General features: G+C 41.6%; 93 protein-coding genes, 1 tRNA gene and 3 pseudogenes (1 of these 97 running past the window's edge). 33 read left to right on the top strand and 64 right to left on the bottom strand.

Annotated elements, in window-relative coordinates; translation table 11 throughout:
* Positions 1-570: the 5' portion of a uridine kinase gene (locus RF007C_RS06920; RefSeq protein WP_037298548.1), read on the bottom strand. It extends 42 nt beyond the left edge of the window; only the first 570 of its 612 coding nucleotides appear in the window; the start codon lies at positions 568-570; the stop codon falls past the left edge of the window.
* A gap of 59 nt (positions 571-629) precedes the next feature.
* Positions 630-1,982: a peptidoglycan DD-metalloendopeptidase family protein gene (locus RF007C_RS16450; protein WP_051456581.1), complete on the bottom strand. Its 1,353-nt coding sequence runs from the start codon at positions 1,980-1,982 to the stop codon at positions 630-632.
* Between the two features lie 229 nt (positions 1,983-2,211).
* Between RF007C_RS16450 and RF007C_RS06910 the strand changes: the two genes are divergently transcribed.
* Complete coding sequence (locus RF007C_RS06910; protein WP_037298545.1) at positions 2,212-2,463, top strand: heavy-metal-associated domain-containing protein; 252 nt, start codon at positions 2,212-2,214, stop codon at positions 2,461-2,463.
* Between the two features lie 31 nt (positions 2,464-2,494).
* On the opposite strand, the gene RF007C_RS06905 is transcribed toward RF007C_RS06910, so the two are convergent.
* Complete coding sequence (locus RF007C_RS06905; protein WP_037298543.1) at positions 2,495-4,876, bottom strand: cation-translocating P-type ATPase; 2,382 nt, start codon at positions 4,874-4,876, stop codon at positions 2,495-2,497.
* 170 nt (positions 4,877-5,046) lie between these two features.
* Between RF007C_RS06905 and RF007C_RS06900 the strand changes: the two genes are divergently transcribed.
* Positions 5,047-5,619 carry a biotin transporter BioY gene (locus RF007C_RS06900; protein ID WP_037298540.1) on the top strand — a complete coding sequence of 191 codons (573 nt, stop codon included), beginning with the start codon at positions 5,047-5,049 and terminating at the stop codon, positions 5,617-5,619.
* 44 nt (positions 5,620-5,663) lie between these two features.
* On the opposite strand, the gene RF007C_RS06895 is transcribed toward RF007C_RS06900, so the two are convergent.
* From RF007C_RS06895 to aroB, 7 genes are all read right to left on the bottom strand, one after another.
* The gene (locus RF007C_RS06895; RefSeq protein ID WP_019678364.1) at positions 5,664-6,515 is read right to left on the bottom strand and encodes a patatin-like phospholipase family protein; all 852 of its coding nucleotides are present in this window, start codon (positions 6,513-6,515) and stop codon (positions 5,664-5,666) included.
* A 70-nt stretch (positions 6,516-6,585) separates the two neighbouring features.
* Complete coding sequence (locus tag RF007C_RS06890; protein ID WP_037298538.1) at positions 6,586-6,816, bottom strand: hypothetical protein; 231 nt, start codon at positions 6,814-6,816, stop codon at positions 6,586-6,588.
* Between the two features lie 105 nt (positions 6,817-6,921).
* Complete coding sequence (locus RF007C_RS06885; RefSeq protein WP_037298537.1) at positions 6,922-7,395, bottom strand: GNAT family N-acetyltransferase; 474 nt, start codon at positions 7,393-7,395, stop codon at positions 6,922-6,924.
* 240 nt (positions 7,396-7,635) lie between these two features.
* A complete protein-coding gene (locus RF007C_RS06880) occupies positions 7,636-8,229 on the bottom strand; it encodes a DUF4364 family protein (protein WP_037298534.1) in 594 nt (197 codons plus the stop codon).
* A 10-nt stretch (positions 8,230-8,239) separates the two neighbouring features.
* Positions 8,240-9,319 (bottom strand): chorismate synthase, encoded by a 1,080-nt coding sequence (gene aroC, locus RF007C_RS06875; protein ID WP_037298532.1) that lies wholly within the window; start codon positions 9,317-9,319, stop codon positions 8,240-8,242.
* On the bottom strand, positions 9,300-10,532 hold the full coding sequence (gene aroA, locus RF007C_RS06870; protein WP_037298530.1) for a 3-phosphoshikimate 1-carboxyvinyltransferase: 1,233 nt from the start codon (positions 10,530-10,532) through the stop codon (positions 9,300-9,302). Before aroA ends, aroC begins: the two co-directional genes overlap by 20 nt.
* A 2-nt stretch (positions 10,533-10,534) precedes the next feature.
* Positions 10,535-11,575, bottom strand: coding sequence for a 3-dehydroquinate synthase (gene aroB / locus RF007C_RS06865; RefSeq protein ID WP_037298528.1), 1,041 nt, complete (start codon positions 11,573-11,575; stop codon positions 10,535-10,537).
* Between the two features lie 317 nt (positions 11,576-11,892).
* On the opposite strand from aroB, the gene RF007C_RS06860 reads away from it, so the two are divergent.
* Both RF007C_RS06860 and RF007C_RS06855 read left to right on the top strand, forming a co-directional pair.
* Complete coding sequence (locus RF007C_RS06860) at positions 11,893-13,581, top strand: putative bifunctional diguanylate cyclase/phosphodiesterase (protein ID WP_051456580.1); 1,689 nt, start codon at positions 11,893-11,895, stop codon at positions 13,579-13,581.
* 368 nt (positions 13,582-13,949) lie between these two features.
* Positions 13,950-14,036, top strand: a tRNA-Leu gene (locus tag RF007C_RS06855).
* 20 nt (positions 14,037-14,056) lie between these two features.
* On the opposite strand, the gene RF007C_RS06850 is transcribed toward RF007C_RS06855, so the two are convergent.
* From RF007C_RS06850 to RF007C_RS06825, 5 genes are all read right to left on the bottom strand, one after another.
* On the bottom strand, positions 14,057-15,364 hold the full coding sequence (locus RF007C_RS06850; protein WP_037298526.1) for a tyrosine-type recombinase/integrase: 1,308 nt from the start codon (positions 15,362-15,364) through the stop codon (positions 14,057-14,059).
* 139 nt (positions 15,365-15,503) lie between these two features.
* Complete coding sequence (locus RF007C_RS06845) at positions 15,504-15,728, bottom strand: helix-turn-helix domain-containing protein (protein WP_037298524.1); 225 nt, start codon at positions 15,726-15,728, stop codon at positions 15,504-15,506.
* 515 nt (positions 15,729-16,243) lie between these two features.
* Positions 16,244-16,675 carry a hypothetical protein gene (locus RF007C_RS06840; protein WP_037298523.1) on the bottom strand — a complete coding sequence of 144 codons (432 nt, stop codon included), beginning with the start codon at positions 16,673-16,675 and terminating at the stop codon, positions 16,244-16,246.
* Positions 16,672-17,169, bottom strand: coding sequence for a hypothetical protein (locus RF007C_RS06835; protein WP_037298521.1), 498 nt, complete (start codon positions 17,167-17,169; stop codon positions 16,672-16,674). The genes RF007C_RS06840 and RF007C_RS06835 overlap by 4 nt, the downstream gene beginning before the upstream one ends.
* 857 nt (positions 17,170-18,026) lie before the next feature.
* On the bottom strand, positions 18,027-18,881 hold the full coding sequence (locus RF007C_RS06825; protein WP_037298517.1) for a GIY-YIG nuclease family protein: 855 nt from the start codon (positions 18,879-18,881) through the stop codon (positions 18,027-18,029).
* A gap of 264 nt (positions 18,882-19,145) precedes the next feature.
* On the opposite strand from RF007C_RS06825, the gene RF007C_RS06820 reads away from it, so the two are divergent.
* The gene (locus RF007C_RS06820; RefSeq protein ID WP_037298515.1) at positions 19,146-20,759 is read left to right on the top strand and encodes a leucine-rich repeat protein; all 1,614 of its coding nucleotides are present in this window, start codon (positions 19,146-19,148) and stop codon (positions 20,757-20,759) included.
* Between the two features lie 57 nt (positions 20,760-20,816).
* On the opposite strand, the gene RF007C_RS06815 is transcribed toward RF007C_RS06820, so the two are convergent.
* Both RF007C_RS06815 and RF007C_RS06810 read right to left on the bottom strand, forming a co-directional pair.
* Positions 20,817-21,014: a hypothetical protein gene (locus RF007C_RS06815; RefSeq protein WP_049962744.1), complete on the bottom strand. Its 198-nt coding sequence runs from the start codon at positions 21,012-21,014 to the stop codon at positions 20,817-20,819.
* An 83-nt stretch (positions 21,015-21,097) separates the two neighbouring features.
* A complete protein-coding gene (locus RF007C_RS06810; RefSeq protein WP_082316717.1) occupies positions 21,098-22,084 on the bottom strand; it encodes a helix-turn-helix transcriptional regulator in 987 nt (328 codons plus the stop codon).
* A 473-nt stretch (positions 22,085-22,557) separates the two neighbouring features.
* On the opposite strand from RF007C_RS06810, the gene RF007C_RS06805 reads away from it, so the two are divergent.
* Together RF007C_RS06805 and RF007C_RS06800 are read left to right on the top strand one after the other, a co-directional pair.
* Positions 22,558-22,920, top strand: a complete 363-nt coding sequence (locus RF007C_RS06805) for a plasmid mobilization protein (RefSeq protein WP_242836279.1) — start codon at positions 22,558-22,560, stop codon at positions 22,918-22,920.
* The gene (locus RF007C_RS06800) at positions 22,869-24,272 is read left to right on the top strand and encodes a relaxase/mobilization nuclease domain-containing protein (RefSeq protein WP_037298514.1); all 1,404 of its coding nucleotides are present in this window, start codon (positions 22,869-22,871) and stop codon (positions 24,270-24,272) included. The genes RF007C_RS06805 and RF007C_RS06800 overlap by 52 nt, the downstream gene beginning before the upstream one ends.
* Before the next feature lies 1 nt (position 24,273).
* On the opposite strand, the gene RF007C_RS06795 is transcribed toward RF007C_RS06800, so the two are convergent.
* Positions 24,274-24,738: a hypothetical protein gene (locus RF007C_RS06795; RefSeq protein ID WP_037298513.1), complete on the bottom strand. Its 465-nt coding sequence runs from the start codon at positions 24,736-24,738 to the stop codon at positions 24,274-24,276.
* A gap of 5 nt (positions 24,739-24,743) precedes the next feature.
* Positions 24,744-25,169 carry a hypothetical protein gene (locus tag RF007C_RS06790; protein WP_037298512.1) on the bottom strand — a complete coding sequence of 142 codons (426 nt, stop codon included), beginning with the start codon at positions 25,167-25,169 and terminating at the stop codon, positions 24,744-24,746.
* A 244-nt stretch (positions 25,170-25,413) separates the two neighbouring features.
* On the opposite strand from RF007C_RS06790, the gene RF007C_RS06785 reads away from it, so the two are divergent.
* The 9 genes from RF007C_RS06785 to RF007C_RS06745 are packed head-to-tail and all read left to right on the top strand — an operon-like array spanning position 25,414 to position 29,616.
* Positions 25,414-25,773 (top strand): single-stranded DNA-binding protein, encoded by a 360-nt coding sequence (locus RF007C_RS06785; protein ID WP_037298586.1) that lies wholly within the window; start codon positions 25,414-25,416, stop codon positions 25,771-25,773.
* A gap of 25 nt (positions 25,774-25,798) precedes the next feature.
* On the top strand, positions 25,799-26,581 hold the full coding sequence (locus tag RF007C_RS06780; protein WP_037298510.1) for a ParA family protein: 783 nt from the start codon (positions 25,799-25,801) through the stop codon (positions 26,579-26,581).
* The gene (locus tag RF007C_RS06775; RefSeq protein ID WP_037298508.1) at positions 26,575-26,808 is read left to right on the top strand and encodes a hypothetical protein; all 234 of its coding nucleotides are present in this window, start codon (positions 26,575-26,577) and stop codon (positions 26,806-26,808) included. Before RF007C_RS06780 ends, RF007C_RS06775 begins: the two co-directional genes overlap by 7 nt.
* Positions 26,805-27,149, top strand: a complete 345-nt coding sequence (locus tag RF007C_RS06770) for a hypothetical protein (RefSeq protein ID WP_037298506.1) — start codon at positions 26,805-26,807, stop codon at positions 27,147-27,149. Before RF007C_RS06775 ends, RF007C_RS06770 begins: the two co-directional genes overlap by 4 nt.
* Positions 27,146-28,084, top strand: coding sequence for a ParB N-terminal domain-containing protein (locus RF007C_RS06765; protein ID WP_082316716.1), 939 nt, complete (start codon positions 27,146-27,148; stop codon positions 28,082-28,084). The genes RF007C_RS06770 and RF007C_RS06765 overlap by 4 nt, the downstream gene beginning before the upstream one ends.
* A 22-nt stretch (positions 28,085-28,106) precedes the next feature.
* On the top strand, positions 28,107-28,811 hold the full coding sequence (locus tag RF007C_RS06760; protein ID WP_037298503.1) for a hypothetical protein: 705 nt from the start codon (positions 28,107-28,109) through the stop codon (positions 28,809-28,811).
* Between the two features lie 4 nt (positions 28,812-28,815).
* Complete coding sequence (locus RF007C_RS06755; RefSeq protein ID WP_051456579.1) at positions 28,816-29,226, top strand: hypothetical protein; 411 nt, start codon at positions 28,816-28,818, stop codon at positions 29,224-29,226.
* Positions 29,226-29,408: a hypothetical protein gene (locus RF007C_RS06750; protein WP_037298500.1), complete on the top strand. Its 183-nt coding sequence runs from the start codon at positions 29,226-29,228 to the stop codon at positions 29,406-29,408. The genes RF007C_RS06755 and RF007C_RS06750 overlap by 1 nt, the downstream gene beginning before the upstream one ends.
* Positions 29,398-29,616, top strand: coding sequence for a hypothetical protein (locus tag RF007C_RS06745; RefSeq protein WP_037298497.1), 219 nt, complete (start codon positions 29,398-29,400; stop codon positions 29,614-29,616). Before RF007C_RS06750 ends, RF007C_RS06745 begins: the two co-directional genes overlap by 11 nt.
* 38 nt (positions 29,617-29,654) lie before the next feature.
* On the opposite strand, the gene RF007C_RS16445 is transcribed toward RF007C_RS06745, so the two are convergent.
* The 8 genes and pseudogenes from RF007C_RS16445 to RF007C_RS18035 form a co-directional block, all read right to left on the bottom strand.
* On the bottom strand, positions 29,655-30,239 hold the full coding sequence (locus RF007C_RS16445) for a hypothetical protein (protein WP_082316715.1): 585 nt from the start codon (positions 30,237-30,239) through the stop codon (positions 29,655-29,657).
* A gap of 275 nt (positions 30,240-30,514) precedes the next feature.
* Positions 30,515-30,952 (bottom strand): annotated as a pseudogene (locus RF007C_RS18295) (radical SAM protein); the annotation flags it as partial.
* On the bottom strand, positions 30,945-32,285 hold the full coding sequence (locus RF007C_RS06735; RefSeq protein ID WP_037298495.1) for a helix-turn-helix domain-containing protein: 1,341 nt from the start codon (positions 32,283-32,285) through the stop codon (positions 30,945-30,947). The gene RF007C_RS06735 and the pseudogene RF007C_RS18295, both read right to left, overlap by 8 nt.
* Before the next feature lie 62 nt (positions 32,286-32,347).
* On the bottom strand, positions 32,348-32,494 hold the full coding sequence (locus RF007C_RS17735) for a hypothetical protein (protein WP_193385751.1): 147 nt from the start codon (positions 32,492-32,494) through the stop codon (positions 32,348-32,350).
* A gap of 311 nt (positions 32,495-32,805) precedes the next feature.
* On the bottom strand, positions 32,806-33,492 hold the full coding sequence (locus RF007C_RS06730) for an SOS response-associated peptidase (protein ID WP_037298491.1): 687 nt from the start codon (positions 33,490-33,492) through the stop codon (positions 32,806-32,808).
* 21 nt (positions 33,493-33,513) lie between these two features.
* Positions 33,514-34,110, bottom strand: a complete 597-nt coding sequence (locus RF007C_RS06725; RefSeq protein ID WP_037298490.1) for a DUF1349 domain-containing protein — start codon at positions 34,108-34,110, stop codon at positions 33,514-33,516.
* 17 nt (positions 34,111-34,127) lie between these two features.
* Positions 34,128-34,769, bottom strand: coding sequence for a DNA/RNA non-specific endonuclease (locus RF007C_RS18040; RefSeq protein WP_051456576.1), 642 nt, complete (start codon positions 34,767-34,769; stop codon positions 34,128-34,130).
* A 29-nt stretch (positions 34,770-34,798) separates the two neighbouring features.
* On the bottom strand, positions 34,799-35,239 hold the full coding sequence (locus RF007C_RS18035) for a hypothetical protein (RefSeq protein ID WP_051456575.1): 441 nt from the start codon (positions 35,237-35,239) through the stop codon (positions 34,799-34,801).
* 163 nt (positions 35,240-35,402) lie between these two features.
* On the opposite strand from RF007C_RS18035, the gene RF007C_RS06715 reads away from it, so the two are divergent.
* Entirely contained in the window at positions 35,403-35,714 is a 312-nt protein-coding gene (locus tag RF007C_RS06715) for a helix-turn-helix domain-containing protein (RefSeq protein WP_037298487.1), read from the top strand.
* Between the two features lie 125 nt (positions 35,715-35,839).
* Here RF007C_RS06715 and RF007C_RS16430 read toward each other — a convergent pair whose 3' ends face one another.
* From RF007C_RS16430 to RF007C_RS06635, 16 genes are all read right to left on the bottom strand, one after another.
* Positions 35,840-38,797 carry a competence protein CoiA family protein gene (locus RF007C_RS16430; RefSeq protein WP_051456574.1) on the bottom strand — a complete coding sequence of 986 codons (2,958 nt, stop codon included), beginning with the start codon at positions 38,795-38,797 and terminating at the stop codon, positions 35,840-35,842.
* A gap of 18 nt (positions 38,798-38,815) precedes the next feature.
* Positions 38,816-39,676, bottom strand: a complete 861-nt coding sequence (locus RF007C_RS16425; protein WP_028514503.1) for a helix-turn-helix domain-containing protein — start codon at positions 39,674-39,676, stop codon at positions 38,816-38,818.
* Between the two features lie 254 nt (positions 39,677-39,930).
* Complete coding sequence (locus tag RF007C_RS06700; protein WP_028514504.1) at positions 39,931-40,272, bottom strand: hypothetical protein; 342 nt, start codon at positions 40,270-40,272, stop codon at positions 39,931-39,933.
* 62 nt (positions 40,273-40,334) lie between these two features.
* On the bottom strand, positions 40,335-40,997 hold the full coding sequence (locus tag RF007C_RS06695) for a phospholipase D-like domain-containing protein (RefSeq protein WP_193385750.1): 663 nt from the start codon (positions 40,995-40,997) through the stop codon (positions 40,335-40,337).
* A complete protein-coding gene (drmB, locus tag RF007C_RS06690; protein WP_028514506.1) occupies positions 40,979-42,742 on the bottom strand; it encodes a DrmB family protein in 1,764 nt (587 codons plus the stop codon). Before drmB (RF007C_RS06690) ends, RF007C_RS06695 begins: the two co-directional genes overlap by 19 nt.
* A 1-nt stretch (position 42,743) precedes the next feature.
* Positions 42,744-46,064, bottom strand: coding sequence for a DISARM system helicase DrmA (gene drmA, locus RF007C_RS06685; RefSeq protein ID WP_037298484.1), 3,321 nt, complete (start codon positions 46,062-46,064; stop codon positions 42,744-42,746).
* 2 nt (positions 46,065-46,066) lie between these two features.
* Complete coding sequence (locus RF007C_RS06680) at positions 46,067-48,733, bottom strand: DEAD/DEAH box helicase (RefSeq protein WP_037298481.1); 2,667 nt, start codon at positions 48,731-48,733, stop codon at positions 46,067-46,069.
* Complete coding sequence (locus RF007C_RS06675; RefSeq protein ID WP_037298479.1) at positions 48,733-50,256, bottom strand: site-specific DNA-methyltransferase; 1,524 nt, start codon at positions 50,254-50,256, stop codon at positions 48,733-48,735. Before RF007C_RS06675 ends, RF007C_RS06680 begins: the two co-directional genes overlap by 1 nt.
* Before the next feature lie 11 nt (positions 50,257-50,267).
* Positions 50,268-52,886, bottom strand: a complete 2,619-nt coding sequence (drmD, locus tag RF007C_RS06670; protein WP_051456573.1) for a DISARM system SNF2-like helicase DrmD — start codon at positions 52,884-52,886, stop codon at positions 50,268-50,270.
* Positions 52,864-54,162 (bottom strand): DNA cytosine methyltransferase, encoded by a 1,299-nt coding sequence (locus RF007C_RS06665; RefSeq protein WP_037298474.1) that lies wholly within the window; start codon positions 54,160-54,162, stop codon positions 52,864-52,866. Before RF007C_RS06665 ends, drmD begins: the two co-directional genes overlap by 23 nt.
* 282 nt (positions 54,163-54,444) lie before the next feature.
* Positions 54,445-56,253 carry a DUF1998 domain-containing protein gene (drmB, locus tag RF007C_RS06660; protein WP_037298472.1) on the bottom strand — a complete coding sequence of 603 codons (1,809 nt, stop codon included), beginning with the start codon at positions 56,251-56,253 and terminating at the stop codon, positions 54,445-54,447.
* Between the two features lie 11 nt (positions 56,254-56,264).
* Entirely contained in the window at positions 56,265-59,399 is a 3,135-nt protein-coding gene (locus RF007C_RS16420; protein ID WP_028514513.1) for a helicase-related protein, read from the bottom strand.
* Between the two features lie 4 nt (positions 59,400-59,403).
* Entirely contained in the window at positions 59,404-61,725 is a 2,322-nt protein-coding gene (locus RF007C_RS06650) for a UvrD-helicase domain-containing protein (protein WP_028514514.1), read from the bottom strand.
* 5 nt (positions 61,726-61,730) lie between these two features.
* Positions 61,731-63,170 (bottom strand): Hsp70 family protein, encoded by a 1,440-nt coding sequence (locus RF007C_RS06645; RefSeq protein WP_028514515.1) that lies wholly within the window; start codon positions 63,168-63,170, stop codon positions 61,731-61,733.
* Entirely contained in the window at positions 63,170-64,630 is a 1,461-nt protein-coding gene (locus RF007C_RS06640; protein WP_028514516.1) for a hypothetical protein, read from the bottom strand. The genes RF007C_RS06645 and RF007C_RS06640 overlap by 1 nt, the downstream gene beginning before the upstream one ends.
* Before the next feature lie 11 nt (positions 64,631-64,641).
* Positions 64,642-68,022 carry an HIRAN domain-containing protein gene (locus tag RF007C_RS06635; RefSeq protein WP_028514517.1) on the bottom strand — a complete coding sequence of 1,127 codons (3,381 nt, stop codon included), beginning with the start codon at positions 68,020-68,022 and terminating at the stop codon, positions 64,642-64,644.
* Positions 68,023-68,430: 408 nt separating this feature from the next.
* Between RF007C_RS06635 and RF007C_RS06630 the strand changes: the two genes are divergently transcribed.
* The 3 genes from RF007C_RS06630 to RF007C_RS06620 are packed head-to-tail and all read left to right on the top strand — an operon-like array spanning position 68,431 to position 71,588.
* Positions 68,431-70,026 carry a hypothetical protein gene (locus RF007C_RS06630; RefSeq protein WP_028514518.1) on the top strand — a complete coding sequence of 532 codons (1,596 nt, stop codon included), beginning with the start codon at positions 68,431-68,433 and terminating at the stop codon, positions 70,024-70,026.
* A 15-nt stretch (positions 70,027-70,041) separates the two neighbouring features.
* The gene (locus RF007C_RS06625) at positions 70,042-71,076 is read left to right on the top strand and encodes a hypothetical protein (RefSeq protein WP_051456572.1); all 1,035 of its coding nucleotides are present in this window, start codon (positions 70,042-70,044) and stop codon (positions 71,074-71,076) included.
* Between the two features lie 2 nt (positions 71,077-71,078).
* The gene (locus RF007C_RS06620) at positions 71,079-71,588 is read left to right on the top strand and encodes a hypothetical protein (protein WP_051456571.1); all 510 of its coding nucleotides are present in this window, start codon (positions 71,079-71,081) and stop codon (positions 71,586-71,588) included.
* Positions 71,589-71,706: 118 nt separating this feature from the next.
* On the opposite strand, the gene RF007C_RS06615 is transcribed toward RF007C_RS06620, so the two are convergent.
* Together RF007C_RS06615 and RF007C_RS06610 are read right to left on the bottom strand one after the other, a co-directional pair.
* The gene (locus RF007C_RS06615) at positions 71,707-72,846 is read right to left on the bottom strand and encodes a helicase-related protein (protein WP_152537156.1); all 1,140 of its coding nucleotides are present in this window, start codon (positions 72,844-72,846) and stop codon (positions 71,707-71,709) included.
* Between the two features lie 105 nt (positions 72,847-72,951).
* Positions 72,952-73,824 carry a LysR family transcriptional regulator gene (locus RF007C_RS06610; RefSeq protein WP_037298468.1) on the bottom strand — a complete coding sequence of 291 codons (873 nt, stop codon included), beginning with the start codon at positions 73,822-73,824 and terminating at the stop codon, positions 72,952-72,954.
* 109 nt (positions 73,825-73,933) lie between these two features.
* Between RF007C_RS06610 and RF007C_RS06605 the strand changes: the two genes are divergently transcribed.
* Positions 73,934-74,965, top strand: a complete 1,032-nt coding sequence (locus RF007C_RS06605; protein ID WP_031561569.1) for a YeiH family protein — start codon at positions 73,934-73,936, stop codon at positions 74,963-74,965.
* A gap of 74 nt (positions 74,966-75,039) precedes the next feature.
* A pseudogene (locus RF007C_RS06600) lies at positions 75,040-75,288 on the top strand (DNA topoisomerase III); the annotation flags it as partial.
* A gap of 55 nt (positions 75,289-75,343) precedes the next feature.
* On the opposite strand, the gene RF007C_RS06595 reads toward RF007C_RS06600, so the two are convergent.
* A complete protein-coding gene (locus RF007C_RS06595) occupies positions 75,344-76,684 on the bottom strand; it encodes a relaxase/mobilization nuclease domain-containing protein (protein WP_242836281.1) in 1,341 nt (446 codons plus the stop codon).
* A 5-nt stretch (positions 76,685-76,689) separates the two neighbouring features.
* Positions 76,690-77,034, bottom strand: a complete 345-nt coding sequence (locus tag RF007C_RS06590) for a plasmid mobilization protein (protein WP_037298461.1) — start codon at positions 77,032-77,034, stop codon at positions 76,690-76,692.
* A 524-nt stretch (positions 77,035-77,558) separates the two neighbouring features.
* On the opposite strand from RF007C_RS06590, the gene RF007C_RS06585 reads away from it, so the two are divergent.
* Both RF007C_RS06585 and RF007C_RS16945 read left to right on the top strand, forming a co-directional pair.
* Entirely contained in the window at positions 77,559-77,897 is a 339-nt protein-coding gene (locus tag RF007C_RS06585) for a hypothetical protein (RefSeq protein ID WP_037298459.1), read from the top strand.
* Positions 77,898-78,334: 437 nt separating this feature from the next.
* Positions 78,335-79,966: a recombinase family protein gene (locus RF007C_RS16945; protein WP_082316719.1), complete on the top strand. Its 1,632-nt coding sequence runs from the start codon at positions 78,335-78,337 to the stop codon at positions 79,964-79,966.
* A gap of 417 nt (positions 79,967-80,383) precedes the next feature.
* Here RF007C_RS16945 and RF007C_RS18190 read toward each other — a convergent pair.
* Positions 80,384-81,067 (bottom strand): annotated as a pseudogene (locus RF007C_RS18190) (SNF2-related protein); the annotation flags it as partial.
* Between the two features lie 2,898 nt (positions 81,068-83,965).
* On the opposite strand from RF007C_RS18190, the gene RF007C_RS06570 reads away from it, so the two are divergent.
* From RF007C_RS06570 to RF007C_RS06550, 5 genes are all read left to right on the top strand, one after another.
* Positions 83,966-84,520, top strand: coding sequence for an RNA polymerase sigma factor (locus tag RF007C_RS06570; protein WP_037298455.1), 555 nt, complete (start codon positions 83,966-83,968; stop codon positions 84,518-84,520).
* On the top strand, positions 84,507-85,601 hold the full coding sequence (locus RF007C_RS06565; RefSeq protein WP_037298453.1) for a hypothetical protein: 1,095 nt from the start codon (positions 84,507-84,509) through the stop codon (positions 85,599-85,601). The genes RF007C_RS06570 and RF007C_RS06565 overlap by 14 nt, the downstream gene beginning before the upstream one ends.
* Positions 85,602-85,667: 66 nt before the next feature.
* Positions 85,668-87,773, top strand: coding sequence for a dockerin type I repeat-containing protein (locus RF007C_RS06560; protein WP_037298451.1), 2,106 nt, complete (start codon positions 85,668-85,670; stop codon positions 87,771-87,773).
* A gap of 441 nt (positions 87,774-88,214) precedes the next feature.
* Positions 88,215-88,775 (top strand): RNA polymerase sigma factor, encoded by a 561-nt coding sequence (locus tag RF007C_RS06555; RefSeq protein WP_037298449.1) that lies wholly within the window; start codon positions 88,215-88,217, stop codon positions 88,773-88,775.
* Positions 88,762-89,727 carry a hypothetical protein gene (locus RF007C_RS06550; RefSeq protein WP_037298447.1) on the top strand — a complete coding sequence of 322 codons (966 nt, stop codon included), beginning with the start codon at positions 88,762-88,764 and terminating at the stop codon, positions 89,725-89,727. Before RF007C_RS06555 ends, RF007C_RS06550 begins: the two co-directional genes overlap by 14 nt.
* 193 nt (positions 89,728-89,920) lie before the next feature.
* On the opposite strand, the gene RF007C_RS06545 is transcribed toward RF007C_RS06550, so the two are convergent.
* From RF007C_RS06545 to RF007C_RS06535, 3 genes are all read right to left on the bottom strand, one after another.
* The gene (locus tag RF007C_RS06545; RefSeq protein WP_037298446.1) at positions 89,921-90,133 is read right to left on the bottom strand and encodes a hypothetical protein; all 213 of its coding nucleotides are present in this window, start codon (positions 90,131-90,133) and stop codon (positions 89,921-89,923) included.
* Positions 90,134-90,269: 136 nt separating this feature from the next.
* A complete protein-coding gene (locus RF007C_RS06540) occupies positions 90,270-91,613 on the bottom strand; it encodes a relaxase/mobilization nuclease domain-containing protein (RefSeq protein WP_430344441.1) in 1,344 nt (447 codons plus the stop codon).
* Positions 91,614-91,618: 5 nt separating this feature from the next.
* Positions 91,619-91,963, bottom strand: a complete 345-nt coding sequence (locus RF007C_RS06535; RefSeq protein ID WP_037298443.1) for a plasmid mobilization protein — start codon at positions 91,961-91,963, stop codon at positions 91,619-91,621.
* A gap of 550 nt (positions 91,964-92,513) precedes the next feature.
* On the opposite strand from RF007C_RS06535, the gene RF007C_RS06530 reads away from it, so the two are divergent.
* A complete protein-coding gene (locus tag RF007C_RS06530) occupies positions 92,514-92,843 on the top strand; it encodes a hypothetical protein (protein WP_037298441.1) in 330 nt (109 codons plus the stop codon).
* A gap of 418 nt (positions 92,844-93,261) precedes the next feature.
* Positions 93,262-94,911 carry a recombinase family protein gene (locus tag RF007C_RS06520; protein WP_037298439.1) on the top strand — a complete coding sequence of 550 codons (1,650 nt, stop codon included), beginning with the start codon at positions 93,262-93,264 and terminating at the stop codon, positions 94,909-94,911.
* Here RF007C_RS06520 and RF007C_RS06515 read toward each other — a convergent pair.
* The 6 genes from RF007C_RS06515 to RF007C_RS06490 all read right to left on the bottom strand — a co-directional run bounded on the left by RF007C_RS06515 (position 94,887) and on the right by RF007C_RS06490 (position 106,598).
* Complete coding sequence (locus tag RF007C_RS06515) at positions 94,887-100,967, bottom strand: YodL domain-containing protein (RefSeq protein ID WP_037298437.1); 6,081 nt, start codon at positions 100,965-100,967, stop codon at positions 94,887-94,889. The genes RF007C_RS06520 and RF007C_RS06515 overlap by 25 nt on opposite strands.
* Entirely contained in the window at positions 100,968-102,950 is a 1,983-nt protein-coding gene (locus RF007C_RS18025) for a DUF4316 domain-containing protein (RefSeq protein ID WP_037298435.1), read from the bottom strand.
* Positions 102,951-103,040: 90 nt separating this feature from the next.
* Positions 103,041-103,769 (bottom strand): hypothetical protein, encoded by a 729-nt coding sequence (locus RF007C_RS06505; RefSeq protein WP_037298432.1) that lies wholly within the window; start codon positions 103,767-103,769, stop codon positions 103,041-103,043.
* Positions 103,766-104,278 carry a hypothetical protein gene (locus RF007C_RS06500; RefSeq protein WP_037298429.1) on the bottom strand — a complete coding sequence of 171 codons (513 nt, stop codon included), beginning with the start codon at positions 104,276-104,278 and terminating at the stop codon, positions 103,766-103,768. The genes RF007C_RS06505 and RF007C_RS06500 overlap by 4 nt, the downstream gene beginning before the upstream one ends.
* Positions 104,279-104,298: 20 nt before the next feature.
* A complete protein-coding gene (locus RF007C_RS06495; RefSeq protein ID WP_037298426.1) occupies positions 104,299-104,580 on the bottom strand; it encodes a hypothetical protein in 282 nt (93 codons plus the stop codon).
* The gene (locus tag RF007C_RS06490; protein WP_037298423.1) at positions 104,577-106,598 is read right to left on the bottom strand and encodes a DNA topoisomerase 3; all 2,022 of its coding nucleotides are present in this window, start codon (positions 106,596-106,598) and stop codon (positions 104,577-104,579) included. The genes RF007C_RS06495 and RF007C_RS06490 overlap by 4 nt, the downstream gene beginning before the upstream one ends.
* A 347-nt stretch (positions 106,599-106,945) precedes the next feature.
* On the opposite strand from RF007C_RS06490, the gene RF007C_RS16415 reads away from it, so the two are divergent.
* Positions 106,946-107,827 carry a helix-turn-helix domain-containing protein gene (locus RF007C_RS16415; protein WP_051456567.1) on the top strand — a complete coding sequence of 294 codons (882 nt, stop codon included), beginning with the start codon at positions 106,946-106,948 and terminating at the stop codon, positions 107,825-107,827.
* 11 nt (positions 107,828-107,838) lie between these two features.
* Positions 107,839-108,444: a hypothetical protein gene (locus RF007C_RS06480; protein WP_037298420.1), complete on the top strand. Its 606-nt coding sequence runs from the start codon at positions 107,839-107,841 to the stop codon at positions 108,442-108,444.
* Between the two features lie 2 nt (positions 108,445-108,446).
* On the opposite strand, the gene RF007C_RS06475 is transcribed toward RF007C_RS06480, so the two are convergent.
* The 7 genes from RF007C_RS06475 to RF007C_RS06445 form a co-directional block, all read right to left on the bottom strand.
* Entirely contained in the window at positions 108,447-108,998 is a 552-nt protein-coding gene (locus RF007C_RS06475; protein WP_051456566.1) for a hypothetical protein, read from the bottom strand.
* A 20-nt stretch (positions 108,999-109,018) separates the two neighbouring features.
* Entirely contained in the window at positions 109,019-109,867 is an 849-nt protein-coding gene (locus RF007C_RS18020) for a fibronectin type III domain-containing protein (protein WP_152537155.1), read from the bottom strand.
* A complete protein-coding gene (locus tag RF007C_RS06465; protein ID WP_037298417.1) occupies positions 109,860-110,933 on the bottom strand; it encodes a DNA cytosine methyltransferase in 1,074 nt (357 codons plus the stop codon). Before RF007C_RS06465 ends, RF007C_RS18020 begins: the two co-directional genes overlap by 8 nt.
* A gap of 107 nt (positions 110,934-111,040) precedes the next feature.
* Positions 111,041-111,313 (bottom strand): hypothetical protein, encoded by a 273-nt coding sequence (locus RF007C_RS06460; RefSeq protein ID WP_037298412.1) that lies wholly within the window; start codon positions 111,311-111,313, stop codon positions 111,041-111,043.
* A gap of 18 nt (positions 111,314-111,331) precedes the next feature.
* Entirely contained in the window at positions 111,332-112,195 is an 864-nt protein-coding gene (locus RF007C_RS06455; protein ID WP_037298409.1) for a CD1107 family mobile element protein, read from the bottom strand.
* Entirely contained in the window at positions 112,176-112,505 is a 330-nt protein-coding gene (locus RF007C_RS06450) for a hypothetical protein (RefSeq protein ID WP_037298406.1), read from the bottom strand. Before RF007C_RS06450 ends, RF007C_RS06455 begins: the two co-directional genes overlap by 20 nt.
* A gap of 12 nt (positions 112,506-112,517) precedes the next feature.
* On the bottom strand, positions 112,518-115,304 hold the full coding sequence (locus tag RF007C_RS06445) for a hypothetical protein (RefSeq protein ID WP_037298403.1): 2,787 nt from the start codon (positions 115,302-115,304) through the stop codon (positions 112,518-112,520).
* Positions 115,305-115,343: the final 39 nt, after the last annotated feature.

Genomic DNA, 115,343 nt, shown 5'->3' with positions numbered 1-115,343 from the left:
CTTATCCGCATAAAACCTCTCGGCAGGAAAGTATCTCTTTTCATATTTCTCACGTATAGCTGCCTCATCTCCGATATATCCGTCCCTCAGAAGCACTCTGCAAAGTCTCTCCTCTTCAGGAACATCGATATATATCATATAATCGAATAAGCCGTTCAGCTCTTCACGCTGAAGGAAAATCCCTTCCGTGAGAATGACGCTGCCAACAGGTATGTCAAGACGCTTTACGATATAAGAGTCATTATCCTTGTCATAGAGCTCCACAGGCGAAAGCGCCCTCCCATCCCTTGCAGGCCCGGCAACAGCTTCCGTGAAATGATCATAACGCCACTGCAAGTAGTAATACTGCTCCCACTGCGGATAGCTGTCATTGTACCTTACAGCTCTCGGATGTATAAAATCATCAATATGGAATATCTCTGTATTTATACCATTATCCTGCAATAGCCTCTTTATATCCTCGGAAACAGTGCTTTTTCCCGCACCGCCAAGGCCGTCAATACCGACCATGAATACGGAGCTGCCGTTTCTCCTTCCGATTATCTCCTCTGCTACCCTTACTGTATCCATTCAGTTCTCCTTATAAACAATAAAGGCAGTACCACCGCAGTGATACTGCCTTTGATTTTTCATGATGTTGCGTTAACAATTGCCTTTTTCAGTTCAATAAGATCAAAAACGTCAACTTCTCCGTCGCCGTTCATATCAGAATTCTCGTACTGCTCCTTTTTAAAGCTCTCCGAATTCTTCAGAAGATAGCTTTGAAGAATGACCGCATCCGATACATTCAGCTTATCATCACTGTTAAGATCGCCTTTTATCTTTTCAACAGGCTCTGTTTTGTCCTTGGCTATGTAAAAATCAGAGGAAATGAGCTCATAGGACTTGCCGCTCTTGTCCTCGGCTGTTATCTTGAAGGTGTACTCGCCTTCATTTAAGACACTGAACCTGATATTCTGGTCAAAGTATGTCGAAAGGTCATATTTCAGAGTATTGGGAGCAGCCTCAACGCACTGGCTGGTAGCTTCTCCGCTGCGGAAATAAACGCCCCCGTAAACCTTCGTTATAGGCAGATTTGAAGTAATGCTGCCCTTTACGGAGAAAGACTTGCCCTTGGGAAGCTCGCCCTCCGGAACTGTTGTATTCTCGATCTTCATATCCGACTCCACCTCAGGAGCTTTCTCTTTCAGCTGCATATAAGCCATTGAAGCATAGCCCTTCACACCGTTGTACTCAACATGAGCCCATTCGCCGTTGCCCTTGGTCACGGTAAACACAGCATTGGCAGGGATAGAACCGATTATGGAAGATGTCGTGTTGTGTCCCGACCTGATATTAAGGTAGGTAACAACATTCTTTGTGGTATAAGTACCAGCGTAGTCCTCTGTACACGAACACTCGGGAGTAGTTGTACCCGGAGCAGTTGTGCTCGGAGGAGTAACCGTGGTATTGCCGCTGTTGTCAGAATATGAAAAGTAACTGAGCGGATCATAATATGTTCTGGCAGGATAACCACCGAGAAGTGTATCACAGATACCGAAGTGGAGATGATTTCCCGAGGATTCACCTGTACTTCCGACCTTAGCGATAATGTCGCCCTGTTTTACCTTTGCGCCGGCGCTTGTATTCAGCTGTGACGCATGGGCATAGAAGGTATAGACCTTCAGATCCTCGTGATAAATGATGACCATATTGCCGTAAGCGCCCTTCCAGTCGGCAGAAATGACCTCTCCGCCGTATGCCGCGTAGATATTTGAACCTCCGGCAGCTTCTATATCTATTGCATTATGATAACCCGAGACATCATTGACATTTCTCTGCGGGTTAAAGTAAGTCGTAATGTTCTTGTACTTAGGATCAGTCGGCCAGACTGCATATACCGCAGCATGAGCACTGCCGCCGAATGGAGCACATATCTGTACTGTGAAAAGCATCGCCATGACCAGAAGCACGGCTGCCGCCCTTTTTATCACATTCTTCATAATATTTTCTCCTCACGTAGTAAAAAGTAACTCTGCAATTACTATATTACCATATTTTCGATGAAAAGTCAATCCGAAACTATAATTTTATACAAAGCAGTGTTTTTTTCACAGTTGTTTTTGAATAAAACTGTTGCATTAACAGACGATGTTCAAAGCACTTGACAATTGTAAATAAAAGGTTTAAAATAAATATGTCAGGATATACTAACCAAAGGAGGTATTTACTATGATAAAAACAACACTGAAGATCGAAGGAATGATGTGCGGTATGTGCGAAGTTCACGTTAATGATGCCATACGTGCAGCAGTTTCTCCGCAGAAAGTAAACTCTTCACATAAAAAAGGCATCACAGAAATAATCTCTGACAAAGAGCTTGACGCAGCATTGCTGAGGGAAATAGTTGAGAAAGACGGCTACAAGGTTCTCGATATCAAATCCGAGCCCTATGAAAAGAAGGGCTTTTTCGGCAGAAAATAAAGCAAAAGGCAGTGCATATGCACTGCCTTTTTTATGCTTCTTTAATAAAGAAATTACGCACCTTTCTGAAGATCAGCGTCAGATAGCGCAGACAGGGCTCTGCGATGATCGAGAAATTCACGCAAAGGATGATACAGCGGTTGGACATTGAAGTGATCGCAAACAGGTCACTGAAGAATATCATACAGCACACAAGTCCCACACCGCAGAATATCCATATACCAAGCTTGTACACATCAAGAGGCTTGGAGATCTGGTAGACGATCATCATACCGACAATACTCATAAGTATTGTCGAAGCCGTAGCAATGTCCGTAGGCCCCACACTGAAAATATTGCCGAAGTATATCATAGCTCCTACGATAATGACATCCGTCAGAGCAGCAGGAAGCGCTTTCAGCAGGATATTGGTGATAAATCTTCCGCGGATAAGATCCTTGTTGGGCATGAATGAAAGGAAGAACGCCGGAAGACCGATGGTAAATACGCTTATCAGCGAGATCTGCGAGGGCTCCATAGGATACTTCATGCCGAAGCATATTGACATTATCGCAAGGATAATGGAGAATATATTCTTTACGATGAAGAGACTTCCCGAGCGCTCAAGGTTATTGACCACCTTTCGTCCCTCGGCAACTACATCGGGCATCTTTGAGAAGTCAGACTCAAGGAGCACGAGCTGTGCAGCCTGTGCCGCTACATCACTTCCCGAAGCCATTGCAACAGAGCAGTCTGCATCTTTGAGTGCAAGAACGTCGTTTACACCATCACCCGTCATGGCAACAGTCTTTCCTGCCTTTTTGAGTGCTCTTACAAACTTTCTCTTTTGTTCGGGAGTAACTCTTCCAAAAACTGTATATCGTGTAACAGCGTCCTTTATGGCGCTGTCGGTATTAAGTGTAGTAGCGTCGATATACTCCCCCGCATTCTTTATACCTGCCTGCTTTGCGACCTCTGATACTGTCACGGGATTATCGCCGGAGATGACCTTGATCTCAACGCCCTGTTCCGCAAAGTATCTGAAAGTCTCGGGAGCATTCTCACGTATGGGATTTGAAAGAATAACAAAGCATACAGGATCAACAGCCGACAAGAGCTCCTTTCCGTCGGGAATACCGCTGTACTTGCCGAATGCCAGAACACGGTAGCCCTTTCTGCTGAACTCATCTATTCTTTCCTTGTATTCCGCAAGACGTTCCTTCAGAACAAACTCGGGAGCACCTATAACAAAGGCTTCACGATCAAAGGTAACGCTGCTGTACTTGAATTCGGAAGAAAATCCCGTAGTTGAAATAGCTATCCTTCCGGCAGGACGGTGGAAATGCTTCTTCAGGGCATTCATGGTCTGGTTGTCGGCGTCCTGAGCAGCCGCAAAATCGCTGAGCAGCCCGAGAACAGTATCCTCGGAGTATTCCTCGGAGGCGCGTATCACATCAGAGACTGTCATTTCGTTCTCGGTGATAGTACCTGTCTTGTCCACACAAAGAACATCGACACGGGCAAGAGTCTCGATACATTTCATATCATGGACGAGAACCTTGTTTATAGCAAGTTTCATTGCGCTTATAACCAGTGAAACACTTGCCAGCAGGAAAAGGCCCTCAGGGATCATGCCTATAACGGCAGCAACCATGGACTGAACGCTTTCTTTAATAGTATAATGGTTAATATAGAACGCCTGATAGAAAAGTATAAATCCGATAGGTATTATAGCAACACCTGCGAATTTTACTATCCTGTTGAGTGAGCGAATCATTTCCGACTGCTCGCCCTTGCGCGTCTTTTTCGCCTGGAGAGTAAGCTTTGATATATAGGAATGTCTTCCGACCTTTTCAAGTCTTGCACGGCAGGTGCCCGAAACGATATAGCTTCCTGACATCAGCGTATCACCCGGCTTTTTGGTTATTTCGTCGGATTCACCTGTAAGCAGTGACTCGTTTACCGAAACATTTCCGTCTACAACAATAGCGTCCGCGCATATCTGATTTCCAGCCTTGAAGATCACGATATCATCAAGTACAAGATCCTTTGACGGAACCGTAATTACCTCACCGTCACGCACGACTGAGGTAACAGGCGCGTTGAGTACACTTATCTTGTCCAGAACGGACTTGGAACGAAGCTCCTGTATGATACCGATAAGTGCATTGGCTATGATTACAGGCATGAATGTCAGGTCACGATAGGAGCCCACAACTATCAGAAGCACGGAAATGATAACGAAAATAAGGTTAAAGTAAGTAAAAACGTTATCCGCGATTATCTCCTTGACAGTTTTGGACGGCGACTCCACAGGCTTATTGTCAAGCCCCTCCTCCATTCTTTGCTTTATCTGAGATGAAGAGAGACCTTTATCATAATCTGCCTTGATACGCTTATAGTCGATAGCCTCTCTGAATTCACTGGTTTTCATTATGTTCTTAAACACCTCGCAAGATATACTTTTTTTATTATAACACGTTTTTTTAATAATTTCAAGGTGATAGACAACTTTTAAATGTCAACCTTTTTAAAAATAGTGGTTGACAAACTAAAATCAATGTGATATAATGTACTCACGTTACATGAAAGGAAAGATCAGATATGTCAGAAAGCGTAACGACAAAATCAGAAAAAAAGCATTTCACCACAAAGGAAATAGTCCTCACAGCAATGTTTGCAGCGATAATAGCGGTCTGCTCCTGGATAAGCATCCCCGCAGGAGAGATATCCTTCACTCTTCAGACCTTTGCAATATTCTGTGCCCTTAATATACTCGGCGGAAGAAACGCTTTTTTCTCCGTTCTGGTATTCATATTTCTCGGTGCCGTCGGTCTTCCTGTATTTACGGGCTTCAAAGGCGGTGTTGGAGTACTTGTGGGACCAACGGGCGGTTATATATTGGGCTTCTTGTTCATGCCGCTGGTATACTGGCTGGGTACAATACTGCTGGGCAGCAAGCTCCCGGTACGCATAATCCTAATGCTTGCGGGACTTATCGTTTGTTACCTTTTCGGAACATTATGGTTCGTATACGGCTTTTCAAAGGCAGGAAACGAAATGTCATTCCGTCATGCCATGGAGATATGCGTTATCCCCTTTGCTCCATTTGATTTGCTGAAGCTGGTATTTGCCGTTATCATAACAGAAAAAGTCAGAAAAATGCTGAAACTGTAAAAAATACCCGTAACTGTCATTTTACGATGGTTACGGGTATTTTTTTATTCTTCTGAGATAAAAGCACGCAATGCCTCAAGCTGTTCATTTGCAATGCGTCTGCCAATGCGGTAGACCTCTCGCATTACTTCCGGATCATGCTCCACATGACCGACAGGAAGAGCCTCAGAGGGTGCAATAACAAAAGCCTTTCCCTTTTCTTCCTCGCTTCTTATATGCTTCAGCTCTGAATTATACATCTTATGACGGTTTTCAGCAGCCCTGACTAGTTCGGGATACTTTCTGTACTTCAGCTTCATAAGCACCATACCGCTGGCAGGCTTTTTCACGTAATCACGCGGCTGAGTGAGGACAACCACGTTTTTGTCATATCCTCTGCTCTCCATAAACCTTAAGGGGATCGAGTCCGAGATACCACCGTCAAGAAGACGATAACCTCCTACCTCGACTATATGTGCAACAACAGGCATAGAAGCAGATGCTCTTATCCATTCCAGCTCATCGTAATTTATGGGACCGCACTTGTGGTAAACTGCCTTGCCCGTAGTTATATCCGTAGCCACAACCCAGAACTCCATAGGCGAAGCCTCAAATGCAGCCTTATCAAATATATCCAGCTCCTCGGGAACGGTATGATAGCAGAACTCCGCACCGAAAAGATCACCTGTCTTTATAAGCGAAAGCTTGCTGCAATAGCGCTTGTCTTTGCAGAAACGTGTATTATAGCGGATAGCACGCCGGATCTGTCCCGATTTATAATTGCAGCCAAAGGCAGCTCCTGCGGAAACTCCCACAGCGCCGTCAAGAATAATATCGTTTTCCATAAGAACGTCTATAACGCCTGCGGTAAAAAGTCCGCGCATTGCTCCGCCCTCAAGTACAAGTCCGTATTTCATATATTACTCCCTTTCAGTGTTCATTTTTTATTATGATTAAGAGGTAAGTATGCAGCGCAGCCATAAAAAGTTACGCATTGTACCTATAAAACAGCAGTTTGTCAAGTGTGATCCTTGGTCTCCAGTATTCTCTCGCCTTTGCAAACTCCTTATAGTCATTATACCACTGCCAAGATATGTCAAAGCCTCCGTCATCCAGCTGTATCTTCCCGAGGATTTCCCTTTCGGCGTTGATAAGCGGACGTATATCATCTGTAATGATGTTTCCGAACATACCGCAGAAGAAATCCGAACACGGCAAACTGCCTGCTACCTTGTACCGTTCCCGAAATAATAGTCATAAAGCGCCTTTTCAAGAGGCCTTGCATTTTTTTTGAACTGTTCTGCTTTTAGCGTATCCATGGTATCACCCGTTGTATAGCATTATGTATTCTTCTTCATTTTCGGAAACTTTCCTGAAACCGACTTTTTCGTACATCTTAACAGCATAATTGGCCTTCTGTACCGCTAAAGAGAGCCTTTTATATCCGAGTTCTCCGTATGTTCGGATAATTCTCCTCATAAGCCCTGTACCTATGCCCTTACCTCTGTGCTCCTTATATAGAGATATGGCGAGAGAAGGCGTTTCGTTGTCGATATGGCCGTAATCATTCATTATCCTGCCCCATACCGCACCGACTATACTACCGCCGTAAACCGCACACAGAGCCGCGTCTCCCTTTCTGCTGCCGAAGCCTTCCAGATATACCTGCAAATCAGGCTGACGGATAATGTCACGTGATGGCGCAGAAACGCCATCGGGAACGAATATCGCTTCATACAGAAAGCTTTCAAGAACAGAGTATTCTGTTTCGTCAAGAGGTCTGATGATGTATTCCATATTGTCTCCTGTGCATTAAATATAAGCAGTTTTTTCGTCCCTAAAAGTTGGAATATAACGTTTTCCCGTCCTTTATCATGTTCAAAAACACAACATTAACGTTTGTTTTGCATAGGAATATTTTAACATATAGTCAGATGAATGTCAACATCGCAGACTACCCGCATATCCGAAATAAAATGCTGTATAAAATAAATCTCCGAGAGCTGATGTTCCCGGAGATACTATACATATTTAACGTCAATTGTCGCTGAGGTCATAGGGCGGCTCTTCATTGGACAAAGCTACCTCTATCACCTTACCGTAAAATCCCGCAGGATTGAGAAGAATCTTTTCGCCGATGAGCTTAGCCTGTGTAAGATCGGGAGCATATAGCTTGAGATCCATAAGATCAAAGCTGGAGTCAAGACATCTTACATGAGTATAATAACCGCTGCCTACAGGCTCGTACTCTATCTTCAGCTCCTTTTCGTACTGGATACGGGCAAAATAACGCAGAGCTGCCAGCACAAGCTTGTCTCTGTACGACTTCGGAGCATAGTTCTTGAGCTGTTTTGCACATTCTCTTCCCATAGGGCTCAGCACGTAACACTCTTCGCCCTTATCGTCATTTTCAGCGGTGATATGGCCGTTTTTCAGAAGATAACCGATAGAGTCCTGATAGTAGAAATAATTTATGATGCCTGTGCCGATAGCAATATCATACAGCTGATCGGGACTTACAGGTCTGTCTATTTTATAAAGCAGATAGCACAGCAGTATATTTAGCGTGGGGACATCCTTTATTTCGGTGTCGGCACGTTCTGCCATTTTCATAATATTTTCGTCCTGCATAATTATCACCTTAACAGAAATTCGGATAATCCAGCATATGAGAAAGGAGTGCGATGTTTACCGCAGCCTCCACACAGGGTACTGCTGCGGGAACACTGCATGGGATATGCCTCGGGCTTTCAGCTGTCTCATCGGTCATATCACGATAATTAACAGCCTGCTGCTCGCCTCCGACGAACTCTGAGGGCTTGAAGGCAACTCTAAGAGTTATAGGCATTCCCGAGGATATACCGCCGATAATGCCGCCGTGGTTATTGGTCCTTGTAAGGACATGACCGTGGTTGTTGACGTAGAATTCGTCGTTATTCTGGCTTCCCACCATTTTTGCAGACGTAAAGCCCGCACCGAACTCCAGTCCCCTGACGTTGGGGATACCGAATATGAGCTGTGCGATATTATTTTCAAGTCCGTCAAATATAGGAGAGCCTATACCTGCTGGAACGTTTACCGCTGCACACTCAATGACTCCTCCGAGGGACTCGCCGCCCTCGTGAGCCTTGTTTATATCCTCTATCATTTCCCAGCCCTTGCGGTCACTGATAACCGGAAACTCCTTGTTCCTGACGCTGAGGACTCCGTCCCTTGTGATATTCACGGGATCGAATGGATTATCCTTTATATTGTGTATCTGAAGTATATGAGCGCCTGTATATATACCTCTTCTTTCAAGTATCTGGGCGCATACAGCTCCCGCAAAGCAAAGCGGAGCCGTGAGTCTGTCGGAGAAATGCCCGCCTCCGCGCACATCATTGAAGCCTCTGTACCTGAGAGTACCTGTATAGTCGGCGTGTCCGGGTCTTACCAAATTATCCGCCTGACTGTGCTGAGGAGCAGTCTCCGGCTGATTCTGCAAGAAAGCACAAAGCGGAGTACCTGTGGTACGGTCGTTGAAAATACCTGACATTATATGAGGCATGGAATTAACGGCATAATTACTGCCGCAGGAATATCTTCTTGCCATGAAGCGAGCAAGCTCCTCGGCATCAATATACTCTCCCGAGGGCAGATTATCAACGGTAACGCCTATGGCAGGACCGTTTGCTTCGCCGAACATGGAGACAGATATCCGATTATTCCAGAATGATGACATTAGCTTTACCTCCGAGCATTTTGTAGTCGTCAAAGAAAGCGGGATATGACTTTTCCGCAGCCTCAGCTCCCCTGATGACTACCTCTCCGTCAATATGAGCAGCCGCAATGGCAGCTGCCATAACTATCCTGTGGTCGCCGAAGCTGTCAACAGTACCGCCGTGCATGGCTCCCGTAGGATGGATAATAAGTCCGTCGTCGGTGATCTCCACATTGCCGCCGAGAGCATTCAGCATGGCAGCCGTGGTCTGAAGCCGGTCGCTTTCCTTTATTTTAAGTCGTTTAGCGTTGTATATTACAGAATCGCCGCTGCCGAAAGCACCAAGCACCGCCAGTACGGGTACAAGATCGGGTATATCAGAGCAGTCGGCATTGTAGTGTCCGATATTGCCATTATAACACATATTGCGTATAATTTCAAGGATTTTCTTGTCGCCCTGAACGCTGTTTTCATTGAGATTGTGGAGCTCTACCTGTGAACCGAGAGCGTTTGCAACACAGAAAAATGCTGCCTGGGAATAATCTCCCTCTATTTTCTCGTCATGGGGAAGATATTTCTGCCCGCCCTTTACACGGAAGCCCCTTTCTGTCTCCTCAGCGTAAACGCCGAATCTTCGGAGAGTATCGATGGTTATATCGACATAGGGACGTGACTCAAGATGAGAGGTCAGAACTATCTCGGAGTCTCCCTCCAGAAGAGGCAGTGCAAAAAGAAGTCCCGTGATGAACTGTGAAGAAACATCACCCTCTATTTCAAATATGCCGCTTTTGAGTCCACCGTATACAGTAAATGGCATGGTGTTGTTATAATCAAAGGCAGCTCCATTTTTGCCGAGCTCGCGGATAAATATATCAATGGGACGCTGAGGCAGTCTTCCCCTGCCTGAAAACTCCGTTTCCGAACAAAGAACAGATGCAACAGGTATGATAAAACGCAGAGTTGAGCCGCTTTCATTGCAGTCGACAGCGCATTTCCCTGTTTTCATTCCGCCTGCGCCCCTGACGGTAATATCTTCTCCGTTTACTGTGAATTCTGCTCCCAGGGCAGTCATTGCTCCGATAGTAGCCTCTATGTCCTTTGACATGGTAACTCCGCTGAGATGTGAAACTCCCTCCGCAAGAGCAGCACATATAATAGATCTGTGGGCACAGCTCTTTGAGGCAGGCACATCGAGGCGTCCGCGGAGCACTGAAGGTGTTATACGAATATCCATGTTTATTTCTCCATAAGTCGGCAGAATTCGGTGAACGGCAGCTTTACTATCTCACTCCTGCCGATCTCTTTGCAAATGATATAGTTTATGCTGGAAAACTCATTCTTCTTGTCCTTTGAACAGAAGGGCAGCAGCTCGCTCATGGGGATATCGCTGCCTGTGGGGAGCTTGTATGCTTCACAGCACTTTTTCAGTCTTTCGGAAAGCTGAGGTGCGAGCCTGTCGATTATCATACACATACCTGCCGCAACTCCTGCGCCGTGAGAGATACCCGTATAGTGATGCCAGCCCTCAATGGCATGACCGAGAGTGTGGCCGAAGTTCAGTATCATGCGCTCTCCCCTGTCGAACTCGTCGTTTTCAACTACCTGACGCTTGATATCCACGCATTTGTAAACCATTTCGTCCATTATCGAATCAATTGATGCAAGATCATGGGATTCGATGAGCTCAAAGAGCTTCTCATCGCGGATCATGCCGTATTTTATGCACTCGCCCATACCCTCAGAAAGGATATCATCGGAAAGAGTCTTCAGCACGTCGCTGTCGCATATTACAAGGGCAGGCTGCTTGAAAGCGCCTACAAGATTCTTTCCGCCGGGGATATCTATGGCAGTCTTGCCGCCTACCGAGGAATCCACCTGTGCAAGCAGAGTGGTCGGTATCTGCACAAAATCAACTCCCCTGAGATATGAAGCGGCTGCAAATCCGGTTATATCGCCTACAACGCCTCCTCCGAGAGCTACTATTATGTCTTTTCTTGTAATTCCGCTGCTGCATAGGAAGTCGTAGATCCTGCCGAGGTTATCGAGACATTTTGACTTTTCGCCGTTCGGAAAAGTATAAACGCTGCACTCAAAACCCGCCTTTTTCATTGACTCCAGCGCTGTTTCAAGATGGAGCTTTTCTACTATATCATCCGTGATGACAGCAGCCTTTCTTGCAGCCGTGATCTCAGCTATATATTCACCGCATTTACCAAGGCCTCCGCGTTCGATGAGAACATCATAAGGCGCACTGGTATTTATACGTATCTTCTTCATTCCAACGACCTCCGATATAAAATTTACCGCTTGAAAAACAGCGGCAGCTTCTGAAAAAATTATACCATACACGGAAATGATTGTCAACGCTTTTACGCTCTAAAACTTTTATCTGCTGAAATTTCTGAGATATCATTTTCAGTGCTTAGTTTCTGATTGTACAATTTTAACAACAATAAATAACATAGCCGAAACAAGCTTGTAATGTTCACACTATATTCATAGATTATCTATCATTTGCCGCAAATTACATGATATAATCAATTTGTAAAAATATAATCTGATACAGGCATTGCCTGTGTTCGGAGGGGATATGTATGAACACAAATGAGTACATAACAGCACTTGAAAATTTTATCAACAAGATGTATCTCATCATTGATACGCTTGATCCTGCTATATCTGAGTCTATGGAGGATCTCTGCCATATACTCAAGATAGGCAAGATAGATTTTATCGCCTGTGATAATGAAGCTGCAGAGCATATCGGTCTCTTCAAGAGCAGATGCTTTTATGATTCGGGGGAATCCTGCGACGGAGATTATATCACAAGGCGTCTTATCACACCTGATGACAAAATCGCTATATATAAAGTAATGCTGCGGGACGGAAGCGATGAATGGAACGAACTCGACAGACAGAGAATTGAGATATTCATATCTCTGCTCAGTACCTTCAACGCCAGAGGCAGACTTATGAAGACCGCCAAGCACATGGCCTTCCATGACAGCGACCTGAATATGTACAACCTCAAGCAGTTCATGAAGTGTGTCAGAAAGCAGTGCAAGGAGGAGCATATAGATGAGTATGCTGCCATATACTTCAATCTGAAGAAATTCTCCATTGTCAATCAGCAGATCGGACGCGAAAACGGCACAAGGGTAATGAAACAGTTCATCAGCATCATAGACGCTCACCTTGAAGGTGAAGATGAGGTCGTATGCCATATCGGCGGAGATAATTTCATTGTGCTCCTTAAACAGAATAAGCTCCAGCCCATACTGAAACTATTGAGCGGTACAGGCATATCCATAGACGAGAATATGACCGAGAGGATATTTATCTCCGCTACTGCAGGAGTATACATTATCCCGGATATGGACAGCTTTGTCCTGCCGACGGATATTATGGACAGAGTGAGTATGGCATACCATATCGCCAAAAGTCTCGGGAATCAGGACGTTGTCTACTTTGATGATACTCTCCTTGCAAGAAGCAAGAGAAATAATGATATAACTGCAAGCTTTCCCAAGGCGCTCGAGGACAACGAATTCCTTGTGTACTATCAGCCCAAGATCTCTCTTAAAGGCAAGAATATTGCAGGTGCAGAGGCTCTGTCACGCTGGTATCACAACGGCATGATAATCCCTCCTGCGGAGTATATCCCTGTCCTCGAACAGGGCAGAGACATTTGCAAGCTCGATTTCTATGTTCTCGATACAGTATGCCGTGATATTCGCAGATGGCTCGATACAGGGAGAAAGGTAGTCCGTATCTCGGTAAACCTCTCACGCCGCCACCTGTCGGATATGGATCTTCTCCAGCGTATCGTGGATATTGTGGATAAGCATAATGTCCCCCATGAATATATTGAGATAGAGCTTACCGAAACCACCACCGACGTTGAGTTCAAGGATCTCAAGCGTACTATAAGCGGACTCCAAAAGACAGGTATCGCTACATCGGTCGATGACTTCGGTATCGGTTATTCCTCACTCAATCTCATAAAGGAACTTCCCTGGAACGTACTGAAGCTCGATAAGAGCCTTCTTCCTGTCAACAGCACCGACAACAGCGACCAGAAGGTTGTCATGTTCAAGTACCTTATTGCTATGGCTCAGGAAATGGGACTTGAATGTATCGCTGAAGGCGTTGAGACAAAAGAGCAGGTTCAGCTGCTTACGGAAAACAGATGCAGTCTTGCTCAGGGCTTCTATTTTGACAAGCCGCTTCCTGTAGAAGAATTTGAGAACAGACTTATTGATAATTACACATATGAGATATGAAAAAGGCTGCCTATCATGGCAGCCTTGATTTATCGTTTTCGGGTATTGACATTATATCAGTTTTTTGGTATAATTATTTCATTGCGCCGGTGTGATGGAATTGGCAGACGTGCGAGACTCAAAATCCCCTCAGCTTTTTTTCACTGAGTATTTTGGTTTTCTACCTCGACTTGCTAAAATCCACGTCGTTCCGACGTTTCAACACTTTTGCATTTCAATTTTGGTAGAGAAAATCTTGTACATCTACCGATTTTCCTTCGATTTTTTCTACCAGATTTGACTCGTTTCTTCAATTTTCGGGTTGCGGTAAGGGACTTTCTGTTTTGTACTTTTCGATTCGGAATTGATTAACTAAAAAAATTAAATAAGCCGGTGTGATGGAATTGGCAGACGTGACGGATTCAAAATCCGTTGGTGGCAACACCGTGCGGGTTCGACCCCCGCCACCGGCACCATGAGAACAGGTTCTTAATTATTAAGAGCCTGTTTTTTCGTTTGTGCTCTCATTCTCCTCTGTCTCTGCTTCATCACCAAGAGCATTGGCAATGACCTCAGCAGAGGAAACTCTCGACTGATAATCGAGGTGACTGTAAAAGTTAGCGGTAACGTTAAAAGTAGAATGTCCAAGCCAGTCCTGGATTGCTTTCATTGACACTCCGCTTGCAAGTAAAAGACTTGCACAGCTGTGACGCAGATCATGGAAACGCAGCGGACGGAGATTGAACTTCTTTATGATCATTTTGAAATGCCTTGTTACATACTCAGGTGTTATAATCGCTCCGGTGTTGTCACGGCAGACAAATCCATCGAATGTCCTGTCGAAGTCAGACTTCAGTATCTGTGAATACTGCATTTCAAGCATCATTCTCTTTTTCAGCATTTTTTCTATATGCGGAATGAGTGGAAGTGTTCTGACACTTGCTTCGGTTTTAAGATTTTCATCTATCCTCAGCTGTTCATGCCCGTCTTCAAAAATGCTTGTGATCTTGCGGCATACTGTAAGAGTACCCTTGTCAAAGTCTATCGCATCCCACTTCAATCCGATGATCTCGCTTCTGCGAAGTCCGTAATAGGCTGCGATATTTACCACAAGCTCCAGTCTGTCTCCTTCAAACACTTTAAGAAGATGATTGATCTCCTCTTTGGAATAGAAATTTGCCCTGTACTTTTCAAGCTTCGGCAGGTCAACCTTATCAGCCGGATTACCCATAAGCATATCCATCTTAACCGCATACTTCAGAGCTTTATGTATATTTGCGTGATAATGCTTTACCGTATTTCCGGTTTTGCCTTCACTATACATATCATTGTAGAATTTCTGAATCTGCAAGGCGGTCAGTTCCTCTAAAAGAAGATCAGGATAGTTTTCGTCGAAATAATTCTTTACTATTCTCAGATTTCGGATATAACCTTCATAAGAAGTATATGCGATTGAAGCCTTGACTGAATCAAGCCAGTAAAACAGAAAATCAGTGAACCTGAAACTTGATCCTGACGGAAGCTCTGTACTGCCTGGTATTCTTGGATCTCTTTCCAGTAAAGAAGGCTTTTTAACTTCCTTTTCAACTACTGCTGTAGCTTTGCCTGAACAGTAGTCCTCGTAAAATTCTGCTACAATCTCGCTGACTCTTGAGTTAAGGGCTTTTTTTGAACAGCTTGTCATAAGACCTGTTCCAACCCATTTTCTTTTCCTTTTACCGTTATCGTCTTTAAAATCAAATATTACATACATCTTATCGTTTTTCTCAGATAAAATATACTTAAAAGGCATACTCGCTTTCATTATAAAACCTCCTTGTTCTGTGAAAACGGTAGAAAAGCCTTTTACTGACTCTCTCATTGTAGCGCAGTTTTACGGACTTTTCAAGCTTTTTGGTTCACTTTCGTTTATTTACAGCGCAACGGATATTTCTACCAAGTGCTTATTGTGCGCTTTGCAGAATAAATTTTATAACAGAAATCTTTGCAACCTTTATGTGACGGCAATACGGGATCTTAGGTATAACTCCCTCTTTGATGAGTTCGTACACCTTATTCCTGTGAAGCCCAAGCATTTCACTGATTTCCTTTACAGTTACTATCTCAGGATAGTCACTGAACAGGGTTTCTTCAGATGTATCTTTTTCTGACAACAGTTGTTCTTCCATTGTACAGCTCCTTTCAATTGTAATAATTGAAAAACAGCAAATAGTGTTCGTTATTAGATTGTCAAGATACTATGCCCGGTCCAGCGGAACGGGATAAATACATCGTTTGCTATTATTCGATGTACTGTTGGCAGCTCCCCCACGAATCTCAGAAGTGAGGAAGCTCCCGACAGCATATCGCTGTCAAACTGATAGGAGATTTCATAATATGAGATGATATCGGCAATGCCTGTCTCTTTAACGTACAGGCACTCCCGACAGCATCTCTGCTGTCATTTGAAAATAAAGGAATCATACTTGATGGCTTTTTAAAGATGGGGACGGTACAGAAATGGAAAAAAATGCACCGTCCCTTAACTCGGAGGTAACAGTATGTCAGAGGTCGTTTATTTCCTCTCACACCGCATAGAGGTCAATGCCCTCTATACATCAACCGAGAAATTTGCGTTTTTGGGGTTGATTTTCGCAAAAAAATTGCTTTCAAAAAGAAAAAACGGCATTTTCACTAAAATCAATCATATATTTTCGTGCATTGTGATATAGTCTTTTAGCAGTTCTTTCGCACGGTCTATCCTGTAACGTACTGCTTCAAAAGTCATACCATATTTGCTTGCGAGATACATCATACTGACTTTATCCTGATTATAGTAATAGTCTCTGATAAGAAAATATCCCTCCGGATAGTCGGCTCTGAGCATCTGCATAGCAACAGGCAGATAATCAAGTCTACGGTTGTGCTTCTGTATCTCCTCAGCTTCAAACTCGCTTATGGGGATACTTGCAGGATCAGGGTTTATCTCCAGTACGTCATCAAAGTCTGCACTCTGGTTAAGATACTCTGCATCACGCTCCTCAAGGTATTTCTCCCTGCGGAGCATTCTGTTATATTCCTTTTCTACGTTACGGGGAACGTCTTCATCGAAGTGTACATATAAAAATCGGCTCATTCCGTTCTTTCCTCCTTTGCGGAGGTCAAAGCGGAAATAGGTTTACAGCCTTTTTCTATAAGACTATCGTTACAGGCTATTACGATATATTCTTCCTTAAATGCACAGGCAGCGAGAAAAGAACGTAATATAATATCACGAGTGCTGGGATAAGGATCATCGGCAGGCATCATCAGATGCGACTTGCAGAACAAGTGTTTCTGTCGCATAGGGTGAAGTCTGAGTGCTATACAGACCGCACATAGCGAATCATATGTAACGTGTCTTTTGCCTGAGAAGTAATAGTAGATCCCTGACTTTGATAATCCTGAAAGTAATGAAAGCTCTCTTACGTTTATTCCGTAGTAGTCGAGGTAACGGTTCAGAGCTTTAGTAAATGTATCCTGCTGCTTTCCTTCAAGCTGTTCCGTGCCATATACATAAACATCGTAGTTATCGGGTTCTTTCAGTTCACTGAACAATGGAATACGAATTATATCTCTTTTTGTTTTCATATTGCTCCCGTCCTTTCCGTCGGACGGAGGCATCAAATGAGCATAGTGCGACTGTCATTCGGCATAAACCGTCCGACAATCAAACATTACCCGGTCATTTGACTGTTACATATATTCAGTTATAATACAGTGATCGAGTAACCCTCCTGCGCAGTAAGGCTCACTGTATCAGTACCGCATAATCACAATGTTGCGTTCTATACTATTATGACCTAATACGGCAGAAAAAGCAAATTTTCGGCGTCCACATAAGTGGACAGCATGAATTCAGAAAAGCACCATTTCACAAGGATTTGTTGAAAAAACATCTTCCTGAAATAATGAATTGTGAAAACCTTGATTAGCCCTGTTTTGCTAACTAATCACTATAGTTTTTCGGTAAATGACTTTGTGGACACTTCACCAAAATTTCATCTGTTTATCACATTGTACATATAGAAACAGGGCGGCCTGATCTGCTCAGACCGCCCCTAATGCCGTTGAAGTAAGCATACTTCCTCTCAATTATGTCACAGCACAGATAAACCGCAAGGCTATCGTAGCAGACAGGGTGATTTCATTTTAGTCCAGTACACAGTTATCACCTCCTCCTGATTCCGATAACTCCTTTGTGTTTGTATGGAACTGTTAATGAACGATCAAATAATCGAGTTATATGCCTTTCTGATTATATTATACCAAAACAGAACGCCAAAACTTCATTTCTGCTTGTTGTATCGAAAAATTATTATATCATTTCAGATATTCAGTAGTTCACTTCTACAAGATTTTCTGATGAAAAAGAAAAGAGCCATTGCCTGTAAGGGCAACAGCTCTATGATTGTAACTTTGACTCCAGTGGGGTCAAAGTTGTAAGATCAGTTATTATTCATTCCAAACTCTTTACTTAAAAGTCGTTTTTTCCAAATATTCTCGATTTTAATTACATCATCTTCAACTACAGTTTTAGGAAGTATCTGCAATATTGAAAACTGAAAAGCATGGTATCTATCTGGATAGTCGCAGATTAACTTACGCATTTTTTTGTTGTTACCATGTTTAGTATTAACATAGCATTCCCATCTTCCAAATAAACCATCAACACCATACGCAGAACCGACATACTGTTTTCCGTTTTCTGTATCTACTATCAAATAAATTGCGTATACAGATTTCAATGCTGTATGCCATGGTTCATATACTTCTGGATTTTCAACGATTTCCTTTAATTGATCAAATGATAGCAAAACGTTCTCATAACCCATGAATACTTTTTTCTCGTCAGGTATTAGAGAAACAATAGCCTTCTCGGTAGTTCCTTTCTGATACCACGCACGAGCTGATGAACCCCATTCAATGGTAATTTTCCCTTCGTATTCTTTTAGAAGCTCAACAGGTTCAAGATCATAAACAATTCCTTCGCCTTTATAATGGCTTGCTTCTAATTCAGGTACTCCCGCAGGAACTCTATCTGGTGTATCAGAAACATAATTTCCAACCTTATACAAAGCAAACAGCTTTGCAAGCGTACCTTGCCCGCTTATAAATACTGCCCAGTAGTCATAATTATATCCCTTAAATCTGATTTTTTGATGACAAGTATATTCGTATATCTTACCACTGTCCGCACATTCCCTGAAAGTTTTGTCTGAGTAAGCGTGTCTGATTAAACACACTTTTGTCGGATCTAAACCTACTTTCTTCAAAACGTCAGAAAAGAATAGAATAGCCATAATAACCCCCCTATTTTATATGAAATTCAGTTCTTTTTCCTTGATTATACCATATTATACTGATTTAATCAATTGTATATTATTAAAACGTCGATTTGCACTACAAGATAATCGCTGATATGTACATAACGATAAAAAGAAACTATTTATATTGCAGAACACTTGTTCGTATTGTATAATAACTATATAAGGATAGTATCATATATCTTTTCTTGTTGCAGAGATATGTGATTTTATATTTTTATGATATGGGGAGGAATAATAATGCGTAAAAACCTAATCAAAAGAGTGCTTGCTGTTATAACAGCAAGTATGATGATTGGTATTGCTACTGTAGATTCCAGAAACGAAATTTGTAGCAATACTCAGCTTAAAGCTTGGGCGTATAATCCTGAATACTATAATCAAGATTATCCTAATTGTCCATATGATAAAGAAACTAAAACTCTTACTATTCGTAAGGGGTTTGGAGATCAGTATGGAATGATGCATGATTTTGATACTATTGAAGCACCTTGGGCAATATTTCAATCAGAAATAGAAAAAGTAATAATTGAAGATGGTATATTTTCAATTGGAAGCAAGGCGTTTTACAATTGTAAAGCGTTAAAAAGCCTAACTATACCTGACACTGTTCATGAAATTCATTCTTCAGCATTTGAAAGTTGTTCATCATTAAGCCAAATCAATCTATCAGGTAAAATAATGGCTATAAATTCAAATGCCTTTAGTAAATGTACTTCTTTAACAGAAGTAAATATAGAAAAAATGCCATCTACAGCTATGATGTTAGGTGATAGAATCATACGTCAGTCAGCATTTAGCGACTGTACAATATTATCCAAAGTAACACTTCCTGATGATATAGAACATATAGAAAAAGATGTATTTAAAGGTTGTTCTTCATCACTTACAATTGTAGGATATAGTAATTCTTCTGCTGAAAAATATGCCAAAAATAACGGATTCAATTTTAAAGATATTAATTCCGAACCAGTAGTTACAGAACCGGTTGTTACAGAGCCGACTGTTACCGAACCAGTAGTTACAGAACCGGTTGTTACAGAGCCGACTGTCACCGAACCAGTAGTTACAGAACCGGTTGTTACAGAGCCAACTGTTACCGAACCAGTTGTAACAGCACCGATATTAACACAATCTCCTGAGGTATATAGTCAGTATAATCAGGATTATCCTAACTGTCCTTATGATAAAGACACTAAAACATTAACTATCAAAAAGGAATATTGTAATGAAGACGGAAGAATGCCACGTCCAAGTATGGGTGCAAAAGGACCTCCTTGGTTTATATTTAGAGATGAAATGGAGAATGTTGTTATAGAGGATGGCGTAACAACTATAATGACAGAGAGTTTTAGGGATTGTTCAGTGCTAAAATACGTGTCTATCCCAAACAGCATGAAAACTATTGACGGTCATTCCTTTTGGGATTGCCCGGCAATAACTCAAATAACTATTTCTGGTACAGAACTAAATATTTTTAGCTCCGCATTTCACAGATGTTCCTCATTGACTACTGCTATACTGCCTGACACACTTGTATATATTGCTCCAGATGCTTTTTCAGACTGTCCTTCGTTTAGCACTATAAAAGGAAGTAAAAATACAATTGCAGAATCATATGCAAAACAGCGTGGTTATGCTTTCGTAGAGATTACTAATAAAGAACCTAATCAACCTTTTGATGAATTAAACCGTGATATAAATGAAGATGGTGCTGTAACAACTGGAGATCTAATATCTTTAGCAAAAATGATAATAGGAACTGAAAATAAAACACCTGCATCTGATCTTAACAGTGATGGTGAGGTTAATTCTTTAGACTTTCTTGAATTAAGAAAAGTATTCTTAGCTTAATAACATTAATTCATAATAAAACAGTCCTTCCGTAAATTATTGCGGAAGGACTTATTTTTATGCAATTGCAGGAACAAAGCTCTTTCGGAGCTGTCCTTCGGAGTATGAAGAAAGTTTACCGTCTGACCATTCAACATACACCATATCATGTTCGTCGATATAAATGATCGTTGCTGTGCTGCCGACGGGCTTTTCGCTGTATGTGCCAGCATCGTTCAGCTTTATTTTAGCGCCTACTGTTATTGAATCCATCATAGTATACCTCCTGAATTTACACACTTTCTCAATTATACTACAATGGAAATTGAGTGTCAAGGCACTGGTTGCGGTCAGCACGGTCACTCCTGAAAAGAAAAATCAGGATATGCACCGAGCATTTTTCTGACCTCTGCTAAGAATTCAGACCTCACTTTTGGCGGAGACAGCAGCTCTATTCCGTCACCATACTTCATTACCCATAGATAAAATCTCTGGTTGATGCCTACACGAACGGAAATGTTCACTGAGTTACCGTCATCGGAGTATCTGGAGACAGAGGCATATTCTCCGAAATGCTCCATCATATCATCGAGCAGAACACGCTTTACTCTGAGCGTGACGTTCTCGTAGTATTCAGGTTCAAACATATCTATAACGAAGCCGTCACACTTTTCTTCTTTCGGCAGAAGGCATCTTGATACTTCACCGCTTTCTATATTCTTCATACGGTCTATGCGGTAGGTACGCCAAGCCTTGGTTTCTTCATTGTAGCATTTCAGATAAAAGCGGTTATTGAAGAAAACCACTTTTACGGGGATAAGCTCTCGCTTCTTATGATAGTATTTGATTTTCTTGTCGGTATCATATTTCCCGTACTCAAAGTTGATTTTTCTTTTTTCTGCAATCAGCCTGTGGATAAGGTCTAAGTTGTTCAGCAGATCAAGAGAAGGAGAACACTTTTCGTTGAGCGTGATACGGCTGATGAGCTGTCTGATCTCGGCATCGGAACACATACCTTCAAATTTCTTGATGAGCTGACGCTTCTGCTTTGAAGTCAGGAACTTGTTGATTGATATGGAGTCCACTATGAAGCGTATTTCATTGAACGAGAAACCTTTGTCTATCAGAGCATAGAAAGCCTTGTTGTGATCACAGTTCTTTTTGACAATGTTATTGCCCATGTTGGTGAGTCTGTCTATGTCACGGCGGATAGTGACCTCGGCAGGCATAGATAAGTTGCCGACCCGGGAAACATAATCCTGTATCTGCTTGATACTGACATAGGTGTTTTCATCGGAATATCGGGAGAGATATTCCAGTACGCAGATTATTCTTTCGTGTTCCATAATATACCTCCACTTTTGATTTCAAAAAAATCCCTGTCCTGAGAGCTTATCAGAACAGGGAGCATAAAGTCAGCGACCTCACTTAACCTGCCCGTTCAGGTAAGTGAGGTTTTCTTTTTTCGGACGGAAAAAAGCACCGCCGATGACTACTATTATTTTATCACAGCATACGCTCCCCTTCAATGAGGTTCGGTATAGTGCGGCATAATATTCGGTATGTCTAAGTAAAAGCAATTCTATTTGTAAACTTTCTGTGAACATTTGGCTTATTTAACCCCAAAAACTCAAAAACGTCGGTTGATAAGTGAGGGGGTATTTTCGTGAGCCGAAGGCTCAAAATGAAATTGCTCCCGAAGGGGGCAAATCAAACCCAGCAAGCACGGCAATTCGTTCCCACGGAAATCCGTGACAACGCCTTGCATAGCTTGTCAGAGGGACACCCCTAAAACCCCGATTTTGAAAGCAGAAAGGAAGTGATAAAAACGAGTAGAAATGCTGAGAAAGACAGCCGAACACAGTTCATTAAATTCCGAGTCAGCGACGAGGAACTTGAAGCCATCAATAACAAGTTTCAGAACAGCGGTATGAAGTCAAAGAGCGACTTCATCAGGACTATGATCATGGAGGGGCATATCGTTATTTTCAGCGAGACTGAGCTGAGGGAGATCCACCGCCTTATGACAACGATTGCGAACAACGTAAATCAGATAGCCGTAAGAGCTAACAGCACAGGCAAAGTTTACGATGAAGATATTGCTGAAATCAAGGAGGAAATCAATCAGATTTGGCAACCACTAAGATATTTCCAATCACAGCTACTGAGGCTAAAGCATTAGCGTATATCGCCAATCCCGATAAGACCAACAACGGCAGATTGATTTTAACGTCAGGGTGCAGCGAAGATCCCTATCAGGCGAGCCGTGATTTTGAGCAGATCAGGAAGCTTGGAACGGGTTTAAGTACAGTCCTCTCACAGCACTTCATTCAGAGCTTTGCACCTGGGGAGATCACACCCGAACAGGCATTGCAAGTTGGCAAGGAAATGTGTGAGCGTTTCCTCAAGGGAGAGTATCAGTATTTTCTTGCAGTCCACAACGATCGTGACCATATTCATCTGCACGTTATATTCAACAACGTAAACCAATGGAACGGACGCACTTTTGAGACTAACGAGAACCGCAGATACACTCAGAAAGACCGCTCATATAATAAGCTTCGGGAAATATCAGATAAGGTATGCAAGGAACATAATCTGTCAGTCATTATTTGCCCCGAACCTGATAAGGGAATGTCCTACTGGGAGTGGGCAATGAACCGTAAGGGACTCTCATGGAAAGCGAAGCTGAAATATGCGATTGACCAAGTGGCGAAGCAGAGTGATGACTTCGATGATTTTCTGAAAAAATGCAGGGAGAACGGCATTCTTGTCGAGTACAATCCCGACCATAAGATCGACCTGAAATTTATGCTTGCCGAGCAGAAAGAACGCAACCCCCGTGCTAAGTTTACCCGTGCAAAAACGCTGGGCTGGTATTACGAAACAGCTCAGATAAAGAAACGCATTGATATGTACAAGGGCGTTATGTCATACGCTCCGAGGGCGAGGGTTAAGCGGACAGCTCAGGTGCAGGAAAACAAGTATCTCAGAGACTACATTGACCGTGCAAATATGAAGCAAGTCAGCAAGTCCATAAATATCGCTTCCAAGTACGGTATAAGAGCTGATGAAATCGAAGGTGAAGCTATGGCTGCCTTTATACTGAAAGGTCAGCTTTCCGAACAGAGAAACGCAGTCGATATACAGCTTGATGACCTTATCGTACAGGTTAAGGTTCTGAAAAAATATCGCCGTCTTAGTGAGGTAGCTGCGGAGCTGAAAACTCTCAGCGGACGGCAGGCAAAGCAGTTCCGTACAGAGCATAGTTCCGAGCTGAATGAATACGGGGAATGTCAGAAACAGATACTCGAATGGTATCCGTCAGGTCATATCCCATCGGTCGAAGCGGCGGAGAAAAAAATTCACGCCCTTAAACAAGAGCGTGAACAGTTAAAATCTCAGTATGAAGCTGTTAAGATCAAGGCAAAGGAACTGGGCGAAGCTCAGCGCGATATTGATGAATTTCTCAGGCAGGAGCGTGACACTCAACAGCAGAAACGTAAGAAGAATAAGAATGGGGATTTGGAATAGCTTAATGAAAGCGGGAGAAGTCTGTACATAGGTATTTATCATACTTCTCTTTACAGTATTCTTTTTTCTCTCCGGTAGTCTTATCAGTTTTATTACCGTTAAACCAGATACTTCGTTTACCTTTATTCTTTCCGTTCTTATTTGTTACACATTCGCTTAGAAATTCCTCTGATGACATGATCCACATCGAATCAAGTCTCTCAGAATAAAAAACAAAGTAGAAATTCGGAGTTAATTCGTGAGTAATTGCAGAGAATAAAGCTGCGTCACCATCAGTAACTTCATTTGAGCGAGCTTTGATCTGTATTTCGATAAAAGTTCCGTCTGCTTTTTTGATAACACAGTCTACACCGTGATCATCAACAAGAGGAAGGTAAACATCTAAGCCCTCCATGAGCATCTTTCCTACAAGGTTATACTCCATACGTTTTCCGAAGCCTGCTGAGTGTCTGAATGATATTCCCATAATGATTACTCCTTATCAGAATGATGTTCTCTGTATTCTTTCAATGCCGCAAGCATCAGATACTTTACGGTCATACCAAGCTCCTGAGCGTAAGCCTTGATTTCATCGCCTTCACCTTTAGGAACATTGAAGCGGATATAGTCATAATTCTCTTTGAGGTATTCCGCTGTCGGCTGGACTTTCTTACGCTTGGTTGTGGAGACACAGTCCTTGCAATACTTCTGAGAGCCGGATGTCACGGTAAAGGTCTTACCGCACTTCGGACATATCTGTTCGCTGCCAACTGTAACGGACGAGCCGGACTTCTTCTTTTCTGCATAGGCTCTGTTCCTCTGGACCTGAGCCTTATCACGGCAGTATATACAATACTTTGCACGGCTGGACGGGGTCTGAAACTCCATACCGCACATCTCACATTTGCGAGTAAACAAGCGTATTCCCCCTTAAAACGGTATTTTCCCTTATTCTAACACGTTTTAGGCATAAAGTCAAGTATAACGTGAATTTTGTGAAAATGTCACTGGGAAAATATCAAAAACAGGGTGCTGATTGCTGCGCACCTACAAAAATAATTTTCTTCTCAAAATTATACTTGACTTTATGCCTAAAGTCATATATAATAAAATCACAAAAGGAACACGAAAAACCACAAACCACGAAAGGAAGGTAAATCCTATGTTAAACAAATTCTTAGTCGCAGGCAGAATGACTGCCGATCCCGAAATCAAGACCGTTGGCGATAACCGCCTCTGCAAGTTTACTATCGCCTGTGAACGACCGAAACGAAAGGGTGAGGAGAAAACTGAAACCGACTTCTTTACCTGCACCGCCTGGAACCGCAACGCTGATGTAGTAGTCGATTGGTTCGGCAAAGGCGATATTATCACACTCGTCGGAGCGGTACATATCAACCAGTATGAAAAGAACGGAGAGAAGCGTAACTCAACCGAGGTAAAGGTCGAAGAAATCCACTTCTCAGGCGGTAAGAAGAACAATAACACCAACGCCGGATCAGACGAAGAACCGCTGTTCTGAACCGTAATCACAGGAGGATAAAGAAATGGGAACTACTATCATCGCAATCAGTAATCAGAAAGGCGGTGTCGGCAAATCGACCACAGCCTATAATCTCGGAGCCTGCCTTGCTCTGAAACATGATAAGAAAGTGCTTCTGGTGGACTTCGATCCGCAGGCTAATCTCTCCGAGTACCTGAAATACGAACAGGACGGAAGCCCGACTATGACACAGCTCATTATGTCGCTCTATACAGGCAACCCCTTGAATGCCGAGACAGTACAGAAAGCCATTCACCACAATGAAACAGCAGGAGTTGACTACATTCCGTCCGATATAAACCTTGCAAATGCGGAAACTCTTATGGTTACGATGATCTCAAAGGAGTACATTCTCCGCAAGGTACTCAGTGAAGATGTTATCAGCGGTTATGACTTTGTGCTTATTGACTGCCTGCCGTCACTCGGAACGCTCCTTATCAACGCTCTCACTGCCGCCGACAGGGTGCTTATCCCAGTACAGACACAGAAATTCAGTATGGACGGTCTGCAATCCCTTGAAGCTCTCACACAGCTTGTCAGGGTCAACACCAATCCTAAGCTGAACCTTGTAGGAGTGCTGCCGACTATGGTTGACCGCACAAAGGTAAGCAGAACGGCTATGGATACTCTCAATGAAAAGTACAGTGCTATGCTTTTCACTACAAGCATCAGCAAATCCGTTGAAGCTGCCAAAAGCTCCGAGAACGGCACACCGCTTTGTCTCACAGGTCACAGGATAGGTAAAGAATATGATGAATTAGCTCTGGAGGTGCTTTCAAGATGTTAAAGATGTCAGAACTTGCAATGAACCCGAACCGTGGAGTAACAACCAAGTGTCACGGTATGGAAAGAGTATGGGACGATCGTGAAGAAGCAATGGTTTATTTCCTCGAAGCCAAAATGTGCTGCGATACTGAGGAGGAACATGACCGCTATGCAGGCATCCTCATTCAGATTCAGAACGGACTGGACTACTGCACCGATGAAGATGACGGGGAGGATAACGTGACATGAAGCCCTATGATACTGATAAAACTCCGTGGCTGTTCACTCCCCACAATGACGGTGAGCTTGACGAGTATTTCAGCTCCGATCATACCAAATCAGTAGCCGAAACGTCACGCAGGATCATCGGGAGCCTTTCCGAGAGCCGTGACAGGCTCTCAGGAAAGCTCTGCTACGGATTCAACTACAATCAGCGGAGATACAAGCTCACGCTCTTACAATTTGCGGATATTATTGTCCGTGCCGATGTTACGATAAAGAAGCTCCGAAAGCATATTATGGAGCTTGATATTGATAACCGTGAACTGAGGAAACAGCTTGCGGATATGGAAAGGAAGAAGAAAAGATGAATACACCGCAGTTTGACCTGAGTGCTATGCTTACACAGCAGACCGCCGTACAACAGATACCCTGCGAAATGCTCCACCCGTACCACAATCACAAGTTTGAGCTTTACACGGGCGAACGCCTTGAAGATATGGTAGCGAGTATCAAGGAAAACGGCGTACTTTCACCGATTATCGTACAGCCCGACGGTGACGGATATGAAATCCTTATCGGTCACAACCGCTGGAATGCTTCAAAGCTCGCAGGACTTCCTTCCGTGCCTGCTATCATCAAGGCAGGATTAACCGAGGACGAAGCCGAAATGTACGTTATCGAGAGTAATGTTATGCAGAGAGGCTTTGAAAATCTCAGAATATCAGAACAGGCTGCCGCTGTTGCTCTCCGTCATAACGAAATGTTCTCTCAGGGCAAGAGAAATGACATTCTCAGGGAGCTTGAACTCCTTGAAAATCCTAATGCAGAAGTCGAGGAATCAACTTTGACTCCAGTGGGGTCAAAGTTAGACAGCGGAAAAACAGTCGGTGCGGAATATGGTGTAAGCAAGGGTTCAGTTATCCGTCTTATCCGCATAAACAAGCTGATTGACAGGCTGAAAGCCCTTGTGGACAGCGGAGATATTGCTATCAGGACAGGCGTGGAGCTTTCTTTCCTGTCGGAAGATACGCAGGCTATTGTTGCCGAGTGTGCTGAGGAAGATAAGATCGAATTTAAAATCGCCAAGATGCTCCGTGCATCTGCCGAAAGCGACGGATATATCGACCGTGATACTGTTCACAGCATTATCTATGGTGATGATAGTGAGCAGACACCGAAGCCAAAGAGCGTGAAGATCAGCAATTATACCTATACCAAGTATTTCGCAGAGGGTACTAAGCCCAAAGAAATCACGGAAACCATTGAAAAGGCGTTAGAATTCTATTTTAAGAACAATAGCTGAAATATAAAGGAGAGTCATCATCATGAAAAAGATTATTACAGCGTTATTCTGCACCGTACTTGCACTCAGCTCAGGCTTTACCGCTTATGGTGCCGAAGCACCTGACCGTGAAAGCCTTGAAACTGCCATTTGGGAAGATCTCTGGAACGGCAAGGGCGATAACGGACTTGAATATCCCGAAGCATCGTACAAGCATCATCTGCTTGACAAATGGCTTGACGATAACTACGGCACAGGAGCTTATGACTGGACCGATGTAGGAGAGGTCACACACGGATACCGCAGATATTACCGTGACCTGATCGACGGCTGGGACTTTGAGGACGATAACGACGGAGGCTGGACTATTAAAACTGAGGACAACCTTTACAGCTTCACGCTCCTGAACGGCAACTGGCAGATGATAGACAAGAACGGTAATACCGTAGACAGCTTTCCTCCGTTCAGTACGCTGAAAGACGAACCCGAAGAAAGTACAGGCGGTTATCAGATCAACGATAACGGTGCGGACAGTCCGAGAGTGATCGGAGAGGTCGCAGGAGGAACGGGAACGGCTTCTGAGGGCGCTTCTTCCGCAGAGGGTAACGATACTCCCGACAGTACGTCAGGCGGTTCTGAGGGCAATCCTGCGCAGTCTGAGACAAATCCTCTGCCTGTTGTTGCAGGAGTGGCAGCTCTCGCAGGAGTCGGAGGTGCAGCGTACTACTTCACACGGAAACGGAAGTGATCACATGATCTTCAAGAGCAAACAGGAATGGGACGGCTTACCCTTGTGGGCTGTTGACACTGACACACAGACGGTCACGCATATCAACCCAAAGACGGGCAAAAAGGAGCGTTATGTGTTCCACACCGACCACATCAGATATTATCTGCATCACATTGAAGATAAGCGGCCCGAACTCTTGCAGGAGATCGTGGACAAGGGTGAAATTTACAAGCACCTTGACGAGCTTGATACCAAAGTCACGGACGCTGTAAACCGTCAGACCGAGCTTCTGATGCAGTCGAGCCGTGAATATCAGATAGCCAACGAAATGGGAGCTATCAATATCTCAGGCTCTATCGGCAATCTGCTCCGTATGCAGGCACAGCGAGCCGTCAACGAAGCAATGATTTACTTATGGAAGGACGAGGAATAATGTTTTGTGCGAACTGTTATAAGGAAATACCCGCAGGCAAGAGCTATTACAAGCATCAGGACACCAATCAGAGCTACTGCTCTCTGGACTGCCTGAATGACCACATGATCTACACGCACGTTCTCACCATTGAAACAAGCGAGGGTGAGGAAAGCACCGAGGAACAGGATAATGACGAGTGAGGATTTCATCGAGGACTTGCGGAGAAACGGCATAAAGCTCATAAAAAATGACGGCTCTCATACCGAGATACCGCCGGATTTCCTGAAACGGGCAACAGAGCTTTGCAACGAACTACGGTGCAGCTCAATCACCTATGATATTGTTGATCCGCAGGATAGCGAGCATACAAAACTAAGCGTGCTGGATTGCGGGTATGTGGAACTTTAAAAAGGCACTTCAAGCGAAGTGCCTTAAGATCATTATTGTTAAGGTTCTATATTATTTTCTTTTCCCCATCCATATTTGCTTCGAGTTTTAAACTCGTTAATACAGTCATCTTTTGCAATTCTATTTCCATCTTCATCATCCATACCAGAAGTAAGAACATACGAATTATATAGTCCACTCTTAGTGTCAATTTTTATAAGAACACGCCACCAAACTGTAAGATTGTTTTTAGTTTCTGCACCTACGATGTAATTGTAATATTCATCTTTTTCAAGTATGTTTAAATTATAAACAGGTGTTTCATATTTGGTTAGTCTCGATTTTATTGCCTCGGTAGCTAAATTTTTAACAGCTTCTTCTTCAGATAAACCCAATTCTTTTTCAAAGTAATTACTTGTTTCTTTTTTATCGGTGCTTGATGAATGAGAGGTGCTTGATGAAGAATACATTCCATTCTCCTCGTCAATATCATCACCAAATATTGCAAATACTATACAGATGAGAATGAAGAAAGCAAACATACCACCCAAAACCATAAGTATGATTCCTATAACGGAAACTTTCTTTTTAGGAACAGCAGTAGATGTTGCATTCTCTGACTGATTATTATTTATTTCTGTCAAGTTTGCACCACATGAAGAACAAAAGACAGCCCCATCTTGATTTTCTTTACCACATTTATTACAGAATCGTAGCCTCCGGTACGAACATTGAGTCTTTGCTTGGCTTTATCAAGGAAACAGTGGAACTGATCTAAAGATATACCGCCTGCACCGATCATTCTTGAGAATGTTATCCTGCTGCCGAACGGTTCAAAGAAAGCAATTGTATCTTCTGCCTTTTTGAGCACATCTCTGCCAATGGTACAGTTCATTGAAGGATAGTAGCCGTTTACCGAATGATACAGTTCAATAGCCTTCATGACCTCCGAATGTGTATTGCACCTTAACTGGTTGTGTATCTCTGGTATTCCGTCTATTGAGAAGCCGACATTGACCTTGTTTTCCTTGAAGAAATCGAGCATTTTCTCGGTTATGAGCGTTCCATTTGTTATAGTATAGGCAGCGATTCTGTTGGCGGAAAGGTAATCGCTGATGTATTTAATGTATTCGTGTAGTGCTTCATAGTCAAGTAAAGGCTCACCATTGCCCACAAAACCGAGCTTGAACACTTCAATATCATACTTGTTAATGTGCTGCATGATATTGTCAAGTATCGAAAATACATTCATTTCTTTCCCTGCAAGGTATACTGCCTTTTCAGCAGTATGAAAGTGGCAGTAAGAGCAGTTCAGATTACAGCGATTATTGATACTGATACAGGCGCGATCAATCATTCTGTTCCAATTCCTTTCTCAGCTCATCTCCTAAAATCCACCAGTCTTTTGCTGTTCGATTCTGTCTGTCACGAATCAGAGTATCCACCTTGTCTAATGACAAAAGATAGCGATAGATTGATTCAACATAATCGACTTTTTTGCCTTCTTTTATCCTGTTATATCTTTGCACAGCACATTTAATTAGAGCCGTGTACCCATTACTATCTTGCTGATTTAAGGATATGTCAGGAAGGCTACACAACTTTTCAACAAATTTTTTATTTGCGTGCCAACAAGCGATCATCAAAGGTGTATTTCCTTCATTGATGTTTTGCATTTTCAAATGACTTGGCGTGGTTTCATCGACAGAGCCTTTGTTATAATCTGCTCCCATCTCAAGCAAGAGATTAAACAGCTTGAAATTACCTTTTTGAACGCAATGTGCAAGCGGTGTCAAACAATATCTGCTGTTATCTGTTTTATCGAGATCAGCACCGTTTTCAATTAAAAATTTGAGCTTTTTATACTGCTTAGTGTCAGAAATGTAAAAACCATCTCTTTCGGAGCACTTATCTTCATCATTGCATCTGATACAACTAATAAGCAAAGTCATACCATCAGGCAAATACATATTTAAGTCGAGATCAGGCATCATTTTCTGAAATGCGTCGAAATGTTCGTACTCTTCGTCGAGGGCAAGAAATGATGCATAATTAGTATTATTAGAGCGTTTGGCTATATAATCCTTTAAGAGAATACTGTTATCATATGAAAGTGACATACCAATATCGTCATGGATAAGGTAGATTACTTTATTCAGCTTTCTATTTAGCTGCTCAGCCAGTTCTATAATTTTTGCATCATTTTTTTCCTGCTTGAAGTGGCTGCTTCTCTCAAATAACATTCGTTCACGAAAACGTGTGCGATATTCATCTATTGTCATCATTACCTGCCAAGCGATCTTTTTATTTCTGCCCTTATCTTTCTGATAGTCAAGCTCGTTCAATACTGTGTCCGGAATGATTACCTGATCAAAGTCTTCTAAGAGCATTGTAAGCAATCTTTTGTTTTTCAGAAGTGCCGATGTATCTGGAATAACAGCAGAAACACATTTCTCAAGTTCATTGATATCAATGTCAAAGACATCGGCAAATTCCTGAATTCTTTCTTGTGTAGGTGTCAGCTTACCCGTTTCATACTTGGCATACACTGAACGGTCGATATGTAGTTCCTTTGCTACATCACCTTGTGTCATACCTCGACTGAGACGTATTTCCTTCATCTTTTTGCTGATGATAACATTCTTACCATCTTTCAGAAACTCACTTCTAAAATCTTTATTGTCAGACATATGATTACCTCCTTGATAGTATAGGGCGAACACCTTATCTCCGGCATTCGCCCTATGCCGTCTTACTGTTTGTTCTCTATTTTCTTCTGACTTGCCAGTCCCAGCAAGATCACAATGAAATCATCTACCGGTCCTGGCACAAAATCAATTGGAGAAATTACATAGATGATAACCAAGACAATCAGCATACCCTTCATTACATCATTCATAATTACACCTCCTTTGCCATTATCGTATTTGCGCCGTTCGTGACGCTTTTTCCATTTCTTTTCCTGTTGCCTTTAGTATATCACAAAGTGAAATGTGCGTCAATACATATACTAAACAATGCACACTTTGAGCATTGATTTGCACAGCACAAATGCACATCGTAAGGCATCTATGCACAAGGTCTATGCACATTTTGCATCGTCTATGCACATTTCAAATTCAGATATCCTTCATTCAATAAAAATAGCAGGCTCATAAGAACCTGCTATTAAACCAATCACTATTATAAGGTGTCAATCAGCCGATATGTTTATATCTGCATAAACGCTGGCTTTGGCTCAGGATAGTCCGCTGCCTTTTCCATTATCATCTTCGTAAGAGCTATCTTAGCGATTTTATTAGGATCACCATTAGGACGTATCCATTCGCTCAGGCTTTCCTTGCCGAGAATAAGCGGCATTCGGTCATGGATACTGCTTACGGGAGCGACTGCTTCTCTTGTCAACACGGTGAACATCGGTACTTGAATACCTCTATGCTCCTCAAAGCGGTACAATCCGGCAAGGTATGTAATTTCAGCTCCTTCGGGCTGAATCGCATACTTTTCTTTTTTGATCTTGTTCTGTTCATTAGCGTTATGGAAACCGACTTCCGACGGCGGTATGCCCCATTCATAGTACCATGACGCAGGGATCACGCATCTCCGCCTGAACCAAGAGTCCTTCCATAAGGGCTTCTGGTCGGCAGTCTCGATACGGCAGTTGATAAGTGGTTTAGGAGTTGACTCATGTGTAAAGCCCCAAATCATAGGGAATACAGCCACGTTTCCTTGCTTGTTCGGTGCAAGTACGGCTGCCATATCAGTAGGACGGATATTACCCGACATTGCTTTCGACTTCGACATAGCGTTCATAATATTGTCGGCAAGCGGGAGTTGTTGTGCTTTATTGATATAACCCGACAGATACTTGTAATCTGCATAGAACCAAGTACACATGAAGTCACCTCCAATGTAAAATCAATCCGGCTGCTGTCCGTCATGTGCCTTCCAAGCACATTCGGATATCTTCATATCAGTAAACACAGCCTTAAAGCTCGAATCTTCCGGACTACAAGCGTAGATACCAAAGCGTATCATATCTTTGCCTTCCCACACATGACAAACACGCATCTGAGTGAAGTTCACACCGTCATGGGAACTCTCGATGCAGTAATCGTCCTCACGGCGGCTGAAACGATACCAAATGACCTTTACATCTGAAGGGATAGCTGTTGTAGCCCAATCGGAATAACCGTGATTGGTGACAACCGAGCCTAAATGCTGAAATTCTTCATTTTCGTATTCGACCGAGGCTTTCAGCCAGTTTTCTGAATCAAGATACATCACAATTCCGCACTGATCGAAGCGATGATGACTGTCAGTGAAATCGGTTTTGACTATAAAGGAGAAGTATTTTTCATCTGTCTCTATTTGCAGAACGGGAGCATTATCATTGCGGAAATGATAATATGTTCTCTGCCATAAGTCGGTGTGCGGTTCAGTCACTATCTCTATTCGCTCATCACTGATCTTGTATTTTTCAGGTTCTCTGGTCCATTTCATTTTATCTGTCATAGTTTATCATCTCCATATCAAGAAGGATTACACCGTTTACACGGAGAATAGCCTTGACTGATTACTTCATTTATATCTCCTGTAAACTCCTGTTTATTATGCTCCGCCATATCCTCAACCGAGGAACACCACGGATAATGTATCTTCTTCGTATTCTTGTTAAGTATGTATGTCTGCGACTGATTATCTTCCGAGTCAGGCATATCACGGTCAATAACAGGCGGTTCAGCAGGATCTTCGACAAAAGGATCGAGGATAATAACATCTGAGTTTTCATCAAGATGATTTTCACCTGTTGAATAATCAATCACCACACCTGGCTGAGCGTTATAACAGAAAACATTGAAACACAGTCCCTGTCCGTTATCTTCAACCGAATAAGCTTCCATCAGAACACCTGTTGCGACTAAGTTATTACCGTCAAATACAGGTGTTATTCTGTACATCACATGATTTCCGGTAGATTTTATATATCCGGCAGTTTTGTTCTCAAAAGGGAGCATACCCTGAATATTCATGTATCTGGTGCCTGTTATAAGATTGCTGAGATTGGCGTTTTCGCCTGTGAGCTGATAACCAATCAGATGGCAGCGGTTGAACAGATACTTGCCGTCAACAAAGTCATACTTGTCGAGATGCCAGCCGGACGGCTTTACCATTCCTATCCCTTCACGTTCTGTTGTCGGCATCATATCAAGGGATATGCAGCTATACACGCACCACAGCGGCCCAAACTATCAAGATTGGGATAGTATTCATAGGACTGTGTTGTAATCTCATCGTTAGTAAAGAACGGTTTATTGTTGTTGACCTCATAGTAAGGCGTATTGCTGAATGGAGGAATATTACTGAGAGAAAACGGAGTAGTTGGCTTTTCAGGTTCTACGGTAGTTGCTGCTGATGTTGTTGTCTCTGAAACCGCTGTTGATTCAGTTACAGATGTTGTGGAAACAGCAGAGGTGGTTGTTTCAGAACTTGTTCCTTTTTCCATTTCAGAAGTAACGATTTCTGTCTGAGCTGAGGAAGTAGATGTATCTGTATCAGAAGCATCGTTTCCGGTATTATAAGGAACACACGATGTTATTGTCATCACAAACAGTATAGCTGCGAGCAACAGTTTTTTCTTCATTTAATATCCTCCTTTCACAGTTATAGTGAGTAATAATCACTTTCGCTTCCTATAATAACGATATATCCGAATAAATAAGTAATTAGTTCGGCTCTTTTGAATTAAAATCTTCGTTAAAAAGTATTATAATGGTAATTGACAATCCAAAAGGGAGTGAAACGGAATGGAATACGGCAAGCGTCTGAAACAGCTCAGAGAAGCTAAAGAGTTCAGCATTTACAGACTTTCTAAGGACTCTGATATTTCACAAGGTCACATTAGCGACCTTGAAAACGGCAAGAATCAGCCGACTATCGAAACACTGAAAAAACTGCTCACTCCTATGGGAATCACGCTCTCTGAGTTCTTCAACGAGGACGGGGAGGTTACTGTTCTGAATGACCGAGAGAAAGAGATTGTGACCAGTTTCAGAACGATGAATGATGAAAACGCATCATTGTACTTGCTGTTAGGCAAGGCACTGAGTAAATCATAGCTATGACAAGAGGACTTTTGCAGATGCAGAAGCCCTCTTTTTTAACTTTGACTCCAGTGGGGTCAAAGTTGATTTACTCTGATAACGTCCACCTGTTTTGGGAGTCCCTTCAACGAATAAGTCTTTTAACTTCGCTTTCGGCTGCATTCACCGCAAGTGCCAAGATTGACAGTGTTTTCTCCACCATACGATGAAAACTCATAATCTTGCTTGATCGCTCCGCATTTGACACACTTAACCCATCTTGCGCCGAATCTGTCACGAATAATGCTTGTCTGCTGTGTAAATTTATCTGAAACGTCAGATAGACCTATTTCATATTTCTGTTGTTTTGACATAGTTGTTTTTTCTTCAGAAACAGGGTTTGGTTGATCATTTGTCTCTGAAATATATTCGCTGATGCTTCTTTTATATGGTTGAGCGGGAATGGACGTTGTTTCTGTAACGTTGTTAATCATACCTGACACAATAATTGGCTTTAGTGTATCAGAAAGAAGTGTATGTTTGTCTTTAAACACTACATTAACTTCGTTATCTTTGTTAGTATGTGCTTCAGGGACAATTTCGTTGATAAATGCGGTTCTATATTCGTTTACGCTAAGAAGATACAATTCGTTTTTGGCTCTTGTGATTGCAACGTAAAACAAACGACGTTCTTCCTCATAGTTATCAATCCGTTCCTGTTCTTTTGCGGTTTCTCTGTCTGAGTGAGGTAAACTACCGTCATAGGCATCAACTATATAGACAATATCGAATTCTAAACCCTTCGCAGAATGAATAGTGGAAAGAATGACCGGATTTTCTGCTGAACAGTGATAGTTCTCAATAAGTTTCGGCAATAGCTCCAAGTGTTCAAGAAAACCTGTAATTGTTTTTTCCTGTACAGCTAAAGAGTATAGGATATCGCATTTACCTATGTCGAGCTCTTTTTCTCTTGCATAGTCACGATACCAATAATTACAGATCATATCAATTGCATCTTGTGGAGCGGAAGCAGCAATCCTCTTCATTTTTTCCTTAAAATCCAATGCTTTTTGCTCTAATGACCGCCACTTTGACAGTTGATTAATCAGTTCATCGGAAATGGAAATGCCTTTTTGGAGCGATTTTGTACAGCTCCAATTTGCAGCTCGCTGGTTGAAACCATAGCCGCACTTATAGTAGATCTGCTTAAAAGCATCTGCGTCATTAGGATTGATAGCGAATCTTAGAAAATATACAATATCCTGAACAACTTTGCAGGTAAAAAAGTTTTCACCTGCATCTTTCAGGCGTTGAAATGGGATATTTTTTCGTAAAAAGAGATCCATAAGAGGAATGGCATTTGCATTGTTCCGGTAGAGTATTGCCATTTGACCATGATCTTGCATGGATGCTTCTGCAACAGTAGAATACTGCTCATGTTTCTTCATGACATTAATACGTTTTATCGGCTTACCGTCTCCTCGGCTTGATCTCATATATTTCTCAGAATGACGGTTAATATTATGACTAATAAAACTCTGAGCAGCTGAAACTATTTGCTTTGTTGAACGGTAATTTGTTTCAAGAAACAGAACATACGGATTAATATATATATCCGCAAAACTCAAAAGTGCCTGTGGATAAGCTGCACGGAAACGATAAATGCTTTGATCTTCATCACCAACCATAAAAACATTATTCCGCTTTGAAGCTAACAATCTGACTATTTCATGTTGAATTTTAGATGTATCCTGTGCTTCATCAACACAAATGTACTGGTATTTATCCTGAAATTCACAAAGAAGGTCAGGTTTTTTTTCAAGGAAAATCTTAGCGAAGCGTAGTTGATCGTCATAATCCATACGTTGATTTGATTTCAAAGCATCTTCATATTTGTTATAGAAATTCTCATAGATGGAGTCTTCGGGCAGATACTCCTCTCTTAATTCAGGAGTTGTCAGCATCATGTTTTTTATATAACTGATTTTGGTTTGTGCTTCGATAATATCAGCTTCGTGTGGAAATTTATCGCCAGTTATGCTTGTGTAGATTGATTTGATAATTGCACATTGTTCATTTTCATTAAGCAGTTTATAGCGATTTGGTCTATTATACTTTTGAACATATCTTGTGATGATCTGTTCGCATAAAGAGTTGATAGTGCGTATATTAAGACGATCGGCTATGTTTTTATCGAACTTTTGAGCAAAGCGCTGTTTAATATCATTTGTTGCGCTTTTAGTATAAGTTATAGCAAGAATATTCTCGGGAGCAATACCTTTACAATAAATCATATATCCCATTCTTGCAACCATAACAGTAGTTTTTCCACTACCTGGTACTGCAATCATAAGATTTGCTCCACTCACAGCCTGGACAGCTCGTTGTTGCTGAAGATTAAGAACAATATTATACTTTTCAGAAAAACGTTGATATTCCTCATCTATATTAGTGTCTATGTGCAGCGGTGGAAGACATCTTCCGTCAGTCAGACCGATATAAGATAAGAAGGCTTCTTTTGTAAATCTTTGTTTGATTTGAAAGAAGCCTTCATAGAATTCATGTATTTGCAATATACATTCATTATCATCAGATATTTGAAAGAAAAGGTCTATTGCTCCGGCACGAAGGTTGTATTTTCTGAAAGTAGATCTTGGTTTGCTCCAAGAAAAGATATTATTGTTCTTTTCCTTTAATTGTCCGCTTTCATAGTCTTCGCGCATATCATAAAGCCAGACAACTTTGTATCCAATATTATTATGATAGAAGACATTTCTGTCATTAAACTTTCCGGCGGATAAGGGACTATGCTGAAACTCAGCGACTGTTCTGTCCACAAGCACGTCTGCTCTGTGCCGAATATCGTCCCATTGAACAACTACTTCCTGGTTATCAGCCGGAAATCTATTCTGCCATTCATAGTGCCATTCAGACATATCATATTGACCATTCCAGCCATCATTGCATTCACACTTAGGATAGTGAGAAAAATGACGTGCTCTTTCAGTTCCGGCTTTTACAAACAGTCTCTCAAGACAAATTGGGCAGAAGAATGTATCGCCCTGAACAGCGTCATTGATAGATATTCTCTTTTGTTCTTTATCAAATGCAATATACATTCTTCCTGCCCTCCGTTATTATTTTGTTTTTTTACGATAATCCTGTACCATTTGCTTTGTAATAGGATAGGGTTCGCCCATTATCCATTTACAGTTATAATAGTTCCATATTTTAGTTAGTTCTTCTGGTGAATCAATACCTAAACGATACATCTGAACTTTACCAAAGCTCAGCTCATACCATTTACAGTCATAATGATGACACAGCTTTTTTAATTCATCTTCACTTTCGATACCCGCTTCTTCCATAAAATCGAGTTTTTCCGTCATGTAATCTTCAGAATACTGATTGTAATCAATCATCATATCGAAACAACGTTCTAAAAGATGAGCAAATGGAACTGATAGTCTCTCTGATAGTTCAGATATCAGGCAACAGGTTGAAGTATCGAACCCATATTCATCTGTTGCATGGATAAATGTCTCAAAGTAGTCCCAGTCGGTATTACTTAGATTATCAGATTCAAATCTATCGAGAATAGAATCGAGTCTGCTCTTATTGGCAAGATGATTCTCCAGTATTTTTCTGACATCGGGAACTGGCTTTTGGTTCTTGCGGATTTCTGTTGGTGTTTTGTTAAATTCTCTTTTTATAGCTCTTGTAAATGCTGTTTGCTCGGAATAACCGAATTCTGACGAGATATCGACTATTGACTTATCAGGGTTATTGATCAGTTCATCAGCAGCTAAATACAGTCTTCTTTTTCGGATATAATCCTTTAAAGTAAGATCACCTGAAGAAATCACCGCAAGAAATTTGTTGTAATCCTGATCACAATAATTTGTTTCTGCGTAAATTTTCCTTGTTATTTCCTTATGATCAAGGCGAATATTCTTATCAATGATAGATAAGGCGTTTTCAAGAATGTTATCTTTCATAGTACTGAGTACCTCCTTTATTTGATGTCTTTATTGTATCAAAAATTATCATATTAGTCTTGACATCTGAGTTGCAATAGATGTCAAGACCGGAGGATTGTCCTCAATAGTAAGATATTTTCTTCATAGGTGTTGAAAAAGAGCACCTATGTTATAAGTATCAATTTGAAAAAAGTCGGCATCAGAACCGACCTTTTTCTTTCATGATTAAATCGTTATATTATAAACTGCAACCATATTCATTTATTGTTTGTTCAGCAGATTTCTTTAAGTCGTGTAAGGACTATTTTGAACCAGTCGATGTAATCATCAAGATTATATATCATAATCCAGTGTGTTAGGGAGCGCCATTGTGAGAAAAGCATAGAACCAAGTATGGCAGGATTATTTATATTATTAATAACCCTTTCAAGTTCTTCAGTTTTCCATGTTGCATCTGTTGCGTCAGGAAAGGCATCACGGAAACTATTAAATAGATCCATCTTGAAAGACATTTTTTCACAGTCATCGCCAAAGTCATTTTCAAAATCAAATACTTTGTCGCTATCAAATAGAAAAAGCCATTTGTCACAGAATGAAATAATATCGTTATGCATTGAAAACTCCTGATAATTAAATGTAGTGTTTCTGTTGTTTTAGTTTGAGGATAGCTATCAAATCAGAGCTGAACAAATACTTTTGAAAAAATAAGCTTTGTAAAAATATCATCTATCTGCTTAGCAATGCTCTTGGATTCGATTTTTGTACCAAGCTCTATATTGCCTTGCTGACCATGATAAGACAGATTTGCTGAAGTAATTAATGTAGATTGACCGTCAACAGATAATACCTTAGCGTGTAATGCTGACATCTTATCATCATCAACAGGTTTATAATTGTAAATATTTAAGAATCGACTCTTATAACGCAAAATCTTATCGAATTCTTGCTGACTTTCAATATCATTGACGAAGAACTTAACAAAAATACCGCGCTGGCTTTTATTTATTATCACATCAACTAAATCGGAAAAATAGGAGGAGAGTGAATATCCTGTAATAAGAATATTTCTTTCTGCACTATTGATCATTGAATTAACAACGCTCATGGTTGTTCTTGCGTTAATTGCAAAAGAAGGCGGTGCAGTAGCAACGATTGACACTTTATCTGTGTCATTAGTCGCAATAGCTTCAGTTATTAACTCCGCTATATCTTCACATTTCTGATGAGATAGCTCAGGGTAATTCCTTTTTAGTAATTCCACAGAATTTGATGTACCGTTTGAATAATCGCTTTTTATCGTATTGATTAGGATCTCTTTATTTATATCTCTACCTGGCATAGTTCATTCACCAATTCTTTAAAGTATGAGGTTTCTTCACGTCCCGGAACGGGTACAACAAGTCCTCTGTCAAGCATCCTATTTCCGTTTTCACAAGCAGTTTCAGATATCATACAGCAAGAATGACAAGCTGCACCGTTAGAGTTCTTACCAGCAGGGAGAGTATTCATACATTCAGGGTCATTGGTGCAAACAAGAGCTTCCTGGAAAGCATCTTTCATGAGCCTTGTCATCTGATCGATAGTACCTAATTCAACTAAACCGCCAAGCGAACCTTCTTTGTCAGCACTGCCTGTATACAGCAATACTCCCGACATCTTTTCGCTAAAATAAATTCGTTCTCTTATAGCTGAAGATGAATAACCTGATGACATGGACATTTGCTTTATCAAAAGATGAGCAAATGTATGCATGAGAACATAGACAGCATTACGCATAACTGAAATTGTCCAGCCCTTTGATTCGCAGAAATCTCTGTACGAATCTGAATACTTCTTTGATATAGATTTTACAGCTTCAGAACTCATCCATTTTTCAATCTGCTCTTTCTTAAACTCAATGAAGATGCCTTCGCCATTAACTTCTGCAGCGGGAAGCCAGCGCTCTGGACCGCTTCCTTTGCTAAGTGCAACGATATTAGGCTGATTATCAGCATCCGGATCAGGTGCATCTACTCTTGTAAAACCGAGAAGAACTCTTACTTCTCTAAGCCTTGTTACTCGTATTATTCTTTCAAAGTATTTTTTTAGATATTGAGGCAATGGATCTTCCTCAGCTTTAAAATGCTTTTTATTAGATTCATAGGCAGGATCATCATGGTGAGTAATGGCGTTATACTCCATCTGCTTGATTTCAGTGAATTCTTTAATGTTATTAAGACGGTTATGCAATGCTTCTTTGTATTCATCAAATGAATATGCAGAAAAATATTTTTTGTATGCTGTTAAAATCCCAAGTTCTTCACCTAACACGGTTTCATCCATTAACAGTTCAATATCATGAAGATGATCATCGATTAAATTGTATAGTGGATTGATCCATGGAGGAATTGATATTGCACTTTTGGTAACAGCAAAATACACGTTTGATGCACCACGCTGCGAAGGGATAACCTGTTTATTACAGTGATCTCCTTTATGCAAAGGACGAAATGGATGCCGTCCCTGACAACTCAATTCTTCAAAATTATCACGCTGTGTAGCTCCGCTCATATTACGTTTATCTCCGCAGGAGCACTCAACCCACATATCCGCAAGTGTAGATGTATTTCCTATGGAATACATCTTTAATTCGCCATTACATTGTTTATTTCCATGATGAACCCACCATTTCCACGGGAAATCATGCATATGTCCATTTTCGCATATGGTAATAAATCGTGATGGGTAAGCTGGACGATGACATTTAGGGCAACTGACTCCATATATTAAGTATTTATCTAAATCGAAATTCTTCCTTGCATCAAAAAGATGACCACACATAATGTTGGAGCAAACATGATAATACGGAAAAGTTACTACAGGTATATCACATTTACCACTTGTTCGTGGCATATAAAAACAATTGACACGTAAATATGAAGCCAGTCTTCCATCAATTATTCTTTGTCCTTTTTCTTTCCAGTATGGAAGATCAAGTATAGTGACTGAATCTTTAACTGCATCGACAATAGCGCCTGGACCGAAAGTTGTTATAATTTGATTGGGACGCAGTTCGCCAAGTTTGTTATTATTATACTCAGACATTTTATTCCTCCGTGTAATAGTACATATTCGCTGTACTTTCAACTTCACGCATAGACCTTAGTGTAGGCTTTTCGGTTTCGATATGTGGCTGATCATAGGAATTCATTAACCTATTATAGTGTTTAGTATCAACGACAAAGTATCGCACCTTCTTAATCTGAGAAGCCTGTAGCTTCCACCAATCAATGAACTGATCAATTTCATTTTCGGCATCTATTTTAGCTGATGGTTTAATGATATTAAGTCGATCAATAATAAGTTTTTTCACTGATACAAGTTGATCGTCAGTCATTGAAGTGATTAAAGAAGCAGCTGCGTTTTCAGCCATTTCAGGATAGTTCAACCTAATAGCTGATATTATAAGTGCGTGCATAACTCTGTCTCTTGCTCTTGCAGAGAATGGAGTTGCTGTAGTTCCTTCTACGAACCTGTAAAGTTGTGAATGATACCCAGTGAAATTTTCATAATGAGATAAGTCACGAGGACGGTAAGCATTATAAAGAGTAACCACTAAACCAGGAAAAGCTCTTCCTATTCGGCTCGTTGCCTGAATATATTCAGAATTCTGTTTAGGCTGACCAGTTACAACCATTAATCCGAGTCTGTCAACATCCATACCTACAGCTATCATATTAGTAGCAATAGCTGTATCAAGGCAATCTCTTGATTGATAGTTTATTTCGAGCTGATTTAGTTTCTCAGGAATCTTATAAGAAGCCATACGAGATGTAATTTCAACGTTATGGAAAAGGTTGCGATAGCTGTCGAAATCATACTTCTTTTTTATTCTTTTTATTCTCTTCGGAATGTCGTCTTGAAGCAATCTAACAGCACCGCCAAGCTCACGTATACTGTTAAAATAGCCCACTAACGTATAATAAGGATCAATTACATCTTTAAATTCATCTTGACAAGAGTAATTATGTGCTGCCTGAAGAATGATAGAATAAACTCTCAGTAATGCAGTTTTTACAGATTGTCCTGGAGCACATATGCCAACATATTTACGGAACGGATCTTTTTCGACAGGTATTTCTTTTATAAAGAAGCTATCGCCAATTTCAAAACCACTTGGAGGAAACTGCGTTGTATGTTGTCTTGCATACAAGCATTTAGCCTGGGCTTCAGCGTTTTTGATTGTCGCCGTAGAAACCACATATTTAGGTTTTATTCCGTCATATGTACACATATCTTCAATTATAGTCTCATAAGCTCCATAAACTGTGCCAAGAGGTCCAGTGATTAAGTGAAGCTCATCCTGAATGATTAATTCAGGCGGCAAAAACTGTTTAACCGGAGATAAAGTAGAAGCTGCTAATGAATCAGTTTTATTATGTCTCTGAGGATGGTCTTCACCTATAGCAACATATCCATCTCTGCTGCATTTACGGTCAACACGTCCAAAAAGAGCATTTGTTCTTACTTCCCATGGTAAATTTGCAAATTTATCAACTGTTGATAGAATTATGGTAGGGCATTTAGCGTATATTTCTTCGTCAACTAAATATACAGGTAATGCAATTCTATCATCTTTATACCTATAGAATTGACAATTCATATTTGAACAGTGAATCTCTATAGATTTTTTTTCAATATCTATATTGAAGTTTTCTTCGTTTAAAGGTTTTCCACAGAAAGGACAATTGAGAAGCTGCTTATAAACAAGATTTCTTGCTTTCTTTGCGTTATATGGCTTATCTGGATTATCTTTGAATTCTTCAAATTTGTTAGGAGTTACGCCTCCTCCAACCCAAAAACCGATACTAATCGGCTCATTTCCAAATAATTGTGGCTTTTGCCTTCTTATAGTTTCAGCTGCAAGAACCATTTTGGTTATACGATCTCTTTGCTGAGTTGTAAGAAGACGCAAAGTGTATCTAAGGATAATAGTTACTCCGCCATCACGTTCATACATAGAAAAATCTTCTTTTCTCAGCCTTCTGTTTGCTATTACAAAAGCCATAAGACCTAAATATGCTTCTGTTTTACCGCCACCTGTAGGGAAATACAAAAGATCGACTATGTCCCTGTCCTTATGCTTAGGATCAACAATACCGGAAAGGTTCATCAGAATAAAGGCAATCTGGAACGGACGCCAGCCGAAATTATTTTCGTCGATCTTAGGGTTGATGAAATCGAGAAAACTACATGATATGCCTGCACCGTTTTTCTTTGAGAATCGTTTGATACTGTTCTGGAGGAAGATTACACGATTCATAAAGCAAAATGCTTCAAATGTTATATCATCATTGTCGATTAATGTTATTCCTTCTCTGATTCGGCTCAGAGCTTCTTTACAACGCTCAACAACTAAGTTGCCGATTTTTTCTCTGAAAGCATCATCTTTCATTCTTTCATTTGTTTCAAGAATATCTGTAATCCACTTCTCATATGAATCAGCAAGTGTATTTAATTTAGAAATAGTTTCTGATTTCTTGGATTTTACAGACATATCTGATGTCGAGAAATAGTTTTTATCAAATCCTTCTAAAGCTGCACTTACTCCAGAAAATTCATACTCTGGTATAAAAGAAGACTTTATATATGTTGATCTACCATTTACAGGAGTATCCCATATTGCGGCACATCCACGTCCACGACCTAATATAGGACGCTGTTCAAAGTAAAATTCATCAGAAGCAAGTATTTTTCTGCATATATGTTCAGCAATAAAAATAGGTTGCTGTGACTCCGAATATGCTTTAAGCTCTACTTGAAACATAATCCTTTCAGCAGCACTCTCAGCATTTATCCTTTTATTTATAACGTATGCGGTTACAAGCGAATAATTTCCTTTAAGTGAGATCCGAGATACATATACGTGTACATTTGAATCAATCTTTAGAGAGTATTCTTTTGTTCGAGTAAAGTCATCAAAATTAATGGTTAGTGTTTCAGACATTGGTTGACGATTATAGATTGTTCTTGTATGTTCTTTATCATCCTTGCCCATATACTTTTCCGAAGATTTAGTATAATCTCCCCATGATACATCAAGCAAAATACTCTTTGTCTCATCGGAAATATAAAAACTTATACCAATAGAAGAAGGAAGCTGAAAGCGAGTAGTCATTATCGGTTCATTATCATCTTCTTCGCCAGCAGTATAATCTTCCTCATCTTCATAGTTCGCATCTGTATCGATTTCCTGTTCGTTTTCATCGGAGTTTTCTTCGCTCTGAACATCAAGCATACCAACAAGATATGCAAAACGAGGATTCTCATCAAGCACTTCATACGGCTCCATAGGACCGATAAGATCAGTTCTCATGTCGTCGATTATGTGCTGTCTAACCTCAGAATACTTGAATCTATCAGCCATAGTTAATCCTCCTTAACTGAATGGGCTGTGCCAAGAGTAAATTTGCATGAATTACCTGGTTTTATGTTGTCATCTGAAACCAATCTATAATGCCATGTTTTATGATCAGGATCAGCTGATGATGCAAATCCACACCACTTAATACCTTCTTTTGCTTTAGCAATTACTTCATCAGTAGTTAAATCTTTAAGTGCTTTAACTTCTACCATATATTTATCAGAGGAGGTTTCAATAAGGAAATCAGGATTATACTGCTGTCCAGCTTTCCAGAATAGACCTAACTGATTTAACGGTGGTTTGATCCAACGAATAACATCAGGATCTTCTTCGAGAATAATAGAGAACTGTCTCTCGGAATCACTGTCAAATGCATTTGAAGGATAATATGATTTCTTATAGCCTGTAAACAGATATTTCTTAATATTTGCTTTGTCAGTAAAAGGCTTATCAAATTTTATTTGTCCATCGTCCTTGACACTCTTAATGAATTTCTTGAAAATAATGAGGTCTTTCTGAACCAAATGGATATCTTCTGTCTTTCTTTCTACGTGTTCATATATTTGTTTGCGAATGTCGTTAATAATCATTGAAGCATAGCGTCTGACAATCTGCTTCTTTTCTTCTTCAGTTCCGTCTATCTGAGAAAGATACTGTTCAACTACATCGATAACAAAATCAGCATCATCAAATGACAATTCGCTTATTGTATCAAGAAGCATACACGCAAGCGTATTCATAGCATCGTTCACTTCGAGTATTTGTGCATCTATTACTGCGAGAAGTTTTTGATTAATAGCATCGAAACGTTCAATCTGCGCTTTAGCCACTTCAAAGTCAGTAATAGAACGTTTAACTTCAAAACGTTTAAACTTGACCTCAGAAGTCGTTTGAACGAGAATTTTTGGAACAGATATAGCTTTAACAGCGTATTCAACAAGAGATTTAGAGAAATCTTCCTCAGACATCATCTTAGAAGGCGATTGTTTCGGATCAATCGTAGTATTTGATGTAGCTGGTTCGTTAGTAACTGAAGAACCGCTTGCAGTGCTGGAGGAAGATTCACTGTTCATATCAAACAACGTCATTTGTCCATCATCAGCTGGAGTCTCATCAGGTTTTGCTTTTCGCTGTGTAGTCATGAAATTCTTTTTGTATTCTTCGTAGATTTCATGCTGTGTCTTAGGATTACTGATATCAGTAAATGACTTAACACCTGCTGAAGCGATAGCATCATCAAAGAGTGAAAGTTGTTCATCGCTTGCAGAAGCTGTAACATCTACCGATTCTGTGTGTTCAGCACTTTGTGAATCAAGATCACGATAGCGGAAGATATCACTGCTCTTTATTTCGTCAACCAATTCACGGTAATGATCATGAGCAACTATATCGAGAGTATCGATTTTTTCATCTCCTGTCTGCTCTCCAAAAGGTAATCTAAGACCTCTACCGATAGTTTGCATAGCAAGAATATCACTTTTGGCAGCATTGAGCGGAATTATCGTAAACAGGTTGTTTACGTCCCATCCTTCTTTAAGCTTGTAGACGTGCAATACGATCTCAATAGGATTTGAAGAACTCTCAATAGAAAGCAGAAGTCTTACGTTTTCTTCTGATTCTTCTCCGGTTTGCTTTGAGTGTATTTCAATAACTTTGCCTTTGTATTTTCCCTTCAGGAAGTCATCGCTGTCTATCTTTTCACGGATTTGCTTAGCATGATCTGTATCTTTACAAGCAATGAGAACAATAGGCTTAACATAATCAGTGTGGTTATTGCTGCAATACTCCCTTAAAATAGCCTTACGATTTTCGTGTAACGTAAGTCCGTCACGAATTTTCATTTCTTCTATATCTTCCTGACTGTATCCGGCGGTATTAGAACGTCCCATAACAACAGGAATTTTTAAAAAGCCCTCAGTAGCACCTCTGGCAATGTCATAAGCGTAGATAATGTTTGATGTTGATTTAGGGGTTGCAGTGAATTCAAGACCGAGTATAGGCTTGAGATAATTGATTGCTTTCATTGACGCAGGGGCATAGTAACGATGTGCCTCATCCATACAGATAACAAGATCGTCGAACTGAGCCAGTACATCAGCAAAAGATGCACCGAGCGTTTCTTTGAACTTATGGAAGTTAAACTCTGTATCAGTCTTACTATTGAAGATCTTACCAATATTGAAAATAAAAAGCTGGATATCAGAAGTATTATCTACAAACATAGAAAGCTGTTCAAACCTGACAGGATAACGGTCGTAATTTTCACCATCATAAACCTTTGGTTTGCCCATTTCAGCTTCAAGTCCCTTAAATATGTACTTAGGGTGATTAGGGTTTGTCTCTTTACGAAGCTTATCATATATGGTGCTACCCGGAGCAAGAATGAAGAAATGCTTATAGCCCTTGGTTTTATAGAGATAATAGATGCTGGCTCCCATAAGGCGAGTTTTACCGATACCGGTAGCCATAGCATAACAGAATGAAGGAAACTCAAATTTTGAATTTACTGTTCTCTGATTCTCGCAATTCTCAGAAGCAACGGCTTCTACAGCAGTTTTATCGTCATTCTTATAATCACAGTGAGAGCTTATTGCATCGAGGTAGGAAAGCGCTTCTTCTTGTGGCGTTCTTAAACTCATAGCATAGCTTATACTTTTTACAACGTCAGCCATTACTGTACCTCACATTCAAAATCGCATTTTTCTAATAGGTCTTTCGGTATTTTCTTTACTTCGATATTGTCAGGCAGATTCATATCTGACTGTATAGAAAGCCCGTAAACAAGCAAGGACTGTCCTACAGCAAGATGCGAAGCTATTGATTTTAGATAGCTTACATTTACGAATTCCTTAGTAACGTGAATGAATCTTCTTTCGGAAGAATTGCCGTGGAATACATCGTCAGGCTTATACTTGAACCCTTCGATTTTACAGATAGCTTCGCAGAGCATCTCGAACGTATAATCGGGGTTGATCTGATAAATGGGAAGTTTATCATTTTTTACAAGGAGACTTGGTGCAAGCTCATAGAAATGATAGCCACCGCCACCTTGCCATTCACTATTTTTTGAAATACCGCCTTGCTCACCATCTATTACTTTGTCTATTCTTGTTTTGCAATGAGTATAGCAATGATCTCCCATTTCTATACCAATCCATTTTCTTTTCATTTTATGCGCGACAGCGATGGTGGTTCCAGATCCTAAAAATGAATCAAGAACTAAATCACCTGGATTTGAAGCTATGCTTATTATTCTTTCAATTAATCGTTCTGGTTTTGGTGTTGAAAACGAATCATCTCCAAAAATAGTGTTTACTTCTTTCTTAGCTTCTTGTGTATGACCTACGTCTTTATTTGTCCACCAAGACCACGGAACAATTCCTGTGCTTTCAGACAAATATGTCTTTTTCCTTGGAACGCCTTTACCGTCTTTCCCTAACCATATTCGTCCAGCAGCAATTTCTTCTTCAAGCCTATCTTTGGTAAAACGCCAACATAAATTAGGTGGTAAAGTGATTTCACGACCAGCGGGAGTTGTAAATGTATAAAATTGTTCTTTAGTGCCATGACCAGCTTGCGCAGTACAGTCCGTTGAAGTCCATGGTCCCCTTGGATCATTATCAGGATTTTTATAATTTTTTGCTTGCTCAGGACTTAACGATAATTTATTCCTACTCTTTTTGAACTGATCATAGTTCTTCGCATAAACTAATACATATTCATGTCCATCACTAATCGCAGCACGCATATCAGGAGATGTTCTTTTTTGCCAAACGATAGTAGATACGAATTGACTTCTACCAAATAATTCATCACATAATACTTTTAAATATGCCTGTTCATCATCATCAATACTAATCCAAATACTACCGTATTTTTCATCAAGTAAACTCCATAACAGTTCTAATCTTGATTTAATCATCGATAACCAAATACTATGTTCTAAACCATCATCATAGTAATCAAAAGCACTTCCTGTATTATACGGTGGATCTATATATATGCATTTAATCTTTCCTGCGTAATCTTGCTGAAGAGCTTGTAGAGCAATAAGATTATCCCCATGAATAAGCATATTTTCACTGGAAGGATCGCCGTATGACTTTGTCTTATCCTCAATAAGAATTCGAGGTTCTATTTTTGATTCCTCATACTTGCCAACCCATGTGAGTTCAAGTTTACCAGTTTTCTGCATAATAATATCTCCTAAAACTTTAATACGATATTGATGATCAAAACAGGATTGACATCAAACTGCTTGTTAAACTCAGCAATTTCCTTATCGCCCTCTGTTTTGAATTCTGTTCCTTTTTGGTGAAAAGCAGCTTGATAGCTTTCAAGTGCTTTTTTCTTTTCGGCGATCTTCTTTCTTATGTCAATTTTCTCATAGAAATTAGTAGATGCCTTCTCTTGATGCTGTATAGCTTCGATTTCAGCTTGCATATCCTGATAATCAGCAACAAGCTGATCCATCTGTATACGTTCCCAGTTTTCGATTTTTCGTTTGTTGTATTCAATAACCGGGGAGGTTTGCTTTTGATACTTCAATAGCATCTCCGAGCAAAGTTTATCATATACACGTTTATATGCTTCTGACTCATCTTTACTTGGAGAGAAAGTATGGACATCAGAATCGTTGATCTTCTCTATGACTTCTACAAGCTCAGGCTCGCTGACATTTATATATGTTCCTTCTGAGTTACAAAGAAGAAGTACAGGGAATAATAACGATGTAGAATTGCAGAATGAACCGATAAAGAGAGTGCCATGTTCACAGAGCATATTCATACACTCATTATCAACTTCAAGGTATCTCAATCCGCCTTCTACTCTCGCTTCAGTACAATCGCTCCAGTATTCAACCTCACGAAGGTATTCTGCGATTTCTTCCTTTGTTTTATCCAATGAAGCCTCTTTGGCATTACTACTCTCCGTCAGCAGCAAAGAACGAAGCTGTTTTGCTTTCTTGTCGCGCTTGGCGTTAAGCTTTCGGTCGAGTTTATCAAAAGCTTTCTTAAATTCAGCGGTTGTATTACATGACTGATAGATCTCAAGGATCATTTTTTCAAAGCTTACGCCTGATTCCAGTACTCCGAGTGCGATATCTGATGCACCGAATACGCCTTCAAACAGCTCAAATTTCTTTGAAAGAATTTCATATACTCTCTGATCTGCTGCGTTCTGTGTGTTTAAAAGGTTGATAGCGACAACATCATTCCGCTGCCCATAACGATGACATCTACCGATTCGTTGTTCTATTTTCATAGGATTCCACGGCAAATCATAGTTGATCACTGCGTTGCAGAACTGAAGGTTAAGACCTTCTGAACCTGCATCTGTACATATGAGTATCTTTGCGTTGTTTTTGAAATAATCAACGATAGCGTGCTTGTATTCCACACTTCTGCCGTAATTGACCTTGCCGAAGTTCTTGACCTGCCAAGCACGGTATAACTCTTTTGACATAGCATCATCAAAATCACCGTTGAAAAGAACAATATCATCATCTTGATATCCTTCTTTTCTAAGCTCATTTGCTATATATTTTTGAGTACGTTTTGATTCTGTAAAAACTACAACCTTCTGCGATATTTCGTGCTCTTGCTGATAATCGAAAGCAATTTTAATAGCTGATTTCAGCGCCTGGAGCTTAGCGTTTGTGGAAATTCTATTAGCTACAGTAATTATTTCATCGATTTCATCTATTTCAGACTTTATATACTGCTTTTGAATCACAGTATCTTCATCGTCAGGTTCTTCAAAGCCGGATTCGTCAATTTCATCCTCAACATAGCTCCAGAATAAATCGAAGCCTTCCTGGGCGTTAGCTGATCTTGTGCCTTGATATAGCTTTTCAAGCCTTTGTTTTAGGACTTCAAAGGTTTCTATTAAAGCAAAGCTTGAAGATGCAAGCAATTTACGTATAACAAGGATAATAAGCCCTCTGTTTGAAGTCGGAATAGAATATAGGATGTCTCTTTTCAGAAAGTCGTTTACTCTTTGATATAATTCAATTTCATCAACTGAAAGAGAAAAGTCTACTGTTTTGCATATCCTTTTCTTGAAGTTCATGTACTTAGCAACGTCTTTTCTGAGTGTACGATACAAGACAGGGAGTAATTCATGTTTTAAATCTGCATAGTCCTGATCATTTACATATCGCTTAACAAATACTTTTTCGCTTCCAAATATACGTGGATCTATAAACGATATTAATCCATGAAGATCAGTCAACGAGTTTTGAAGAGGCGTAGCTGTAAGCAAAATTTTCGGAATTCCTTTCGACAACTCAAAAAGGTTCTTTGCTCTCTTAGTTCCGTGAAAAACATTTCTAAGATTATGTGCTTCATCTATAATAATAAAATCCCATTTTGCTTTTGGAAAGGCTTTCATAAGCTTTGATGAATAAGCATATGATGTGATTATTATGCTCTGTTTTGAGCTATCGGTTAGCCTTGAAGCCCAATATTTAAAATCCTTCTCAACTGTTTGCTTATCAAGAATATAGGAGGTTAAGCCGAATTTTTCTAAGAGTTCGATTTCCCATTGTTTTCGTAACGACGCAGGCAGTGAGATAAGAATATGATTTTTGCCTGAGTCTATTACGTATTTCAGGACAAGACCTGCCTCTATTGTTTTTCCTAAGCCTACTTCATCAGCCAATACGATTCCGCCTGTTTTTAAAGCTTGTATAGCTGCACAGAATGCATTGATCTGATGTGGGTTAAGCTCAATATTTGCGTTTAAAAGAAAATGAAATGGCGATTCTTCCAACTCTATTTTCTTGTATTTACTATACTGTTCAAGCAGTAGATTGTGTTTCACTGTTATCACCCTCATATAGCTCTTTGAAAATCCCCATGGCTATCCCTTTTGCCATGATAGGTGGAACTGCATTTCCTATTTGAATATACTGTGCAGTGCGCGGCCCTTCAAAGAAATAACTATCAGGGAAGGATTGTATTCTTGCGGCTTCTCTGACGGTTATAGAACGGTGCTGGTTTATATCCGGATGAATAAAATAATGTCCGTCTTTCGACAAGTGTGCTAAAATGGTGTGGCAATAAGCTTCATCGCCTTCAACAACTTTAAATCTATCGGTGAATGAATGCCTGTTTTTGTGTGTTTTCAATTCTTCAGGCAAGTCATTATAGTTTAGCCTTTTATGTCCGTCGTTCCATAATTCAATCGCTCTGCGATATATACTTATATCACGATCATTATTATTTCGGCTTGAATGCAAGGTCAGAACGTCGCTTGAAGTCCTGATGCCAGATTCGGTCACGTAGTTGCTTGCCTTGGTTTTGGAATACTTATCTGAGCTTTCACCAGGCAACAATTTCGGTAAATCTTTGAACAAGTCGTTTACTACTGAATTTGTTTTGATTTCAATAAAATCAGGATACTTTAATCCACTATTTTTCAGCCAGCCAACAATTATCATTCTGCGTCTATTCTGTAGAACTCCAAAATAACTTGCGTGTTGTTCTCTGCACTCGATCTCATAACCTATACGTTTAAGATACTTTTGAATGTTTTTCCATGTAGAACCACCGTTTGCAGATATGATTCCCATTACATTCTCAAAAACAAACATTTTAGGCTGGTATTTCTTTAAGAAACGTCCGTAGAGCTTATATAAGAAATTACGAGGATCCTCTGACATAGGAGTGTCCATATGACTGCTTTGTGCTCTTCCAACAAGAGAATAAGCCTGACAAGGCGGCCCTCCGATAACTACATCTACAGAATTAATGCCTTTTATCTTCATAATTCCGTCAATAGTTTTAAAAATACCAGGTAGGGTCTTATCTGACATTGTTTCATGAATAATAGTTTTGGTAATTGAAGCTGGTATGTGCTCCATAAATTGATCACGAGTTATTTTACCTGATAAGTACTTTGTGTAGATACTGAGATTATTAGTTTCTTTTAAGTAATAATATGCGCTCCTCGTTTCCAAGGTTTTGGCAGCAAATTCATTCATTTCAACGTGAGCTATCGGTTTAAATCCAGCCTGAACAAATCCTTCTGATAAACCTCCGGCACCCGCAAATAAATCTATAAAATTATATCTGTGCTGTACAGATGATGCTGACATAGTTCTCCCTCATTTTTTTGATTTATAAATTAATTAAGTGCCATAATAGGGCATAGAGTATTGCTCAGTGTAAGATGAAATGGAACTGGTTTAAATAGCAATACAAATGGATATTATACATTGTCTATTATACCACATTTTCAGAGAAAAAGCAAGAAAAACGAACAGCATTTTTGTGAAATCTGTTAAATCATACAAGATTAAAGCGGTTGTGCTTCAATTGTTTACTATTCCAATAATAAAGAGGACTATGAATTATCATTCAAGTCCTCTTGTTGTAATTCAAGTATTAAAAAATCCAAGTGCGGGATTGTCAGGCAATCCGACAATTGAAGCTCGGTCAAGGAAGCAATTGAACCGTTCACAAGATGTTTCAGGAAGGAGTGTACAGTCATGGCAGGCAGCGTAATTTAGATTTTTATAGCCTTGCTTCATTGAAGATATACATAACGGATCTCCGCTGCACCAACTTGCTCGATCAAGCATACTATCCATTATTTTTTCAAATGTATCTTTATTATCAGCTATACTTATAAGTCCGCCAAGGCTGCTATCACTGTCAGAAGAAGATACAAATATAAGAACACCGCACATCTTCACTTCATCTTTGTCATTGATCTCGCTGTATATCTTTTCTCTTATAGATGCTGCACTATATCCGCAAATGTTAGAAATCTCACGAATGAATAAGTGAGCAAAGGTATGAAGCATAACATATGTTTCAGAAAATACATCTAATGTAAATTTGCTATCCTCCATTGCTTTCTTCATTCTTCTGTACCGTGAAAAGTTTTCTTTTCTCCATTGTGAAATCTTTTCATTGTTAAATCTTATAAAGATACCTTCGCCAGTCAATTCAACAGCAGGCAGCCAAGGCTTAGGATACTGAGAGATAGCCACACTATTAGACTCGTTACGAGTTATTCTTGTAAATCCAGTAAAAGCCTGCGTAACAGTTAGCCTGTCAACTACAACAAGCTGTTCAAAAAACTGATGGTATCTTTCAGGAATAACTGATGTATATGAGGAGAACTTGTCTTCATTTGAATTAGATTCTTTTGAAAGAATGGCATATTCATCTTCATAAACTGATAACTCCGATCGTCTCTGATTATGTTCTTTAGAGAATTTTACATCCTTCCATGATCTCATGATTTCTTCATCGGAAACAGTTTCATTATGAATAAGCTTTCTTATTGCGAATATAACCTTATTTTCATCGACTTCTTCAACAGCTTTTATTATCTCATAATTCTTTTGAATACAGCTTACGTCCTTTCTGCTCCAAGGCGGAATCAGTAAAGCAGCTTTGGTTATAGGAAAATACACGCCAGATGCCGAACGTAATCTTGCTCTCATTTTATCATTACAACCATACTGAACTCTTGCATACGGATTTTTAAAATGAGGGTGCTTACAGGTACAACGGAACTCCGAAAGAGCATTTTCAGAAAAAACCTGAACCATACTTCTTGTGCTCTTACATTCAGTACATTCAAGTCGTAAGCTGTCAATATCCGTTCTGTTGTAAATATTGACCATTTTTATTCTTGGCGACTTTACACCTGACGGACAAGGCTTTCCATAATGCACCCACCAATCATAAGGAAAATCGTCCATATGACCTCTTGTACAAACTACGATAAAACGAGAAGCGTTCAGAATATTTTTACATTGAGGGCATCTATGACGGTCTTTAATATTTAACTCTCTGAAATCGTAAAGGTTACCGCATCTGGAACAATGAAGTTTCTCAGGAAATACATATGAAGTGATATTCTTTCCTTTGGAAAAGTGGTTTGTGTTTTGCGTAGTCTTTGGCATTAAAAAGTATTCAGCTTCTGTAATAACAGAAAGGTTTTCGTTGAATATTTTTCTTTTTTCCACTTCTTCAGATTCAGGCGGATAATCCCAATCGTCAGTAGATGCAATTATTACGGTATCATCCTTGAAATCTACAATAGAACCAACGCCGAAAGTGGTTATAACCTGAGTCTTTCGTATATCACCAACTGAAATTTTTTCATCAGAGAACTTGGAAATACTGTTGTCGTTATCTACTGATTTCTTTCTGAATGTCGGTTTTGGCATTGCAAAACCTCCTATCTCTTTATAAAATAAATATTGGCAGCAGGTTCAACATTTCTTACAGAATTGAGTATAGTCGGAATATCTGAACCGTTTTGATTGTCTGCACTACGAAATAGAGCTCTATCTTCGTTATGATAATCTGAAAACACTAACTTATCAGGGAGACTGTCTGCAAGCTCCTTCCAGCAATCCAAGTAATAATTCAGCCATTCTTCTGCATATTCCTTAATGCGAGGCTCAATGTCATTGACTCTTTTCAATATACTTTGTTTTACAAGTTCGACATCTCTATCATTTCTAAGGAATTTACAGGCATTCTCATTGGGATTGTATCGAGGTATAGTATGCCTGATGATAGCCATCATAGCGCAATGCAGAGCTTTTTCAATAGCACGGGGAGAATATGAGGTAACACTTGTAGCTTCAACATATTTATAAAATGTACTGTGATAGTAACAAAACTGCTCATAGTAAGACTTATCTCTTGACCTCATACTGTTGTAAATGGATATAACAAGACCGGGATTAGTTCTTCCTACACGGCTGGTAGCCTGAATGTACTCTGAATTGGATTTTGGCTGACCGTAAACGCACATAACTCCGAGTCTGTCAATATCTATACCGACAGACAGCATATTGGAAGCCATGATGTAGTCGAAACAATCCTCGCTGGTGTATTTATTGGCAAGCCTTTCGAGGACAGCTTTGATTTCCTTTGCTGAATTACGGCTTGTAAGCTCGTTGTTTCGGAAATATGAAGGTATATCGGCATTTGCACAGTCAATTTTCATATTGACACTTTCAGCTTCTTTTTTGAATTTGTAAGTCGCAAGATACTTGATTTCTGCTGATATACGGTCTGATATGATAATTGAATTTGAGCCAAGCTCTTTAAGCGTGTTGAAATAGCCTACATATGTGTAGAACTGATCGACAACATCGGTTGGTTTTCCCTGTAACCTGTACAAATGCTTCATAAAGGTTAGCAAAGCAAATGTTTTTATAAGCATTTCCGACGTTCCTGAGCCAATAGAACATATACCAAGATATGTTCTTGCAGGACGCTTTGACAAATCGGCTTCTATGGCAAAGAATGAATCGGTATGTAACAAACCGTTCGGAGGAAATTGTATCATCTTCCTGTTATAAAGGATCTTGATCTGATTATCCGCATTCTTTACAGTTGCTGTAGAGGCTATAATTTTTGGAACTTTACCGTAATGCTTGCAAATATTTTCGATTGCCATTTCATATATTCCGGTGATTGAGCCAAGCGGCCCGGAAATAAGGTGAAGTTCATCTTGGATGATAAGCTCAGGTGGTCTACAGCCGTTTGCACCGAGTAGATTGCCTGCTTGTTCTTCCCATGTTATTCTTGCAAATTTATCAACTGTGCTAAGAACGAATGTCGGGGCAATACGATAGATATCATCATCTACTACATAAATCGGTAAATGGGTATGAAATTCGCATTCATGGTTATTACAGCAGGAAATATTCATACTGCCGTTGCTGACTTTATAACCACCTACACCGATCTCTGCTCCGCACCAGGGGCATCTGGTGATCTGCATAGGATTTGCTTCGTAAATAGTTGCTGTCGAATCTTCACGGATTTTCTTTAAGGTTTCAGTGGCATCTTCAATATGATTTGGTGTCATACCCGAACCTATCCATAATCCGATAGAGATCTCGTTGCCTGGTATACCGTACTTCTTTCGCATATGCTCACAAGCACATACAAGAGCTGTAGCTCTTTCAAACTGCTGTAGCGTAAGAAGTCTTAGCGTATACCTCATGATAATGGTTACGCCGTTTATATCGTCCTTATTGCTACTAAGCCTTCTAAAGAAGATAGAGAAAGCGGAAAGACCGAGATAAGCTTCTGTCTTACCACCGCCGGTAGGAAACCACAGAAGGTCAACATCTTTATGAAATTCAGAATCATTATCTACGATATCAGGAATGATTTGCAGGATATAAGCCATCTGGAAAGGATACCAGCTTACAATATCAGGTGAGCAATGCTTTGTTTTAACACGCTGCAGGAGCATAGCTTCGTTCATATAAAGAAAGGATTCCCAAGCTTTATCATTCGTTTTTAGCGTTTCAACGCCTTTACGCAATCGGGAGATACAGCGTTCGATCTTTTTGAATGAATCGGAAGCTGTATCTGGATATTTCTTGATTAGTTCTGTGCTATTTTTTAATTCGTCATACCATTTTTGATACTGCATGATAAAGGAATCAAGCTGATGACAAGCCATGTTCCTATCCGCTTTGCTCCAATAATTCATATAAAGGTATTCAGAGTTGTCAAATAACCTCGGCATCATCTGCAACATTCTGAATTGCGGTATGAATTCACTCTTTACTTCGGTTACGATGCCATGTTTTTCAACATGAACAGATGAGCATCCATGACCATAAGAATAATTGTTTATAGAATCATATAGCATATCATTCTTTTCTTCTTCAAAAGACTTATGGATATTTCTTCTGTAAACAGGCATGAAGCCCTTATCGTTCTTAATAGAGAGAATACATTGAAACAATGCACCTCCATTGCTTTCTAAGAATTCATTTCCTGCTTTCTTCTTATTAAGAACAGATACAGTTACAAGTTCGCTGCCGTCATCGTTTATTTTTCTGACATGAAGATATACTATAACATCGCTATTACCTTTATCGGAAATAACTGAATTGCATACTTTATCCGGAACAACGATCTCAGTCTGAAATTTTCGTGCTTCTCTTGTGTAATAATGTTTTCTGATTTCTTTTTCATTTTCGTTTATTATCTTTTCAGAATGATGATAAACAGCATAGTTAAATATGATATTCAGTCTATTGTTCGGAAACGATGCAAAGGAGACACCCATTGTAGATGGTTTGAAAACACTGATGTTCTTCGGTTCTTCGCTATCTTCTGATTCGTCATCAAACATTTCTTCCATTGAGCGATCTATATCGACTGGTTCAGAGTCTTTGCTTTTCGGCTGTGCCCAAAGAATTCCGAGCGAATAACGACTTAATGGTTCTTCCATTTCTAATACTTCATCATCTTCAACCGGACCGACAAAATCAGTCCTGAGATGATCAGCAATATCATCTATTGCATTATAAAACTCTGAATAATGCGACATTTAATCACTTCTTTTCAAATACAAGTTTGGCAAGTCCTGTTATCTGAATACCAAAACATATCCTTGATTTTTGATATTCAATCGGAATATTTGCACTGAACTGTTTCAGCACCTCAGTGGTTATACCACTGACATAAAGGTTTTCTAATCTGTCAGGCAGATTGAATTTATAATCCGTCGAACTTACACCCATATCAAGCTCACTTATCATCTGCTTAGATAGTGAACCAATGCAGCGTCCATTATGAAATATCTCATACAATCTGGTAGCAGATGAACGCTTTGCAGAAAGTTTATCATATAGTTTGATATTATGAATGATGTATTCCTGTAAATCAAGTATAGAGTCGAAATCGCCGGATACAAACGAATTATTATCAATATCTCCAGTCAGTCCTACTGTTATACACTTGCAGTACCGATTGTTTGTCTTATACATATTATGAAGTCCTGTTTCGATAACTCGTCCTGACATCGTTCGCTTAAAATACTTTGAATTCTTTTTCATAGTAATGAACTGCGACTTAGGGCGAGTAAGTGCTACATACCGAACTCTTGCTTCTTCTGCACTGTCAGAAGAAGGCTTTATATCCGACTCGATGAGGATAACCCTGTCATATTCGCTGCCTTTTGCTTTGTGGATAGTTGAAACTGTAAGCATAGGAGCATTATCATAAAACTCACCTGGGATGTTATTAGTTATCGTAAGTGCGGTAGTCAATGCAGGAACATTTATTACAGCTTTATCCTGTGAGTCTGAAAGTTTACATAAAAGTTCCCAAAGCGTTTCGGGATCTGATTTCACATTCGCCCTGAAGGAGATTCTCTCAATAAAGGTGCTTTTGCTTATCGTATCACGGCAGTAATCCCAGAAAACGTCAGCAATCCACCGTGGAAGAGGAACAACATTGTTTACACCTCTGTTCAATGTATGAACTATGCCTTTTTCGCATAACAATCCGCTTATGTATTCTGCTTCACCATTGTTTCTGCACAGAATGGCTGTTGATACTGTTGGAGGCTGAGTAAGTGTTTTTATGTACTGTTCAACCTTTGTTTTGCCTGAATACTGCGATATTATGCTGTTTGCGTATTTGTTCTGTTCCAAAAAGCTCTCGCTCAGCAATACTTTACGCATCTTTGTTGCTTCTTCGGCTAAATCTGGAGCTTGTCTTCTATTGACAGTTATTTCATATCTGAGCATATCATCAGGGAACTGCTTTTCAGCAAGTTCATAGAACTTTACTGAGTCAAGAGTTGCATCATTATCTGCTTCGTAATCATATATTGACTGACAGCGGTCTCCGGCAAGCAGATAACCACAGTTTAAGTGCTTTAATATTTTGAGTACCATTTCAGCACGTTCATTTACAAGATCCTGTATCTCATCGACAATAAAGTAACTTATACCTTCAAAGTCCTCTGGCGTTATATGCTTATTAAAAAGTATTATTCTTTCGTTATAATCATAGTTGTCAAAGTTTTCTGTAATAACACCTTGCTCGCGCATAGCCATTAAAAAATATGTAGCATAGGAGTCAAATGTCAATACGCAGATGTTTTTAGCAGAAGGCTGTAGTATACCGTTAATGACAGCCTCGTCTATCTTACTTTCAACAACTTTCTTTGCTGAACGTGTATAACATAGGATATATATTTCATCAGCAGAACACAGGTTGTTTGCAAGAATATAAATCAAACGCTGAATGATAGTATAGGTTTTTCCTGTACCTGGACCTGAATTCATTATGATGTGTGAGTCTAATGGAGCTGAAACAATGCAATCAGGCGAAGTTATTTCTGCGTATTGCTTGCTTATTTCCTTTATTTCTTCGACAGCTTGTTCTGTAGGAGCGACGTATTCTTTAGGGGTTTCTTCTATCTTCGCTGTGTTTCTGTCTCTTTCAAAAACAACAACATCGTCCTGTATGATGATACCAAGCGCCTCAAAGAATTCTTGTAAGCTCTTCTTTTCTTCAGCATCATCTTCTGTTACTGGTTCACGGGTTATTACTTGCGGAAAGCATCCATTGAAACCTGGACAAGCAGTGTATTCGCATCTGCTTTGCCAACGAAGAACACCATCTATCATTACCGGACCAAAAGACATCTGACCGTCTTTAGCGTATGCACAGGTTTGATTTCCCGATAATATTTGATTTTGTACCTGTGTTAACGGAATTGCTTCAAATCCAACATATCGCCTGCGTATATCATTAAGCAGTTTAGCTCCTGTTATTTTCTCAGTATACTTTCTGTCCCTTCTGATGTCAGGATCGCTTCTGATATATATGTTTGAAGCAATACTTATATTTGATTTAATCATAATAATTATTCCTCAACATCTTTTAGATCATAATAAAACCTCAGCTTATTTATTTCGTGTTTCACGTGATAACCGTTTCCAATATAGTCGTTCTTTATAATTACTCTTGCTATCTGATCTTTTCCGATTTCAACCAACAAATCAAATTTTTCGTCAACATAGCCCTTGGCATTAACCGAAATTGTTGCATATCGGTTTTTACCAGTAGAATCAGTAAAGATGAAGTGAGCATCGCTGGAATCGGTTGTCAAAGAGAAAGAAATAGGTTTACTCCTGTCACCAACCTTATTAATATCTTTCTTCAGGATAGGGTATGTTTCATCATCACTTAGCAGAATACAAATATCATCGCCAAGCCTGAAATCGCAGTCTATCGCAGAAGTGATAGCAGCTCCCTTAGCAACCATCCACTGATACCTGTTGTTCTCATCGTCAAATATGATTTTTTCTTCACCAAATAAAGAAAGAATAATATCTGCAAACGGTCTTAAACTGCTTGAACCGCCAGCGAGAATAACAGCATCAATGTTTTCGGGGCTGACATTGGCTTTCTCCATTATTTTCAGTATAGAATTAAGTACGTTTTCTGTTATTAGTGGAGTGATAATGTCAGAAAATGTGTCGTAGTCAATGTCTACTGGTCTTGAACCTTCGCCCAAAGTCATAGTATAATCGTCGTATTCAGAGAATTCAATCTTCATACGTTCAACTTCATTCATAAGCTTGTCTTTTCTTCGGGATTCAAGCTCTTCAAAGGAAACATCAGGATATACCTTAGGCATTAGTCGTAAAGCAAGCTCCTTATCAATATCATCGCCGCCGAATTTGATACCATAAACGGCATCTTCATATACCTGGTTATGTTTCAGGTTAAGAATACTCAGATCGAGTGTACCTCCACCGAAGTCAATAACCATGACCTTTGAAAAAGCCTTTATATCTGTGACTTTAGAAATATATGCAGAGGAGGATTCACTAACGAAGCCTTTTACCTTAATACCTACCGCCTCTGCAGCTTCTAACAGTTCTGTTCTTGCTTTGGCTGAAAAATCGACCGGAATAGAGAATACAGCTTCATTAAAATCAGGTCTTACTGCATCAACGGTCGCTTTAACATATCTTAAAAACAGAAATGCTAAAGCTTTTCCATTGTATCTTACGTTATTTACTACGATCTCACGGTCTGTTCCGAGAAGTGATTTAAATGAAGTGATAATCTGATAATCATCTGCATATTCATTAATTCTTTCCTTGACTTCACGACCAAATTTAAAATCATTCTTTATTGTCTTTGATATAGCAATACAGGAACTGAATGGAGTAAGATCCTTGCCGTCAGTACCGTATCCCGTTCCCATAGAACCCTTGCCTTGCTCATAGTTATATAGGAAGACAGATGTATTTGTTGTACCAAAGTCAATTCCATAATATGACCCGTTTTTCATTAATTATTCCCCTTAAAATCAATACCGTTTCTCTCAAGAGAACGGAAAATCTTCTTTATGATTGCTTGTAAGGACTCATAATTTTCCTCACTGACATCTGAAAACTCGTATTCAAGCCAGTCCTCATACAAGAATGAAAATGCCTTTTTCAGTTCCGAGCGTACCTTTTCTGCTTCAAGAGAGGATTCACGACTATTAATGGCATAAGCATCATTAAGCTTGCTGTCAAGTTCAGTGTTCTGGCTTTCGAGAGAAGAAAGCTGGTTTTTCAACTCATCATTTTCGGCTTTAGCGGCCATTAAAGACTGATTAGCAGTTTGAAGTCTTGATCTATACTCTGATAACTGAGCTTCTAAATCTGTTATTTGGCTCTTTAATGCGATGTTCTCAGTCCCTAATTCACGACTCTTATTGATTTCGCCCTGAATTGATTCAAATGCTTTTCCAACAGGAGTAATCATATCTGTGAAAGCAGTAATAATTGCTTCCTGCTCTTTATCCATATCCTTTTTCAGTCTCTCATAAAGGATTTGAACTGAACTTTTAGCAGGACGAGGTTTTTCAGGCGCAACAGCTGAAGTAGGATTAGCTTTGTCACTTGTTTCAGCAATCGGCTTTTCGCTTGTTGTTTTGGAATCTTCATTTGATACATTTGAAGTTTTATTCCCGGTTTTATCGGCTATAACAGAAGAAGTCGTATTTGTATCTTCGTTTACTATAGGAGAAACAGCGTTTTCGCCGTTTGTGACCTGAACTTTCGCAGGCTTTGCTTCTTCTGTAACTTCATTTGAAACGATTTCTTCCTCTATTTTCACTGCTTTTTCGTTTGGTTCTGTACTATTGTTTGCTGGAGCTGAAGAAAGTCCGTGCTTAATAGACCATTTTTCAATTAAATCGGAATAAGTTTTGAGTTTACCTTTTGTAATTAGATCAGCAGTAATTTTGTTGACATTTGCTAAACCTTTTTCGTTTATGGAGCTAAAGTCTACAAAATAAATTTTGCCTTTAGTTTCAACGACAACTCTTTCAAACTGTGACATATTTTTATCAGATTTTAAGCCGATATTAGCAACAAGAGTGATTAATTTGGCAATAGTCTTAGAATTATAGGAAGAATCGGTGTAGTTGTTTATTACCTTGATAGCCATTGTAGCATACTTTTTAACATAAAAGCGTTCGTTACTTGTGTCTGTATTAGCACCGATATAACTATTAATAATCGACTCAACTATGTTAAGTGGAATAATAGAACCTTTGGTCAACTCATCAAAATACTGACCGCACACATCTGCTGAAAAAACAACAAGCCGTTCTGCAACGTCTTTAGCATCGCCGTTCTGTGACAATTGCTTTAATAGCATTACTACTTCATTAGTTTGAGTAACATTTAGAGTGGACTTTTGTTTCTTATATTGTTTATACATCTTGTCGAGTTCAGCTTTGATATCATTTATATCCATTGATATTCTCCTCACTTGCTTATAATGGTAATCATATCATCATCTATATGACAATACTTTTGAACTGCTGTTGTTATGGTTTGTAAATCGGGAAGGTTGTTGATTGTTATTATCTGTAAGCCGTTAGACAGCTTATTGTAGCCGTCAACAGGAACTGCCTTTCTATAAAAAACGCTGTTTCCATTTAATCGTATAGCCTGTCCTGCTATACGAGCCATTCTGAACGGCTTACAGTTGATTGAAAACTCACATACTTTGTTTAATGCATCAGAGTAATCGTAAGCTCTGATTATGTTGCCATTAAGCCTGAGAACAATGTGCATTGAATCTGCACTGATTTCCTGCGGCTCCACTGGAACTGTATCAGGTATTGTCGCTTCTGAGGTCATTGTTTCAGGCTTATCTTCAATAAGTGAAACAAGCTCTACATGAGTATTGTCCTCGTTATCATTTTCAGATAGTGCATAGTATCCGTCCTCTATTTCTTGAAGCTCTGAGCATTCGGACATTAATGCTTCTATCTGATCCTCAGATGCAGTAGTAATGCCTTTATGAGACAGTAGAGTTTTAATTTCATATGCTCCAAAACCATATTCATATTGCAGATTGTCGCTGTTTTCCTTAATAACTTCTATGATTGATTCGATTGTCAAATCTTCTGTTTCGTTCTCATTTACTTGGATGACTTCTGCATCTGTCCGCTGTACTTCTGGTGTAACAGGAGGGTAATCACTCTGATCAGGAGCAGTTCCAATCTCAATAGGCGCTGCAGTCAATTTTTCTGCTGTGTTTCCATCTGCTTGGATGGCTTCTGTATCTGTCCACTGTACTTCTGGTGTGACAGGAGGGTAATCATCCTGATTAGGAATAGTCTCAGTCTCAACAGGTACTGTTTTTTCAGGTATATTATGTTCTGAATTGTCTGGTTCAGCTTCTTCATGTGAAAGCATTGTTTTATTCAGAGTATAGCAGCCTTTACCAACGGATTGGAAGGATCGGTCAAGCATTAAAATCTTTGATATTTCAAAAAGACTGAAACTTTTTCTGTAATATTCTTTAATCAGGCTACAGAGACTTTTCGATGAGAAGCCGCCCTTGTGTTCGTGATATTTAGTTATCTCAGGAGCATCACTTGACATAATCTCTATAATTACATCCTGTAAAACGAAAGGTTTAGAAGCATCAGGCGTAAAATGTAAAGGTGTAGTTGCTGCAGTATTATCCGTAGTGATGCTTGTTGATTCAGGTGTGGTATTTTCCTGATTTGAAGCGTTTTCCTTGGCGCCAATATAGCTTAAAAGCTTCTTAACTCCTGCTGTTAAGCTGTTATGAGCAGTAATGTTCATTTTTACGAAAGCATCGCAGTTAAGAAGTTCATCAAAAGTTTTTCTTGCTTCCTCATAGCTTTGTGCTGATAATAATCTTTGTGATTTTAGATTCTGTTCCCGTGCTATTCGCTCAGATGTAGTTACAGACGAATAATAGCTTTGGGCTGTTGCATCAGCTAAGCCCGTCACATTTGTAAGCCATTCAATAAAGCTTTCCTTGGATATTCTATCTTTATCGGCAATGGAAGGTTTGATTTCAGGATGATCGGTAACAACTGTGTCTTTAGATTCATCGTGTGAACTTTGCAGTTCAGGCATAGAATCTATGGTAAGCTGCTGGAATTCCTTTGCATTGTCATTATCACTATCATCAGGTAAAATAGTCTCGATAATCTTTTCCTGTGTAGTGTATTCGATGATCATATGCTCATCATCAATAGAGCAAATGTCCATCAAATATTTTATGTGCTTTATAATATCAATAGCGGATAAATTTCCTTCAGCAAAGAAATTTGCAGATATTCTTATAGGTCGGCGTAGATAGTGTGAAAGGGTTTTATCTGCAAAATCAATCCTGTGTCCATATAAAGATTTGCCGGATAAAGTCTTCAAAGAATCAGAATAAGCATTGTCAGTATATAACTGAATAAGGAACTTAGTATATAGTTCACGCCAGCTTTCTACCGAATGCTGTAACTCGTTCAATATAAAAGAACAAGGTTTGTAATATGTGCAGTTTTGTGGATTATCAAAATCTACTGTTTTGATAACATATGGCTGCGTGCTGCTTGGAGGCTGATAATTCTTCTTTTCCAATGCACTTTTGAGTCCATCAACTGATATATCGGCAAATTGAATAAACTTGATTAAAGAGTTACTGAAACTATTATGTCTGCGTTCGTTTGCATCTATATACTCATTTCTTTGAATAAGTGACTCTATCATTGAACCTACTGTATCGCTGGAGTTCGCTCCAATAATGCTTCTTTTTACACCATAGATAGTTTGATACAGTTTTTCTATGCTGTGTATATTGGATATATACTGCTTCGCTGACGATTCGGATACACAGCCGTCTGATATAAGCCAATCAAAGAACGCTTGTTCTGTAAGCTGTGGACTATCGGAAAGATTTGTTTCAGGTTCATGTTCAACTGTTTGCGGTGCTGATTGAAGTGGTTCAGAAATCGTAAGATTATTTGAAGTTGGTGTATCATTTTCCTTCATAACAGTTATTGTTTGCTCAGGATCATGATTTTCCGGAATAGAAGTAGGATTTATGCTGATATTAACATAAGCTGTAGCAGCATCAAGCAACGAGGTTAGGAGTTCATCATACGATCGAAATTTCTTTCTTCTTTCACGAATTTCACTCTGAACCCGATGGTATTCGTCCTCGTCATCAATATCAAGTGACTCGTTATACGCCTTTTGGATTTTCTTCAAAATATCACTCACATCAGCTTTCAGATCACTGAGGAAGGGAGTTAAGTTCTCCTTGGTTATAGGAGTGTATTTTTCAGAATTCTGCTTTATATCATAGCTTTCAATAAGATCACTTGAACAAGAATGAAGTTTCTGTATTAAACGAGCGCTATTCAAAGACAATAATAATTCATCGACATTAACTTTTTCAGAATAAATGAATGCAAGATATTCAGTTGTTCTTTGGGCATAGCCGTTAACAATGTTTTGAACAAAACTCAGAATATCGGCTTCAATGTCTTCCTCACTATGATTTTTAAGTTCAGAAGTAATTTTAACAATGAGTATAGGTCTTTCTGGATCAGGCTCTGATTTTACAATTTCAATAGAAAAACTGTATCTACCGCTATCTATTGCAGGAGCATATAATGATGCATATCCTTTAGGCAGATAACCAAGTTCTTTTCCGTCCTCTGTAAGTAAAAGAACAGCGTTATGGTCATGTGGATTATCACTCTGATGTCTTAGTATAAAACCTTGCTGAAGAAACAGAGGATTATGGTTTACTGCTCGACCTTCATACTGTGTACCGACTATCTCTATAATTGCTTCTCTTTGTATTTCCATAATATTATTCATGTTATCAAACCTTTCGGTAAAATCGTTGTCCGAGTAACATATATATAAATTATTGTACCACAATTTCACCAAAAAATCAAGCAAAACAACTATTTTTCTCGCTCTTTTCACCGAGGAATATTATGCTTTGTATATACTGATTGTAAAAAAATAGAAAGCATTATCCTACAAATCAGAATAGAGCTTACAGTAACAATTTATAATAACTGTTTAACTTTGAATCCACTGGGGTCAAAGTTGATTAAATAATTCCAACATTATAACTTGTGCACATTTCACCAAAATCATCAAAGATACTCGAATAAATTCAGCAGAATACTTGACGTGAATAGCTGATATATGGTATAATGAGCGAAAGAAAAGTGTTTTTTTCGATATGATAATAATTCTAAGTGATAGGGGGATATTATGAATAACAACTTTGCGTGTGAAATCAAGCCTGATTTCTATTGTTCTCGATCAGAATCAATATTTGGCTCCTTATTTAAGGAATACGAACGTGTTATTTTTAGAAGCCTTATATCATCTTTTGGATTAGATTTATTTATAAAAGATCAGTATGGTGGTGATGTTGATACCATTCATAATGTGAGACAAATTGGTGATGGAAGTCCCATGACCTATAAAAATAGAAAAAATGATACTGCATATAAAAATCGTGGAGAATATAATCATAAAGACGTAGAGGGAACTGGTACTAATTTTCAGAGAATAAAGCATGATGCCCGAAAACTATATGGTGAGGACAATAACAATACTGTTCAAGATGCATACGAGGATAAGCCTCTCGGTTTTCTTGGAAAAAGTAAAGGTCATCCAACTGACAGAAGTGCTGAGTTAGACCATGTAATTTCAGCGAAAAGCATCCATGACGATAGAGGTAGAGTACTGTCAGGATTATCAACTGCTGAACTCGCAGATGTGGAAGATAACCTTCAATGGACAAATGAGCATTTGAATAAATCGATGGGTGCAGATGAAATCCCTGATTATATTGCAGCACACCCCGAACTTCCCGAAGACGTTAAAAAGAGAATGATGGATGCTTATAATCGTGCCAAAGCATCCTATGAAGATAAAATTAATAGAGCATATTATTTTGATTTTAGTAATCCAAAGTGCCGACAGTTTTATAAAGAAGCTTTCACTGCTGCAGGAAAACGCGGCATTCAAATGGGGCTTAGACAAGCATTAGGATTCTTATTGACCGAATTGTGGTTCTCGGTTAAAGCGCAAGTTGAAATTAGTGATGGAACATTCACTGGTGTTTTATCCGCCATAAAAACCGGTGTTTCTAATTGGTTTGAGAATTCTCGGCGTAATTACAGGGAAATCTTCACTAAATTCGGAGAAGGAGTAATTAGTGGCTTTATCTCTTCTCTGACCACCACACTTGTAAATACATTCCTAACTACATCGCAAAATACTGTAAAAATCATTCGTCAAGCATGGGCATCAATAGTTGAGTCTATCAATGTTTTGCTGTTTAATAGCAAGGAGAATTATTTGTGTGATCGAATGACGGCGGCAGCAAAAGTTCTTGCATCTGGTGCGAGTGCTATTATCGGAACGAGTGTACAGGAAAATGTAGAATTGAAGCTCGCCGAAATTGCACTCCCTTCTGATATCAAGTCAATTGCATCAACTTTCTGTGGCACGCTGGCAACGGGACTTCTAACAGTGTCGTTCTTGTTTTATATTGACAATGATCCATATAGGAAGTTTCTTGATTGCATATACGGTGCAACAACCGATGAGTTACGTCGACAAGGAGCTTTGTTTAAGGAGTACTGTGCTAAATTGCAGCAAATGGATTTGCACGAGTTCCTAAAAGCAACTGATTACGCATATTCGCTTTCTATACAATTACAGAGTGTAGGTAGCGATGCTGAGGTCAATCGCCTTCTGAAGAAAGCTCAAGCTGATCTTGAGTTAGATTTACCGTGGGGTACTGGCTCATTAAATGAGAAAATGAAAGATCGTTCGTGGGTATTAAAGTTTTAATAAGGAGATGATGCCATGTTAGTTTTGCCAACAATTATTATTGCACTGAGTAGTATTAGTGGCGCGGGCGGTATTGCTCTCTCAGCTAAAAGCTTAGTTGATTCAATGAACGCCGCTGCAACAAATAGGTTTACTCAGGAGCAGAATGAGAGAAATGTTCTTAGATTTCAGGCTGTTTCTGACAAGCTCAATTCTACATTAGAAGAACTGGGAAAACAGCGCATGGTCATCACAAAGAATTTCTCAGTATTTATTAAAGCCTTTGAGCGTATTCATAATAAACCTGAATTTACACGAGAGGAAAGCGTTGATTTTCCTGAGTTTGATTTCAATGAAATTAAAAATGTCTCTATTGTCGCTGCGGATTTTCTCGGTGCAACTGTTGGAGCTATAGGTGGATCGGCATTGGCAGCAGCCGCTACTAGCGGTACTACTGCGGCGGTAATGGCTTTAGGAACGGCATCGACAGGCACTAAAATTGCGGAGCTTTCTGGTGCCGCAGCTACCAAAGCAGCTTTAGCTGCACTCGGTGGAGGATCAATTGCCGCTGGCGGAGGAGGAATAGCACTTGGAACGCTTGTGCTTAATGTCGCCTCTCTTGGTGTAGGTGCACTCGTAGAAGGCATAGCAATGGCATATGCTGGTTCGGTAGCCCAAAAGCACGCTGACAAAGCAAAAGATGAAATGCAGAAGAATGAACTGATTATTAATGATGCGATATCTATGCAGCTCCAAATCAGCAAATCAGCGACAGATATGAAACGCGCATCTGTTGAACTGTGTAATAAGATATATAAACCTCTTGTTCTCAGAATGAAGGCGCTCGTTGATTCAAAATGTGATTGGAACACTTTTTCCGATGATGAAAAGATGTTAGTAGAGAACACTGTCTTGATTGTTCAGATACTGCACTATTTAAACAATACACCATTGTACAAGGTCACAAAACTCAAAAGTGATGGCGAGATTGAGGAAGTGGTTTCCAACTCTGATGAAGTAAAGTCAGCATTAAATAAAGCCAAAAGTGAAGCAATCAGATTGGAGGTATAGCGATGTCTAATAATTACAAAAAAGCTATTAAAGACAAGAGATTAGAAGCCGGTAAACTTATGACTGAAAAGCAAATTACCCAATGTAATGCTGCGATACATACTGCTTCGGTCGCAGCCGGTGCAAGTGGTGCGATTCCGATTCCCATTGCTGATGCAATTCCTATCAGTGCTGCACAAGTTACTATGGTTTTTGCACTTGGTAAGATTTTTGAACAGGAAATTTCAGATTCAGCTGCAAAAGGTGCTATTGCAGCAGCTGCTTCAACTTTTGTCGGAAGAAATCTTATTAAACTAATCCCAATTGCAGGATGGATTGTATCTGCAGGTGTTGCTGCTGGTGTGACTGAAGCTATTGGATGGACTATTGCAGTTGATATGGCAAAAAATCATCGAAATAAATATAAAAGTCAGAGAAATGCACAGGATGCAGCTGAAGCATGGGCTGAAGCAGAATCATATAAACAAGCACAAAGTGATTCTGATGACGAGGCAGAGGATTTTAGTGATTAATCACATATTGTAAAAGACTATAAAGAAAAATAGCACTCTCTCTAAGTTTATTTTATTTGACTCGGGAGAGTGCTATTTAATGATTTGGCAACTTTGACTCCACTGGCGTCAAAGTTGCTTATTCAAGCCCCTGGTGCTTGTTTTTTGCCTTATCCTTTGGCGCTTTAGGCTTCTGCATAGCTACACGCTTCGCTTCTTTACGCATCTTCGCTCTCTCAAAGTAACAGGTCTGCTCACGCTTCGGAGCATTCTTCTTTGCTTCGATAGCAGCCTGATTAAGCTCCTCGGTAAGAGTAGCAAGCCGTTCTTCTTTGCTTTCAAGCTCTGCCTGCTGAGGAAAAGGCTCTGCTACGATCTTCTGAGCTTCGGCAAAGTCGAGCCTGAGCTTTGCAAGGCTCTCTCTTACGTTCTCAATTCTGCCGTCTATGTTATAGAGTGCAGACTCAATACGGGGAATGTTTTGAACATTGAGCTTTGCTGTATGTGAAGCGGCACCTTTCAGGCAGGCTGTCAGTCCGCCACCGTTCATACTGCTGTTAAGTGTAGCAGTAAGCTCAAATCCCTGAAAACTGCCTATTTTAGTAGGCGTATCAGCATACTTTATATTACCGAGAGCTTCATTAAACGCTTTGCCTGCTTCTGTCTTATCAGTATAAACTGTCTCTCCGATAGTGATACTGAACACAGGACGCTTTGTTTCGGGATCAATGGGCAGTTTGCGGAGAGCTTCACGGTCAGTATGCAGATCATCAAGGATAGCCATAAGCTTTTTTTCCTTTTCGGGAAAGTCCTTGATCTTATCCTCCATTTCATAAACCGTGTTCTTATGCTCTGCTGCGAGAACCCTCAGCTCCTTAACGTCATTTTCAAGCATCAGCTTTTCCTTTACTCTCTCATCACCCGTACAAAGAGCCTTGATTTCGGAGTAAGTAAGAGCCTGCTGGTCAACGTCCTCGCACTTTCGGGCAGGAGTTTTGCTCGTCATGATCTGAGAGATAAACCTCTGCTTGTTCTCCAAAGTCTGATACGAATAAGCATCAAACGTACCTTTGGTGACATAGCGGAATATCTGCACTTTTTTGTTCTCGTTGCCCTGACGGATAATTCTTCCAGCGCGTTGCTCCAGATCAGCCGGTCGCCAAGGAATATCGAGGTCATGGACAGCAATCAGCTTCTTCTGTACGTTAGTTCCTGTACCCATTTTCGCCGTAGAACCGAGCAGTACACGGATTTCTCCATTACGGACTTTTGTGAACAGTCATTATGGATAATTCCTAAGCAGTTTTTTCCGATATTCATGCTAACTGCAATGTATGAAAGGAAGTATCCCTATGATTGATTAACACTAAATTTCTTCTGTTTTTCATTGCCTGGCATTCCTTTCTCTGTAATTCTCAAATAAGTTTACCGCATATTCCGAAAATGGAGTGTCAAGATAAACATAGTTGAATTCACGGGAAACATTCCAACCTTTGATGCAAAATTCAGCAAGTGCATCATTATTCTCACCTACTGCACGGTAGGCAAATGTGATACAGTTGTTGTTCTCCAACAGCTTTGTAATAAGTCCGAAATTGCTGATGGTTGTAATTCTGTCAAACTCCGCAAAAGAGTGATTATATTCTGTAAGAAGCTGTCCGAGAATATCTCTTGTGCCGCTGCCCTCTTCACGAAGAATAAGATTTTCTATCCATATCTTATCAATCGGAACAGTTTTGTTTGCAAAGGGATGATTTTTTCCGCAGAGCCCCACAAACGGTTCTTTTCTGTAAAGCTTTGAAGCGTATCTACTTTTATCGAAATAACCTTCTATAAGTGCAAAATCAAGCTTTCCTGCGGATAATTCCGATAACAACGTTTCGGTGTTTTCCACGTTGACGGAAATACTGTTTTTCGGCACTGAAAGAAATGCGGAAATATGCTTGTCGATAACATACTCGCCGATAGTTTTTGTTGCACCGATTGAAAGGCTTACGCCATCACTGTGTTTAAGCTCGGCTTTCAGCTTTTTCTCTTGATACAGGACATTTTCGGCATACTTTTGCAGAAGTTCAGCCTCTTTGGTCATAGTCAATGTTCTGCGGTCGTAACTGAACAGCTTACAGCCGTACTGCTCCTCAAGAAAGTGGATATGCTGTGTAACGGCAGGCTGTGTCATATTTAAAAGCTCCGCTGTTTTACGGTAGTTCATCACTCTGCACAGCGTTAAAAATGTTTCAATCCTTGTATCAATCATAGTTTCCTCCTTGATAAGTTTATCTTATCAACATATAATAAATGATAATTTGATTTTATCACATTTCTGTGGTAAAATCAATACATCAGGAAAAAACAAGGAGGACATTATGGAAAAGATAAAAAGCGTGGTAAAATTAGTGCCGGGATTTGCTCTTGCACTTGCAATAGCAGCGGTTGCAAAGCTGATTGAAAGCTTGCTGCCTATTCATTTAATCGGTGCGTCGGTTATAGCACTTTTCATCGGTATGATAATCAATCACTTCTGGAAACCAAACAAAATCTTTTCGGGCGGTCTGAAATTCACCTCGAAGAAGATACTGAAATTTGCAATTATTCTGCTTGGTGCAAGCCTTAACATCAGCATTGTTCTTGAGGTTGGAAAAATGTCACTGTGCGTGATGGTGTTCACGCTACTGACCTGCTTCGGTATCGGACATTTTGTCGGCAAGGCTCTGAAAATCAACTGGAAATTATCTAACCTCATTTCGGCAGGAACAGGTATCTGCGGCGGTTCGGCTATTGCGGCGATTGCACCTGTTATTGATGCTGACGACAGCGATATTGCCTATTCAATGTCCGCTACATTTCTTTTTGATATGGCAATGATTGTACTGTTTCCTATTATGGGTCAGGCAATGGGACTTTCCGATATGGCTTACGGTTTATGGGCAGGCACAGCAGTAAACGATACATCAAGCGTTGTTGCGGCAGGATATGCCTTTTCTGAAGCGGCAGGCGATTTTGCCACAATGGTAAAGCTCACCCGTACACTTTCAATTATCCCCACAGTTATCACCTTTGCTCTTATCAACGCACATCTTAAACGCAAGGAAGCCGGAGCAAACGGCGAGGCAGTCAAGGCAAAATTCAGCATTACAAAAATTATCCCTTGGTTTATTCTTGGATTTTTAGCGCTTACTGTTATAAACAGCTTCGGTGTAATACCTGTGGCAGTTTCTTCGGGAATGAAGGACGTAAGCAAGTTTCTTATGATTTCAGCACTTGCGGCAATCGGGCTTAACACAAGCTTCAAGGATATGAAGAAATCAGGCTTTGCACCAATGCTTCACGGATTTATCATCTCAGCACTCGTAGTTGTGGTTGCTATTGCTGTTGAGTATTTTATTGGAATTGTTTAAATATGCATACTTTACATAGAGCTTCTCACACGAGAGGCTCTTTTTTATTTTCAAAACGAAAGGATGATTTCAGTATGCAGTTAGTGATTGCAGAAAAGGCAAGTGTAGGTTTTGCACTGGCTAAGGCTCTCGGTGTAACCGAAAAGAAGGACGGATATATTGAGGGCAACGGATATATCGTGTCTTGGTGTGTGGGACATCTTGTTTCTCTCGCCAATGCTGATATGTATGACGAAAAGTTCAAGAAGTGGGATGTTGCAGACCTCCCCATTATCCCCGATGAATGGCAGTTCATCATTGCCGAGGATAAGGATAAGCAGTTCGGTAACCGTCACGAACAGCTCTGAGGGGCGTTTCCGTTCGCCAGAGAGTGCATTGTCATTCAAGCTCATTCCGCTTACGCTTCAGCTGATCTCGGCTCTGTTCCTGACGGAGATAGTTCTCGATTTCCACTGATGCCTGCGACAGCTCGGATGCTTTCTGCTTGGCAGCATTATACTCGGCATTTTTCTTCGCACGTTCAGCGTACAGTTCTTCGATACGGCTTTCGATCCTTTCTGCGGTCGGGGTATGTGAGTACGGATACCATTTCAGGATTTTCTGATTGTTTTCATGGTATTCTTGAAGTAAGGCATCATAGGACTTCCTGTATTTTTCCTTTTTCCGTCCCGTAAGCGACTTGTACTCTGTATAGATAGGTCTGAGTTCTCTGAGTTTTTTGATTATCTCAACTTGCTCCTCACGCTCCCTGATCTCATCGGCAAGTTGGTTAAGCTCCTGTGCAAGAACTGTCCTGCGTGAGAATGTCTGAACGGCAGCCTTCTTTGCTTCATCGGGTGTCAATCCATACTTGCTGAGAATGTTCAGAGCCTTGCTTGTGAGCTTCATGTTTGCTCGGTCGATAGCATCACGGACAAACTTGTTCTCGTCTGCCTTCGGAGTGATAACTCTGATTTTCGATTTCGGCACATATATCATAGCGCCCTTGTACTGTTCGATGCATTTTTTGATCTGCTCAGTCTCGTAAAACCAGCCCAGCGTTTTCGCCCTCGTGAACTTCGCACGGGGGTTGCGTTCTTTCTGCTCGGCAAGCATAAACTTCAAGTCTATCTTGTGATCGGGATTGTATTCTACAAGAATTCCGTTCTCGGCGCACTTGGTAAGGAAGTCATCGAAGTCCTCGCTCTGCTTGACCACCTGATCTATGGCGAACTTCAATTTCGTTTTCCATGATAGTCCCTGACGGCTCATATCCCATTCCCAATAACACTTGCCCTTACTCATCTCAGGGTGTGCGATAACGGAAAGATGATGCTTTCTGCAAGCGTCGTCCGTGATACTCCGCAGTTTTGAAAATGATCTGTCCTGCTTTGTAGTCCTGCGGTTCTCATGGGTTTCAAAGGTTCGCCCGTCTATGCAGTTGGTATTATTGAAAACACAATGCAGGTGGATATGCTCCTTGTCGATATGGCAAGCCATGAAATACTGATACTCGCCTTTGAGGAACTCCTCGCATATCTCCTGACCGATCTCCAAAGCTCTCTCCGGCATAATCTCCCCAGGCATGAAACTCACAATGAAGTGCTGGGCAAGGACAGAGCTTCTGCCTGTACCGTTTGCCCGTACTTCTTCATAGTCACGGTGAGCCTGTTCGGGATCAGAGCTGCACCCCTGCGTAACAATCAGCCTTCCGTTATCTGTCTTTTCGGGATTGGCGATATATTTCAGTGATGCAAGTTCATCAACTGAGATTGAAAATATCTTAGTGGTTGCCAGAGCTGATTCACCTCCTCTCGGAGTGCGGCAATATCTTGGGGATAGACATTTCCGCCGCTGTTGGCTCTGACAGCAACCTGATTGCAGTTGTTGGAGATCGTTCTTGCAAGTCTCAGCAGTTCTTTCATCTCAAAATCGTTAAACTTTACGATGTAGCCCTTGAAGATCATGTGCCGGAAGAAGTCGCTCCGAGACTTCATTCCGCTTGCATTGAACTTGCGGTTGAACGCTTCGTATTCATCGTCACTCAACCTGACCTGAATACTGTGTGTTCGTCTTGTTTTGTTGCTCATGTTTTCTACGATCCTTTCGTTTCTATAATTGCGGGGTTTTAGGGGCGGCAGCCCTCTAACAAGCAGTGCATTGATGTACTCAAATCTCGGATTTGTAGTGCAGCTATGCCGTGCTTGCTAATTGAGTTAGCCCCTGTGGGGCTATGTTTCATCTGAGCCTGTCGGCTCTGTATATTTTCCTCACTTTCATGTGAGGAATTGGAGCGTCAGCGACTATATTTCTCTGTGTCTGATCGCTCTGCCGCCGTCCTTATGATTACTATACTGGAAAATTCTTAAAAAGTCAATGAAGTGAATTTCTGCCATTCGTCAAAATGACAGTTGGCAATACTCGGATTTTACGGGGGTGCGACGGGGGTAAGAACGGGTAGGGTTGATTTTTCCGTGGGAACAAATCGAAGCTCCGTGAAAAAAAGTTTGTCTGGTATGCCAGTAGATTTTTAATAGGATTGCGCGCTATAATTGGGATAGAAAATGGAGGAACGGAATAATCCATAACAGGAAGCGAGGTGATAACCATAGTGATGAATATCGAAAAGATTGCTGAGAACGATCGCAAGATCGAACAGCTCACCAAGAACATCAAGCGTGATACCGAAAAGCGCAAGAAGCTCATGGAGGAGAACAGCCGTCTGCGTTACAATGCACTTCTCGAACAGTTCAACTGTGAGGAGCGTGAACTGCTTGATATTATCAGACAGGAACATGACCAGGCTGAGATGCTCAAGGCAAGCGGTGTCTCTGAGAACGATCTTTATGATCTCTGCGATAAGAAAAGCACAGCTCACGGCTCTGCCTCTGTTCATGAGGATCAGATGACGTTCTACGATCATGAGGATAGCGACGATGAGGACAACGACTGATATGCAATTCCCCATAGACAGGGGCAAAGATTTTTCAGAACATAGACAGCAGGAAGTTTGAAAATGGAACGAGCTGTCGGAAAGGATAATGCAGAACGACAAACAACACAACTGCCGTAGATAGAGAGAAGGCAGGCGTAAAAACAATGCAGGAGATGGATGAGCTTTACAAGGATTGTCCGACTCACACTAACACCTACGATGTAGAAGGTGTTCAGCATAAAGTGGTCAGTCACTTTATAGGTCAAAGGGATATTAACGATGTGATGATGGACTATGCGTTCAGCCGTGTAGTCAATGAAATGTTACATCGTGTACCTTGCTTTGATACGGAGTAAATTTTTTTCTCAAATGCTATTGCTTTTTCCGATATGGCGCGCTATAATAGACTCATATTGGAAAAGGCTGCTTTGGATATGGCAGGAAAGGAGTTTATGATGATACCAAAGCAGACCGAATACAAAGTGGGAATGTACCTCCGCTTGTCCCGCGATGATGAGCGTGTGGGAGAATCCCTTTCTATCGAAAACCAGAGAACCATTCTGACGAAATACATTGAGGACCAGCACGGGTGGACGCTGTATGACGAGTATGTCGATGACGGCATTTCAGGAACTACGTTTGAACGTCCGGGCGTTCAGAGATTGCTTGACGATGCGAAAAACGGCAAGATCAATCTTATCATCTGTAAAGACCTCTCACGTTTCGGAAGAAACTATATTCAGGTCGGTCAGTACACGGATTACATATTCCCGATGTACAATATCCGCTTCATTGCCCTGAACGATAATATCGACACGGCAAAGTCGGACAGTGCTTCAATGGATATGATGCCGATCATGAATGTTTTCAATGAATGGCACGCAGCCAATACTTCAAAGAAGCTGAGAGCAGTATTTGAAGCTAATGCAAAGTCGGGAAAGTATAAGACGAACTATCCGCCTTACGGATATATCAAAGGCACGGATAAGAATTGTACGCCTATCGTTGATCCGTATTCCTCGGAGATCGTCCGCCGTATTTTTGAAATGAGGGCGGCAGGCTACAATGTAAAGCGTATAGTTGATATTCTCAACTCTGAGCATATCCTTGTACCGTCCGACTACTATTACCACACTATCGGAAAGCCGAATCCTTACTGTACTTCTCACCTTTGGGGAGTGTCTGCGGTAAAGCGTATACTTCGCAATCCCATATATCTCGGACACCTGATTCAGCTCCGCACGACAACCGTGAGCTATAAGAATCATAAGACCGTCCGCCGTGACGAAAATGATTGGGCGATCACTGAGAATAACCATGAAGCGATCATCTCGCAGGAGCTATGGGACAAGGTTCGTGAAGTCGATGATTCGGTAAGCAACGGCAAGTCCTCCAAGAACGGTATAACAATGCCGTTATCGGGGCTGTGTTATTGCTCGGACTGCGGTTCTAAGATGAAGCAGAACAGCAATATTCACTGTAAGACAAAGCCTTGCTACACTTGCGGTAAGTACAGCCGTTTCGGGAAAGAGTATTGTTCATCGCACACGATAAGGCTTGAACTGATAGAGAGCCTTGTGCTTCAGGACATACAGCACCAGATTGACTTCGTTATGAATGAGCCTGACGTAAAGGCAAAGCTCCTCGCTTACAAGCAGGGCGAATACGCCGTGCAGGACAGCTCGGATAAGAAAAGGCAGCGCGATATAGTAAAGCGTATCGACGAGCTTGACGGGCTTATTCAGAACGTGTATGAAGATAAGGTCGCAGGCAAAGTCCCCGAAAAGGTATGTATCGGACTTCTTGAAAAGTATCAGACTGAAAAAGATAAGCTGACCGCTGAACAGGACGAGATGAGAAAGCGTTCCGAAGCAACACGGCAGGACGAGCGTGACGTTGACGAGTATATCTGCCGTATGAAAAGCTACGCAGGAGCGCAGAAGCTCACCCGTGAGATGGCACTGGAGCTTATTGAGTACATCAAGGTCGATGCTCACCCAGGACACCGCAACCTTCCGAGAACGATCCACGTCTTTTACAAGCTGATTGACAAGCCGCTGACCAATAAAAGAAATGCCCTCGAATGATCGGGGGCATAAAAAACAACTATTGAACCTTCCATAATTGCTGTTGATATTATCAAAGAGGTCAGATTTCTGCTTTTCTGTCTTGGCATCATGAATATAGGCAATCTCCTCAGCAGGAATACCTTTGGCAATAAGTTTGTCACGAATATCGTCGTAAACGCAGAAGTCGCATTCTTCTTCAAGGGATTCGACCTCAGCGATAGACTTCTTATCTTTAGCATCATCGGCATCTTCGCCTTCAACAGTTGTTTCACCTGATGATTTGTGCGGTACACCCAAATCGCAGAAAATGATCTGAGTGAGCTTGTCTTCAGCCGTTTCAGCGTGGATACGGGCTACGTTCTCCACGCATTTATTCAGCTTTGTTTCGGGATTGTCCTCAAATAACGGATCAATAAGACGGGGATCGAGTCCGAGTTTACGTCCGTCCGAGGTTATCTTGAGCATATTGTCGATTGTAGGATCGACGTTTCCACTGTTTATAGCATCAGCTCTGTCGGAAAGCTCCTGGACAAGCTCCTGCTGAAAAGGAGTAGCATCAACATTGACTACCTGATAATCGCAGTCAGGAACATCAAGTTTCAGCGTATCTGCTGTACGAATGTCAGCGACCTGCTTGAACATACTCATAAGCTCCGGCAGACCTGTGTAGTTTGCAATACGGGTACGTTCCTTGAAACCGTTGCCCGCAGGCTTTAACTCCCAGTCTGTCTTTTGCTCACCGAACACCGCAACCCAGTTGTCGAAGTGCTGTAAACCGTGATCGCTCAAAAAGTCGTATTCGAGGTATCGCATCATAGTGTGCAGCTCTGTAATGGAATTGCTCAGAGGTGTGCCTGTTGCGAAAATTACGCCCTTACCGTCAGTCTTTTCATCGAGATAACGGCATTTGAGGAAAAGGTCAAGAGCCTTTTGTGAAGCTGAATTTGAAATTCCGGCTACATTCTGCAATTTTGTGCTTACGAACAAATTCTTGAACTCATGAGCCTCGTCAATGAAAAGCCTGTCCACACCGAGCTGTTCAAAGGTCAGGGTATTATCCTGATTGACCTTTTGTAGTTTATCAAGCTGTTTCTGCAAGCTCTTACGGCTGCGTTCCATAGCTTTGATCTGAAACTTTGAGCCTTCGCTCTTTTTAAGTTCTTCAATACCACGCAGAATATCATCGATCTGAGCCTGAATAGTCATAACCTGACGTTCCTTTGAAACAGGTATCATACCGAGCTGAGAGTGACCGATAATAACCGCATCATAGTTGCCCGTAGCGATCTTAGCGAATAACTGCTGTCGGTTCGCTTTCTGAAAGTCCTTTTTGGTAGCGACAAGGATATTCGCACCCGGATAGAGCTTCTGAAAATCGTCACCGATCTGTTCAGTCAGGTGATTTGGAACGGCAAACAGCGATTTTGTGCAAAGACCAAGCCTTTTGCTCTCCATCGCTGCCGCTATCATCTCATAGCTCTTGCCGGCACCAACGCAGTGAGCAAACAACGTATTACCGCCAAACATAGCGTGTGCAATAGCGTTCTTCTGATGATCGTGGAGTTTAATATCCGTTGTCATCATAGGGAAAGCAAGTGCAGAACCGTCATACTCACGGGGACGAATACTGTTGAACAGCTCATTGTAACGCTCCACAATAGCTTCACGTCGAACGGAATCTTTGAAGATCCAAGCCTTGAAAGCCTTGCGAATATCTTCAGCCTTACGCTGTACTACACGGGTAGCATCTATATCAACTACACGTTTTTCCTTTGTATCGCCCAATCCGTCAGGTACTTCGATAGCCTTATAGATCTTCGGCTCCTGAAGGTTCATGATATGCTCCAAGATGTCATAAGCGTTCATCTTGTGAGAGCCATACTTCTGAGTAGCAAGCACCGATCTGTCGGAACTCTTGTTGCTGATATGAAAAGAATTTGCAAGTGCCGAGTATTCCACGGTTATAAGTGCAGACTTGTTCCAACGTGCAGACGGACTGTCACTCCGCTGATATGCTGGTGTCTGCAACAGCTCATACATGAACTGTTCGTAATACTTAGGATCGAGCCAAGCGGCACCGACCTTTATATCAATATCTCCGGCTTTTAATGGTTCAGGCATTGCTTTTTTTAGAGCAGATACATTGATATTGAAATCAGCATCATACTCAGCAACTTCCTCAGCTTCACGGAGCTTCTTGCGAATATCGCCCGAAAGGTACTCCGAAGCTGTCTGATAGCCGTTTTCTGTATGGGGAACTTTGAATATCTCACCCGTAAGGTCGTGCTTCAGCTCGTCCTCAGAAAGACCTGTCAGACGGCTCATGTACTCAAAGTCCACTCTTGCTTTTTCTGCAACAGAGAGCGTAAGAGCTTCGATAGCCGTTTCAACGTGATCGACAGCCTTCGGCGGCATAATGGTACGCTTCGTGAAAATATCCGATTTTTCTTTCAGCTCAGTCTTATCATAACTCTTTTCCAAGCCTGCCACAAGGTTATATGACACATCTTCCGAGAAGTAACGCTTGTTTGTCTGAGAGTGTATAAGCCCGTATTTCTTGTAAAAATCGTCATAGACCTCATTCAGTTTTGCCTGTAAATCCTTGATTACGCTGTCAGGTTTGTCAAGCTCCTGAGCTTCTATCAGCTCTCTTGTCAGGTCACGCAGTTCAATAAACGCCTTGAAACGCTTGTGCTGTGCCGTTGTCTTATCAAAACGGAACTCGCAGGCGGTATTGTTTTTCTTGAAGAAAATCTGATCGTCTGAGATAAAAAAGCTGTAATTACGCAGATTTGACGGTATCTGTACCTGTTCGCCCTGGGCTGTCTTTGCGTAAACATCACGCCCTTTATCGTGGCTGATCTCCGCAGACAGCTTTCCGACAGCTTCATGAAGTGCTGTTTTCAGGTCAAAGCCGTCCTCAGCAACAACCATAGTACCGCTGCCGTAGAGCTTGTTGCCCTCGATAACAGTACCAAGCACCATATCAGGGTGCTGTTCAAAATACTTGTTGACAGGCAGACCTTCGGCAGTTTCACCGATATGTACCCAATCGGGAGTATCGAGCATTTCAGAAACGGACTTGCGCTCATGTTTTTGCAGGAAGATAATATCCGTGGTCACTTCCGTACCTGCATTATCCTTGAAAGCACCGTTCTTTCCGCCCGGCAGACGAATAGCACCGATGAAATCAGCCTTATCCGCTAACATCTGCCTTGTAGCTTCATCACGCTTGTCAAGTGTTCCTGCCGAGGTAACAAAAGCGACAATACCGCCGTCCTTGACCTTATCAAGAGTCTCAGCAAAGAAATAATCGTGCAGTTTTGTAGTACCGTGAACAGAGTCCACGAAGCCAAGTTCACCGAACGGAACATTACCGACGGCTACATCAAAACAGCCGTTCTGATAGGTGTTCTGCTCAAAGCCCCTGATAGATACTTCTGCATCGGGGTAGAGAGCCTGAGCGATACGTCCCGAAAGGCTGTCAATCTCTACACCGTAGAGATGAGATTTTTTCTGCATATCTTCGGGCATACGTCCGAAAAAGTTTCCGATACCCATTGCAGGTTCAAGAACATTACCTCCGTCAAAGCCGAAGTTGCCGAGAGCTTCATAAATACCGTCGATAACCGTAGGAGAGGTGTAGAAAGCATCGTTGACCGAAGCTCTTGCCTGACGGTATTCTTCGGGAGTAAGCAGCTCAGAAAGCTCCTTATATTCAGCGGCCCACTTTTCATCATTCTTGTCGAATGTCAAATATCCATTAAGTAACCCCAACAGCAAGCAGAGCTAAATTCGATAATAGAAGCTAAGCAAAAAGCAGAGTGAGCTAATGATAAGCCCACCCTGCTTTTTCTATATTGCAATTCAGCTAACTTTATGATATAATATTTGTGCAGACCTTACAAACTTGACGAAATTGCAGATTTTTTTCAAATTTTACTTCGCCATTTTCGGGGAAAATGGTACTAATAAATGAAAGGGTAAGATAATACCCTTGAGAGGAGGATTCCCCACATGGATAACGGTGAAAGTAGCTACCGCCGTTTCCTTGCGGGCGACAATGAGGGGCTGTATGAGATCATCTGTACCTACCAGACAGGTTTGATACTGTATCTGAACAGTTATGTCCAGAATATCCATACAGCAGAAGATATGGCGGAAAGTACATTTGTAGAGTTGATGATAAAGCGCCCGAAGTTTTCAGGCAAAAGCTCGTTCAAAACGTGGCTGTATGCGATCGGACGTAATATAACCGCAAAACACCTCCGAAAGCTAACAAAACTCAGTGTCGTTCCGTTGGAATCGCAAGAGTATCTTGCTGATGAGCAAAATGTTGAAATAGACTATATAAAAAGCGAACAAAAGCGTTTGGTTCATCAGGCTTTACATAGTTTGAAACTGGAATATCGACAAATCCTATATCTGATTTATTTTGAAGGTTTTAACAAAGAAGAAGCAGCCTTAATTATGAATAAAAGTGAAAGGCAGATAAAAGATTTGTTGTTTAACTCCAAGAAAGCATTAAAAGACGAGCTGGAAAGGAGGGGCTTTGAATATGAAGAATTATGACGAAATGTATCAAAGTGTCCTCTCCAAATATGACGAGTATCTGGAAAAGAAAAAGAAGCGTATCCGCACGATTAGGCGTACAGTTCCTGTTTTAGCTTGTTTCTGCCTGACTATTGCTTTGGGTGTTGGGTATTGGGATCATTTCAAGAATCTCCCACATATCCCCGTACAGCCAAATATAATTGAAGAACCCACAATCGAAACGCCTGATACTACTACGTCAACAGCTGCTAACACGACCGTCAGCTCAGTGACTCCGTCTGAGCCAGCATCTACAACTGCGGCTACCACTAACTCGCAGACCGATCGTATGACCACTACAGCAAGCGAACAAACGCAAACTGTGACAACAGTGGTTACAGATGCTACTGAAACACCTACAACTGAACAGGTTGTAAAGCAGACCGAAACACAAGCTCCTGCGACTACTCCGTCAGTTACATATACGCAGCCTGTAACTGAACTGCCTGTTGTTACAACTGAGGAAACACCCACAACAACGGTCATTGCCAATATCAAAGAGATAAAATTCGGATATGATGATGGCAGTGATATTGGTGGACACCATAAGGAATCAGTTTCGCAGAAAATTATAATGAAATGTATGTCTTTCTGTGAGCTTAGTGAAACACTCACAGTTGAGGTTGCTATGGCAGACGAAAGCCTCCAACCAATCTTTTATGATACCGCTCCTGATTATGAGTATAGGATTTATGCTTGTAATCCACAGAATCACAAGGATATAGAGGATGAAAAGTTTATTGCAAACGAACAGTCTAAAGGGTATAAACAAAAATACCTAAGTGATGAAGCTACAATGTTTGACATTAACGGAGATGAAAAGAACTATGATCTCTATCATCAAGAGACAGCAATAATAGACTTTTCCAATTATGAAGTCGGAGAGTCAGGCTGTATCGCATTTGTTTTTTTAGCCGTATACTCGGAGGATCCCCTTCAGCCGTCGTATATGGGTTCAGAACAGTATATGTATTATTATGTAGGTGAAAAAGGTACATCAATCAGCAATCTCAGCATCGAAGATGCGATAGAGAATTATCAAGCTGTAACGATGTCATGACAGAAAGGAGCTGAAAGTCATATATTTGTAAGCAGATAGTTTTATCAATAAAAACGAGGTGATTTTATGAAAAAGAAAATTATGGCTATGCTCGCTGCAACACTGTTTTGTGCAACAAGCTATTTAAGTTGTGCAGCAACAACTGTGGCAGCAGATTCAAAGGATGAAAACTCTTCGTCTGTTACTACATTGTTCATGGGCGATGTAAACGATGATGGCTCTTTCAATGTTGCTGATGTTGTGTTATTGCAGAAGTGGCTTTTAGCAGTTCCTGATGCGGAACTTACTAACTGGAGAGCTGCTGATTTCTACTGGGATAATAGGATTAATGTTTTTGATCTCTGCCTTATGAAGAGAGCTTTAATTGAGAAACTGGATATTGATCCTATTGATGATCCTGAGATTTATGAGTTGCTTTTCGGATATTACGATCCAAATTATAGCAAGGAGTTACCAACTCAGAGACTTGCTTTAAAATGCAAGTCCTTCTGCGAGCTTGACGAAACACTCAAGATAGATGTGGCAATGGGCGATATGTTTTCCTATCAGCAAGAACATGGAGGCTATCCGACTTATGATACTCCAGGTCACGCTGAATATGGAGCTTATGCCTGCGATGACGGTAACTATAGCAAGATCGAGAATGAAAAGTTGACAATCAACGGAGAAAGCAGCGAATACAAGAAGGTTTATTCCAAAGAAGAGATGGAATCTCTCGATATTAGCGGTAAATATGATGACTACGGTTCATATCATCACGAAACTGCTGAAATCGACTTTTCAAACTTCAAAACAGGCGATTCCGGAAGTATCGTATTTTATTTCCATTGGGTATATGATGAAGAAAATCCGTATAACCCATCAAGCAATATATCCGGAATGAGCAAGATAGTTGGATACTATGTCGGCGAAAAAGGTGTTGTTATCGGTGCGGGTGCAGAAGATGCTAAAATTAGATACCAGTCGCTCTTTGGTTCATTACCTGACGAAGGCAGTGAAGGTGAAGAATTGCAATTTGGATATAACGATGAAAACTCTGGCAAGCCTTTGCCGACTCAGAGACTTGCATTAAAATGCAAGTCATACTGTGATCTTGGTGACACACTAAAGGTAGATGTAGCAATCGGTGATACATATTCTTATCATCAGGAATTTGGTGGTTATCCCACTTATGATACGCTCGGACACGCTGAATATGGAGCTTATGCCTGCGAGGTCGGTAACTATAATAAGATTGAGAATGAAAAGCTGACAATCAACGGAGAAAACAGCGAATACAAGAAGATATATACCAAAGAAGAGATGGAATCTCTTGATATCAGCGGTAAATTTGACGATTATGATTCATATCATCACGAAACTGCTGAAATCGACTTTTCAAACTTTAGCATTGGTGATTCAGGAAGCATTGTATTCTATTTCCATTGGGTATATGATGAAGAAAACCCGTATAACCCGTCAAGCAAAATCTCCGGAATGAGCAAGATAGTGGGATACTATGTTGGCGAAAAAGGTGTTGTTATCGGTGCGGGTGCAGAAGACGCAAAATTAAGATATCGGGCTATCTTTGGTTCATTATCTGATGAAGATAATGAAGATGAGAAAATACAGTTCGGATATTACGATGAAAACTACAGCAAGCCTTTGCCGACACAGAGAATCGCAGTTCAATGCAAACCTTCTTGTGATCTTGATGAAACATTTAAGATTGATGTAGCAATGGGTGATATGTATTCCTATCAGCAGGAACACGGGGGTTATCCGACTTATGATACCCTCGGTCATGCCGAATATGGAATTTACGCTTGTGATGCAGGCACTTATAAAAAGGTCGAGAACGAAAAACTGATTATAAACGGCGAGGCTTCTGAATATAAGAAGATTTATTCAGAAGAAGAATTGGGCTCACTTGATATCAGTGATAAAGTTGCCGACTACGAAGCATATCATCACGAAACAGCGGAAATCGACTTTTCAAACTTTGAAATAGGCGATTCAGGAAGTATCGTATTCTATTTCCAGTGGGAATATGATGAAGAGAACCCATATAACCCATCAAGTAATATCTCTGGAATGAGTATGATAATTGGATACTATGTAGGTGAAAAAGGTGTTGCAATCGGGGCAGGCGCAGAAGATGCTCAATTAAGATATCAGTCTATCTTTGGCTAATTATCTGTTAATGATATACATCAAGTCAAAGAAACAACCAATAATAACAAATATAGTGGGACAAATCAGATGATGCTGTACCTGTATAGTAGGTGTCAGCAACAATGATATTCACAGCGACCTCTGAGAACGATTCTTAGAGGTCGCATTTTTATACGACAAATTATCCAAATAACCATCACACAAGCACTTCTCAGGGCTTTTCTTTTCAGGCGGTTAGTTTTCCGCTCCGAAGGCTGGGACGGCTCTGAGAGGCTTTACCGTTCCTCATGAGAGCCATTTCACCTTGACAGTATTATTCAAAAGTGATAAAATTATAATAGCAATCACAGCACATTGCACAAACTTCGTATTTTTTCAAAATCTCGCGCGTAGTTCCCCCCATTTTCTTCGTGTAATAAGTGAAAGCACATGAAAAGGCTTTCAGAAAGGAGCTTGTCAATGGACAACGGTGCAAGTAGCTACCGCCGTTTCCGTGACAATGGTGACCAAAATGCGCTCGTCGAGATCATAAGGGACTATAAAGACGGTTTGATCTTATACCTGACAAGCATTGTCGGGAATGTTCAGACAGCGGAAGAACTTGCAGAGGATACCTTCGTTCTGATCGGTACGAAAAAACCGAAAGATAAAGGAAAAGGCTCGTTCAAAACTTGGCTTTATACCATTGGCAGAAATGTTGCGATAGACTATCTTCGGAAACATTCAAAACATATTGAAGTTTCTATTGACGATAATGCTGATCTTATCAGCGATGAAGATGCGGTTGAAGCAGAGTATATCAAAAAGGAGCAAAAAATCACAGTTCACAAGGCTATGAGAAAACTTGCACCTGAATATCAACAGGTATTATGGCTGATATATTTTGAAGAATTAAGCAATAAAGAAACTGCAAAGATTATGAAGAAAAGCGTCCGTAGTGTAGAGTCCCTTCTATATCGAGCGCGCAAATCACTGAAATCACAACTTGAAATGGAGGGCTTTGATTATGAAAAATTATGAAGACATGGCTAAGGATGTACTACATCGGATTGATGAGTACGAAAACGAAAGAAAAATGAAGCGTGCCAAGATGACTAAGGTCGCTGCCTCGGTTACACCTGTATGTGCGGCAGCAGTTGTCGGCGTTGGTTTGTGGAAGGGCGGAGCATTGACTCCCCATAACGATCAGCTTATCGCCAGCACTGTAGAATCAACAGCATCTGATGTGATACTATCTGTGGACAACGATACATCGGCTGACAAGCATTCTGCAAACAACAATAATGCCGATAGAAACGGTGAACCCACAACTTCAGTATCTGCAACAGATCGGCAGACAGCAACTGCGGATACCACTATTCCTCGTGTAACTGAGAACGGCAAGAATGTAGTCGATGGCAGCGGAGCAGATAATGCTTCTGTTGAAGCAAATACTCCTGTGGCTGATGACAAGAGTTCGCCTGTATCGGATAATAATGAAAACACTAACAATGAGTCACAGAGAGCAACAGATTCCCCTGCGGTGCAGACCGAAGCTCCTGTTCAGCAGACTACTCCGCCTGTTCAGCAAACAGAACCTGCCACACAGAGCGTTCCCACTGAAACTGGCAATCCTTCTGAAGATAATCATTCGCCAGTTATATACTTCTGTAAATTGGAATGGAATGGTCTCACATTTTGTGTTAATGATCAGGTAAATGCCACAGCATACACAAGAGATCAGTATATTGGAAAAGTCAGCGAATTTGAAGGCGTTTATAGCGACGCTTATGGTTATCCTATAAATCCTGCCGATAGCGTTTATACAACGACCGAAAATGTTTACGTTCTTCTTGTAATTAAAGCTGACGGTACAATAATTGCAATGACAAATCCTGCATACTCAGATGGCGTAGTATACAGACCGCATACTGAGGATGTGCCTTACGAAGATGTGCAAAACTACAACGGCGGTTTTCAGGCATTTAACTAATGGCTGAAACGGCTGATTTCAGTACTCTAAACAACTGAATACACAGGCAACAGGCACGGAGAACGCTCTCCGTGCCTTGTTTGTTTTCAGGTGATAGGTTTATCCGCAATCATCACGGACGACTCTGAAGGACATTTTCGTTCGTCTGAGGCAAAGCAAAAGGCTCTGCAATTCTGCAAAGCCTCTATGCTGATTATTCGTCCTCGTCTGAACACTCCGACAGTCCATGTGTGAGCTGAATATATACGCACTCTGCTCGGTCACGCTCCTCGCCCTCTGTGGTCATCATGAGTTCAAGGAAATATGCCTTTGCCTGTTCGTAGTCCGTCCAGACCTCATGCTTGCCGTTGCAGACAGTCGTGACCTTGCGTGTTCTCGGCATCGCCAACTCAGGAATTTTCAACATAAAAGCACCTCCGAAAATGTATTGTAGCTATATTATACTCCGCACCATTTCCGTAGTCCAGCATATCGGGATAATTGTAATCATTCTTGTGCAAGGCGCAGCAATATCGCAAAAATCCCCGGTGCAATGCGCTGTATTATTCAAGGTCATTCCGATTTCTTTTCTTTTGCTGATCACGGCGCTGCTCCTGACGCAGGAATTCTTCTATCTCTCTTGATGCTTCGGACAGCTCTCTCGCTTTCTGATCGGCAGCCTTGTATTCAGCATTTTTCTGTGAACGCTGGGCGGTAAGGACTTCGATTTTCTTTTCGAGATTCTCAGCGGTTGGGGTATGCCCGTTCGGATACCATTTCAATATTTCTTGTGTAAGATCATAGTATTCCTGAAGGGAACCGCTGTGATCTTTTTTATATTTTTCCTTTTTCCGACCTTCAAGTGCCTTGAATTCCTCATGGTATGGTCTGACTTCACGAAGTTTTTTGATCAGCTCTACTTTCTCCTCACACTCCCTGATCTCTTTAGCAAGGGTGTTGAGCTCCTGTACAAGTTTTACCCTTTCACTGAATGCGGAAACTGCGGCAATTTTAGCTTCATCAGCGGTCACACCATACTTGGTAAGAATGTTTATCGCCTTGCTTGTGAGCTTCATATTCTCACGGTCGATAGCATCACGGATAAACTTGTTTTCCTCTGCTTTAGGTGTGATGACCTTGACTTTTATTCTCGGCACATACATCATTCCACCGATATACTGAGCAATACGCTTCTTGATCTGCTCAGTCTCATAAAACCAGCCCAATGTTCTTGCACGGGTGAACCTTGCTCTCGGATTGCGTTCCTTCTGCTCCGCAAGCATAAATTTCAGGTCGATCTTATGGTCGGGATCATACTCGACAAGCACTCCGAAATCGGCGCATTTGGCAAGGAAGTCCTCAAAGTTTTCGCTGACCTTGATAACCTGATCTATCGCATATTTCAGCTTTGCTTTCCACGATAGCCCCTGTCGTGTCATATCCCACTCCCAATGAGACTTACCTTTGCCCATTTCAGGACGCTCGATAACAAAAAGATGGTGCCGCTTACATACCTCATCGGTGATGTTCATGAGCTTCTGAAATGACCTGTCCTGCTTTGTAGTCCTGCGGTTCTCATGGGTTTCAAAAGTCCTGCCGTCGATGCAGTTAGTATTATTAAAAACCACATGAAGGTGCGTATGTTCCTTGTCGATATGGCAAGCCATGAAATACTGATACTCGCCTTTAAGGAACTGCTCGCATATCTCCTGACCGAGCTGTAAGGCTCGTTCGGGAGTGATCTCACCGGGTTTGAAGCTGACGATGAAGTGCTGGGCGAGGACGGTGCTTCTGCCTGTTCCGTTCGCACGTATTTCTTCATAGTCACGGTGAGCTTGTTCGGGATCAGCGCTGCACCCTTGCGTGAAAATCAGTCTGCCGTTATCCGTCTTTTCGGGATTGGCTATGTATTTCAGTGATGCAAGCTCATCAACTGAGACTGAAAATATCTTAGTGGTTGCCAGAGCTTCTCCACCCCCTCCCTCAAAGCAGAAATATCTTCGGGGTAGACCTTTCCGCCGCTGTTGGCTCTGACCGCCACCTGATTGAAGTTGTTGGATATGCTCCTCGCAAGTTTCAGCAGCTCTTTCAGCTCGTCATCGTTGAACTTCACGATGTAGCCTTTGAAGATCATGTGGCGGAAGAAATCGCTCCGAGACTTCATACCGCTTGCCGTAAACTTGCGGTTGAACGCTTCGTATTCCTCGTCACTGAGCCTGACCTGAATACTGTGTGATCGCTTGGTTTTGTTGCTCATGTTTTCTGTTTTCCTTTCTATTTCTAATTGCGGGGTTGTAGGGGCGGCAGCCCTCTGCCAAGCGGTGCATTGGTGTACTCAAATCTGTGATTTGTAGTGCAGCTATGCCGAGCTTGCGATTTGTGTTAGCCCCTGTGGGGCTATTTTGCATTTGAGCCTGTCGGCTCAGGTGGTTTCCTCACTTTCGTGTGAGGAATTGGAGCGTCAGCGACTATATTTCTCTGTGTCTGATCGCTCCGCCGCCGTCCTTATGATAACTATACTGGAAAAATCCTGAAAAGTCAATGAATCGGATTTCGGGTATTCGTCAAAATGACAGTTGGGGGTTTCTATGCACTCAAGGTATCGTAACACCCCCATAACTGTCAATCTTTGAAAATTGGACTGCTTCGTTTTCGGGCTGTGTTGAGAAAAGTTTGTCTGGTATGCGAATAGCTTTTTTTGAAAATATCCAGTACAATTAGTGTAGAACTTAGGAGGAATGGAGCTTCGGCTCCTACATAGAGATGCTGTTACAATTTTCCGAGAGAGAAAGAGAGGTGAAAATCGTATGGCTATCTATCTTGAAAAGATCGAGGAGAACAACCGGAAGATCGCTCAGCTTGAAAAGAACATCAAGCGTGATACTGAAAAGCGTAAGAAGCTCTTGGAGGATAATCGTATGCTGAGCTACAACGCTCTCTGCGAACGCTACAACTGCGGTACGCAGGATCTGCTTGACATCATCATGCGTGAACATGACCAGGCTGAGATGCTCAGGGCAAGCGGTGTGTCGGAGAACGATCTGTTTGATCTCTGCGACAAGAAAAGCTCAGAGAACGGCAAACGCTCCGGCGATGATGCCGATGAGGACCAGATGTCGTTCTATGATAATGAATGATGGGCTTACAATGAAGTAAGCGTTTCCCCGTAACCATTCGGGAAGATTTTTAAGGACAAAGACAGCGGGAAGTTTGAAAATGGAACGAGCTGTCGGAAAGGATAGTGTTATACGAATAACAACAGCACTGCCGTAGAGAGAAAGAAGGCAGTCAATGTGAGAACGAAACAGGAGCAGTATAAAGACTGCCCGACACGAACAACGGTGCAAGTCATTGACGGCTGCCGTTACATCGTGCATAGTCATTTCGTCGGGGAGAAAGACCTCGATGAAGTCATGAATAGACTCGCCGTGGATGCCGCTTTGAACGAATCGGAAACGGCTTAAAAGATTGCAGAAAGGTATTGCCAAATTCGGTATATCGCGCTATAATAGATATATCGAATTTGGTTCTGCTTGCACGGAAAGGAGTTTATTTATGGCAAAGCAGACCGAAAACAATGTAGGTATTTATCTTCGCCTTTCAAAGGAAGATATGCTTGAGGGCGAGTCGCTCTCTATCGAAAATCAGAAAATGATCCTGACCAAATTTGTGCATGACAAAGGTTGGAATCTTGTTTCTGAGTATGTGGACGATGGTTATAGTGGTACTGATTTTGACAGACCGGGCATACAGCGATTGCTTGCAGACGCACAGCTCGGAAAGATCAATATCGTGGTGGTAAAAGACCTCAGCCGCTTCGGTCGTAATTATATCGAAGTGGGCCGCTACATCGACTACATTTTTCCGATGAACAATATTCGCTTCATTGCTCTGAACGATAATGTGGATACCGCTGACCGCAGCAGTGCGGCTCTCGACATGATGCCGATCATCAATCTGTTCAATGAGTGGCACAGCAGTTCCACAAGCAAGAAGATCAAGGCTGTATTTGAAGCGAGTGCAAAGGCTGGCAAGTATCTCGGCGGTCGTGTCCCTTACGGTTACGATATGGGCGATGATCCGAATCATCTGCCTGTCATCAATCCCGAAACCGCACCTGTGGTGAAACACATTTTTGAGCTGCGTTTGCAGGGACTCAGCCAGAGAAAGATCGCTGACCGTCTGAATGAAGAAGGTATCCTCTGTCCCTCAGAGTATTATTATCAGCGACAGGGCAAGGAGAATCCGCTGAACTGCCGGAAACTCTGGAACAGACCTGTTGTTAATGAGATGCTGCACAATCCCATGTATCTCGGAAACTTGGTACAGCTTAAAACGACTACCGTATCTCATAAGAACCACAAGCTCATCAAGAAGGATGAATCTGAGTGGGTGATCGTTCCGAACACACATGAAGCGATCATCACGCAGGAAGAATGGGACAGATGCAGGGAGATCGACGAGGAACATTCTATCGGCAGACGCACGAAAACGGGCGATACCAAACCGTTGTGCGCATTGATGTACTGTGCTGACTGCGGTTTCCGAATGAAGTTCTCTCGCAATCAGAAGATGAGAGGTGTCACAACAGGTAATCCGCATCAGATCATTGTCGGCTCTTACAACTGCAACACTTATTCGCAGTATGGTAAGGAAGTCTGCCCCACGCATTATATCAGCCAGCGTACTATTGAGCAGATCATTCTTGATGATATTCGCTCAATGATGCAGCTCGTTGAAGAAGATGAAGCAAAAGCGAGAAAGCTGTTCCTTGCAAGAAAACAGAAACAAGAGAGCCAGCAGATCTCCTCGGACAAAGAAAAGCTCCGCAAGGCAAAGGAGCGCATTGCAGAGCTTGACGGCTTGATGCAGTCGGTGTATGAGGATAAGGTGTCGGGTGAGATCTCAGCGAGTATGTGTACAAAGCTCCTGAGCAAATATGAAGCGGAGCAGAACGCTCTCACGGCTGAGGTGCAGGAGATCGAAACAAGACAGCTCGCTCAAAAACAGGACGAACATGATGTGGACGAGTACATCTCACGCTTAAAGCGGTTCAGGAATGCGGAATATCTCACCAGGCAGATGTGCCTTGAATTGATCGACTCCGTTACGGTTGACGAGTTCGAGAGGGGCAAGCAGGAGCGTGATATTCACATCTATTACAAGTTTATTGATAAGGGCTATACGGGTAAGTCCGACGAGTAACATATGGGGTTACTTTGTGGCTGGCTGACAAAAGCCTTAGATAAAGCACCCCAGCCGACGTATTTCGACAAGGTTTCTTTTTCCTCAGCCGTTGCAGGACGCTTTTCAGCTTCAACAGCTTTCAATGTTCTTATAGCCTCAACATTTGCTCTAAACTTTGTCTTTGCTCCGCCGTCACCGAGGTTATCATCAGTAATAGTGAAATGATCGCCCTTGTCGGTTTCAACCGCAGGGGCTTTTTCCATAGGAGAAGCATTCGCTGTTGAGACAGAAGGTTCTGCAATATCCGCCTGAACTTCGGCTTCGTGCTGTTCACGCTCCAAGCTGTCAATGAAGTGAAAACTCATGAGCATATCACCGTTATCGAGCCGTGATGTCATCTCAGCTCCGTCAAAGCTCCAGTTCTTCGCCTTATCGAAATCCATGTGACGATCTTTGCCAGTAGGTTCACCGTTTTCATCAAGCGTTCTGGAAGTGAAATCAACGGAGTTGACACCCGTAACAATACGGCGTTCTCCGATACATTCAGGACGGAGATGATCGGTTATCTCAAACATCATACCTGGTTTGATGGTTTTTCTGAGCTGAGAGAGGTTCTTTACAACAGGCAGCGTATCAGATGTCTTAATTTCTCCTGACTCTGTCTTTGTTTTGCCTGACACCTTAGTTTCTTCTGTAATATCAGGTTTTTCAGGTGCAGGCTGTTCCTTTTCGGGTTCAGCCTTTCCGATGTATTCAAACAGTCCGCTGTTGAGCAGATAATCATTACTGAGATTTTCAGTGATCTCAAAAGCTCCGCTTAATCTCTTTACGGTACATTCGTTTTCATAATACGGTAATGCACCTGTCAGCGAAATAACTTCCGAAACCACGCCAGTAGCCTTGTGGCGAAATCGGTCACCGATCTCTATCTTGTACGGCTCAGGGTTTTCCTCTGCGGCTCTTTCTGCTTTTATTTCCTGCCACATTTCTTTTTCATTTATAGAAAGATAGGCGTTATCTCTGAGATGCTGTTCAACCATAGCAGCAACATTGTACCAGCTATGACGAAACTTTTCTCCATTTTCAAAAGTGAAAGTTATTCCTTTGCTGTTATAGTCCACAAGAGAAATGTTACCTTCACCGCTGTGCCCACCAGTACCATATTCTTTTTTCAGAAAATCAGCCAGTTCCTGTGTTGTAGGGTGATTTGGCTGAGAACGACTTTTTTCATAAAAATCCTGTACCCGGAACTTTCCGTGAACAAAACCTGTGCCGCGTTCTATTTCCGCTGCAAGGGCAACATAAACTTGCACACCGTCTACAATCGGACCTGGTGCAAATTCGGACTTTGGCTTTTTAGTTTTCCTCTGCTGTATAGGCTCAGGATCACCGAACAACGTGAGCTGTTCGCCATGAACTTCTGGCATCTCCCAAAACGGAACGTCAGCGTTTTCGTCACGCTGAATGTCTGCAATAACATCATCATCGGTAAATAACGGCTTATCAATAGCAGATGTGTATTCGGTAATGGTCAGAAGCCCAAGCGTATAGGCAAGGCTATCAAGCTCTGACTTGTGATTATCATAGGTATCAACTGTGATAACACCCTCGGCATTATCAATAAGTACAGTAGCTCCGAGGGAAAGTGCCTTGTCCTTGATTTCAGCGAGACTTTCAGCATCGCCTTTGTATTTCAGAGTGATTGCCTGAACATCATCGGCAGGAGAAGGAATATCCTCAACCTCAGAAGCATCGCTCATAAGTGTGACAGGCTGTTCTTCCTTTGCAGTATGACGGTCAATTACTTCATCAGGAACGGAAACAAGGTCAGAGAAATCCAGTCCTGTCAGACCGTTCTCAATCATATCTTCAATGCTGTCATACTGCTCTGTATCGAATACCTCGCCGTCAAATTCGTGAGTGATCCTGTAATCCACAAGGTCAGCCGAAACCTGAACAGGAAGTTCATCATCGGTGAGGGTAGTATAGGCAAGTCCAATATTATGAAGATCGGAGAAATCGGCTTCGTCATTATATTCGCCAACACAGAAATCATTGATAAGGTTCTTGGCTTTTTCAAGCGGAGACATTTCTACTTTTTCTTGATTTTCTATTTCTGCTGTCTGGCTGGCTTTTGAAAGAATTTCAAAGCCCTTTTCCTCCATATCCTGCTGCCAGCCGTCATAGGCAAGTACATCGGAAGTGCTGAGAAGAATACCGCCATAATCGGGAGCATCAAGGTCTTTCAGGGAAATACTCTTGTCGCTGATCTTCTCGACTTCACGGCGAGCGCCGTCATACATGATAACGTCACCGACAGCAAGATCGGACACCTTTGCGGTTTCAGACTTCTCCTGAACAAGCTCTTTTTCAAGAAAAAACTCAGGCATTTCCACAAAACCATAGCTGTCACAGAAATACGCTGTATCCTTTCCGTCAATGGAAATGACGATAACATCAGAAACGGAGAGGGAGTGACCGCTGAAATCTTCGGGGTGATCAATATTGAACTTAGTGAACAGGGATTCAAGCGTATCATTTCCCTTGAAATCATCAACTGTATCTTCATATACAAGCTGATAATCTTCAAGATTTAGCTGTACACCGTCACGCTTGAGCTGTTCCATACTCTCAAAGCGGATACCGTGATACTTATCCCCGTCAGGAAGCTGATAGATATGATACTTAGCCGGAGTCTTTTCTGTATCATCAAGAGTGCGGATAGGGTTCTGTTCCTTGAAATCCTCAAAGATACGCTGTTCTTCCGCAGTCAGCTCAGAATGTGCTTCAAGGAAAGGAATGAAAATGTCAAGCATTCTCTGCGCTCTTTCCTTATATTCCGGCTGATTGAATGGGTACTGCGTATATCCGAGAATACCCTCGTTATAGGTGCGGATATGGTCAATCAGCGAACCTCCGCCCGTTCCTTTGCCGTCACCAATATCAAAGCGACCGTCATAGTTGAACTCCTCGCCGTCAATAACCGCAGTTATGCTGAAATCGGTCTTTTTATACCAACCTGCATGAAGCTCCTCGATGTTACGCTCAGAGTGCTGTTTATCATCAAGATACTCCATAACAGCATTACCGAGAGCAAAACTGCAATCGGGGTGAGCCTGGGCGAAATCGTGAACGATGTCACTTTCGCTTACCCATTTATCACCGTCACCCTTACCAAAATGGAATATCAGGTTGTCAGGCTGTTTTTCGGGCTGTTCAGCTTCAAAGCTCACATGATACTTTTCCTTTGCGATGATTGCAAATACCTGTTCGGTCTGCACTTCATCACCGAGAATGTCATGGAGAGCCTTCTTGATACGATTAAGTTTCGGCTGATTATCGCCGTTTTCCCAACCGTGCATAGCTGCGCCGTCAAAAGCGGTAATAAGGTCAGTTATCTTTTCATCGGTAATATCGGGAATAGCTTCATATAAATCATCACGCACCCACCAAAATGCAAGATCGTCAAATTCCTCATGGATACGGTCAATGAAAGCCTGTCCGATCTCCTCAAAAGAAACAAAACGCTCCATACCGCCGAATGAGCAGTTATATCCGTCCTCAGTCCTCTCCAAATGCAGGGAGTGACGGAGGTTTTCAGCATAATAATAGGTACGGTCAGACATTACGCCCTGTTCAAAGACGAATTCAATATCAGATGAATTGCCGTCCTCTAAAAGACCGAGAGCGAGATCACGGCGAATATCATCACCCTGATGATAACGCTGGGCGAGGTCATAGAACTCAGGTTCACTCATGTGATAACCGAAAGCGGCCCTGTCATTAGGCTTGTGATTATCAAGATACCCACGTTCAAACAGCGGATACGCCATATCCTCCCATTCATCGGAGGACGGAGTGCGCTCTGCAATGAATTTTGCAAGGTCAGCCTTCGGGAACAGCACTTCTTCCTCAGTAGGAACTCTGTTTGCGTTCTCTCTGTCGATAACAGCCTGCTTATGGGCAGTCAGGAAGTCGGCAACATCGGATTCCTGCAAAGCATTATGCAGAATTTCATCGTATGCCTGAATATCCTCAGCCGTGAAAGTCTCGTCAATGCTGTCGATCTGTCCTCTTGTAACGTCACCGACAAACATAGCTGTTATCGCAGCTCGCTGTTCATCAGAGAAATCGTGCAGAGAAAAGAAGTCTGAAAGCTCGATACTGCGGTCGAAATTGCTCTTTGCTTCAAGCATATCGGTGAGCTTACTGTTTTCGCCGTATCGTTCAGCCGGAGCCTGAGCGATATATGCGTTGACAAGGGATAGCATCTCACCGAACTGAGCATCGTCATAACGCTTGTCGAAGAAATCAGCAAGGTTAAGTTTCATATCTTCAACCGCAAGGCGATGAACAACAGGAGAAAGAGCCACATTCTGCTCCATTGTCAGACCGAGGTCAGCCATACTGCGGAGCATATTTGTTTCACGGACAGCGTTCTCCAATGCTCTGTGAAAAGCAGGAGCGTTTTCCTTATCGACTGCAAAAGCAACCTTACCGTCACGGGCAACAGCATGATAATTCACACTTGTTTCAAGGAAAGGCTTGACTTCCTTGAACTGCTCAGGAGTGAGCTTTGACATATAATAATGGGTATCACGGTTTGCACGATACTCACGATTGCCCACTGGCTCGCCGTGTTCGGGGCTTGCGAACTGCTTACGCATATTTACAACAGAGTCCCTGATATTGCGGACGGTATAAAGGTCAGCGTGAGAAACTGTAAGCGTACCTTTGCCGGACGGATAAAGTCTGCCCGAAAACTGAATGCCTTGCTTATCCATGATCTCAGCCATTTTGAGAATAAGGTCACGGTCAGCGGACAGATACTCCTTGTTCGGGATATATCTGTACTCGGCATTACCGATGATATTCTTTTCAGGTGGAGAATAAGGCTTTCCCGATTTATATGGTTCAAGATCGGGAGTGTCTGCAATACGCTTAAACCATTCTATATCCTTATCATTGATCGCCATAACGACGGAATTATCACGGGCATAGCCGTAATAGTTGATGCCTGCATTTTCAAGCTGTTCCTGCAGCTTAGGGTAATCGTTGATACTTACGGTGACAAGGCTTTTATCTCTGTTTTCTGTTGCCTTGTTCCACATTTCGTTGCCGTAATACAGCATATTCTTGTTGTCTGCCTCCTTTATATCAGTCTCATGTTCTACAGCTTTTGGTATGCCCCGAAGCATATCATTCCAGTCTTTATATGTATCGGGGGTTGAGATACGCTTCATATCGGGATACTGCTCCATGAGCCTTCGGGCAAAATCATTGCCTGCGGTATCATTATCGGAGCAAAGGAATACATTTTCGGGCTGGATATTATGACGGAGCATTGTATCAAGCACGATGTTCGGCTTTACGCCCATCATGGAAACAAGCCTGCAATCTGTCAGCTCCTTATCGTGCATTTGCAGATAGGAGAGCATATCTATCGCACTCTCAAAGAAAAAAGCCTTTTCTCCTGTGCCGCGGACAACCTCAAAGCCGTGACCGCCTGCCGAACCTGTCATGATGCCCTTGAATTTATGCTCAGTAGAAGTGCCGACCTTTTCAGCACCGATGACTTTTCCTTTATCGTCATAGTATTTGAAAAGTACATTGCCTGTCTTTTCTTCCTGAGAGATAACGCCCTGTTTTACAAGTGCGGAAAGCATATCATAGTCAAGCCCTCTGGTCTTGCATAGATACGCAAACACACGCCTGCAATTATCAGCTTCGGCAAGGGAAAGCTCCCTTGCCGATACTGTCTGAGGTTTATGTTCGTATGAATGGGAAGAGGTATAGGTGCGGTCAATGTGTTCACCCGTGAGTGCTTCAACGGCATCAACAAAGCTCATACCCATGTATTCACGGAGAAAGCCGATATTATCGCCGCCTTTGTGTTCACTGAACCTGAACCACTGACCACGTTCACCCGGACCGTTATCCCTGATATGAAGGCTGTCATGTTCTTTCCAAACGTATTCCTTGCCGACACGCTTCAGATCAAAACCGTGTGCCATAAGGAACTGCGGAAGATTGACGCAATTAGCCCTTTCTTTTTGTTCTTCTGTTATCTTCATTTACTCTAACCCCTGATTATCTCTCTTTCTTGTCTGAGGTTTTTCGGGTGAACTCTTTTGATGCTTCACTCTCTGAGCTTCTTTTCGCATCAAACTGCGGGATATAAAAGCCTTTCCGCCGTCTTTCTTTGAAACAGCAGACTTCTTATGAGTCTGCACTTTTTCCGTTTGCTGATTGACACGCTCCTGTTCGGGGAGAACCTTTGAAGAGTCAGAATTTACGAACTCTACGGCTCTTTCACCCTTGACAGCACTTTCAATCTGCTTGTATGCTTCGGAGTTATCCTGTGATACAGTAAGTGCTACCTCGCCATTCTTGCAGACAACTGCGGAATACGGGATCTTTTGCTTAACAAGCTCCGTAGCAATGCTATGGGCAGTTTTTCTCGGTTCAAAACGTGTGAAACGCTGTTTATATGAAAGTGAAGCATAGTATTCAGGATTCACTGTCTGAAACCTGCCGTTTTTGCCGCCTTTTTCAGCGTTCTCCTTAACAGCCTCAGTATGTGCGATTTTTCCGATAGCGGAATACATCACATCATTCAGAACGGAAACATCGTTCTTTGATACAACTAAGCTAACATTATCTTCGCCCTTAGTGGCGGCAGAATACGCAACTCCTGCCATTGTAAGGGCAGACATGACCTCAGCAGCCTGAGCTTCTGTCATTGTTTCAAAATGACGTTCATTTCTCGGCAGTTCATTGTAGTAAGCAGAATTGATCCTGAAACCGCCGTCATCGGTAAGGACAGCATCACCGTTCTCAATCATAGCTGACAGCCAGTTATCGGCTTTGACTTCATCAGAAACATCGAGCATTTCAAGCTGTTTCTTCATCTTTACAAGTTCCTCGGCAGCCGAAGCACGAACTTCATCTGAAACAAAAGGATTATCCGCAAGGCTCTCCATATTTCTGATAGCATCGGTAAGCTCTGTCTTTGCATTGTCTTTATCAGTCTTTGAGCCGTTGTTGATGATACCGTCGATCATGTTATAATCATCTTCCATCTGCATTTCTGCATTTGCAAGTGGCTGAATACCGAGCTGATCGGCAAGTGATGCGACCTGAGACTTATCAAGCGTTTCGACCTTGTGGGCGGCCGTGATAGTCTGTTCCGACAGTTCAGGCGTTGAAACAGTTCCGTTATCGACCATTTCACCGAGCTTATCACTTGTCAGCTTCATGGCAGCATCAAGCTCATCGTTAGTGCGTTCACTGAAATAATGTGAAGACCTTGTAAGTTCGGTTATCTTCATATCCAACTGCGTAATACGCTTGCTCAGAGCATTTATCTTGTTCTGAATACTGAACTTGTCCGACATACTTGTATCAGATCTGTTATATTCAGCCATCAGATTATTCTTCTGTGATACAAGTGCGTCCCTTTTGTCGGTAAGGCATTCTTCGTTTGCTTTGCCAAGCCTGTTCATGGCATCGGCAAATGCTTCACGACGCTCCTTGTTGAAGCCGATAGAAAAGCTCTTTATTGCATCATTAAGGGCTATGACACGGTTAAATTTGTGTTCGATACGGTCACGCTTTGCAGATAGCTGACTAATCTTATCCTCACAGTTCACGAGTTTCTGAGTTCGGTTCGGAATCTTGTTATCACGAATATCCGCTATCTTTCGTTCATTGCTTTCGATAAACTTTCGGACGAGAGGAATATTACCGAGTGTTGCTTCAAGCATACGGTTCTTATCCTCAAGCCTGTCTGCTTTATCGGAAAGCCTGTCGATAGCCGCCTGATGCTTTGCTATCTTATCCTGATTGGTTGCAATCTTGCCGTCGATCGTATCAATACGGCTCTGATGACGTTCAGCCTTAGCGTTCAGAAAAGGAAGAAGTTTTCCCGACTTCTGAACGCTGGTCTCGTCCTGCTGATGTTCCTGTTTCGCTGTCTGCTGTTTTCTCAGTTCCTCCTCAGCATCGGCAACGGGTTCGGAGGTCTTGCGGGTATCCTCATTATCCTGTACGGGCATAGGCTATACCTCACTTTCTACGCTTGATGATAACTACAACTGCGGTTGTGATTGCTGCTACGGCAGCGGAGGTAATGATAATAAACTTCTTCATGGTCTTTTAGTCCTTTCTCTTTCATCACGCTGGGGAATACGCTTGCTTTCTGCCTGTTTACGGCGAAGCTCCTCAGCGTTTTTTCTTCTCATTTCTCTTGTGATGTATGCGGTTCTGGCGGTTTCATTTGCCATTTGTTCTGCCTTCATACGATGATCCTCAGCATTTCTGATAACGCTCATCTGATGAGCGGCATCGTCAAGTTCCACCTTTTCACGCTTTTCGGGAGTATTGTTTGCCTGATAGTCCCTGCGTTCATGTTCCTGCATATCTGATAAGGTTCTTACGTTTACCGTGAGAATACGGTCAAGCTCTCGCTGTATCGTATAGGTGTCGCACAGCCAAAAGTCAACATACGTCTTGCAAAGCATTTCCTGCAAATCCACAGGTCTTGCTTTCAGCGTACCGACAGGAGTATTCAGCACATCTGCCACCTCAGAAAGAAGTATCAGATAGCCGTTATCGTCCTTTTTCTCTCTGATTTCACGCAGGAGAGCTTCATAGTCTCCTGATGAAACCTTTGCGATGATTTCTTCGACTTCTTCTTTGTATCTGCCGTCATAGGTAAGCACTATCTCGCTGTCACCGAATCGAGCTGAAAAAGGAATACCGCTTTTATCGAGGGCAATAACAATGTCGCTTGCTTTCGTTGTCTCAAATCTTGCAAACTCCTTGTTGCTTATAGTGCCGACATCGACACCGCTGATATATGGGAAATCTGTCATGTGGAGATCATCTCCCTGATATTGTCGATAAGCTCTGCATTGGTGCTGTCCTTTTCATACTCCATTGCGTATGCACCGCAGATATTTTCCTGAACACGGCGAGGGAGCATCCTCAGCTCACGCACAGGAACACCGATCAGCTTTGCAACATAGGAAAGCTCGGAAACTCCGAGAGACTTATTCACAAGATCATAGAAACGTGCAGTCTGTGAGCTGTCCATCATATACTCATAGACGATAGACTGCTGAGTTTCATAGTCAAGACTGCGGAGCGTAGTAATAGTGATGCCTGTTGACTTTGCGACTTCATCAAGCCCGATATATACCGAACCTTTCTGCCACAGGGTATCAAGGGCTTCAAAGACAGCCTTTTTGTCCTCATCGTTCTTGACGGCGGTAGTTTCAAAAACTTCTGTCATACTGTTCTTGATCTCATCGTCCATAGCGGAAATACTGTCCTCAGATACTCCGAGGATTCTTGCGACTTCCGCAAGCTGTTTATTAGTCATTGTTAATCACCTCATTGTCATTATTTTCTTGCAACTGAGTTTTCAAGCAGGATATGAAAAATATCCTGATATTCACTTCTGTATAGTCTTGCGTAGCCCTGGCTGTCGGTGTATTTAGAAACTTTTGCTTTTACACGCGCATCACGCTCTGCCATACATTTGTAGTTATAGCGATCTTCCTCTGATAAGTCTGCCTGATTTGCACAGGAAATAGAAAAATCTCTGTTTTTATCTATCTCCTTGATAAGCTGATCAAGCCAACCACCGGAAACATCTATCCTTATAAAATTAGGATCACTCATTTCTTATCACTCTCCGTTTTCCATTGGTAATACATCTTTCCGTTATAGGGATTCTCTGCAAACTCAGGGCGAACGATAGTCTTTCTGCCCTTAGTGGTATAGGACGTTGATTTGCCCTCCAAAAGCCCCTTAATCTGAGTATCTGAGAGCTGAACTCCGTACACCTTTGCTATATTCATACCACATTTGCCTTTGCAGTAATATCCGAACTTTCCCTTGATAACGTCAGAACCGCATTTCGGACATTTGCCGCCAGGATCGTGAGTACCGTCAGAAAGAGAAACGGACTTATCGACAAGGCTGTACATTTCACACATCTGAACCACAAACTGTTGAATACCTGACATGAACACCGATTCAGGCAGACAGCCGTGTTCTATCTGCTGTAATCTCGACTCCCATTCAGCCGTAAGTCTTGCCGACTTCACCTCATCGGGAACAACAGTTATAAGCTCTCTGCCTTTATCCGTAGAACGGAGCTTTTTGCCGTCACGCTCCACATATCCGTTTTTGACAAGAGCTTCAATAGTGGCAGCTCTTGTTGCAGGAGTGCCTAAGCCTTTCTTTTCGGCTTCTTCATCATATTCATCGTTTCCTGCACGTTCCATAGCCGATAACAGCGTATCTTCCGTGTAGGATTTCGGCGGACTTGTGAAGTGTTCACTCTTGCTTGCAGATACTATAAAAGCCTGTCCCTCAGATACCGCAGGCAGAGCCTTTTCGTCAGGCTTATCCTTATCGGTCTGTTTGATATAGCGTTTCCACCCCATATCAAGAATCGTGCGCCCCGAAGCTGTAAACTCAGTACCATTGCATAGAGCTGTCAGCCTTATAGCCTCATACTTGTGTGCTGGAGCTGTTGCACAGATAAGTTTCGTGGCGATAAGAGTGAGAATATTTCTCTCCCCTGCCGGTATGGAGGCGGCATCTGTTGAAGCAATTTTGCTTGTGGGGATAATGGCGTGATGTCCTGATACTTTAGCATTATTGATGATCTTGCTTATATCAGGAGTATGGGAGATACCAAACCCGAAACGACTATCGCAGAGCCTGATCACATCGAAAGCCGTCTGTGCCATATCATTGCTGAGGTACTGGCTGTCGGTACGGGGATATGTAACGAGCTTGCCCTCATAGAGCGACTGCGTATAGTCAAGTGTCTGCTGGGCAGTATAGCCGAATGCCTTGTTTGCTTCTCTTTGGAGCGTAGTCAGGTCATAGAGTTTCGGTGCTTTTTCGGTCTTGACTTCACACTTGACCGATGAAATAACGACCGATTTGCTGTTACAAGCAGAAACAAGCGTATCAGCGACAGCTTCATCATCTATTCTCGCAGAAGAAAGAATGAAGTCACCGCAGTTCAGGTCAGCGGTATAATATTTCTGTTTCACAAAGCCGTCTACCTCGGCATCACGCTGAACGATCATTGCGAGGGTAGGAGTCTGAACTCTGCCGATATTGAGCTTACTGCCGTATCGAACGGAAAACAGTCTTGAACCGTTCATTCCTACAAGCCAGTCAGCTCTCGCCCTGGCGAAGCCTGCATTGTACAGGCAGTCATAAGCGGACATAGGCTTCATATTGTTAAGAGCCGTGCGGATAGCAGACTCTTCAAGAGAAGAAACCCATAAACGCTTGACGGGTTTATTGCACCGAGCCATATTATAGACATAGCGAAAAATACATTCACCCTCACGGTCAGCATCGGTAGCACAGATGATCTCTGATACATCAGCTCTGTTCATAAGGCTTTTCAGGAGATTGAACTGTCCTTTGGTCTTATCAGTCACGGTAAACTGCCACTTGTCGGGAATCATAGGGAGTTGCGAAAAGCTCCACTTCTGGTCCCAGCCGTTACCGTAATCATTCGGGAACTTCAGCCCCACCAAATGACCGACACACCACGATACAATGTAGCCGTTACCCTCGATATATCCTTTCTGGACCTTATCAGCACCGACTACGGTACTGATTGCTTTTCCGACATTCGGCTTTTCTCCGATGATTAAAATTGACATTTATAAAATCCTTTCAAGAAACTATTGATAAATGCTAACTGTTATGATATACTTCTATTAAAGACCAAGTTGGCTTTTAAATCGTACTTGGTGTTTGAAACAACGATTTTAATAGAATTCTAAGCAATGCACAATATCACCCACACACAATTCACTTGGTAAAAGTGAATAAGTGAATTCATCATTTTTGTTTTTCGCATACTTAACAAGAAAAAATTATTCTTAATCTTAGTTTTCATTCTTTGTTTTCTGTGTTAGTATTACAGTGTCGCTGATAGTAAAGTGACCAAAATTTCAAATAACGAAAAGGAGAGTATCACTATATTCATAGTGATCATGTAAATGCAATGAAAAAATTCAGTGAGTATTTAAAAGAAAAAAGAATAGCAGCCAATCTCACTCAGGACAAATTATCAGAATTGATTGGCGTTTCTCTGAACTCAGTACAGAGCTGGGAATCAGGAAAGTACAAGCCCAAAAAATCTAAACTATCTGATCTTGCAAATCATCTTGGGATAGATGCCGATGAACTTGAAACAGTATTTAATGATGATGGGGAGGATTTTTCTAATTTCCCATTCTTCATGTATACCGATGAACAGAATGAAATAATCAGCCAGTTAAGACTTACGCCTGAACAGAAAGAATTCATGATGCTTATTAGAATCTATAATTCAAATAACTGGGATAGATTAAGGAACAAGTCACTTGAATGGCACTCTGACATAATGGGTGCATTAAGAAAAATTCCTTATAAATATACAGAAGAAAAAGGAGTATACAAGGTTTATGATTTTGGTCAGCATCTGAGCAAGTTTCTAAGATATGTTCCTGCATCCTTTTGTTTTGAAATGATCAGGAATAGTCCTGATACAGTCTTTGATATAAGAACACTTGATAAGAAAGATATTTTTAATTGGATGAACCTCTTGACATTCGGAGAATCAAATTACTCAATTCCATATGATTACAACAGACAGAAACCATCATATTATAGCTATCAGGTTCAGTTTGTTCGTAATTTCCAAGAAGTTAGTAAGAAACTGAATGATTGGGAATACCGCAATCGTAAACAGGAACTCTCATATAATCAATCGTATAATCAGTATTCGTCAACGCCTAAAATCAAATTAACAGAAGAAGTGTTTGACGATGAAAATTACACAATCACAACCAAACTTTCGCAAGCTGGTGTTCTGTTCAAAGAATGGTGCAGCGACTTAACATAAGGAGATAAAAAATGAGTAATCTCAAACGATTAGATAGAGATTTTTATCGCTCAATCAAAAATATGAGCAATGAAGAAATGGCTGCTTTCCTTGACAGGCAGGCTAAATTAGCTGTTGAGGATTATAAAAAAGAACATGATCTTTCAATTCAAACCGATGAAAAAGGTAAATATATCGGTATGAGCAGAGATCTATTTAAGATAATCCATAGTGAATTGATACAACAGGTTCAAACTATTGAGTATAATCTGAAAATAATCTATTCTAAGGTTCAGCCGGGTGATTTTTGCGATAATTATGAAAGCATAGAGAAATTGAACCTTGGCAGGATTATTGCTGAATTGAAGAAAATAGGGAATGAAGCTGATTACCTGACACTCACAGAAGAAGATTACAGATTACTTGATGAAATACGTGAAATACGCAATTACTGGTGTCATCAGTGTTATATTGATTTTGGCTATATTCCAAATAATGATGAACGTGAAGCTAAATTTCAGGAGATTGCAGAAAAGCTTCATTTTGATGAGCCACGAACATGGAAACTCTCTCGGAAAATAGAGAATATCAGATTATACGTTGTAAAAAAATATGATAAGAAAAAATCGCATAGATGATTTTAAAGCAGATCCTCAAGTGTCATGTTCCTGATGAAGACCTTTCTGCTGTATCGTTCATCTCTTGAAGAAACGTAGCAAGCTGTTTCAAGAACATTAAGGATATGTTCGGCTTCCTCAAATGAAATCTCAAGCTCATCTCTTAGCTTCTTATTTGAAATGCGGCTATACTTGATTATGAAGAAAACCGACATGAAAAGAGTTTTTATCGGAATTCCCTCCGAATCGAGGTTGCGAAGTCTGGTATAGAAATGATCACCATTATCACAGTTCTCATCATAGCCTTCAGTCAGGAACTTATCGTATTCATTCAGCCAGTAATCTTCACAAGGTGCTGGTGCAATACAGCCGTCATCAGGTTCGACCATGTTGTCATATAAGTTATATCCTTCTTCATCATCGTCAAAGTCGTATTCGTCTTCATCGTCATCATACTTCTGACGGAAACGCTCATTGACCTCGCCGTTGCTCTCACCGAGCTTATATGCTGCGTAGGCAATACCGCCCACAGCACCGATACCGATAATACCCTTGATGATCTTCTTGATTTTCATAATCATTTTCCTCCATGATTTTAGTATTCTACGGGATCGCCGTAGTTGATTTTCTTGATAGATTTGATGTTAGCTCCGAGGTCAAGACCGTTCCAGTTGTAGTAACCCCATGAGCCTGAGAAAGCTACGCAGGACGGTAAATTGTAATCATCGTAGATAAACTCCACGATACACTTACCGCTGCCGCCGAAGTTGTGATACTTGCCCTCGCCATCATCAGCAAAGCCCTTGCTGTCGCAGATTTTTGTAGTAAACTGTGTGCCGTTTTCAAGTTCAATCAAAAATCTGTCATGACAGTAGCCGTACCATACGCCCATAGCACAGCAATAATCGCCGTACTCATCACGGCGTATTCCTGTGTTTGTAATGGTATCAACTGTCGAACCGTATATAGCCCCTGAGCTGGGCATTGCCGTCAAGCCCGAAGCTCTTTCACCTGCAAAGCAGTTAGTCCAGCCGTCCTCATACGGAAATTCGTAGATCACTTCTACCGTTTCCGTTTTGCCGTCAGCACTTGAAGTTTTTACGGTATATACGTCCTTTTCATCATCTGAAAGAACAGGTTCTACCGTCACAGTATATTCTGTATTCTCACGCAGCCCTGTTATGTAGCATAGTTCATTGGATTTGAACTCGAAATACATATTATCCGCATAAGCGTAATCATCATGAGCGGTACAGGTAACATAATAATCACGGTCAGGCTGGGAATCCCAAGTGACTTTCAGGCAGGAAACGGAGATAGTCGATACATTCAGGTTATCCGCTGTCAGCTCGATAGGCTCAGGTTCGGATGACACTCCCGAAAACTCCATGATGAAACCCATGACCAAACTCAGAGCTTTCTTCTGAAATTCAGGATCAAACATCTTGCAGCTCCTCTCTGTTAAGCCCTCTCAGGATGTGAGCAATCACATCAACTGTCCAACCGTTACCGATACACTTGTATCGCTGTGTATTGGAAATGCCTGCGGTATAGTTATCGGGAAGAGTCTGCAAACGCTCAGCTTCAATGGGCGTGAGCTTTCGGATAACATAGTCACCGTCGGGCAGATCTATCTTATACAGACCAGTTTTTGCACCCTGACCGCCGCCGTTAGCCGATAATGTTACCGATTTTCCGATGACGGAATATATTCGCTGTCCCTGTCCGCCATTACCATAATGACCGACACGGACGGGAGTTGCGACCGCAGTCGTACCACCGTTGAAGCCCGGATTTTTGATGATTGTTGCTTCGCCGTATTTGTGATAGCCTGCCATAACAGTTCGGGACTTGTCCGTACCCTGGTATGTATTGATTGGAATAGGTTCAGCAACCATTGTCCGCTGTTTGCGTTCAAGGGTGTTATACAGAACTGCTCCGTCATAGGATGCAGTCATACAGTAGGACTTGTCCTGCCACGCAACACCGCTTTCAAGCACATCTTTAAGCAGAATACCTTTATCATCGGGAAAAGAAGTAAAGGGAATGTTCGTCCAGTAACAGCGTTTACGGTTCTGAGCCGATACAAGCGACGAGTTGATCATTATCGGTTCTACACCGAGAGCCTTGCTTATTTCGTCCTTGATACGCTGATGAACGGAGTAGTTGTTTTCATAGAGAAAATACTTACAGCCCGATTCCTCCAAAGCTCTCACATACTCCTTAAAAAGCCTGAAGCCTTCACCATTGCTGTCAGTTTCTCTGTCCTTTTTGGCGATTGACCAGTAAGTACAGGGCGAACCGCCGAGAAGCAGATCATATCCCATGAACTGCGTGAAATCGCCGTCATATACATTCCCGTGATGAACGATTACGGGGAAATTACGCTTTGAGACCGTGACAGCGTACTTGTCGATCTCAAAGGCATCATAGCACTCTACGGGAATGCCTGCCCGTAAAAGAGCAAGCATACCGCAGGAGATACCGTCAAATAAACTAAGTACCTTCATTTAAGACAAATTCTCTCTTTCTCATTGTCTCATGTTGTTTTTCTCTTTTATCTGTGTTGTCTCTATTCTGTTGTCTTTAACTTTGACTCCAGTGGGGTCAAAGTTGATTATGCTTCGTAGTAGTCCTCACAAAGCTCATCGTAATTCTGCTGAAGCTCGTCATACTCCTCACAGAGCTTGTCATACTTCTCCTGAATTACAGTCTTTTCGTGTGCGAAGCTCTCGCAGGCAGTAAGTCCACCGATGAAGTTTCCGGCTTCAAAGCCACGGATAAACCACTTCTTTCTCACACCCTCGACAGCCTTAGCAGAAATGCCTGCAAGTCCTGCGACACCTGCGACGGCTGCCATACATACACCGATCTTCTTCATCTTTCCCATTCTGTTGTCCTCTCTTTCTTATTCATCGTCTTTCTCATCGTTGAAGGCGTAGTCGGGGAAATCATCTTCCTCAACGAACTCGTTATCTTCATCGTAGTCGGGTTCAGATACCGATGCCGACTTACTGCTGTTCTTCTTTTTGGTAAGGAAGAAGCCTGCGGCACCTACACCGATAAGAGCGATAGCACCAAAGACGAGCATCATACTGTTTTTGCTCACAGGTGCAGGCTTCGGCTGATTTGCATTATCAGCGTTTTCTTCGCTGTTATCAGCGGAATCGGCTGTTTCACCGTCAGTAATACTTCCTGTCACTCTGCCGTTGGCGTTCTCAGCAGCCTGATGTGCGCTTTCGGGAGTGATCTTGCTGTCCTTGTCATCGCCTGCATAAAGAAGGGCATAGAGGTCGTAATCGTCAACTTTGTTTAAGAAGTACACATTATCTTCGCCGTTCTTTGCTGTATAGTTGATAAGCACATAGAACACATGACCGTCCTTAGTGGTCACAGCGATAAACTGCATCTCCTCAGTGTTGTAGATGATCTGCTCTGACTTGATAAGGGTAGCGTTGCCGTTGGTATCGTAGTAATCATCGCCGTAGTAATTCGGCTGGACATCAGTTGTACCTGTTTCCGCAAGCTCGCTCATGACTTCACGGAATTTCTCCATATCATTTGCGCTTTCCGTTGTTACAGAGCTTTCGTCCGCAGGTTCGGATACTGTTGTTTCCGTAGTCTCTGCCGAGCTGTCATCGCTGACCTCAGTTGTTTCTGCTGGTTCCTCTCCGGCAGAAACCTTTTCCGCTGCCGAAGCGGTAATACTGCTGACACTTGCTGTTGCGAGCATAAATGCTGCAAGCATAGCACTAAGCATTTTCGTTTTCATCATCGTCCTCCTCAGAATAAAATTTTATTTGATCTACATATTCACCGTTATTATCGCTTCTGCCGAGATTGTCAATGTCTTTATCGGTCATACCACGGTCTTTCATTTTCTGTATCTGATCGTGTTCCTTAGCGAGTACGGTAACTAACTCCTCTCCGTCGCAGTTCAGCTTATCGCAGAGCTGGAGGTAACGCAGCTTGGTGATTTCGGAGAGAAGTCGCTTGCGTTCCTCAGTTTCACGCTTGATGTTCTTTTCAAGCTGTTCAGCTCTTTTACTGAATCTCTCGATTTTTGCATCATATAGAGCCATTCAGTACCTCCATTAATACAGCACTAATCGGGGATCAATATAGTCCCAACCGTAGCCGTCCGTATCTATATAAATGTGGAAATTCACATTTCCTGCTGTTGTTTTGGCGAACTCCTGTCCGTCATTTATCGTATCGCCCTCAGAGAAACCACTCAGGAGCGTTGCATTTGCAATTGTGACCTCTGTATCACGCTTAGTACCGCCCGTACCGTCATACCAATACTCCACATCGTCCTTGCGTATCGTTATTTTCTGGTCCGTAGTGTTTACATCGGTTATTTTGCACTTGAACGGAGCTTTGAGCTTATCACCGTTAGTACAGAAAACCTTGATACCCTGATACAGACCGTCACTGCTGGTGTTCCAACCCGTCATTTCATAACCAAACTCACGTTTGAGGTCATAGGTACGGATAGTAGCACCCGGAAGAAGATTATGCAAAGTCTGATGATTGCCGAAGAGTGTTCCAGTTCCTGATTCATTTCCTGCAAGGAGAGCATAATACTGTAAGCGTTCATCGCTGTGAGACATACCGCCAAGCTTTTCAGCAACTACCTCATCAAAGGTCTTGTTCTGCTTGACGTTATAATAGAGCTTGCACTCGGTTTTCCATTGATATTTCTGATAGTACCCATACAGGCATATATCGTTCAGAGTATCATTCCAGATATGCGTATCTGTCGGAGATACCAAGAACCAGGCATCATTGCCGTCCCAACCCCAAAAACTTCGGTCATGACGATCTGAACCGTGCATGAAAAAGAATGTATGTGTGTCGTTGTCGATGTAATAGAAAGGCTCGCTGGAACCTGAATACCAACGGTGATCCATAACAAAGAATCCCGTTTCCTTATAGCTGTTATTAGGATCAAGGACACGGTAACCGTCGGTTATGCAGATGTAGCCGTCACCGTCCTCATACTGAGAAAGCTCAGATGTAATAGCCTGCGGTTTGAAGCGGTATCTGTACGGCTGTCCGTCATAGATGTAGGCATCTTTTTCGGCTGTGTAATACGAACCTGTTGAAGCATTACCGCCGCCCCAGTAGTTGTATGGGGAAAGTTCCTCCCAGCGTGACTGATTATCATACCAGTAAACGAACTCATATTCAGCGTTGAATATTTCCTCAAGGAGATCTTCCGTATCACCGTCAAACTCCCAGTAGTAAATATCATCGTTATCGGCATCGAAATCATAGTAGTATGCACACAGGAAAGACCACAGCTTGTAGCAGTCATAGTCATACACAGGATCAAAGTCATATACCGAGGAACGTCCCCAAACCCATTCATCAGGCGTATCGGTAAGATCGCCCGAATTAGCTCCGAAGCCCACAAGACCGTTCTTCCATTCCGAAGAATCACCGACCTTGCGTATCTTCTGATTGAGGTTATAGGCAAGTTCCGTATAGTATTTCTCAGCTTCACTCAGGTCATAGTCCTGTGCTGCGTATGTGCCAAGCGTAAAACCGCTGTGAGAAGAAGTAGCCGAGAATATCATGGTAATGATACCGAACACAAGAAGTATCACGATAACAGGTATCGCCATAGTTGCAAAGAACTTCTTTACTTCTTTTTCATAGACATTCTTAACGAACTTCCAAGCAGCTTTCAGAGCCGCCGAGATCGTATCTTTGGCTTTTTTGCTCTTTTTCGGCTTCAGTTTCTTCTTACGCTTCTTGTAGCTGTCGTGCTTATCTTTCAGCCTGCTTTCCTGTTTGCTCAGGCGGTTATTGGACTTTGACTTCTTATCGTTCAGGCTGTCACGCTTTTTCTCATGTTTCTGCAAACGCTGAGGCTTGCTGACTTTATCCCTGACAGGTTCGGCAATACGGCGTTTTGCAGAGTCGATAGCATGAACAAAATCATTGTCCTGATCTTCATTGACCGCCTTCTGCCAAGCAGATGCTTTCATTCGTCCTGCGGTATATGCGGCAGGCTTCAGAGCAAGCAGTCCTGGACTGGCTTTCTTTACTATCTTCTTCTGATTTTTATATTCCTTTACACGGAGCTTATTTTCGGTTATGAGTTGTTTACGCTCAAATTTCAGCTCACGCTTTGTCTGCTTGTACGCCTGCAAACGGCGTTTGTTCATAGCCCTGCGGAACGGATTGCTCCTGTCGCTTACTTTCCTTGACCTGTACTGAGTTTTTGCACTACGCAGATCGGCGGCATTTGCACAGAGCTTCGGGCGGTATGTTTTTGCCTTAAACAGCTTGTTATCAGCCTTTTGAAACTGTAACTTAGCTTTTTCGAGCTTGTACTGTTTCTTTGTTTTCAGGTGTTTTCTTACGCCCTTAACTGCATCGGCAGTAGTCCGCCCCATGAGGAATACGCCACGATGATAATCGTCCACCGCTTCACGGGTGTACTTCTGTTTCAGAGTATTCCGCACTTCACGCAGGGCAACATCTGCACCTTTCAGTCCGACAGTTTCCGCAGCGAGTGCAGTATCTACCGCCGTTCTGCCTGCATCATGGACAGTAAAGTTTACCGCACGGGCATTAGCTCTGAAAACCTTGCCTTTTAACGACTTAGGCTGCCATGATTTAAGCGTTTTTGTTACTGACGGGACATCACCGTGAACACGGTATTTCAGGTTGACAGTCTTATGAAGCAGTCCACGGTTATTTCCGTGAAACTGCTTATAATCACGGACGATATGAGGACGGGTACGGAATCGACCACGGCTGTTCTGTTCACGCCGAAAGTCTATCTGAAACTCCTTTGTCCTCTTGTTTACCCGATCAAAACGTTCTTTAGCTCTGCGGAGGTTATTCTCTTTTCTTTGTAAGCTCATAGATCCTCCATTCTGCACGGTTTACGCACTCTCTGTCGG

Origin of the sequence: Ruminococcus flavefaciens 007c (assembly GCF_000571935.1) — a bacterium.
Lineage (GTDB): Bacteria > Bacillota > Clostridia > Oscillospirales > Ruminococcaceae > Ruminococcus > Ruminococcus flavefaciens_F.
The sequence above is the reverse complement of the archived record's forward strand: the minus strand, read 5'-3'. Positions and strand labels throughout refer to the sequence as shown.

Excerpts from the sequence above, each read along its gene's own strand:
- RF007C_RS16450 (WP_051456581.1), bottom strand. The coding sequence starts at position 1,982 with ATGAAGAATGTGATAAAAAGGGCGGCAGCCGTGCTTCTGGTCATGGCG.
- RF007C_RS06910 (WP_037298545.1), top strand. The coding sequence starts at position 2,212 with ATGATAAAAACAACACTGAAGATCGAAGGAATGATGTGCGGTATGTGC.
- RF007C_RS06905 (WP_037298543.1), bottom strand. The coding sequence starts at position 4,876 with ATGAAAACCAGTGAATTCAGAGAGGCTATCGACTATAAGCGTATCAAG.
- RF007C_RS06900 (WP_037298540.1), top strand. The coding sequence starts at position 5,047 with ATGTCAGAAAGCGTAACGACAAAATCAGAAAAAAAGCATTTCACCACA.
- RF007C_RS06895 (WP_019678364.1), bottom strand. The coding sequence starts at position 6,515 with ATGAAATACGGACTTGTACTTGAGGGCGGAGCAATGCGCGGACTTTTT.
- RF007C_RS06885 (WP_037298537.1), bottom strand. The coding sequence starts at position 7,395 with ATGGAATACATCATCAGACCTCTTGACGAAACAGAATACTCTGTTCTT.
- RF007C_RS06880 (WP_037298534.1), bottom strand. The coding sequence starts at position 8,229 with ATGCAGGACGAAAATATTATGAAAATGGCAGAACGTGCCGACACCGAA.
- aroC (WP_037298532.1), bottom strand. The coding sequence starts at position 9,319 with ATGTCATCATTCTGGAATAATCGGATATCTGTCTCCATGTTCGGCGAA.
- aroA (WP_037298530.1), bottom strand. The coding sequence starts at position 10,532 with ATGGATATTCGTATAACACCTTCAGTGCTCCGCGGACGCCTCGATGTG.
- aroB (WP_037298528.1), bottom strand. The coding sequence starts at position 11,575 with ATGAAGAAGATACGTATAAATACCAGTGCGCCTTATGATGTTCTCATC.
- RF007C_RS06860 (WP_051456580.1), top strand. The coding sequence starts at position 11,893 with ATGAACACAAATGAGTACATAACAGCACTTGAAAATTTTATCAACAAG.
- RF007C_RS06850 (WP_037298526.1), bottom strand. The coding sequence starts at position 15,364 with ATGAAAGCGAGTATGCCTTTTAAGTATATTTTATCTGAGAAAAACGAT.
- RF007C_RS06845 (WP_037298524.1), bottom strand. The coding sequence starts at position 15,728 with ATGGAAGAACAACTGTTGTCAGAAAAAGATACATCTGAAGAAACCCTG.
- RF007C_RS06840 (WP_037298523.1), bottom strand. The coding sequence starts at position 16,675 with ATGAGCCGATTTTTATATGTACACTTCGATGAAGACGTTCCCCGTAAC.
- RF007C_RS06835 (WP_037298521.1), bottom strand. The coding sequence starts at position 17,169 with ATGAAAACAAAAAGAGATATAATTCGTATTCCATTGTTCAGTGAACTG.
- RF007C_RS06825 (WP_037298517.1), bottom strand. The coding sequence starts at position 18,881 with ATGGCTATTCTATTCTTTTCTGACGTTTTGAAGAAAGTAGGTTTAGAT.
- RF007C_RS06820 (WP_037298515.1), top strand. The coding sequence starts at position 19,146 with ATGCGTAAAAACCTAATCAAAAGAGTGCTTGCTGTTATAACAGCAAGT.
- RF007C_RS06815 (WP_049962744.1), bottom strand. The coding sequence starts at position 21,014 with ATGATGGATTCAATAACAGTAGGCGCTAAAATAAAGCTGAACGATGCT.
- RF007C_RS06810 (WP_082316717.1), bottom strand. The coding sequence starts at position 22,084 with ATGGAACACGAAAGAATAATCTGCGTACTGGAATATCTCTCCCGATAT.
- RF007C_RS06795 (WP_037298513.1), bottom strand. The coding sequence starts at position 24,738 with ATGGGAATATCATTCAGACACTCAGCAGGCTTCGGAAAACGTATGGAG.
- RF007C_RS06785 (WP_037298586.1), top strand. The coding sequence starts at position 25,414 with ATGTTAAACAAATTCTTAGTCGCAGGCAGAATGACTGCCGATCCCGAA.
- RF007C_RS06780 (WP_037298510.1), top strand. The coding sequence starts at position 25,799 with ATGGGAACTACTATCATCGCAATCAGTAATCAGAAAGGCGGTGTCGGC.
- RF007C_RS06775 (WP_037298508.1), top strand. The coding sequence starts at position 26,575 with ATGTTAAAGATGTCAGAACTTGCAATGAACCCGAACCGTGGAGTAACA.
- RF007C_RS06770 (WP_037298506.1), top strand. The coding sequence starts at position 26,805 with ATGAAGCCCTATGATACTGATAAAACTCCGTGGCTGTTCACTCCCCAC.
- RF007C_RS06765 (WP_082316716.1), top strand. The coding sequence starts at position 27,146 with ATGAATACACCGCAGTTTGACCTGAGTGCTATGCTTACACAGCAGACC.
- RF007C_RS06760 (WP_037298503.1), top strand. The coding sequence starts at position 28,107 with ATGAAAAAGATTATTACAGCGTTATTCTGCACCGTACTTGCACTCAGC.
- RF007C_RS06755 (WP_051456579.1), top strand. The coding sequence starts at position 28,816 with ATGATCTTCAAGAGCAAACAGGAATGGGACGGCTTACCCTTGTGGGCT.
- RF007C_RS06750 (WP_037298500.1), top strand. The coding sequence starts at position 29,226 with ATGTTTTGTGCGAACTGTTATAAGGAAATACCCGCAGGCAAGAGCTAT.
- RF007C_RS06745 (WP_037298497.1), top strand. The coding sequence starts at position 29,398 with ATGACGAGTGAGGATTTCATCGAGGACTTGCGGAGAAACGGCATAAAG.
- RF007C_RS06735 (WP_037298495.1), bottom strand. The coding sequence starts at position 32,285 with ATGTCTGACAATAAAGATTTTAGAAGTGAGTTTCTGAAAGATGGTAAG.
- RF007C_RS17735 (WP_193385751.1), bottom strand. The coding sequence starts at position 32,494 with ATGAATGATGTAATGAAGGGTATGCTGATTGTCTTGGTTATCATCTAT.
- RF007C_RS06730 (WP_037298491.1), bottom strand. The coding sequence starts at position 33,492 with ATGTGTACTTGGTTCTATGCAGATTACAAGTATCTGTCGGGTTATATC.
- RF007C_RS06725 (WP_037298490.1), bottom strand. The coding sequence starts at position 34,110 with ATGACAGATAAAATGAAATGGACCAGAGAACCTGAAAAATACAAGATC.
- RF007C_RS18040 (WP_051456576.1), bottom strand. The coding sequence starts at position 34,769 with ATGGTAAAGCCGTCCGGCTGGCATCTCGACAAGTATGACTTTGTTGAC.
- RF007C_RS18035 (WP_051456575.1), bottom strand. The coding sequence starts at position 35,239 with ATGAAGAAAAAACTGTTGCTCGCAGCTATACTGTTTGTGATGACAATA.
- RF007C_RS06715 (WP_037298487.1), top strand. The coding sequence starts at position 35,403 with ATGGAATACGGCAAGCGTCTGAAACAGCTCAGAGAAGCTAAAGAGTTC.
- RF007C_RS16430 (WP_051456574.1), bottom strand. The coding sequence starts at position 38,797 with ATGTATATTGCATTTGATAAAGAACAAAAGAGAATATCTATCAATGAC.
- RF007C_RS16425 (WP_028514503.1), bottom strand. The coding sequence starts at position 39,676 with ATGAAAGATAACATTCTTGAAAACGCCTTATCTATCATTGATAAGAAT.
- RF007C_RS06700 (WP_028514504.1), bottom strand. The coding sequence starts at position 40,272 with ATGCATAACGATATTATTTCATTCTGTGACAAATGGCTTTTTCTATTT.
- RF007C_RS06695 (WP_193385750.1), bottom strand. The coding sequence starts at position 40,997 with ATGCCAGGTAGAGATATAAATAAAGAGATCCTAATCAATACGATAAAA.
- drmB (WP_028514506.1), bottom strand. The coding sequence starts at position 42,742 with ATGTCTGAGTATAATAATAACAAACTTGGCGAACTGCGTCCCAATCAA.
- drmA (WP_037298484.1), bottom strand. The coding sequence starts at position 46,064 with ATGGCTGATAGATTCAAGTATTCTGAGGTTAGACAGCACATAATCGAC.
- RF007C_RS06680 (WP_037298481.1), bottom strand. The coding sequence starts at position 48,733 with ATGGCTGACGTTGTAAAAAGTATAAGCTATGCTATGAGTTTAAGAACG.
- RF007C_RS06675 (WP_037298479.1), bottom strand. The coding sequence starts at position 50,256 with ATGCAGAAAACTGGTAAACTTGAACTCACATGGGTTGGCAAGTATGAG.
- RF007C_RS06665 (WP_037298474.1), bottom strand. The coding sequence starts at position 54,162 with ATGTCAGCATCATCTGTACAGCACAGATATAATTTTATAGATTTATTT.
- drmB (WP_037298472.1), bottom strand. The coding sequence starts at position 56,253 with ATGCCAAAACCGACATTCAGAAAGAAATCAGTAGATAACGACAACAGT.
- RF007C_RS16420 (WP_028514513.1), bottom strand. The coding sequence starts at position 59,399 with ATGTCGCATTATTCAGAGTTTTATAATGCAATAGATGATATTGCTGAT.
- RF007C_RS06650 (WP_028514514.1), bottom strand. The coding sequence starts at position 61,725 with ATGATTAAATCAAATATAAGTATTGCTTCAAACATATATATCAGAAGC.
- RF007C_RS06645 (WP_028514515.1), bottom strand. The coding sequence starts at position 63,170 with ATGAAAAACGGGTCATATTATGGAATTGACTTTGGTACAACAAATACA.
- RF007C_RS06640 (WP_028514516.1), bottom strand. The coding sequence starts at position 64,630 with ATGGATATAAATGATATCAAAGCTGAACTCGACAAGATGTATAAACAA.
- RF007C_RS06635 (WP_028514517.1), bottom strand. The coding sequence starts at position 68,022 with ATGAATAATATTATGGAAATACAAAGAGAAGCAATTATAGAGATAGTC.
- RF007C_RS06630 (WP_028514518.1), top strand. The coding sequence starts at position 68,431 with ATGAATAACAACTTTGCGTGTGAAATCAAGCCTGATTTCTATTGTTCT.
- RF007C_RS06625 (WP_051456572.1), top strand. The coding sequence starts at position 70,042 with ATGTTAGTTTTGCCAACAATTATTATTGCACTGAGTAGTATTAGTGGC.
- RF007C_RS06620 (WP_051456571.1), top strand. The coding sequence starts at position 71,079 with ATGTCTAATAATTACAAAAAAGCTATTAAAGACAAGAGATTAGAAGCC.
- RF007C_RS06610 (WP_037298468.1), bottom strand. The coding sequence starts at position 73,824 with ATGATTGATACAAGGATTGAAACATTTTTAACGCTGTGCAGAGTGATG.
- RF007C_RS06605 (WP_031561569.1), top strand. The coding sequence starts at position 73,934 with ATGGAAAAGATAAAAAGCGTGGTAAAATTAGTGCCGGGATTTGCTCTT.
- RF007C_RS06590 (WP_037298461.1), bottom strand. The coding sequence starts at position 77,034 with ATGAGCAACAAAACAAGACGAACACACAGTATTCAGGTCAGGTTGAGT.
- RF007C_RS06585 (WP_037298459.1), top strand. The coding sequence starts at position 77,559 with ATGAATATCGAAAAGATTGCTGAGAACGATCGCAAGATCGAACAGCTC.
- RF007C_RS16945 (WP_082316719.1), top strand. The coding sequence starts at position 78,335 with ATGATACCAAAGCAGACCGAATACAAAGTGGGAATGTACCTCCGCTTG.
- RF007C_RS06570 (WP_037298455.1), top strand. The coding sequence starts at position 83,966 with ATGGATAACGGTGAAAGTAGCTACCGCCGTTTCCTTGCGGGCGACAAT.
- RF007C_RS06565 (WP_037298453.1), top strand. The coding sequence starts at position 84,507 with ATGAAGAATTATGACGAAATGTATCAAAGTGTCCTCTCCAAATATGAC.
- RF007C_RS06560 (WP_037298451.1), top strand. The coding sequence starts at position 85,668 with ATGAAAAAGAAAATTATGGCTATGCTCGCTGCAACACTGTTTTGTGCA.
- RF007C_RS06555 (WP_037298449.1), top strand. The coding sequence starts at position 88,215 with ATGGACAACGGTGCAAGTAGCTACCGCCGTTTCCGTGACAATGGTGAC.
- RF007C_RS06550 (WP_037298447.1), top strand. The coding sequence starts at position 88,762 with ATGAAAAATTATGAAGACATGGCTAAGGATGTACTACATCGGATTGAT.
- RF007C_RS06545 (WP_037298446.1), bottom strand. The coding sequence starts at position 90,133 with ATGTTGAAAATTCCTGAGTTGGCGATGCCGAGAACACGCAAGGTCACG.
- RF007C_RS06535 (WP_037298443.1), bottom strand. The coding sequence starts at position 91,963 with ATGAGCAACAAAACCAAGCGATCACACAGTATTCAGGTCAGGCTCAGT.
- RF007C_RS06530 (WP_037298441.1), top strand. The coding sequence starts at position 92,514 with ATGGCTATCTATCTTGAAAAGATCGAGGAGAACAACCGGAAGATCGCT.
- RF007C_RS06520 (WP_037298439.1), top strand. The coding sequence starts at position 93,262 with ATGGCAAAGCAGACCGAAAACAATGTAGGTATTTATCTTCGCCTTTCA.
- RF007C_RS06515 (WP_037298437.1), bottom strand. The coding sequence starts at position 100,967 with ATGAAGATAACAGAAGAACAAAAAGAAAGGGCTAATTGCGTCAATCTT.
- RF007C_RS18025 (WP_037298435.1), bottom strand. The coding sequence starts at position 102,950 with ATGCCCGTACAGGATAATGAGGATACCCGCAAGACCTCCGAACCCGTT.
- RF007C_RS06505 (WP_037298432.1), bottom strand. The coding sequence starts at position 103,769 with ATGACAGATTTCCCATATATCAGCGGTGTCGATGTCGGCACTATAAGC.
- RF007C_RS06500 (WP_037298429.1), bottom strand. The coding sequence starts at position 104,278 with ATGACTAATAAACAGCTTGCGGAAGTCGCAAGAATCCTCGGAGTATCT.
- RF007C_RS06495 (WP_037298426.1), bottom strand. The coding sequence starts at position 104,580 with ATGAGTGATCCTAATTTTATAAGGATAGATGTTTCCGGTGGTTGGCTT.
- RF007C_RS06490 (WP_037298423.1), bottom strand. The coding sequence starts at position 106,598 with ATGTCAATTTTAATCATCGGAGAAAAGCCGAATGTCGGAAAAGCAATC.
- RF007C_RS16415 (WP_051456567.1), top strand. The coding sequence starts at position 106,946 with ATGAAAAAATTCAGTGAGTATTTAAAAGAAAAAAGAATAGCAGCCAAT.
- RF007C_RS06480 (WP_037298420.1), top strand. The coding sequence starts at position 107,839 with ATGAGTAATCTCAAACGATTAGATAGAGATTTTTATCGCTCAATCAAA.
- RF007C_RS06475 (WP_051456566.1), bottom strand. The coding sequence starts at position 108,998 with ATGAAAATCAAGAAGATCATCAAGGGTATTATCGGTATCGGTGCTGTG.
- RF007C_RS18020 (WP_152537155.1), bottom strand. The coding sequence starts at position 109,867 with ATGTTTGATCCTGAATTTCAGAAGAAAGCTCTGAGTTTGGTCATGGGT.
- RF007C_RS06465 (WP_037298417.1), bottom strand. The coding sequence starts at position 110,933 with ATGAAGGTACTTAGTTTATTTGACGGTATCTCCTGCGGTATGCTTGCT.
- RF007C_RS06460 (WP_037298412.1), bottom strand. The coding sequence starts at position 111,313 with ATGGGAAAGATGAAGAAGATCGGTGTATGTATGGCAGCCGTCGCAGGT.
- RF007C_RS06455 (WP_037298409.1), bottom strand. The coding sequence starts at position 112,195 with ATGAAAACGAAAATGCTTAGTGCTATGCTTGCAGCATTTATGCTCGCA.
- RF007C_RS06450 (WP_037298406.1), bottom strand. The coding sequence starts at position 112,505 with ATGGCTCTATATGATGCAAAAATCGAGAGATTCAGTAAAAGAGCTGAA.
- RF007C_RS06445 (WP_037298403.1), bottom strand. The coding sequence starts at position 115,304 with ATGAGCTTACAAAGAAAAGAGAATAACCTCCGCAGAGCTAAAGAACGT.